General features: G+C 65.3%; 73 protein-coding genes, 1 tRNA gene and 1 other RNA gene. 35 read left to right on the top strand and 40 right to left on the bottom strand.

The annotated features are described in order from the left end of the window. Positions 1-92 precede the first annotated feature (92 nt). From QN358_RS06300 to aceE, 6 genes are all read right to left on the bottom strand, one after another. Complete coding sequence (locus QN358_RS06300) at positions 93-1328, bottom strand: beta-ketoacyl-[acyl-carrier-protein] synthase family protein (protein WP_136640898.1); 1236 nt, start codon at positions 1326-1328, stop codon at positions 93-95. Positions 1329-1447: 119 nt separating this feature from the next. Then, positions 1448-1696 (bottom strand): acyl carrier protein, encoded by a 249-nt coding sequence (locus QN358_RS06295; protein WP_136640897.1) that lies wholly within the window; start codon positions 1694-1696, stop codon positions 1448-1450. Between the two features lie 41 nt (positions 1697-1737). After that, the gene (locus tag QN358_RS06290) at positions 1738-2742 is read right to left on the bottom strand and encodes a beta-ketoacyl-ACP synthase III (protein ID WP_136640896.1); all 1005 of its coding nucleotides are present in this window, start codon (positions 2740-2742) and stop codon (positions 1738-1740) included. A 24-nt stretch (positions 2743-2766) separates the two neighbouring features. After that, the gene (locus tag QN358_RS06285; protein WP_323511883.1) at positions 2767-3690 is read right to left on the bottom strand and encodes an ACP S-malonyltransferase; all 924 of its coding nucleotides are present in this window, start codon (positions 3688-3690) and stop codon (positions 2767-2769) included. 100 nt (positions 3691-3790) lie between these two features. Then, entirely contained in the window at positions 3791-4999 is a 1209-nt protein-coding gene (locus tag QN358_RS06280) for a helix-turn-helix domain-containing protein (protein ID WP_323511882.1), read from the bottom strand. A gap of 13 nt (positions 5000-5012) precedes the next feature. Next, entirely contained in the window at positions 5013-7742 is a 2730-nt protein-coding gene (gene aceE / locus QN358_RS06275) for a pyruvate dehydrogenase (acetyl-transferring), homodimeric type (RefSeq protein WP_323511884.1), read from the bottom strand. Positions 7743-7939: 197 nt separating this feature from the next. Here aceE and QN358_RS06270 point away from each other — a divergent pair, with 197 nt between their 5' ends. The 5 genes from QN358_RS06270 (at position 7940) to QN358_RS06250 (ending at position 11196) form a co-directional block, all read left to right on the top strand. Beyond that, the gene (locus tag QN358_RS06270) at positions 7940-8413 is read left to right on the top strand and encodes a peroxiredoxin (protein ID WP_136640893.1); all 474 of its coding nucleotides are present in this window, start codon (positions 7940-7942) and stop codon (positions 8411-8413) included. 29 nt (positions 8414-8442) lie between these two features. Further along, positions 8443-8515: transfer RNA gene (locus QN358_RS06265), tRNA-Val, on the top strand. Between the two features lie 176 nt (positions 8516-8691). Then, entirely contained in the window at positions 8692-9762 is a 1071-nt protein-coding gene (locus QN358_RS06260; protein ID WP_323511881.1) for an ABC transporter permease, read from the top strand. Continuing rightward, positions 9759-10538: an ABC transporter ATP-binding protein gene (locus tag QN358_RS06255; protein WP_136640891.1), complete on the top strand. Its 780-nt coding sequence runs from the start codon at positions 9759-9761 to the stop codon at positions 10536-10538. The genes QN358_RS06260 and QN358_RS06255 overlap by 4 nt, the downstream gene beginning before the upstream one ends. A 139-nt stretch (positions 10539-10677) precedes the next feature. Then, entirely contained in the window at positions 10678-11196 is a 519-nt protein-coding gene (locus QN358_RS06250) for a hypothetical protein (protein ID WP_323511880.1), read from the top strand. Between the two features lie 258 nt (positions 11197-11454). Here QN358_RS06250 and QN358_RS06245 read toward each other — a convergent pair whose 3' ends face one another. From QN358_RS06245 to QN358_RS06230, 4 genes are all read right to left on the bottom strand, one after another. Beyond that, positions 11455-12654, bottom strand: coding sequence for an Acg family FMN-binding oxidoreductase (locus QN358_RS06245; RefSeq protein WP_323511879.1), 1200 nt, complete (start codon positions 12652-12654; stop codon positions 11455-11457). Positions 12655-12768: 114 nt separating this feature from the next. Continuing rightward, the gene (locus QN358_RS06240; RefSeq protein ID WP_136640888.1) at positions 12769-13671 is read right to left on the bottom strand and encodes a carbamate kinase; all 903 of its coding nucleotides are present in this window, start codon (positions 13669-13671) and stop codon (positions 12769-12771) included. A gap of 239 nt (positions 13672-13910) precedes the next feature. Next, positions 13911-15221: an arginine deiminase gene (locus tag QN358_RS06235; protein ID WP_323511878.1), complete on the bottom strand. Its 1311-nt coding sequence runs from the start codon at positions 15219-15221 to the stop codon at positions 13911-13913. Further along, positions 15218-16675, bottom strand: a complete 1458-nt coding sequence (locus QN358_RS06230; protein ID WP_323511877.1) for an amino acid permease — start codon at positions 16673-16675, stop codon at positions 15218-15220. The genes QN358_RS06235 and QN358_RS06230 overlap by 4 nt, the downstream gene beginning before the upstream one ends. Positions 16676-17031: 356 nt before the next feature. On the opposite strand from QN358_RS06230, the gene QN358_RS06225 reads away from it, so the two are divergent. The 3 genes from QN358_RS06225 (at position 17032) to mprA (ending at position 20600) form a co-directional block, all read left to right on the top strand. Next, the gene (locus QN358_RS06225) at positions 17032-18507 is read left to right on the top strand and encodes a catalase (protein ID WP_323511876.1); all 1476 of its coding nucleotides are present in this window, start codon (positions 17032-17034) and stop codon (positions 18505-18507) included. Positions 18508-18565: 58 nt separating this feature from the next. Then, positions 18566-19534 (top strand): universal stress protein, encoded by a 969-nt coding sequence (locus QN358_RS06220; RefSeq protein WP_323511875.1) that lies wholly within the window; start codon positions 18566-18568, stop codon positions 19532-19534. Positions 19535-19772: 238 nt separating this feature from the next. Further along, positions 19773-20600, top strand: coding sequence for an MprA protease, GlyGly-CTERM protein-sorting domain-containing form (mprA, locus tag QN358_RS06215; protein ID WP_161580347.1), 828 nt, complete (start codon positions 19773-19775; stop codon positions 20598-20600). 144 nt (positions 20601-20744) lie between these two features. On the opposite strand, the gene QN358_RS06210 is transcribed toward mprA, so the two are convergent. The 5 genes from QN358_RS06210 to gabT all read right to left on the bottom strand — a co-directional run bounded on the left by QN358_RS06210 (position 20745) and on the right by gabT (position 27802). Further along, complete coding sequence (locus QN358_RS06210; protein WP_323511874.1) at positions 20745-22004, bottom strand: monooxygenase; 1260 nt, start codon at positions 22002-22004, stop codon at positions 20745-20747. A gap of 192 nt (positions 22005-22196) precedes the next feature. Continuing rightward, positions 22197-23564 (bottom strand): NAD-dependent succinate-semialdehyde dehydrogenase, encoded by a 1368-nt coding sequence (locus QN358_RS06205; RefSeq protein ID WP_136640883.1) that lies wholly within the window; start codon positions 23562-23564, stop codon positions 22197-22199. An 8-nt stretch (positions 23565-23572) separates the two neighbouring features. Continuing rightward, a complete protein-coding gene (locus QN358_RS06200; RefSeq protein WP_323511873.1) occupies positions 23573-25036 on the bottom strand; it encodes an NAD-dependent succinate-semialdehyde dehydrogenase in 1464 nt (487 codons plus the stop codon). An 88-nt stretch (positions 25037-25124) separates the two neighbouring features. Then, positions 25125-26441 (bottom strand): Glu/Leu/Phe/Val dehydrogenase, encoded by a 1317-nt coding sequence (locus tag QN358_RS06195; RefSeq protein WP_323511872.1) that lies wholly within the window; start codon positions 26439-26441, stop codon positions 25125-25127. Continuing rightward, entirely contained in the window at positions 26438-27802 is a 1365-nt protein-coding gene (gene gabT, locus QN358_RS06190) for a 4-aminobutyrate--2-oxoglutarate transaminase (protein WP_323511871.1), read from the bottom strand. The genes QN358_RS06195 and gabT overlap by 4 nt, the downstream gene beginning before the upstream one ends. A gap of 120 nt (positions 27803-27922) precedes the next feature. Between gabT and QN358_RS06185 the strand changes: the two genes are divergently transcribed. After that, positions 27923-29437 (top strand): PucR family transcriptional regulator, encoded by a 1515-nt coding sequence (locus tag QN358_RS06185; protein WP_323511870.1) that lies wholly within the window; start codon positions 27923-27925, stop codon positions 29435-29437. Here the strand turns inward: QN358_RS06185 and QN358_RS06180 are convergent. Together QN358_RS06180 and QN358_RS06175 are read right to left on the bottom strand one after the other, a co-directional pair. Continuing rightward, entirely contained in the window at positions 29425-30993 is a 1569-nt protein-coding gene (locus QN358_RS06180; RefSeq protein ID WP_136640960.1) for an APC family permease, read from the bottom strand. The two genes, QN358_RS06185 and QN358_RS06180, sit on opposite strands and share 13 nt — an antisense overlap. A 79-nt stretch (positions 30994-31072) precedes the next feature. Continuing rightward, on the bottom strand, positions 31073-32431 hold the full coding sequence (locus tag QN358_RS06175) for a flavin monoamine oxidase family protein (RefSeq protein ID WP_136640878.1): 1359 nt from the start codon (positions 32429-32431) through the stop codon (positions 31073-31075). A 111-nt stretch (positions 32432-32542) separates the two neighbouring features. Here QN358_RS06175 and QN358_RS06170 point away from each other — a divergent pair, with 111 nt between their 5' ends. Beyond that, complete coding sequence (locus QN358_RS06170; protein ID WP_323511869.1) at positions 32543-33205, top strand: TetR/AcrR family transcriptional regulator; 663 nt, start codon at positions 32543-32545, stop codon at positions 33203-33205. Here the strand turns inward: QN358_RS06170 and QN358_RS06165 are convergent. The 7 genes from QN358_RS06165 to QN358_RS06135 form a co-directional block, all read right to left on the bottom strand. Then, complete coding sequence (locus QN358_RS06165) at positions 33202-33831, bottom strand: MBL fold metallo-hydrolase (RefSeq protein ID WP_136640876.1); 630 nt, start codon at positions 33829-33831, stop codon at positions 33202-33204. The genes QN358_RS06170 and QN358_RS06165 overlap by 4 nt on opposite strands. Further along, positions 33831-34925: an S-(hydroxymethyl)mycothiol dehydrogenase gene (locus QN358_RS06160; protein ID WP_323511868.1), complete on the bottom strand. Its 1095-nt coding sequence runs from the start codon at positions 34923-34925 to the stop codon at positions 33831-33833. The genes QN358_RS06165 and QN358_RS06160 overlap by 1 nt, the downstream gene beginning before the upstream one ends. Positions 34926-34994: 69 nt before the next feature. Then, a complete protein-coding gene (locus QN358_RS06155) occupies positions 34995-35216 on the bottom strand; it encodes a DUF1653 domain-containing protein (protein ID WP_136640874.1) in 222 nt (73 codons plus the stop codon). A gap of 69 nt (positions 35217-35285) precedes the next feature. After that, on the bottom strand, positions 35286-36029 hold the full coding sequence (locus QN358_RS06150; protein WP_323511867.1) for an ABC transporter permease: 744 nt from the start codon (positions 36027-36029) through the stop codon (positions 35286-35288). Positions 36030-36047: 18 nt separating this feature from the next. Further along, positions 36048-36698 (bottom strand): VTT domain-containing protein, encoded by a 651-nt coding sequence (locus QN358_RS06145; RefSeq protein ID WP_323511866.1) that lies wholly within the window; start codon positions 36696-36698, stop codon positions 36048-36050. Next, the gene (locus tag QN358_RS06140) at positions 36695-38119 is read right to left on the bottom strand and encodes an ABC transporter permease (protein ID WP_323511865.1); all 1425 of its coding nucleotides are present in this window, start codon (positions 38117-38119) and stop codon (positions 36695-36697) included. Before QN358_RS06140 ends, QN358_RS06145 begins: the two co-directional genes overlap by 4 nt. Next, positions 38116-38871, bottom strand: coding sequence for an ABC transporter ATP-binding protein (locus tag QN358_RS06135; RefSeq protein ID WP_136640872.1), 756 nt, complete (start codon positions 38869-38871; stop codon positions 38116-38118). Before QN358_RS06135 ends, QN358_RS06140 begins: the two co-directional genes overlap by 4 nt. Before the next feature lie 196 nt (positions 38872-39067). Between QN358_RS06135 and QN358_RS06130 the strand changes: the two genes are divergently transcribed. From QN358_RS06130 to rnpB, 6 genes are all read left to right on the top strand, one after another. Beyond that, positions 39068-39745 (top strand): SatD family protein, encoded by a 678-nt coding sequence (locus QN358_RS06130; RefSeq protein ID WP_323511864.1) that lies wholly within the window; start codon positions 39068-39070, stop codon positions 39743-39745. Continuing rightward, complete coding sequence (locus tag QN358_RS06125) at positions 39745-40515, top strand: hypothetical protein (protein WP_323511863.1); 771 nt, start codon at positions 39745-39747, stop codon at positions 40513-40515. The genes QN358_RS06130 and QN358_RS06125 overlap by 1 nt, the downstream gene beginning before the upstream one ends. A gap of 20 nt (positions 40516-40535) precedes the next feature. Further along, positions 40536-41678, top strand: a complete 1143-nt coding sequence (locus tag QN358_RS06120) for a class I SAM-dependent methyltransferase (protein WP_323511862.1) — start codon at positions 40536-40538, stop codon at positions 41676-41678. Positions 41679-41687: 9 nt separating this feature from the next. Then, positions 41688-42506: a Nif3-like dinuclear metal center hexameric protein gene (locus QN358_RS06115; protein WP_136640868.1), complete on the top strand. Its 819-nt coding sequence runs from the start codon at positions 41688-41690 to the stop codon at positions 42504-42506. A 77-nt stretch (positions 42507-42583) separates the two neighbouring features. Next, positions 42584-43318 carry a hypothetical protein gene (locus QN358_RS06110; RefSeq protein ID WP_323511861.1) on the top strand — a complete coding sequence of 245 codons (735 nt, stop codon included), beginning with the start codon at positions 42584-42586 and terminating at the stop codon, positions 43316-43318. Positions 43319-43374: 56 nt separating this feature from the next. Next, positions 43375-43776: RNase P RNA component class A (gene rnpB / locus QN358_RS06105), an RNA gene on the top strand. A 35-nt stretch (positions 43777-43811) separates the two neighbouring features. Here rnpB and ppgK read toward each other — a convergent pair. Both ppgK and map read right to left on the bottom strand, forming a co-directional pair. Then, positions 43812-44639, bottom strand: a complete 828-nt coding sequence (ppgK, locus tag QN358_RS06100) for a polyphosphate--glucose phosphotransferase (protein WP_136640866.1) — start codon at positions 44637-44639, stop codon at positions 43812-43814. An 89-nt stretch (positions 44640-44728) separates the two neighbouring features. Next, positions 44729-45595, bottom strand: coding sequence for a type I methionyl aminopeptidase (gene map, locus QN358_RS06095; protein WP_323511860.1), 867 nt, complete (start codon positions 45593-45595; stop codon positions 44729-44731). Between the two features lie 44 nt (positions 45596-45639). On the opposite strand from map, the gene QN358_RS06090 reads away from it, so the two are divergent. Further along, positions 45640-45825, top strand: a complete 186-nt coding sequence (locus QN358_RS06090; protein WP_136640864.1) for an SPOR domain-containing protein — start codon at positions 45640-45642, stop codon at positions 45823-45825. Positions 45826-45917: 92 nt separating this feature from the next. Here QN358_RS06090 and QN358_RS06085 read toward each other — a convergent pair whose 3' ends face one another. Genes QN358_RS06085 through QN358_RS06075 form a run of 3 tightly spaced genes read right to left on the bottom strand, consistent with a single transcriptional unit; the run spans position 45918 to position 49352 of the window. Beyond that, positions 45918-46748 carry an SDR family NAD(P)-dependent oxidoreductase gene (locus tag QN358_RS06085; protein ID WP_323511859.1) on the bottom strand — a complete coding sequence of 277 codons (831 nt, stop codon included), beginning with the start codon at positions 46746-46748 and terminating at the stop codon, positions 45918-45920. 26 nt (positions 46749-46774) lie between these two features. Further along, entirely contained in the window at positions 46775-47593 is an 819-nt protein-coding gene (gene panB / locus QN358_RS06080; protein WP_323511858.1) for a 3-methyl-2-oxobutanoate hydroxymethyltransferase, read from the bottom strand. Positions 47594-47603: 10 nt separating this feature from the next. Continuing rightward, positions 47604-49352, bottom strand: coding sequence for an NAD+ synthase (locus tag QN358_RS06075; protein WP_323511857.1), 1749 nt, complete (start codon positions 49350-49352; stop codon positions 47604-47606). Positions 49353-49406: 54 nt separating this feature from the next. On the opposite strand from QN358_RS06075, the gene QN358_RS06070 reads away from it, so the two are divergent. The 3 genes from QN358_RS06070 to QN358_RS06060 are packed head-to-tail and all read left to right on the top strand — an operon-like array spanning position 49407 to position 54960. Then, entirely contained in the window at positions 49407-50744 is a 1338-nt protein-coding gene (locus tag QN358_RS06070; protein ID WP_136640861.1) for a glutamine synthetase family protein, read from the top strand. A gap of 8 nt (positions 50745-50752) precedes the next feature. Next, positions 50753-53749, top strand: a complete 2997-nt coding sequence (locus tag QN358_RS06065) for a bifunctional [glutamine synthetase] adenylyltransferase/[glutamine synthetase]-adenylyl-L-tyrosine phosphorylase (protein WP_323511856.1) — start codon at positions 50753-50755, stop codon at positions 53747-53749. A 50-nt stretch (positions 53750-53799) separates the two neighbouring features. Further along, complete coding sequence (locus QN358_RS06060) at positions 53800-54960, top strand: heavy metal-binding domain-containing protein (protein ID WP_136640859.1); 1161 nt, start codon at positions 53800-53802, stop codon at positions 54958-54960. On the opposite strand, the gene QN358_RS06055 is transcribed toward QN358_RS06060, so the two are convergent. Further along, complete coding sequence (locus tag QN358_RS06055) at positions 54941-56632, bottom strand: BNR repeat-containing protein (protein WP_323511855.1); 1692 nt, start codon at positions 56630-56632, stop codon at positions 54941-54943. The two genes, QN358_RS06060 and QN358_RS06055, sit on opposite strands and share 20 nt — an antisense overlap. A 1114-nt stretch (positions 56633-57746) precedes the next feature. Further along, positions 57747-59171: a type I glutamate--ammonia ligase gene (gene glnA / locus QN358_RS06050; protein ID WP_136640857.1), complete on the bottom strand. Its 1425-nt coding sequence runs from the start codon at positions 59169-59171 to the stop codon at positions 57747-57749. Between the two features lie 215 nt (positions 59172-59386). Here glnA and QN358_RS06045 point away from each other — a divergent pair, with 215 nt between their 5' ends. After that, positions 59387-59812 carry an RDD family protein gene (locus QN358_RS06045; RefSeq protein ID WP_136640856.1) on the top strand — a complete coding sequence of 142 codons (426 nt, stop codon included), beginning with the start codon at positions 59387-59389 and terminating at the stop codon, positions 59810-59812. Between the two features lie 61 nt (positions 59813-59873). Here QN358_RS06045 and QN358_RS06040 read toward each other — a convergent pair whose 3' ends face one another. Both QN358_RS06040 and QN358_RS06035 read right to left on the bottom strand, forming a co-directional pair. Beyond that, positions 59874-62051, bottom strand: coding sequence for a glutamine synthetase III (locus QN358_RS06040; RefSeq protein WP_136640855.1), 2178 nt, complete (start codon positions 62049-62051; stop codon positions 59874-59876). A gap of 165 nt (positions 62052-62216) precedes the next feature. Further along, positions 62217-62930, bottom strand: coding sequence for a DUF4191 domain-containing protein (locus QN358_RS06035; RefSeq protein ID WP_136640854.1), 714 nt, complete (start codon positions 62928-62930; stop codon positions 62217-62219). A gap of 140 nt (positions 62931-63070) precedes the next feature. On the opposite strand from QN358_RS06035, the gene QN358_RS06030 reads away from it, so the two are divergent. Then, entirely contained in the window at positions 63071-64696 is a 1626-nt protein-coding gene (locus QN358_RS06030; protein ID WP_136640853.1) for a hypothetical protein, read from the top strand. Between the two features lie 14 nt (positions 64697-64710). Here QN358_RS06030 and sucB read toward each other — a convergent pair whose 3' ends face one another. The 3 genes from sucB to QN358_RS06015 all read right to left on the bottom strand — a co-directional run bounded on the left by sucB (position 64711) and on the right by QN358_RS06015 (position 69247). Further along, entirely contained in the window at positions 64711-66189 is a 1479-nt protein-coding gene (sucB, locus tag QN358_RS06025) for a 2-oxoglutarate dehydrogenase, E2 component, dihydrolipoamide succinyltransferase (protein ID WP_323511854.1), read from the bottom strand. A gap of 50 nt (positions 66190-66239) precedes the next feature. Beyond that, the gene (gene lpdA, locus QN358_RS06020) at positions 66240-67613 is read right to left on the bottom strand and encodes a dihydrolipoyl dehydrogenase (RefSeq protein ID WP_136640851.1); all 1374 of its coding nucleotides are present in this window, start codon (positions 67611-67613) and stop codon (positions 66240-66242) included. Positions 67614-67705: 92 nt separating this feature from the next. Further along, positions 67706-69247, bottom strand: a complete 1542-nt coding sequence (locus QN358_RS06015; protein WP_323511853.1) for a leucyl aminopeptidase — start codon at positions 69245-69247, stop codon at positions 67706-67708. Positions 69248-69324: 77 nt separating this feature from the next. On the opposite strand from QN358_RS06015, the gene QN358_RS06010 reads away from it, so the two are divergent. The 5 genes from QN358_RS06010 (at position 69325) to QN358_RS05990 (ending at position 75420) form a co-directional block, all read left to right on the top strand. Next, positions 69325-70260, top strand: a complete 936-nt coding sequence (locus tag QN358_RS06010; RefSeq protein ID WP_136640849.1) for a proteasome assembly chaperone family protein — start codon at positions 69325-69327, stop codon at positions 70258-70260. A gap of 89 nt (positions 70261-70349) precedes the next feature. Beyond that, positions 70350-71663 carry an MFS transporter gene (locus QN358_RS06005; RefSeq protein WP_323511852.1) on the top strand — a complete coding sequence of 438 codons (1314 nt, stop codon included), beginning with the start codon at positions 70350-70352 and terminating at the stop codon, positions 71661-71663. 214 nt (positions 71664-71877) lie between these two features. Further along, complete coding sequence (locus QN358_RS06000; protein WP_323511851.1) at positions 71878-73317, top strand: RNA polymerase sigma factor; 1440 nt, start codon at positions 71878-71880, stop codon at positions 73315-73317. A gap of 1 nt (position 73318) precedes the next feature. Further along, the gene (locus tag QN358_RS05995; RefSeq protein ID WP_323511850.1) at positions 73319-74599 is read left to right on the top strand and encodes a MurT ligase domain-containing protein; all 1281 of its coding nucleotides are present in this window, start codon (positions 73319-73321) and stop codon (positions 74597-74599) included. Beyond that, complete coding sequence (locus tag QN358_RS05990) at positions 74599-75420, top strand: glutamine amidotransferase (protein WP_323511849.1); 822 nt, start codon at positions 74599-74601, stop codon at positions 75418-75420. The genes QN358_RS05995 and QN358_RS05990 overlap by 1 nt, the downstream gene beginning before the upstream one ends. Before the next feature lie 113 nt (positions 75421-75533). Here QN358_RS05990 and QN358_RS05985 read toward each other — a convergent pair whose 3' ends face one another. Next, entirely contained in the window at positions 75534-77621 is a 2088-nt protein-coding gene (locus QN358_RS05985) for a DNA topoisomerase IV subunit B (RefSeq protein ID WP_323511848.1), read from the bottom strand. A gap of 207 nt (positions 77622-77828) precedes the next feature. Between QN358_RS05985 and QN358_RS05980 the strand changes: the two genes are divergently transcribed. Further along, positions 77829-78065 (top strand): hypothetical protein, encoded by a 237-nt coding sequence (locus QN358_RS05980; protein WP_136640843.1) that lies wholly within the window; start codon positions 77829-77831, stop codon positions 78063-78065. 121 nt (positions 78066-78186) lie between these two features. Here QN358_RS05980 and QN358_RS05975 read toward each other — a convergent pair whose 3' ends face one another. Then, positions 78187-80820, bottom strand: a complete 2634-nt coding sequence (locus QN358_RS05975) for a DNA topoisomerase IV subunit A (protein ID WP_323511847.1) — start codon at positions 80818-80820, stop codon at positions 78187-78189. A gap of 43 nt (positions 80821-80863) precedes the next feature. Between QN358_RS05975 and QN358_RS05970 the strand changes: the two genes are divergently transcribed. Further along, a complete protein-coding gene (locus tag QN358_RS05970; RefSeq protein WP_323511846.1) occupies positions 80864-82042 on the top strand; it encodes a nucleotide pyrophosphatase/phosphodiesterase family protein in 1179 nt (392 codons plus the stop codon). A 104-nt stretch (positions 82043-82146) separates the two neighbouring features. On the opposite strand, the gene sepH is transcribed toward QN358_RS05970, so the two are convergent. Further along, positions 82147-83541 (bottom strand): septation protein SepH, encoded by a 1395-nt coding sequence (sepH, locus tag QN358_RS05965; protein ID WP_323511845.1) that lies wholly within the window; start codon positions 83539-83541, stop codon positions 82147-82149. A gap of 202 nt (positions 83542-83743) precedes the next feature. Between sepH and QN358_RS05960 the strand changes: the two genes are divergently transcribed. Next, the gene (locus QN358_RS05960) at positions 83744-84037 is read left to right on the top strand and encodes a DUF4193 domain-containing protein (protein WP_136640839.1); all 294 of its coding nucleotides are present in this window, start codon (positions 83744-83746) and stop codon (positions 84035-84037) included. A 59-nt stretch (positions 84038-84096) separates the two neighbouring features. Here QN358_RS05960 and QN358_RS05955 read toward each other — a convergent pair whose 3' ends face one another. Next, entirely contained in the window at positions 84097-84549 is a 453-nt protein-coding gene (locus QN358_RS05955; protein ID WP_136640838.1) for a DUF3093 domain-containing protein, read from the bottom strand. Positions 84550-84600: 51 nt separating this feature from the next. Between QN358_RS05955 and dut the strand changes: the two genes are divergently transcribed. The 5 genes from dut (at position 84601) to acnA (ending at position 92072) form a co-directional block, all read left to right on the top strand. Then, complete coding sequence (dut, locus tag QN358_RS05950; protein WP_136640837.1) at positions 84601-85080, top strand: dUTP diphosphatase; 480 nt, start codon at positions 84601-84603, stop codon at positions 85078-85080. 184 nt (positions 85081-85264) lie between these two features. After that, entirely contained in the window at positions 85265-85861 is a 597-nt protein-coding gene (locus QN358_RS05945) for a DUF3710 domain-containing protein (RefSeq protein ID WP_136640956.1), read from the top strand. Further along, the gene (locus QN358_RS05940; protein ID WP_136640836.1) at positions 85862-86746 is read left to right on the top strand and encodes a DUF3159 domain-containing protein; all 885 of its coding nucleotides are present in this window, start codon (positions 85862-85864) and stop codon (positions 86744-86746) included. It begins immediately after the preceding gene. After that, positions 86743-89127 (top strand): HAD-IC family P-type ATPase, encoded by a 2385-nt coding sequence (locus tag QN358_RS05935; RefSeq protein ID WP_323511844.1) that lies wholly within the window; start codon positions 86743-86745, stop codon positions 89125-89127. Before QN358_RS05940 ends, QN358_RS05935 begins: the two co-directional genes overlap by 4 nt. Before the next feature lie 119 nt (positions 89128-89246). Continuing rightward, positions 89247-92072 carry an aconitate hydratase AcnA gene (acnA, locus tag QN358_RS05930; RefSeq protein WP_323511843.1) on the top strand — a complete coding sequence of 942 codons (2826 nt, stop codon included), beginning with the start codon at positions 89247-89249 and terminating at the stop codon, positions 92070-92072. Positions 92073-92277: the final 205 nt, after the last annotated feature.

Here is a 92277-nt window from a genome sequence, read left to right as displayed (position 1 = left end):
AGATGTGTATAAGAGACAGCACCCGCAAACTTCGCCGACCCGAAGTGGTGTGAGCGCTGGGGTCAGCGAATGGGGACAGGGCAGGCAGCCGACTAGAGCGTTTTGAAGGCCGCTACGGCGTTGTGGCCGCCGAAGCCGAACGAGTTGCTGATGGCGAGCAGGTCGCCGTCGGGCAGCTTGCGGGGCGACGTGATCACGTCGAGCCGAATGGCCGGGTCTTGCTCGGTGAGGTTGATGGTGGGCGGGGCGAGACGCTCGTAGAGCGCCTTGATCACGAAGATCGCCTCGATGGCGCCGGCACCACCGAGCAGGTGGCCCGTCGATGCCTTCGTGGCCGACACGGGGATGCCTTCGACAGCCTCACCGAATACCCGGCGAAGCGCGTTGTACTCGGCGATGTCGCCGACGGGAGTGGAGGTGGCGTGTGCGTTGATGTGTGCCACGTCGGCAATCGAGAACCCGGCGTTGGTGATCGCCGCGATCATGGCGCGAGCCGCCGCCGAACCCTCGGGGTCGGGCGCGGTGATGTGGTACGCGTCGCTCGTCACTGAGCCCCCGAGAACCTCGGCGTAGATGCGGGCGCCACGGGCGACGGCGTGCTCGTAGGTCTCAAGAACGATGGCCGCGCCGCCCTCGCCGAGAACGAAGCCGTCACGGGTGACGTCGTAGGGACGCGACGCGGTGGCTGGGTCGTCGTTGCGCTTCGAGAGCGCCTGCATGGCGGCGAACGAGGCGATGGGCAGGGGGTGGATGCACGCTTCAGAGCCGCCCGCGATGATCACGTCGGCGAGGCCTGCCTGCAGGTGGTCGAACGCGTTGGCGATCGACTCGGTACTCGATGCGCAGGCCGAGACGTCGGTGCGGCTGAAGGCACGAGCGCCGATGTCCATGCTGATCGCGGCGGCAGCGCCATTGGGCATGAGCATGGGAACGGTCATGGGAAGCACTCGGCGGGGGCCACGCTCGCGCAGGGTGTCCCATGCGTCGAGCAGGGTCCAGAGGCCGCCGATGCCGGTGGCCCAGTCGACGCCGAGACGCTCGGGTTCGACCTCGGGTGAGCCGGCGTCAGCCCACGCCTCGCGCGCTGCGGTCAGCGCGAACTGGCTGTTCGGGTCGAGACGCTTGGTCTCCTGGCGGGTGAGCACATCGGCCGAGGGCACAACGGCCTGGGCCGCCATGGTGATGGGAACCTGCCACTTCTCAACCCACTCCTGCTCGAGGGTGCGGTTACCCGAAACGCCGCCGAGCAGTGCCTGCCAGCTCTCTTCAGCGGTTCCTCCGAGGGGAGAGGTGGCGCCGATGCCGGTGACGACGATTCTTTTGGTCATGAGAAGAGCTTTCTGTGGTTCAAGTCTGTCTGTGGTTCAGGTCTGTCTGTGGTTCAGGCGGGTCTGTGAGCACAGCGAGGAGGCCGGACGAGTGTCGCCCGGCCATCCTGCGGTCGGGTTCAGCCCTGGGCGTTGGCGATGAAGTGAACTGCGTCGCCGACGGTCTTGAGGTTCTTGACCTCTTCGTCGGGAATCTTGACGTCGAACTTCTCTTCGGCGTTGACAACGATGGTCATCATCGAGATGGAGTCGATGTCGAGGTCATCGGTGAACGATTTGTCCAGCTCAACCGTGTCGGCTGCGATACCCGTCTCGTCGTTGATGAGCTCGGCGAGGCCGGCAAGAACTTCTTCGGTGGACAATGCCATTATTTTTTCTCCTTGTGGTGTCATTTGAGGCGACATTCAGTTTAGGGCAGCACGACGACTTGGGCCCCGAAGACGAGGCCCGCGCCGAAGCCGATCTGCAGGGCGTAGCCGCCCGAGGCTTCCGGATGCTCGGAGAGCAGCCGGTGCGCAGCGAGCGGAATCGACGCCGCCGACGTGTTGCCGGTCGTCTCGATGTCGTGCGCGACGAGCACGTGTTCGGGCAACTTCAGCACTTTGGCGAACTCGTCGACGATGCGCATGTTGGCCTGGTGCGGGATGAACGCGGTGAGGTCGTCGGCGGTGATGCCCGCGACCTCGAGCGCCTGGCGCGCGACTTTCGCCATCTCCCAGACGGCCCAGCGAAAGACGACTTGGCCGTCTTGACGAAGGTGCGGCCACTCGTTGTCGCCGGCGCGGAAGCCCGCGTGGGTTCCGCTCATTCCCACGGCACCCCACTTCGAGCCGTCGGAGCCGAGGATCGAGCGTGAGATGCCCGGGAAATCGCTCGGGCCGACCACGGCAGCACCAGCACCGTCGCCGAGCAGAAAGGAGATCGAGCGGTCGGTGGGCTCCACGAAGTCAGAGAGCTTCTCAGCTCCGATGACGAGCACGTACTCGGCCACACCCGCGCGAATCAGGGCATCGGCCTGTGCAATGCCATACGCGTAGCCCGCACACGCCGCCTCGATGTCGTACGCGGCGGCAGTCTTTGCGCCCACTTGCTCTGCGACGAGGGTGGAGACCGAGGGGGTGACCACGGGGTTGCTGATGGTGGCCACGATGACGGCACCGATCTGGTCGGCACGAATGCCCGACTTCGCGATGGCCTCGATGCCGGCTTCGGTGGCGAGGTCGACGGCGGTGATGTCTTTCGGAGCACGCCGGCGTTCGATGATGCCGGTGCGCTGGCGAATCCACTCGTCTGACGAGTTGATCGCCTCGATCAGTTGGTCGTTCGGTACGACGAGTTCACCGCGAGCGGCGCCCATCGCGTAGATGCGGGTGAACTCGTGTCCGTGTGACTGCTGCAGTGCGGGGCGGGGCATGCGCTTCTCTCAGGAATCGTGGGGTTAGGCGACGGCGCCGGTGAGGAGCTCGATAGCCGTTGGCAGGTCATCCGGTGTCTTGATGGCAACCGACGGCACACCCTTCAGACCCCGTTTTGCAAGACCGGTGAGGGCGCCGGCGGGCGCGACTTCGATGATACCCGTGACCCCGGCTGCTGCGAACGAGGCCATGCAGCGATCCCAGCGAACGGGAGACGAGACCTGGCCCACCAGCAGGCGCAGAAATTCGTCGCCGGAATCGACGACGCCGCCGTCGCGGTTGCTCCAGATGGGCAGTGTGGGGTCATGCGGGGTGAGCCCGCGGGCAACCTCGGTGAGCCGGTCGACAGCGGGTTGCATGAATCGGGTGTGAAAGGCACCGGCGACCTGCAGCGGGATCACCCGCGCGCCGCGAGGGGCGACCTGCGGCAGCTGCGCGAGGGCTTCGAGCGAACCGGCGACAACCACCTGGCCTCCGCCGTTGAAGTTGGCCGGCTGCAGGCCGAGCGCTTCGAGCACGCCCAGAAGCTCGCTCTCGTCGCCGCCCACAACGGCGCTCATGCCGGTGGGGGTGAGCGCTGCGGCCTCAGCCATGGCCAGCCCGCGCTCACGCACCAGCGTCACCGCGTCGACCTCTGTGAGAATTTCGGATGCTGCGGCAGCGGTGATCTCGCCCACCGAGTGGCCGGCCACACCGCCGACGAACGACCGTCGACCGTCAGCCAGAAGTGCCTTCAGCGCAAGCAGCCCGGCGGCCACGATGAGCGGCTGGGCCACTTTGGTGTCGCGGATGGTGTCGGCGTCGCTCGTGGTGCCGTGCTTCAGGAGGTCGAGCTCGGCGCAGTACGACAGCGCTTCGAGGTGCTCGCGAAACTGTGGTTCGGCAACCCACGGGTCGAGAAAGCCGGGGGTTTGTGAGCCCTGGCCCGGGCAGACGATCACGATCATGTTGTCAGTCTTTCAAGTGTGGAGGAGGAGTCGGTGGTGAGAACCAACCAACCTTTTCGAGTTTCGTTGTCAGTATCGACCAAGGCCGAACCGGGTTTGGTCAGGTGCGGCGGCGGGGCGCAGGGTCAGGGTCGTTCATCGACCCGAGAATCAGGGCCGACTGCAGGATGAGGGCCTCCCGGGCGCCGGTGGCATCCCAGCCGATGACCTGAGAGACGCGCTTCAGACGGTAGCGAACGGTGTTCGGGTGCACGAAGAGCTCGCGCGCGGTGCCTTCGAGCGACCGGCCATTGTCGAGGTAGCACCACAGCGTGGTCATCAGTTCGGGGCTCTGGTCTTGCAGCGGCCGGTACACCCGGTTCACAAGAGTCGACCGGGCCAGCGGGTCACCGGCCAGCGCCCGCTCGGGAAGCAGATCGTCGGCGTACACCGGGCGGGGGGCGTTGCGCCACGATTTCGCCACGGCGAAACCGGCGAGCGCTGCCTTCGCGCTTCGGGAGGCCTCGACGAGGCTCGGCACCTCGTGGCCGAGAACCAGGTGGCCCGGGCCGAATCCGGGTTCAAGGGCGTTCGCGATCTGCATGAACGTCAGGGCTGGTTCGCTGGTAGCGGCAGTGGGCTGATCATCCGGAGGCAGGCCCGCAGGCTGCGAACGCCCGATGACCAGCACCAGTCTGCCGCCCTGAACACCGATGAGCACGTCGGCTGAGAGGTGGCGTGCGGTGCGGCGCAACTGGTCGACGTCGAGCATGCGGGGCGTTGTTCCGACGAGGACGCTCACCTCGCCGTGGCCGTGCCAGCCGAGAGCGGCGATACGGCTCGGCAGCTCGTCGTCGTACTCGCCGCTGAGAATGGAGTCGACAACGAGTGCCTCGAGCCGGGCATCCCAGAGCCCGCGCGCTTCGGCGGCTCGGGCGTACACATCAGCCGAGGCGAAGGCGATCTCGCGCGAATAGAGCAGGATGCCTTCGCGGAGGTCTTGGTCGGCACCGGCGACGCGCTGCTCGACCACCTCGACCACCACGCGGATGAGCTGGAGCGTCTGCTGCAGGCTCACCGAGCGGAGCAACTCGCGCGGCGCGGAGCCGAACACGTCTGAGGCGATCCACGTGGTGGTCGTGGGGTCGTCGTACCAGGTGATGAACGACTTGATGCCGGCCTGGGCGACGAGGCCCACGGCGGAACGCCTCCCCGGCGGCATGTCGCCGTACCAGGGAAGCGTTTCGTCGAGGCGCTTGATGGTCGCTGTCGAGAGTTCTCCCGACACCGTTCGCAGCCACGCAAGGGTCTGCTCTTTGGTTCTCGACATGGGGTGAAAGCGGTTAGCTCTCGCCGCCCGCCGAGCCAGAGGTGCCGGCCGACACGTCGTGCAGACGGTACTTGTCGATGGCCCAGGCCGGGGCGTTCTGGTCGACCTCGCCGCGGGCGGCGAGCTGCTCGAGAACACGAACGACAACCGAGGGGCCGTCGATCTTGAAGAACCGTCGGGCGGCCGGGCGCGTATCAGAGAACCCGAACCCGTCGGCACCGAGCGTCGCATAGTCGCCGGGAACGAACTGGCGAATCTGGTCGGGCACGGCGTGCATGTAGTCGCTCACCGCGACGAACGGGCCCTGGGCGCCCGAGAGCTTGTTCGTGAGGTACGGAACGTGGCGCTCGTCGTTCGGGTAGAGAAAGTTGTGCTCCTCGGCCAGCAGGCCGTCGCGGCGCAACTCTGTCCAGCTGGTGACCGACCAGACGTCGGCCGAGACGCCCCAGTCGTTCGCGAGCAGCTCCTGCGCCTCGAGAGCCCACGGTACGCCCACGCCCGAAGCGAGGATGTTCGCCTTCGGGCCTTGGTCGTTGCCGGCCTTGAGGTGGTGGATGCCGCGCACAATACCCTCGGCGTCGACGTTCTCGGGCTCGGCTGGCATGACCATCGGCTCGTTGTAGAGCGTGATGTAGTACATGACGTTCGGGTCGGTGTGCGTTCCGCCGTACATCCGCTCGAGGCCCGAGCGCACGATGTGCCCGATCTCGTACCCGTACGCGGGGTCGTACGACACCACGGCGGGGTTGGTGGAGGCCAGCAGGTGGGAGTGGCCATCCGCGTGCTGCAGGCCCTCGCCGGTGAGCGTGGTGCGGCCAGCGGTTGCGCCCATGATGAACCCGCGGGTCATCTGGTCGCCCGCGGCCCAGAGGGCGTCGCCCGTGCGCTGGAAGCCGAACATCGAGTAGAAGACGTAGACCGGGATGAGCGGTTCGCCTTGCGTCGAGTACGAGGTGCCCGCTGCGGTGAACGCTGCCACCGCGCCGGCCTCGTTGATGCCCACGTGGATGATCTGGCCCTGGGGGCTCTCTTTGTAGGCGAGCAACAGGTCGCGGTCGACACTCGTGTAGTGCTGGCCGTTCGGGTTGTAGATCTTCGCGCTCGGGAAGAACGCATCCATGCCGAACGTGCGCGCCTCGTCGGGGATGACGGGAACCACGCGGTTGCCGAAGTCCTTCGAGCGCGTCATCTCTTTCAGAAGACGCACGAACGCCATGGTCGAAGCGATCTCCTGCGTACCGGAGCCCTTCTTCATGATGGCGTAGGCCGAGTCGTCTGGCAGCGTGAACGCGGTGTGCTTCGTGCGACGCTCTGGCACGTAGCCGCCCAGTGCGCGGCGACGCTCGTGCATGTACTCGATGGCCTCGTCGCCGGGGCCCGGGTTGTAGTACGGGGGAGTCCAGTGATCGTTCGCCTCGAGCTGCGCGTCGGTGATCGGAATGCGCATCTCGTCGCGGAACGCCTTGAGGTCGGGCAGAGACATCTTCTTCATCTGGTGGGTGGCATTGCGGCCGGCAAAACCCTTGCCGAGGCCGTAACCCTTGATGGTGTGCGCGAGGATGACCGTGGGCTGGCCCTTGTGCTCGCTCGCGGCCTTGAACGCGGCGTACACCTTGCGGTAGTCGTGGCCACCGCGCTTCAGACCCCAGACCTGATCGTCGCTGTAATCCTCGATGAGCTTCAACGCACGCGGATCGCGCCCGAAGAAGTTCTCGCGAACGTACGCGCCGTCTTCGGTCTTGTACGTCTGGAAGTCGCCATCCGGAGTCTGGTTCATCAGCTTGAGCAGCGCACCGTCGGTGTCGTTCTGAAGCAGCGAATCCCATTCGCGCCCCCAGATCACCTTGATGACGTTCCAGCCGGCACCGCGGAAGAAGCTCTCGAGTTCCTGGATGATCTTGCCGTTGCCGCGCACAGGGCCGTCGAGGCGCTGCAGGTTGCAGTTGATCACGAAGTTCAGGTTGTCGAGGCCCTCATTGGCCGCGACCTGCAGCTGGCCGCGACTCTCGACCTCATCCATCTCGCCGTCGCCGAGGAATGCCCAGACCTGCTGGTCGCTGGCGTCTTTGATGCCGCGGTTGGTCAGGTACTTGTTCGCCTGAGCCTGATAGATGGCATTGATCGGGCCGATACCCATCGACACCGTCGGGAACTGCCAGAACTCCGGCATGAGACGGGGGTGCGGGTATGAGCTCAGCGCGCCACCGTGGTGCGACTTCTCCTGGCGAAAACCGTCGAGCTGGGTCTCGCTCAGCCGGCCCTCGAGAAACGCGCGGGCGTAGGTGCCGGGGGAGGCGTGGCCCTGCACGAAGATCTGGTCGCCACCGCCCGGGTGGTCTTGGCCGCGAAAGAAGTGGTTGAAGCCCACTTCGTAGAGGCTCGCGCTCGAGGCGTACGTCGAGATGTGGCCACCGACGGCGATGCCGGGGCGCTGGGCGCGGTGCACCAGCATTGCCGCGTTCCAGCGGATCCACGCACGGTAGCGGCGCTCGACATCTTCGTCGCCCGGGAATTCGGGCTCGTTCTCGGGAGCGATCGTGTTGATGTAGTCGGTGGTGGGAACCATCGGAACGTTCAGGTGCAGATCTTTGCTTCTCTTCAGCAGGCTCAGCATGATCTCGCGAGCACGCCCGTGGCCACGCTCTGCGACCAGCGCATCGAGCGATTCAGACCATTCGGCGGTTTCATCGGGATCGGAATCGATGTTCGTCACCGAATAGGGGTCTTGATCGTTGACAGTCAACGTCAACCTCTCTCTTTTGGGTTGTAGAGATCATTCAACTGGAGGCCCTCCGGTTCACGGAATGCACACCACCGACAAGCCTAACGAATCTGTCAGACCAGATTCGCCCTCCGGGGCAGCGATCGGTCGGTTTCGAGGTTTAGACTGGCTGTTTGGGTCTGGCGGGCAAGTTACCCGTCGCCGAAAGGATCGCCTCTATGGCACTCGAAAACGACACGTGGGCACCCGACTTCGAACTGTCGAACCAGTACGGCGAAAAGGTTCGTCTCAGCCAGTTTCGTGGTGTGAAGCCCGTTGTCCTCGTCTTCTACCCACTCGCTTTCTCCGGTGTCTGCACCGGTGAGTTCTGCCAGCTCGAAGAGAACATCGCCCTGTTCAACGACCAGCACGTCGAACTGCTCGGAATCTCCGTCGATTCCAAGTCGTCGCTTCGTGCCTGGAGCGACCAGCGTGGGTTCGACTTCAACCTTCTGGCCGACTTCTGGCCCCACGGCGGCGTCGCAAAGGAATACGGCGTCTTTCTCGAGGGCAAGGGTTTCTCGAACCGTGCGACCTTCGTCATCGACACCAAGGGCATCATTCGCGCCAGCTTCATCACCGCCCCGGGCGAGGCCCGTTCGATTGAGGCCTACCGCGCCGCCCTCGAAGAACTCGAGCCCGCCGCGGTCTAGTATGCTTTCAACGCGTCTTCGGGCGTGAAGGGCCTTTAGCTCAGCTGGTAGAGCGCCACGTTTACACCGTGGATGTCATCGGTTCGATCCCGGTAGGGCCCACTTCAGCACAGGCATCCTTTCAGCATGGGCGTCCGTTCAGCATGGGCGTCGGACGCGACGCAGGTGTTTCCGTCGGGGGACTTTCGGCCCTGTTCGGGGAGCTGATCCGGGGCATCCTTGACGTTCGGGAGCACCGCATCAGGCAGTGCTCCTGTCAACAGCGAGAGCCGGTACGAATGTTCGTCGCACTCCGTGATCTGAGGTTTGCCAAGGGCCGCTTCATCCTGATTGCCGCTGTCGTCGCCCTCATCACCCTCCTCGTCGGCTTTCTCGCCGGCCTCACCGCTGGCCTCGCCAACCAGAACATTTCCGCGGTGCTCGCACTGCCCGCCGACCGGGTCGTGTTCTCGCAACCCGCTGACGGCAACAGCCTGAGCTACTCCGACTCAGCCGTCACATCGACGCAGGCCGCGACGTGGTCGAAAACCTCAGGAGTGAGCGCGGTGCATCCGGTCGGTATCAGCCAGACCAAGCTCTTTGCGGGTTCACGGCAGGCCTCCGTCGCCCTTTTCGGCGCCGACACCTCCTTCGGATCGGCCGTACCGACCCGGGACGGCCACATCACCGTACCGGAGACTGCCGCTTCGACCCTGCATGTTGTAGCGGGCGGCACGATCACCCTCGACGGCGACGTCTACGTCGTCGATGCCGTGACGACGGACGCATGGTATTCGCACACGGCCGTCGCCTGGGTCTCACTGGCCGACTGGCAGAAGACCGCCAGCGCCTCCGGCAACCCCGACGCCTTCGCCACCGTTCTCGCGGCCGACGGTACAGACAGTGGCTTTGCGGCCGCCGACCTGGCCGCCGACACCACCTCCCAGAGCCTGGTCGGTTCGCTGACCGCGCTCTCCGCGTTCCGCTCGGAGATCGGGTCGCTGCTGCTGATGGTGGCGATGCTGTTCGGTATCTCGGCGCTTGTCGTGGGCGCGTTCTTCACGGTGTGGGGCATGCAGCGACAACCTGACGTGGCCGTTCTGAAAGCGCTCGGGGCATCGAACAGAATGCTTGTCACCGACTCGCTTGGCGAGGCGGCTCTTGTGCTGGTTGTGGGGGTGGGAGTCGGGATCGGCGCGACGGCAGCTTTCGGAGCCGTTGTCGGCGGTGTTCTGCCCTTCATTCTGGCCTGGTACACCACTCTCGCCCCGGCTGTCGCGATGATCGCCCTCGGGCTGTTGGGTGCGGCGTTCGCTCTTCGTTCGGTGACGCACGCCGACCCTCTGACCGCTCTGGGAAGCAACCGATGATCACCCTCTCGAATGTCACCCTGACCTACCCGGACGGGGCCAGCAGAATCATCGCCGTCGACAACGTCTCACTCGCCGTCGCTCGCGGGAGTGTTGTGGGGCTCAGCGGCCCGTCGGGTTCGGGTAAGTCGAGCCTGCTGGCCGTCATCTCGACCCTCATCCGGCCCGACTCCGGGTCGGTGCGCATCGATGATGTGGAGGTGACGGGGCTCTCGCTCTCAGAGCGTGCCGAGCTGCGCCGCGATCACCTCGGGATCGTCTTCCAACAGTCGAACCTGCTGCCGGCGCTGACCGCTCTCGAGCAGCTGTTGGTCATGGAGAAGCTCGGGGCCAGAACGCCAAGAGGGGGAGCGAGCAAGGCGGAGACGCGGCGTCACAGCCGTTCGCGTGCCATGGACCTGCTGGCAGCGGTCGGAGTCGAACGGCAGGCGCACAAGTTCCCGGCGATGCTCTCCGGGGGTGAGCGCCAACGCGTGAACATTGCCCGAGCCCTGATGAATGACCCCACCGTATTGGTTGTCGACGAACCGACCAGTTCACTGGATCAGGCGAGAGGTACGAGCATCCTGAACCTCATCACCCGACTCACGATCGAGCAGAACACCGCAACCGTGCTGGTCACGCATGACGAGCAGCAACTGCAGCGCTTCGAGACCTACTACGTGATGGTCGATGGGGTTGCGACCCGTCAGACGCTCGCTGCCGACGCTCAGCAGACACCCCCACCCGCATTGTTGACGACCGGAATCAGTGGTATTCCCATCCGTATTCCATGATGTTGCTTCTGGTAGTTGTGGCGCTGACCAGTCGCTTTACCCGTCGAGACCGACGGCGATGCACGTAGTCCGCGGTCGCAGGACGATTCGCAGGACCTTCGGCCCCATCGGAGAGAGCGCATCCGGGAAGGGTGGTGGTATGACCGACAGTGCTCGTTCCTCTGCCCCAGTGCCTCGCCCAGCGGTGCCCTATTCCCGGGTGTCGGCGTCTTTTCGACGAAAGTCATCGTCGACGGCCTGGCGTGCATTACTGGTTCTGCTGTACTTCGGTGCCGCTTCCTCGTTCGCGGGCGGATGCCTCGGCGCAATCGCAGACGGCGGGCCGATACCGCTTTCATACCTGGCAGACACACCGTTCACTTCATACCTCATCCCGGGTCTGCTGCTCGGCGTGGTTGTCGGCGGCACCCAGTTGGCAGGCGCTATCGCTCTACAGAGGGGCAACGCAGCCAGTCTTTTGTGGTGTGCGGTCGCGGGGTTCGGGATGATGGTGTGGATCTTCATCGAGATCGCAATGATCCGGCAGTATTCGTTTCTGCAGAGCATCTACTTCGGGCTCGGCGTTCTCGAACTCGCCTTGGTGCTCGCCTTGTTGGGGATCGCCCCCGCGGTAGTCGCGCGGCGGTTGCCCTCCCGTACCGGCACGGGTCGCCAGTAGCAATGTGGGAACACTGCTGGTGGCAACAGTTCGAAGGTGCACGTTCGGAACGTTCCGGTACTCCTTACCCGCAGGGCGTGTGTACTGCGCCTCCGCTGTCGCTGACGGGGGCTCAGCGCTGAAGACTCTCCGAATGGTAGTCGTGAGCGCTCACGCTGGAAGGCAGCAAGCGGGCGTCGGCATCAACAAATCCGGGCCCAGCCGAGCCGCAACACCCATCGAGCCGTCAAGCGCAGCCTAGCTTTGTGATTGACGTGTTCAGCCAAGGAGACTGTTGACGTCTCGCCGCATGGTCTGTGGGTAGTCGGTCGTGCTGGTGCCGAGTCTCACCATCATCTGGATCGTCTGCCCGTCGGGTGCGTACTCGGCGCGGATAGCGTCATACGGTGCGGCCATTGACGGGTACTCCTGAAGTACTTGGCTGAGGGGCTGCATCACGAGGCCGAGCGAGCGGGCACGGAGCGAGAAATTGCCGTAGAGGATGCCCGCCGAAACCTGCTCCGTGCGAGTATTGCCTGCCGTGCTGATGAGGGCGTAGTTCGGCGTGTGTGCCACGGCCGCGGCTGTCGAGTCGATTGAGCGCTTGGCGCCAGTCGCATCGTCGTTCAGTGCTGGATCGATCGTGATCATGCCCTGAATTAGATACTTCATGAATCCGCTGGTTCCCTGCCCCTCGACCGCGAAACCCGATCTCTCCTCGTTTTTGGCCGATTCGGTTGCGTAGAACAACCTGTCGAACTCTTTCGTCGCTGCGTCGTACTGCGTCTCGATGAGAGTCCCCTCGGTGCCGAACGCTGCGAAAGCCGCAAGATCTTTCGGCTTGTCGTAGATCGTCAGGGCCGCCCCGGAGCTAGCGGCGAGGCGGCTGAGCTCAGCCGACTGATTCGCTGTCACGGGAGCTGGGGTGTACGGGCTTCGGTTGGTGTCGGACAGAAAAAGCGAACCGTAGTCGGTCGACTCTGTCGACAGTGATTTCGTCAAGGTGATCTTCGCAACGGGAACGGCGCGCATGCTCGAGGCAAGGTCTGTTTCGTCGTACGCCCCCTGCGGAAACAGGTCGAAGGTGCTGCTGTATCCGAGATGAAGGGCCGAGACGCGCAGGTATGACAGGAACGTGCCCTGCGAGAGCATCGTTTGGCGATCCTCCGGGTCGACGGCGGGCGTCAGCCGGGAGGGGTCGGCGTAGAGGTAGAGCACGTCGGGGTCTGACGGGTCGAGCCGGATGGTCCATGGCTGCATGTTATGGCTGCTCGGTGCCAGCAGCGCTTGCGCGGCAACCTGCATCCGAGGATCAGCGAACTGCCCTGCGTACTCTCTGCTCCACGGTTGGAGGTAGTTCGCCGGCACGAAGAGGCCGCCGACCGTCAGAACGACGAGAAGTACGACACCCAACCCGCCGATCACCGACGCCACATTGATGAGCACGATCTTCTTACCACGCTGTCGCCTTATTCCCATGGACACCACTGTGTCGGATGCGCTACTCACCAGCAGAGTCGAAGGTCCCACCGAACAGATAAGTGACCACGATGATCGCAAGAGCACAGTGTTCCTCACCTGCGCTGCTTCGTGTCACCGACTGATCTGTGTGCCGGCGAGCCCGTTGACGACCGCTTCTGCATCGTCGAGGCTGCCGATTGCGGCGCGGCAACCGGTCTCTCGGACGAAGGCGGTAGCGGCGGTCACTTTTGGTCCCATCGAGCCCGAGCTGAAGTGTTGGGCATCGAGCTCGTCCGCTGTGGTTTCGAGAATGGGGTGTTGCTGCGGCGTGCCGTACCCTCGCATCACGGCGCTGACATCGGTGAGGATGATGAGGCGGTCGGCTGTGAGGGTGATTGCAAGGAGGGCGGCGACACTGTCCTTGTCGATGACTGCGTTCACCCCGATGAGCTGGCCGCGAGTTCGTACGACGGGTACGCCTCCGCCACCGGCGCCGATCACGATCATTCCGGCGCTGAGGAGGTTTCCGATGACGCCTTGTTCGATGATGTCGATGGGTGCGGGCGAGGGCACGACGCGTCGCCAGGTCACCTCGTCGGTCACGAACGTCCAGCCGTGTCGCTTCGTCAGGGTGTGGGCGTCGTGCGCGGAGTAACTCGGTCCGATTTGTTTGGTCGGATGCTGCCATGCCGGGTCGGCTTCGTCGACGACGGTCTGGCAGACGAGCGAGACAACGGGTTTGGTTGACTTCGCGTTGAAAAGGGCACGTTGCAGCCAGAGACCGATCAGGCCCTGGGATTCAGCGACCATGTCCCCGAGCGGGTAAGGGGTTGCGATGGCCTCATCTGTCACGTTCTCGGCGGCGAGCAATCCCACTTGCGGGCCGTTTCCGTGAATGAGGAGGAGTTCGTGTTGTGCTGCGAGGCGCACAAAAGCTGGCGCGGCGGCCGCCAGGCGCCGGGTTTGGGTCAACGCCTCTGGGGGTTCGCCTCGGCGAAGAAGCGCATTGCCTCCCAGGGCGACGACGAGTCTCACTGTCTGCCGTCCGTATCTTCAGGCAGGAGAGAGGCGAGCATGAGCGCTTTGATGGCGTGCACCCTGTTCTCTGCCTGGTCGTAGACACGAGACGCCAGGGATCGGCGGCCGTAGAGCGCCCGTCTTCCTCTGGGTCTTCAGCAGCGCAGCAGCTGCGAACGGTCGTTCGTAAGCCGCCCGGGTCAGGTCTGTGCCTTTCAGCAGATGACTAATCGCGGCAACATGTATTGCCGTCTGCGTCATGACCGCGCCTCCTGGCCTGCAGGATCGCGCTGGATCGGGCACGACATGCACCGTGAACCGCCTCGCCCCCGGCCGAGTTCGCCGCCTGCGACTGTGATCACTTCGATTCCATTCCTTCGCAGCAGCGTGTTCGTGGTGACGTTCCGGTCGTAGCCGATGACGACACCCGGTTCGACAGCAAGGTAGTTGTTGGCGTCGTCCCATTGCTCCCGCTCCGCCGCACGAGTGTCCTCCGTTGCTGACAGTACGTGAACCTCAGACAGGTCAAGGGCTTCGGCGATGAGCTCGAATAGATCCTGTTCGGGGCCGACGATGAGGGAAGACTCTCCGGGCAGACCTGCCGGGGCGATTGTTCGGCCACGCAGATCCGTCTGGCTGAGGTTGGGATAGAGAACGAAGGTGTCGATGTCGATCATCGTCATCACCGTGTCCAGGTGCATCATCGCGTGGGATTTCGGTAACCCGACGGCAATGATCGAGGTTGCCTGCCCGGCCTTGAACAGTGCTGAGGCGAGTAGCTCGACGGCCATTGGTGTTGTTCGTTCTCCCATACCGATCAGTACGGCCCCGTTGCCGAGAACATGGATGTCGCCGCCTTCGATACTCGATCGGGTGCGCGTCTCGTCGATGTTGTACTGCAGGAACGGGTCACCGCTGAAGAGCGGATGGAACGAGTACACAGCCCGCACATGGTCTGTTTCACGCACCCGCGCCGGCTTCGCCATCACGTTGACGTTCACTCCGCCGTAGATCCACGCCGAACTATCCCTGGGAAACAAGGAGTTCGGAAGAGGCGGAATCAGAAAGCCATCCTTGTCAAGACTGTCGAAATACAGACTCAACCCGGGTGGTGTCGGCACGTCTTCAGGGAGAAGACCACCGATCAGCATCCCGGTAAGCCGGCGAGGTTCTTGATCGTCGAGGAAGCTGCGAAGGTAGGGAGCGAAAGAGGGCCCGAACGAATCTGTCGTGCAGACCCGTTCGAGCACGAAGTTGCGTGCCTCGGCGACGTGCAGTGCCTGGCTGAAGAGGTCGTCGAAGTGATGCACCACGATTCCGCGTGAGGCGAGGGCATCGGCGAAACCGTCGTGCTCGGAACGTGCGCGCGACGGCCAGAGCACATCGTCGAACAGGAGCTGTTCGCGGTTCTCGGGGGTCAGCCGGTTCAACTCGGTTCCCGGCCGGTGGATGATGACCTGACGGAGCCGTCCGGCCTCCGAGTGGACCCCCAAGCCACGAACGCTCGCTGGATCAGCCGGAGCGGCCATCCTGATCGGCGCGGGTGCAGGGGTAGTGAGGGTCGTCATGAGATTCGCTCCAACTCCGGTGCATCAGTCGCTGTGTTGCTTGCGATGGCGTCGGGTGCGGCGTCGGGCGCGCCGACGGAGAGCGTGCTGGACAGCGGCGCGGGACTTTCGGCGCCGTACCCGTTCTTCTTCGACGCGCGAAGCCAGATGTAAAGCGGAATACCGAGTAGGAAGCAGAACACCCCGTAGTAGGCGGCTTGAGCGCCTGTTCCGGCGAGGGCCCAGAAGGTGAATGCCAAAGCGACCCCGGCGATCGTGACGTCTTTCGCGAAGTGCGGCCAGGAGGTCTGCCGGCGGTGGGTGACGAGCCAGAACACTTGGGCTGCGGCCGAAAACATGTAGGGGATGACCGAGGTGAAGACGGTCAGCAGCAGAACGGTCGTGAACACGTTGGAGAAGTTCGTGTAGGCCAGAACGGTCAGCAGCGTCGCGAGAATGGTGGAGGCCAGGATGCCGAAGATCGGAAGCCCGCGACGTTCACGAGCGAAGGCGCGGGGGAACATACCGTCTTTCGCTGCGGCATTCGGCATCTCACCAACGATGAAGGTCCAACCGACCAGACAACCAAGGCCCGACACGATCGCTGCAAGAGCAATGATCTGGCCCCCGAGGTCGCCGCCGAACATCGCGTTCGCGGCGTCGCTGAACGGTGCCGTGGATGTTCGAAGCGCCTGGTTGCTGACGGTACCGAAAACGGCGAAGGTACCCAGAATGTAGATGACCGCGCAGATGACGGTGCCCCAGACGGTCGCCCGGGCAATGTTCTTCTTCGGGTTACGCACTCGGCCGGCGGCCACGGAGGCGGTCTCGATTCCGAGGTACGCGAACAGGGCGATGGCGCCTGCCCCGGCGATGGCGCTCCAACCGTCGGTTCCGGAGGAATTGAACGCTCCGAAGTTTTCTGCCTTGATGAAGAACAGGCCGACGAGTGCGATGAACACGAGCGGCACCACCTTCAAGATAGTGAAGATGACTTGTGCTGCGCCGAGGGTTCTGATGCCGACCACGTTGATCAGCACGGGAATCCAGAGACCGATGGTGGCGATCACGATCGACCACCCGATGTTGTGGTCGGTGTTGACGAACACCTCGACGTATCCGGTCAACGCGACGACGATCGCGGCGTTGCCAGCCCACGCGGTCACCCAGTACGACCAGCCGTTGATGAAACCGGCGAAGTCACCGAATGCGTCCCGGGCGTATAAGTAGGGGCCACCGGAGCCGGGGATGCGTGCCGCAAGCCGGCCGAACACCACCGCAAGTGCCAACGCACCGACAGTCACCAACGCGAATGCGACCAAACTGATGGGTCCGAACATGGCCAGCGCTGCGGGGATCCCGAACACGCCGGTACCGATCACAGAGCCGATCACGAGAGCCGAAGCGGTTGGCAGGCCCAGACTGCCCGGCGTTGCAGGCTTCCGGGGTGGGCGGGACTCCTTTGTTGTATTCATGCCCCGATCATCCAGCGTCGCGCCAAGCGGCCTAGAGGCTTTAGTCCCGGGAACCACCACAGTCCGCGGCAGCGCATCCGGAAACGTACCAGCGAATCGACGATGTCAACCCGGCTGTGTGAGCCGGCTCCAGAGTGAACGTGTACGGATTCGAACAATCCGATCCGGCGACAGATGTGGTCTTGACCCAATCGGACCCAATCGGACCCGATTCCCCGAATCGGACGTCCATCGCGGCTGTGTGTGGGCTGGGAGTGGGCGGCAAGGGTAGGCTGCCCGACCTATCTTTCCCGAGGACCGCCTGCCTAACGTGGCCACACACAGCATCTGCTGTCTACTTCTGATCGGAGATGCACATGACTGACACGCCCACGCCACCCACCACCACGACGGATTCGGGAATCCCCGCCACCAGCGATGAGTACTCGCTGACCGTTGGGCCCGCAGGCCCGATTGCGCTCCACGACGCGTACGTGGTGCAGAAGATGCAGCAGTTCAACCGGGAACGCACACCAGAGAGGGTCGTGCACGCCAAGGGCACTGGCGCCCATGGTTATTTCGAGGTCACCGACGATGTGTCGTGGTTCACAAAAGCCGCGTTCCTCGGCGAGGTCGGGAAGCGCACGGAGATGTTCGCCCGGTTCTCGACCGTCGCCGGTGAGCAGGGCTATGCCGACACGGTGCGTGACCCGCGCGGCTTCGCTTTGAAGTTCTACACCGAGGAGGGCAACTTCGACATGGTCGGGAACAACACGCCCGTGTTCTTCGTGCGCGACCCCTCGAAGTTCCAGGATTTCATCCGCTCGCAGAAGCGGCTCCCCGACACGGGGCTCCGCGACAACAACATGCAGTGGGACTTCTGGACCCTCTCGCCCGAGAGCGCGCACCAGGTGACCATCCTGATGTCCGACCGCGGTACGCCGAAGTCGCTTCGCACAATGAATGGTTACAGCAGTCACACCTACTCGACGATCAATGCGGCTGGCGAGAAGTTCTGGGTGAAATGGCACTTCAAGACCGAGCAGGGCCCGGAGAACTTCACGGATGCCGATGCCAAGGCCATGACAGCGACCGACCCCGACTACCACCGTCGCGACCTCCGGGCCGCGATCGATCGGGGTGAGCATCCGGTATGGCGGCTCGAGATGCAGGTGATGCCGTTCGCCGACGCGGCGAAATATCGCTTCAACCCGTTCGATCTCACGAAGGTGTGGCCGCACGAAGACTACCCGCCGGTGCAGGTGGGTCGGATGGTGCTCGACCGCAATCCGGAGAACTTCTTCGCCGAGGTCGAGCAGTCGAGCTTCTCGCCCGCGAACCTTGTGCCCGGCGTCGGGCTGAGCCCCGACCGGATGCTCATGGGCCGGGTCTTCTCGTACCACGACACGCATCTGCACCGCATCGGCACGAACTACCAGCAGCTCCCGATCAACGCGCCGAAGGCCGAGGTGCACACCTACAGCAAAGACGGTGCCATGGCCTACAAGCACTCAGGCGCTCAGCCTGTGTACGCCCCGAACTCGTTCGGTGGCCCGGTTGCTGATCCGCAGAGAGGTGCCGATCTGACGTGGTGGGTCGAGTCGGGTGAGCTCGGCCGTTACGCCTACGAGAAGCACTCCGAAGACGACGACTTCGGTCAGGCCGGGTCGCTCTATCGGAACGTGATGGACGACACCGACCGGGAGCACCTCGCTGCCAACATCGTCGGCCACGCCAGCGATGGTGTGACGTCTGAGATGCAGCAACGCGTTATCGAGTACTGGACCCTGGTGGATGCCGGACTCGGCAAGAAGGTCGCCGACGGGCTTCGGGCCGCAGCACCGGCAGTGTGAGGCGTCGTGGGGACCTTTGACTCTATTCGACGATCCACAGGAAGGGCACAGTGGACGCATGGACATCAACGGACGCACCCACCCTCTCATCGTCGTCGGTGTCGACGGCTCGCGATCTTCTGTCGCTGCACTCGCATTCGCGAAAGAGTACGCAGAGAGGAGGCATGGGCGCCTTCGAGCAGTGTCAGTATGGAGCTACCCCATCTCCTACAACCCGCTGCCGGTGACCTGGTCTCCGGAGAAGGACGCAGAGTTCCAGCTCCGGATGGCCTCCAAGGAGGTCTTCGGGCACGTTCTTCCCGATTGGTACGAGCAGACCGTGAGAGAAGGGTCCGCCGCCCGGAACCTCCTCGACGAGAGTCGCACCGCCGATGCTCTCATCGTCGGCAGTCGAGGACACGGCGGTTTCGCTGGCCTGCTCCTGGGCTCCGTGAGCGCGCAGTGCGCCGCCCACTCGCACTGCCCGGCCATCGTCATCCACGCCGACCACACCGCTGCAGGCGCAGGCGCAGGCTCCGATCAGACCGAGCACCCGCTGTCAGCGCGGGGCGGTGCGCTGGTGGTCGGGTACGACGGCTCAGCGAATGCCGACGACGCTCTGGCGTGGGCGCTGGCCGCGGCAGAAGATCTCGGCGCACCCGTCACGGTCGTTCGCACGTGGAGCATCGACCGCATCCCCCGAGAGTCCATCGACGAATTCGGTCATGGTCACTCATTCGATGACGTGACAGCGCAGGTGCGCCGCGACCTCGTCTCTGAAACTCAGAGCCTCATCGACGCGCATCCGCGGGTCGCTGTCACTCTGCAGGCAGTTCTGTCGCAGCCTGCCGAGGAGTTGATCAGAAGATCGAAGGACGCCTCGATGGTGGTCGTCGGCTCACGCGGCCGTGGTGGGTTCGTCGGGCTTCTCCTCGGTTCGGTCAGCGCCGAATGCGCCTCGCACGGGATGTGCCCCGTTGTCGTTGTGCCTGCTGGTTCACGCACCGGGAGCCGGGCGGCGCTCAACGTGGCCGCCGTAGATGGATGACGCACCAGGGCCACCACGGACTGTGATCCTCCGCTACGCGTCAATCCGTGTCTCTTCAGGTGAGGGCGTGATGAATTCCAAATCGGACATCCGCCTGCAGGGGAAAAGAGCACATGAGAATCAAACGCACAACCGCCGGAGTCGCAGTTGCCGGCCTGGCCATCGGAGGAGCATTGTTTCTGCCATCCTCCGCGTCTGCGGCGCCGCGGCTTCCCAGCCACAGGCAGACTGGGAGTTCATGAAGTGGGATGAAGCGAACAAACAGTTTCTGATCAACGCTGATCTCAGCGCGACGTACAACACGGGACAAGACGGCGCCGATGCGACCTACCTCGGGTACTCGGTCTACGCGACCCAAGCTGGCAGCGCCAGCCCGATGACGTACAAGACAGTGGCGTCCAACGGCGTGCTCAGCGAGCCCGGCGATCCGTTCAGCCTCAGCCCCACGGATGCGCTTCCGACGTATGCTCTCGGCGACGTCGCCACGGGGTCGACGGCTACAGCGGACTACATGATCGCCGTAGAAATGGGCACTGCGAGTGGTACCGGCTGGGGTATCGATTTTCACTACTCAGGCAAGTTCCAGTGCCCCGTCATCACGGGGGCATACACGACCGACGGCACCGTCGGCACGACGTATGCATCGACCGTGGGAGCAACGGCGGAGGGTGCGGTGACTTACTCGGTCGCTGCGGGATCTCTGCCTGACGGGCTCACGCTCGACCCGACTACCGGCGCGATCACGGGAACCCCTACGACGGGCGGCACGACGTCGTTCACGGTCTACGCCACCGATGCGTGGGGCGAGTACACGAGTATCGATGCCACCATCGCTGTTCCTGCGGTTGCCGTCGTGACACCGACTCCAACCGCAACACCGACAGCAGCACCTGCCGTGGTGGCCGCGGCCCCGACAGCAACCGCAGTTGCGGCGTCGAAGACGTCGTCGCTCGCTGAGACCGGCAACGATGTCATTGTTCCGATGTCGGCAGGCGTACTGCTGCTGCTGGCGGGAATTGCTGGTTTCGTTCTCCGCCGTCACCGACGAACTGGCGCAATCGAGTAGTCGGCATCGAAGGTGAAGGCCCGGTCTCAGCGCAGTGCGTCTGAGGCCGGGCCTTCCGCTTGTTGGGCCGGTGTCGACCGTTGTGCCCGCCGACCCTGACCCCGTCCCCGTCCCCGTCACCGGGAGCCGTGCATCCGGTGACGCTTAGGTGTACCAGCTCGGCTCGGGAATCTCGTTGAGCAGCACGTACTGGCCGACTTCGCGTTTCTTGTAGGGCAGGGGATCGTGAAGGGTGTGGGTTCGAAGGTTGCGCCAGAAGATGTCGAGACCGACGGTGTTCGAGGATGCCCGGGCCCCCGTCAGCTCGAATACCTTCGTCGTCACTTCGAGGCCGTCTTCTGCGATGCGCAGTTTCGCGGCGGCAATCAGCACGGCGATTTCGCCCCGGCGACGCTCGGTCAGTGTCTCCCGCGGAGCATGGAGCACGGCGCTGATCTCGGCACCGGCCTTGTCGATGAGGGCCTCGTCTGCCCACAGCTTCGATGCCAACTCGCCGTAACCTTCGAGCAGGTACCATTCCTCACTGGCCGACGGCTTGTTGTCGCCGCCATACGGCCACGACCGTGTCTTCTCGCGGGTGTACTCGGTTGCGGTCGCGATGGCGCCCTGCGCGATACCCAGATAGAAGTTTGCGAATACGAGCTGGATTGTGGGCACATTCAACGTGTTGTACACCAACGGCTGAAAGACTTTGCCGACGAATCCGGCCGCGGAGGCCCAGTCGACACGCACTCCGCGAATGTCTACTGAACCCGATTCGGTGAGGCGCTGACCGAGGTTGTTCCAGTCGTTGCCGAAGACAATAGCCGGCTGCTCTGTTGGCACGATCGCGAAGATATGGGTGTCTGTGCCTTCGAGAATTCCTTCGAGCACCGTCAGATCGGAGACTCGACCGCCGGTCGAGAACGACTTGTGACCGGTGAACACGAGCTCGTCGCCCTCTTCGACGATGGTGAGGTCACTGTCGCGGGGGTTCACTGCACCGCCGAACAGAAGGTTGTTGGTCGTGTAGAGCTCTTCGACGGCGGAGATCTGGTCTTCGGTGGCGACGAGGCGAGCTGCCCACGCCCAGAGGTAGTGGTATCCGAGCAACTGCCCGATGGATCCATCGCCGCGAGCCACCTCACGAATGACCCGGTACGCGGTGTCCCACGTCTCGCCGCCACCTCCGTGCCCGGCGGGCCCGAGCAGTGTGACGAGCCCCGAGTTCTTCAGCAGCTGCACCTCGGCGAACGGCGGCTGATTGGCGTTGTCGCGTTCGACCGCGTCAGCAGCGAGAATCGTGCTGACCTCGGCCGCTCGCCGAATCCAGCCCGCTGCGGTAGACGGTCGGGCTTGGTTCGCCCAACGATTCTCTGGGCCGGAATTGTTCGTCGTGGGTGACGCAGTGTCAGTGATCGTCATGGGAGCCTCCTGCTCAGTGGTGCGGATGGCCTAAGCGTGCCCCCTCAACCGCCCGCGAAACGTTTTGTTTCAGGGCGTGACGGAATACGTCGCCATGTGTCACCCACTTCGCGGCGACACGTTCAGCGGAGACCAGACGGCGGCGACCAGACAGCGGCGCTCGCCCCGGGCGTGCTCAGCTTCTGACCCCGCTCAACCGATTCGGATGAGCTTCTTGTTCACGAACTCTTCGGCGCCGAGCCTGCCGAGCTCCCGGCCGAAGCCGGAACGTTTGACACCGCCGAACGGCAGCTCGGGTGAGTCGGCGAGCACAGTGTTGACGAACACCATGCCCGCGTCGAGCCGGTCGGCTACCCGCAGCGCCTGAGCTTCGTCAGTGGTGAACACGTACGAACCGAGCCCGAACGGGGTGTCGTTCGCCACGCGCACTGCGTCGTCTTCGTCGGCGGCACGATAGACGGCGGCAACGGGCCCGAAGAACTCTTCACGGTAGGCCGGGTTCTCGGGTGTGATGGATGTCAGCACTGCGGGCGAGAAGAACGTTCCGTTTCTCTCGTGCGGGCCCGCAATCACGGCACCTGCTTGCACAGCGCGCTCGAGCTGCTCTGCGAGCCGGTCTGCCGCTGCGGTCGACGACAGCGGACCCAGCTTCGTCGTCTCGTCGGTCGGGTTCTGTGGCTGCACGGCCGAGAGTGCGGTCACGAACTTGCCGAGGAACGACTCGTAGAGATCGTCAGCGACGATGAACCGTTTTGCCGCGTTGCACGACTGGCCGTTGTTATCCAGTCGCGCCGCAACAGCGGCTTCGACGGCACCATCGAGGTCGTCGGTACTCAGGAGGATGAACGGGTCGGAGCCGCCCAGCTCCAGCACGACTTTGGTGAGGTTGCGCCCCGCGATCTCGGCGACGGCCGCACCGGCGCGTTCCGATCCGGTGAGCGAGACGCCCTGCACGCGGGGGTCTGCTATTACCGTCTCGATCTGCTCGTTCGACGCGAAGAGATTCGTGTAGGCGTTCGCTGGGAACCCCGCGTCGAGAAACAGCTGCTCGAGAGCGATCGCGGTTTCGGGGCACTGGGGTGCGTGTTTCAGGAGAATGGTGTTGCCCACGATCAGGTTGGGGCCGGCGAACCGGGCAACCTGGTACAGCGGGAAATTCCACGGCATGATGCCGAGCAGCACTCCGAGCGAACTGCGCCGAACGAGTGCAGAGCCGGCGCCCCCTCGGAGAGAGATGGGTTCGTCTTGCAGAAACTGTTCGGCGTTCTCGGCGTAGTACGCGTAGATCTCGGCGCTGAAGTCGACCTCGGCCAGGGCCTGGTCTAGGGGCTTTCCCATCTCTCGCACGGCCGTTTCAGCCAGCTGCTGACGGCGCTCGGTGTGCAGCTCGGCGACGCGGGCCACCAGGGCGGCCCGGTCGGCGATGCTCGACGGCCGCGACCACTGACGATGAACGGTATCGGCACGCTCGATGGCACCCACGAGATCTGAGTCGGAGATCAACGGATACTCGACACCGGTTTCTGCGGTGGCGGGATTCACAACACTGTAAATGCTCATGGTGCCTTTCAATTCGGAATCAGGGTGTACTTGGTCGAGAGATATTCGTGAATGCCTTCGGCTCCGCCCTCCCGGCCGAGCCCCGATTGTTTCACACCGCCGAAGGGCGCGGCGGCGTTCGACAGCACACCCACGTTCAGGCCCATCATGCCAGTGTCGAGCTTTTCGATCATGCGGTGCCCGCGCGCCAGGTTCTCGGTGAAGACGTAACTGACCAGCCCGTACTGGGTGTCATTTGCCAGCGCAACTGCCTCCTCCTCAGTATCGAACTCGACGATCGAGAGCACCGGCCCGAAGATCTCCTCGCGCAGAATGTCGCTTCCCGCCGGGGTGTTCGTGATGACGGTCGGCTCGTAGAAGCTGCCGATGCGTTCTGGCCGGTGGCCGCCCGCTACGAGCCGCGCGCCACGGCCGAGCGCATCACGAACCAGCTCGTCGACCTTGTCGACAGCGCTGTCGTTGATGAGCGGACCGATATTCACTCCGGGCTCGGTGCCCCGCCCGAGGGTGAATGTACCGACCCGTTCGGCGACGGCCTCGGCGAACGGGGCCGCAATCGAGCGGTGCACGATGAAGCGGTTGGCAGCGGTGCAGGCCTGCCCGATGTTACGGAACTTCGCCGCCATCGCCCCCTGCACCGCCTTGTCGAGGTCTGCGTCGCCGAACACGATGAACGGCGCGTTGCCGCCCAACTCCATCGACGTGCGCAGTACGTTCTCGGCGGCCTGCGCGATCAACTTTCGGCCGACGGCGGTCGAGCCGGTGAAACTCAGCTTGCGTAGTCGTGGGTCGGCGATGATCGGGCCCGAGACCGCTGCCGAGTTCGATGTGGTGATGACGTTCAGAACGCCGGCCGGCAGCCCGGCCTCTCTGAAGAGCGTGGCGAGGTACAGGGTGGTGAGAGGCGTCAGCTCTGCCGGTTTGACAACCACCGTGCATCCGGCTGCCAGCGCTGGCGCTATCTTGCGGGTCGCCATTGCGAGCGGAAAGTTCCACGGTGTGATGAGCAGCGCGGGGCCGACCGGGCGCTGGGAGACGATGATCTGCCCGGTGCCTTCAGGGTTCTGCCCGAAGCGCCCCGAGATGCGAACGGCCTCTTCGCTGAACCAGCGCAGAAACTCTGCCCCATAGACCACCTCGCCGGCGGATTCGGCCAGCGGTTTGCCCATCTCGAGCGTCATCAGCAGGGCGGCCTCATCAGAGCGACTTGTGAGAAGGTCGAAAGTGCCGCGCAGTATTTCGCCGCGCACCCGGGGTGCCGTGGCGGCCCAGTCGTCAGCGGCGGCAGCCGCGGCATCGAGGGCGCGAATGCCGTCGGCGGGAGTCGCGTCGGCGATGCTCTTCAACACCTGGCCGGTTGCCGGGTCGAAGACGTCGAGCGTTCTGCCCGTCTCGCTCGGCACCCACTCGCCACCGATGAACAGCAAACCGGGTACGGCGTCGAGCAGGGCGGATTCGGTGATGGTCGTCACGAGAGCTCCTTCAAATTCGGGTGGGTGCGGTCCAGCGCCAGGCCTAACGAGAGGGCCATGTGACGGGTTCGGCTGCGGGCGGCGCCGCTCACGGGTAGAGTCCCCGCAGGCGGTGGGCTTCGGTGACCCGCGCCACTGCGAGGCGCGTTGCCGCTGCCCGAAGGGTGAGCTCGTGCGCCCGTGCGTGTTCGTTCACGGCGGCCCAGGCGGCGAGCATCCGCTCTTCCAGACGTGCCTCAACGTCACGTGCCTGCCAACGGTACGACTGGTTCGCCTGAACCCATTCGAAGTACGACACGATCACGCCGCCGGCGTTCGCGAGAATGTCGGGTGCGACGAGCACGCCATGTGATGCCAGAATCGCATCGGCCGCACGCGAGGTTGGCCCATTCGCGCCTTCGACGATGATGCGGGCCCGGATGCTCGCGGCATTGCCCTCATGGATGACACCCTCGACCGCAGCGGGCACCAGCAGATCGACATCGAGTTCGAGTAGATCTGCCGCCTCCAGTTCGTCGGCGCTGCCGAAGCCCACGACGGAGCCGGTGGCATCGACGTGCGCACCCAGCGCGTGGATGTCGAGCCCGGCCGCCCGGTGAATGGCGCCGTACTGGTCGCTCACCGCCACGACCCGGGCGCCTTCGTCGGCCAGAAAACGGGCTGCGTCACGCCCGACCTTGCCGAAGCCCTGAATTGCCGCGGTCGACCCGTCGACCCGAATGCCGAGGCTGTGAAGTGCCGCCTTCGCGATGTGCACGACCCCGCGCGAGGTTGCGCTGGCACGGCCGAGCGACCCGCCGAGGCTGAGCGGCTTACCGGTGACGATGCCGGGCACGGTGTGGCCCTGGCTCACCGAGTAGGTGTCCATGATCCAGGCCATCGTACGCTCGTCGGTGCCGATGTCGGGGGCCTGGATGTCTTGCTGCGGCCCGATGATGGGCAGAATCTCGCTCGTGTACCGGCGGGTCACGCGTTCGAGTTCACCGATGCTGTACTGCCGTGGGTCGAGGGCGATTCCGCCCTTTGCGCCGCCGTAGGGCACGTCGAGCAGCGCACACTTCCAGGTCATCCACATGGCCAGGGCGCGCACCTCGTCGAGGGTCACATCCGGGCTGTAGCGCAGGCCCCCCTTGGCGGGCCCGCGCGAGATGTTGTGCTGAACGCGGTACCCCGTCAGCACCTGCATGCTGCCGTCGTCTCGCCGTAGCGGAATCGTCACCGTGAGCTCGCGGCGCGGCTTCGCGAGCATCGTGTGAAGGCCTTCGTCGTAGCCGAGAGCGGCCGCGGCCTCGGCGAGCTGGGCCTGGGCATCGTCGAGGGCCGAGGTGCGGCCGGTCAAGCCGGTCTGAACGACGGCGGGCTGAGTGGGGGAGGGCTGAGTGAGGGAGGGCTGAGTGAGTGTCATGAGGTGGCCAGTGCCTTTCGCACCACGGAGATGCCGTCGCGAAGCAGTCCGTCAGAGATGGTGAGCGGGGGCAGAAATCGAATCACGTTGCCATACGTTCCGCAGGTGAGCAGGATGACGCCGTCGGCGTGGGCCGCCTGCGCCACGCGAGAGGTCAGCGCCGCATCGGGCTCGTTCGTCTCGGGGTCGACGAGTTCGATGGCCACCATTGCGCCGCGCCCCCGCACGTCGCCCACGCGTCGGTCGACACGGGCGATCGCCTGCAGCTCGTCACGCAGCACGGTCTCGATCTGGCGCGCGCGCTCGATGAGGCCGTCATCCTGATAGCTCCGGATGCTCGCCACCGCCGCCGCGCAGGCGATCGGGTTGCCTCCGTAGGTGCCGCCGAGGCCGCCCACGTGGGCGGCATCCATTATCTCGGCACGGCCGGTGACCGCCGAGAGCGGCAACCCGCCGGCGATTCCCTTGGCCGTCACGATGAGGTCGGGAACGAGCCCCTCGTGTTCAGAGGCGAAGAGAGCACCCGTGCGCGCGAACCCGGTCTGTACTTCGTCGGCGATGAACACCACGCCGTTCGCGAGGCACCACGCGGCGATGGCCGGCAGAAAGCCGGGGGCGGGAACGATGAAACCGCCTTCGCCGAGAATCGGCTCGATGATGACGGCGGCAAGGTTTGCTGCGCCGATCTGCTTCTCGATCTGGCTGATGGCGCGGCGTGCCGCCTCGGGGCCCGCCAGGTCGCCGTCGCGAAACGGGTACGACATCGGAGCCCGGTAGACCTCGCCGGCGAACGGCCCGAAGCCGCTCTTGTACGGCATCGACTTCGCGGTGAGTGCCATCGTGAGGTTCGTGCGGCCGTGGTAGGCGTGGTCGAAGGCGACGACGGCCTGCTTGCCGGTGAAGTACCGCGCGATCTTCACTGCGTTCTCCACGGCTTCGGCGCCCGAGTTGAACAGCGCGCTGCGCTTCTCATGGCTCCCGGGAGTCAAGGAGTTCAACAGTTCGGCCACCTCGACGTAGCCCTCGTACCCGGTGATAGTGAAGCAGGTGTGGGTGAACTGCGCCACCTGGTGGGTGACAGCGGCAACCACCGCTGGGGCCGCGTTGCCGACGCCGGTGACAGCAATGCCCGAGCCGAGGTCGATCAACGTGTTGCCATCGATGTCGAGAACCACGCCGCCGCCGGCCGCCTGCACGTAGATGGGCAGGGTGACGCCCACGCCCCGTGCCACGGCCGCAGTCTTGCGTGCCGTGAGAGCGCGCGAACGCGGCCCAGGAATCTCGGTGACGAGGTTGCGGCGCTGCGCCAGCTGTGGCCCGCCGAGCTGTAGAGGCTCTGTGGCCTCGGTGGTCAACGTCATTATTGTCCAATCGCATCAGGTGGTCAGGGAACCAGTCTGGCTTCCGGATGCTCACCGATACAGTGCCATACTGGTTCAGTATCTCGAGGCTGATGCCACACTGGCAGAACGGAGGGCGCTGTGCCCGCAACACTCCGATCGCTCGTCGATCACGACGCGTTCGGTGTCACCGAGCGGTCTGCGCACGACGAAAGCGCTGCCGTCATCGGCTGGGTGCACAGTTCAGACCTCGAAGACCCGTCGCCCTTTCTCTCGCCCGGCCAGATGCTCCTCACGACCGGCCGCCAGTTTCCTGACAACGACAGCGAGCTGTATTACAGCGATTACGTCGAACGCCTGGTACGAGCCGGAGTCGTGGCGCTGGGGTTCGGCACTGAGGTCATTCGTGCCGGAACCCCCGCTGCCCTCGAGGCCGCCTGCCGGAGCGCCGACCTGCCGCTGGTCGAAGTGCCGTATCGCACCCCGTTCATCGCGATCAGCCAGTGGGTGGCGGGCGTTCAGGCCGCAGAGGCCCGCAGCCGCGTCGACTGGGCTCTCGCCACGCAGAACGCGGTTTCGGTGGCGGCCCTCGGCGCCGGCGGCGTGCGGGCCGCGATTCAGAAAACAGCCGACCACCTCGCGTGTGAGATCGCCCTGTTCGATGCCGATGCCGAACTCACCGATGCTGCAGCGGCATCCGGAATCGGCCACAGCACGGTTCCCGACGAAGTCGTGGCGCACCTCGGCCGGCTGCTCGGCGCCCAGCATCGCTCGCGCAGCGATCGTGTGGTGGCAGGTGAATTCGTCACCGTGCAGACGCTGGGCAGCACCGGATCGCTCACCGGCGCGCTGGTACTCAGCCGCGCCGAACCTTTCGATTCGGCGGACTTCTCGGTGGTGACCACTCTGGTTGCCCTCGCCGAAGTCTCGCTCGAACACCGGCAGAGCCTGCGGGTGAGCCTTCGGGCTCTGATGGAGCAGCTCTTCCTGCTGCTGCGTGACGGTCGTGTCGTCGAGGTTCGCCGTGCCATCGAAGCGATTGCGGCCGGCATGCCGGGGGAGCGCTTACGAGTGGTCGAGGTGCGTCTCGACCTCAGCCGCCCGGCGCTTCGTGACGCACTCGAACGCCGGGCATCCGAACCCCACAATCGATTGTTCATTACGGGCGGCCCCACGCGGCTCACGCTGCTCATTGAGCCGTCGTACTGGCCTGATCTGGCGGCGTTCATCCGTCGTCGAGGGGGAAGCGCGGGGGTCTCTGACGCCATTGGCTGGCAGAGTCTTGCCATCGGCGTCGTTCAGGCCCGGCGGGCGCTCGAGCGCACGAACCCGGGTGAGGCGACGCAGTTCAGCGAACTCGTGTCAGCCAGCTTTCTCGGGCTGCTCGCCTCGTCGAGCGTGGCCGAAATCGCGGATGCCCGGCTTTCGGTGCTGCGGGCGTCGGCCCACGGCTCGGCTCTGCTCACCGACGCGGTGGTCTGGCTCGGCCACAACGCCGCCTGGGATCCGGCCGCCCGGGAGCTTCACATTCACCGCCACAGCCTGAAGGCGCGCATGGCCGAGCTCGGCCAGCTCGTCGGGCTCGACCTGGAACGCTTTCAAGACCGGGCTGAGTTGTGGGCCCTGCTCTCATCGCTCAATCTCTATGACGTCTGACCTGCTGGAGTCTCGGCCGGTCGCTCGGTGGCGGGTGAGAGATCGCGGGTCAGCGTCTGGCCGGTGAAGAACGCGGGGTTCACCGCCCGCATGACGAACATCAGAACGACTCCGGCCAGCAGAAGGCAGATGCCCAGAATGAACACCAGGCCGAGCCCGGCGACATTCGAACCGCTGCCGAAGTCGGGGTTCGCCGAGTCGATGAGAGTGGTCACGAAGATCACCGCCAGAATGACGCCCCCCACGAGCGGCGCCAGGAATTTGAAGAAGAACGAACGGATGCTCTCGAATGCGTTTCGGCGAAAGTACCAGACGCACGCGAATGCCGTCACGCCGTAGTAGAAGCAGATCATCATGCCGAGCGTGAGGATCGTGTCGGTGAGCACGTTCTGAGACAGCACCCGCATGACGGCGTAGAAGCCCCAGGCCACCGCCCCTGCAACCACGGTGGCGAAGCCGGGCGACTTGTAGCGCTGGGTGATCGACGCGAATCGCTTGGGGAAGGCCTGGTAGTGACCCATGGCCAGCATGGTGCGAGCCGGGCCGACGAACGTCGACTGCAGCGATGCCGCCGAACTCGAGAGCACGGCCAGCGACAGCAGAATGGCGAAGGGGCCCATGATCGGGCCGGCGAGGGCCGCCAAGACGTTGCCTGAAATGTCGGCGTTGCCGAGGCCGAGCGCCCCGGCGCCGATACCGGAGAACATCAGCGCTGCTACGGCGACGGCCACGTAGAGAACGAAGATGATGACGACCGTGAGGGTGGCAGCGCGGCCGGGGGTGGTTTTGGGGTTCTTCGTCTCTTCGTTCATGGTGAGGGTCACGTCCCACCCCCAGAAGATGAAGATCGAGAGCGAGACTCCGGCCGCGAAGGCCGAGAAGGTCGGCACGGCAAATGGGTTGAACCAGTCGAGACTGAACGATGTCGCGTCGAAGGCTGAGCCGTTCGAGACGTGCACGATCGCCGCCACCGTGAACCAGACGAGAACAATGAGCTGAAAGCCCACGAGCCAGTACTGAACGGCCTTCGTCGCCTCCATGCCGCGATAGGCCACATAACAGGCGGCCACCATGAAGGCCAGACAGGTCACGATATTGAGGGGCAGATTCAGCGCGAGGTCAGCCAGGCTGGGGTTGCCGAAGATCTGAGCGAGCGCCAGATAGAAGAAGTCGACGGCGACGCCCGCGAGGTTCGAGAGCACCACCACCGTTGCGACGATGAGGCCCCAGCCGCCGAGCCACCCCACCCAGGGGCCGAACGCCCTGGTTGCCCAGGTGAACGAGGTGCCGCTGTCGGGCATGGCGTGGTTCAGTTCGCGGTAGCCGAGGGCGACGAGCAGCATCGGCAGAAAGCCGACGAGAAAGATGCCCGGCATCTGAGTTCCGACGACGGCCACGGTGGGCCCGAGCGACGCGGTGAGCGTGTACGCCGGAGCGATGCACGAGATACCGATGACGGTCGCCCCGAGAATGCCGATTGTGCCGGCAGACAGGCCTTTGGCCGAGAGCCCCTTGCCGGCCAGCCCGTCTGAACTCGAGTCGAGGGGGGCATCCATACCCGTCGACGATGATGCGGGCACCGTGTTGTTCGTCATGCGTTTGATGGTCACTCCTTTGTGATCTGTTGGCTGGGTTCTACTGGCTAAGAATCTCGGCGGCGATGCGGCGGCCCACACGAATGGCGCCGTCGACGTGTTGGTATCCCTCTGCGGCCAGGTCACTCGACCCGAAACGGATGGGGCCGACAGGCTCGAGTTGCAGGGCGCCGTAACGGGTGAGCCCACCCAGGTCGAAACTGGTGGCGTAGGCGCCCTGGGTCCACTCTTCTGCCGCCCAGTCGCTCTCGAAATAGACGGCCGGAGCAAGGGCTTCTGGGCCGAAGTATGCGGCCAGCGAAGCAAGAATCTGGGCTCGGCGGTCTTCGGCGTCGAGGGTGAGCATGCGGTCGGCCTTCTCATCGGAGACGAAGCCGACGAGCGTGCCTCGGGTCTCTCCGTAGTTCGAGTTGTCGTACGCCTCGTGCACGATCTGGTACGGGCTGAACGCCGTTCCCGACAGGCCTTTGTCGCGCCAGAACGGAGTTTCGTAGCTTGCGTGAACCTTGATGACCAAGCCGAGCGACTGATGCTGGGCTGCCTGCTGGCGAAGCCGGGGCAGCGCCGGAATGTAGTCGATGCGTGAGTAGAGGTTCGGCGGCACTGCAACGATCACGTGGGCGGCACGCACCTCGAGGGTGTCGGTCGAGACGATGACCGAGTCGTTCTGCCAGGCGATCGATCGCACCGGCTGGCCGAGAAGAACGACGCCCTCGCCGAGCCGTTCAGCGAGCGAGAGGGGCACCCGCTGCAGGCCTCCGATGACGCGCTTGTCGAGAATGAAGTCGGCGTCGACCAGGTTGCTGAACGAGCCGGCGCTTGCCGCCATCAGCAGCGCCTGGAGCAGCGAGAAGGCGTGCGCCGGCTTCGTGAGCATGGCGTCGGCGATGAAGAGCGCGATGTTGGCCCGGGCCTCTGCATCGTCGGTCTGAGATTCGAGCCAGCTCAGAAACGAGACGTGATCGAACTCTGCGGCCCGCGGCTGTGACCACGGTGCGGCAGGGTCGGTCGCCGCCGTCAGCTCGTCGAGCAGAATTATGAGGCGCTCGATCTCGTCACGGGTGTGCTGGCTTGCCGGAAAGATCTCGCCGGTGAACCGCCGCGCTTCGCCGTCAGTACCGATGTAGACACTCTCACCCTCGCGGTAGCGGGAGTACGTCTCGAGCCCGAGGGTGTCGAGCGTTTCAAGAAGAGCGGTCTGATCGGGTGAGACCCACTGGCCACCGATCTCATACAGCTGGCCGTCGACGGTGTCGGTCCAGACTCTGCCGCCCACTCGGTCTCGGGCCTCGAGAACGAGCACACGCTGGCCCGACCGACTCAATTCGGTGGCCGCGGTGAGCCCGGTTACACCGGCACCCACAACCACAACGTCGACTTCACGTATCTCGGTGACCATTCGATCTCCTCCTTAAGATCCAACGCCTAAAATAAACGGCGTTAATTTAGCAAAGTACTGGAGCAGATGCACGATTGCAAGTTAATGTTGAACAGCGAACAAAGGAATGACGTGCATCCTGTCGACCATCACCGGGGCGCCGGTCGACCGGCGACCGCGCTGCTGAACCGCAAGCGCATCACTGATGCGGCGATGCGCCTGATTCGAAGCAAGGGCCCCGATGGCTTGACGATGGCCGGCCTCGCCAGTGCGCTCGGGGTTTCTGCCGCAGCCCTCTACAACCACGCCGATTCGAAGAACATGATTCTGCGCTGGGTCGAAGACCGGCTGATGCAGATGATCGACCTGAGTGCCTTTGGCGAGATCGACTGGCGTTCGGCGACGATCGTGTGGGCGCGAAACTACTGGCGCGTCATGCGAGACAACAACCAGTTCGTCGAAGCCATCGCGAAGACCCCCATCGGCGGCGCGCCCCAGACCATCGCCATGTATGAAGCGGTGGCGGCGGGCCTGCTCGCCGGCGGATGGCCACTTGAGCGCATCGTGCCGGCGATCATCGCGATCGAGTCGTTCATCTACGGGTCGGCGTTCGACGCGCAGGCACCCGAATCACTGCTCGACCCCGGCGAGTTGTCGGCAGACGCGCCGGTGTTCAGCCGGGCGGTCGGGCACTATCGCTCGGCCGACTACAACGTTGCGGCCGAGCACACCTTCGAAGACGGCTTGGCGGCTCTCCTCACCGGGTTGGCGCTCAGCGCGGGTGTTCGGGGTTAGTGCCCGCGGGCGATCCACTCGTCGAGGTGAGGTGACTCGCTGCCGATGGTTGTCGAGTCGCCGTGCCCGGTGAGCACGACGGTGCCGGCGGGGAGCGTGAGCAACCGTGTCGTGATCGATTCGATGATTGTGGGAAAGTCGCTGTACGAGCGGCCGGTTGCCCCCGGTCCGCCGTTGAAGAGGGTGTCGCCGCTGAACAGGGTGTTGAGGCTGGGAGCGTAGAAGCACACGGCACCGGGGGAGTGCCCGGGGGTATGCAGCACCTCGATGTCGACCCCGGCTACGGTGACGATCTCGCCGTCGACGAGGGCGGCGTCGGGCTCGGTGTCGGGGTAGACCGCGTGCCAGAGCATCCGGTCGCCGTCGTTCAACAGTACTGGTGCGCCGGTTGCAGCCTTCACCGCGGCGACCGCGTCGATGTGGTCGTCGTGCGCATGGGTCAGCAGGATTGCCTTCAGCGAACGGTTGCCGACGGCCGCGAGGATGCCCGCCGCGTCGTGTGCCGCATCGATGACGATGCACTCGGTGTTGTCGCCGATGATGAAGACGTTGTTGTCGACGTTCCAGGTGCCGCCGTCGAGGCTGAAGGTGCCGTTCGTCACGAGGTTCTCGATGCGGGCGGTCATCAGATCACCACCACCGAGCGCAGTACGTCGCCGCGCGCCATGCTCGTGAAGGCCTGCTCGATGTCGGTGATCGCGATGCGCTCAGACACGAACTCGCCCAGCGGCAGGCGGCCCTGCAGAAACAGGTCGGTGAGCATCGGGAAGTCGCGTTCGGGCAGGCAGTCGCCGTACCAGCTCGATTTGAGCGAGCCGCCGCGGCCGAAGACGTCGAGCAGGGGAATCTCGAGCATCATGTCGGGCGTGGGCACGCCCACGAGCACCACCGTGCCAGCGAGGTCGCGGGCGTAGAACGCTTGACGCCAGGTGTCGGGACGGCCGACCGCATCGATCACGACGTCGGCGCCGAAGGTATTGGTGAGCGCCTGCACTGCGGCGACGACCCCGGCCTCGTCGAGACTGCTCGAATCGATGACATGGGTGGCGCCGAGTCTCTGGGCGGTGACGAGCTTCTTCGGGTCGCGGTCGATGGCGATGATGGTGCTCGCACCAGCCAGTTCGGCGCCGACGATGGCGGCTGTTCCCACGCCACCGCAGCCGATCACGGCGACCGAATCGCCGCGCCCCACGTTGCCGGTGTTCATCGCGGCACCGAGGCCCGCCATGATGCCGCAGCCGAGCAAGCCGACCGCAGCGGGGTCGGCGGCCGGGTCGACCTTCGTGCACTGCTTCGAGTGCACGAGCGTCTTCTCGGCGAACGCGCCGATACCGAGAGCGGGGCTCAGCTCGGTACCGTCTTCGAGCGTCATCTTCTGGGTCGCATTGAACGTGTTGAAGCAGTACCACGGCTCGGCGCGCACGCAGGCGCGGCACTCGCCGCAGACGGCGCGCCAGTTCAGCACGACGAAGTCGCCGACCTTCACATTCGTGACACCGTCGCCGATGGCGCTGACTCTGCCCGCGGCCTCGTGGCCGAGCAGAAAGGGAAAGTCGTCGCTGATGCCGCCCTCGCGGTAGTGGTAGTCGGTGTGGCACACCCCGCAGGTCTCGATGTCGACAACCGCTTCGCCCGGCCCGGGATCGGGCACGACGATTGAGACGAGTTCGACGGGCGAGCCCTTGGATCGGGCGATGACGCCGGTCACTGTTGTGGGCATGGGGGATCTCCTTCGAGCGTGGCGATTGGTGCTCGGATCACCCTACCCGCCGAAACTTTGGCCGGGTGTCTACGCCTCGGGCTCGGCGAGAAGGGTGAAACGCGACACCGTCGCGCCCTCGATCTCGACGATCTCTTCGAACATGTGCCGCGGCCTGACCCAGAGGCCTTCCAACACTTCGGCCCGGTAGATCACCATCTCGGCGAGCGTCTCCGAATCTGTGGCCGTGCCGATCGCGTGATAGAGGCCGCCTTTGAAGTGGCGGTAGCGGCCGGTCACGAATTCGCTCATGCGCTCAATTCTGTCAGGTGTGCCGCCGAGTGATGCCCCGGCCTGCCTCCTGTTCGAAATGACCCCAGCTCAGGGCGTCTCCTCGTCGGGCCTCTGTGCGACAGACCCAATCAGGCGCACCAGCAGCGTCGCCGTGATGGTGGCGCCGGCGAGGATGCCCGCCAGCACCACGATCTGAAAACGGCCCGCCTCAAGTGGTGACGAGCCCCCGAAGATGGCGCCGACGAATGCTCCCGGCAACACCACGATTCCGGTGGTCTTCGTCTGGTCGATGGAGGGCACCATGGCCGAGTAGATCGCGCTGCGCGCCAGCTGTCTGGTCGACTCGATGGGCCGAGCGCCGAGGGCCAGCCAGCCCTCGACTTCACTCCAGTGGTCGCGCACCGATGCGCGAAAGGTTCTGCCGGTGAGCGTGGCGATGCTCATGGTGTTGCCGACGATGATTCCGCCGATGGCGAGCGCGTAGCGCGGCGAGAACTCGATCGCCCCGGTCGTGAAGACGATGACAAGCACGGCAGCGTTGCCCGCGAGCATCGACAGGCCCACCGCCATCGTCTGTCGCCGGTCGGCGTGGATGCGCCGCGAGGCCGTGTAGACCGCCGCCGTGAACATCACCAGCAGCCCCACGGCCACCCACACGGGGTTGCCGATGATGCCGCTGAGCACCAGGCTGAGCGCCGCGAGTTGCAGCGTGCCCCGCAGAATCGCCCACACGGGGGCGGGTGCCCGGGGCACCCGTGCCGCGCTGAGCCCGGCCACGGCGATGGCCGCCAGCAGCACCAGAGCGACGATCGTCGGAACGAGCCCGCTCATCACTTCCACAGCGGCAGACTACGCCCTGCGTCGGCGGCGGAGGATGTCGATGGCGATCGGCAGCACCGACACGATCACGATCAGCACGGCGATGATCTCGATGTTGTTGGCCACGAACGGGATTCCGCCCAGAAAGTAACCGGCGAGCGTCAGTATGAGAGCCCAGGCGACACCCCCGATGGTGTTCCACAACACGAACGACCGGAACGGCAGCTTCGACATTCCCACGGTGGGCGGAACGAACGTTCGCACCACGGGTACGAACCGTGCCAGCACGAGTGCCCGCCCGCCGTAGCGCACAAAGAACTCGTCGGCCTGGTCGCGATACCGGGTCTTGAAGAGGCGCGCATCGGGTTTGAACAGCCTCGGGCCGAACCGCCGCCCGATGTGGTAGCCCGTCTGGTCGCCGAGAACTGCCGCGATCGACACACAGACGACGAGCACGGGCAGCGTCAGGCCGAGAGGCGCAGCGAGAATCGCAGCAGTGAAGACGAGAGTGTCGCCCGGCAGAAACGGAAACAAGAGCCCGGTCTCGATGAAAATGATGGCCATCACGACCACCAGCACCCACGGCCCCGCCCCTTCGAGCAGCGAGGTGGGGTCGAGAATGCTGGCGCTGACCATGTGGCTGGCGCTGACGAGAGAACCGGCGCTGTGCAGAAGGCTCACTCGATGGCCAACGCTCTGACAGGCGACACACGCACGGCCGAACGTGCCGGCACGGCCGACGCGACCACGGCGAGAACAACGGCGCCGGCGACGATGCTGATGATGATCCACGGCGCGATCGTGGGCCAGAAGAATCCGCCGATGTGGTGGTCGCTGGCAATGGCGGCGAGCACGCCGGCCCAGCCGTAGAACACTCCGAGAACGAGCCCGGCGACGCCGCCGACGACGGTCAGCTGGATGCTCTCCGCCAGAATCATCGTGCGAACCTGCTTCTTCGTGAAACCGAGGGCGCGCAACAGGCCGATCTCGCGTCGGCGCTGAATCACGCTCAGCGAGAGCGAATTCACCAGCCCGATCGCGGCGATCACGAGCGAGAACCCGATCAGAACGGCGAGAATGCCCATGGTCAGTTGCAGGAATGCCTGGTCGCCCGCTTCGTCTGCGGCACTGGCGCCGGCCGCAACGGGGCCCGTCTGGGCGAGAAACGACTGGCCGGCCACCGAGAACATCGTGACGAGCGTGACGCCGATCACCAAGCCGATCGTCGATCGAGCCGAGCGGGCAGGGTATCGCAGCGCATTCGCACTGGCCAGCACGCTCGGCGTCGACGAGCCGGTGAGGCGCCCTGCAACGGTGAGCAACGCCGGGATGAAGAAGCTCGAGCCGAGCACGAAGCCGACGAAGCTCAGGGCGCCGCCGGGTGCTGCGACGAGCAGACCGAGCGGCGTCTTGAGTCCCAGCGCCACACCGGCCACGAGCAGCACGATGCCGCCGACGAAGGCTGCGATGACAAGGCTTCGGAGTCGCTTCGGCATTTCGGAGACAGTGACGACCGGGGGCTCCTGGGTGGCACCGGTCGCCTCGATCGGCGAGACGCCGAGAATCTTTCGCGAACCGAACCAGGCTGCGCCCGTGGTGCTGACGACACCCACGAGAATGGGCGCTACCAGTAGCGGTGACAGCGTGTTGATCGACACCGCGACGAATGTTCCCGACGAGACGAGCGCGCCATACGCGATCTGCGTCACGAGCAGACCGACGACCAACCCGAGAACCGAACCGACAAAGCCCACCACCGCGCCTTCGATGGCGATCGCGCCGCGGAGGGTCTTCGCCGAGGCACCGAGCAGCCGCATGAGCGCGATGTGTTTCGCTCGGCCCGCCATGATGATGCCGAAGGTGTTGGCGGTGACGATGCAGGCCACGAACACCGCGATGAAGAAGAACAGCAGATCGAGCACATCCAGCAGTGCCACGACGTACCCGTGCTGGATGAACTTGCCACCGATCGACTGAACGCGCAGCACTACATCCATCTCGATCATCATGGTGGCGAACACCGAGGTGATGAACGCTACGAGCAGACTGGAGGTGTGTTGGCGGCCGCCGTGCCAGAGCTCGCGAAAGGCGAGGGCTCTCACGATGCGACCTCGAGGTTCAGAATGATGTCGGAGAGCGTCTTCGCGTCGCTCGCCCCGACATCGTGCGCGATGGCCCCGTCGGCGATGAAGATGACCCGGTCGGCGTGTGAGGCGGCGACGGGGTCGTGGGTGACGAGCACGACGGTCTGCTGGTATTCACGAGTGAGGTCGCGAAGCAGTCCGAGTACTTCGCGGCTCGACTTCGAGTCGAGGTTTCCGGTCGGTTCGTCGGCGAAGATGAGTTGGGGGCGCATGGCGAGGGCCCGGGCGATCGCGACGCGCTGCTGCTGCCCCCCAGAGAGTTCGTGCGGGCGACGCTCTTCGAGCATCCCGATGCCGAGGCGACCGAGCAGCACACGCACCCAGGCGAGTTCGTCGGTGCTGGGCTTGCGGCCGTCGAGCTCGAATGGCAGGGTCACGTTGCCGAGCACCGAGAGCGTGGGTACGAGGTTGAAGGCCTGAAAGACGAAGCCGAGATGGCGGCGGCGCAGCAGGGTGAGGGCATCGTCGTCGAGGTGTGTGATGTCGGTGTCGCCGATGCTGACCGAGCCGCTCGTGGCCGTGTCGAGGCCCGCGAACACGTGCATGAGCGTCGACTTGCCTGACCCGCTCGGCCCCATGATGGCGGTCAGCGTGCCGCTGTGGATGTCGAGGGTGACGGTGTCGAGTGCGGTGGTGGCGCTGTCTCCGGTGCCGTAGACCTTGCTGACGTCGACCGCCCTGGCGGCGACCTTTGCGGGTGTCTCACTCATCTGCGCCTCTTTCTCGTGGGTACTCTTCACGGTAGCCAGCATGTCTGCCGCGGCGAATCAGTCGATGGGGGTAACTCGGCCTACATCGATGTGATGATGACCGCCGGCTTTCGGCTGCCGATAAGCCTCCCGCTTATTTAAGCCTAATATAAGTCTTAGGCTTATATCTGCGCTATATAAGCAGTATGCTTATGAGATGTCTTTCCTTGTGTCGTCGCCGGTAGCGGTGATCGTCGACCTCGTACGCTCGCGCCAGATCGCGTCGCGAGCCGAGGCGCAGCCCCTGATCGAAGACACGTTCGGGTTCGTCAACGAGCGGGTGAACGCCGTGCAACCCATCAGGGCCACCATCGGCGATGAGTTTCAGGGCGTGTTCAGCACCCTGGGTGACGCCCTCGAGGCCACGCTTCTCACCCGGCTGGCGCTACCGTCAGGCCTTGACTGCCGGTTCGGTATCGGCAGCGGCGCCATTGAGACGGTGGGGGAGGGAATGGCGGGGCGCCTGCAGGATGGTCCGGGCTGGTGGTTCGCCCGGGAGGCCATCAACGAGGCGCACACGCGCGAGAAGCTGCGAAACCCCACCCTGCGCAGCTGGTTTCGTGCAGCGACAGACGAGGGCGGGGCATCCGGAGCCCGTCTCGACCCCGCGTACGAGTCGGTGGTGAACGCCTACCTGTTGACCCGCGACCACCTCATCAGCACCATGAACGACCGGGCCCGGCGTGTCACACTCGGCACAGCGCTCGGCAGGTCGCAGAGTGAACTCGCGGCTGACGAGAAGGTCTCGCAGTCGGCCATTTCGCAGGCGATGAGAAATTCGGGCGGTTCGTCGCTGCTGTCGTCGCTCGATGCCCTGAAAGGTGGTGCCCTCTGATGCTGGCCGCACTGCTGCTTCTGCTCATCGGGTCGGCCGACCTCGTGCGCCCGCGCCGAGCCAGGCGCTCGGCCGCACAGATCATCGCCGTGGTCTGGCTCCTGCTTGTGGTGCTCGCGTGCGTCGGCTGCGGTGTGCCGTTCTGGGCCGCGGCGATAGCTGTCGTGCTGGCCGGGGCGTGGCTGCTCACCACCACCTCGCGCGAACAGCTGCGGCAGTCGGCGGGGCTCTGGCCAGTGGCCGGCCTCGTGGCGGCGTTGGTGCTCGCCCTGGCCTTCGACCGCACCGGCAGCTCGCTGTCGGGGTTCGTCGTCGACTGGCACGCGGATGCCCCCGCCGGCGCCCTGCGAACCCTCAGCCTGCCCACCCTCGCTCTGGCCCTGGCCGCCATCGTGTTCCTGACAGAGAGTGGCAATGTCGTGGTGCGCACCGCATTGCATCCGCGCGTGCCCGAGCCGGTCCCCGAGCCAGGCGAGCGTGCCGAACTGGCGGAGAATGACTCGTCAGTAGTCAGCCCCTCGGCAGATCTGCGGGGCGGCCGCCTCATCGGCCCGCTCGAGCGTCTGCTGATCGTCGCCCTCACCCTCTCTGGTTCGTACGCCATCGTCGCTGCCCTCATCGCCGCCAAGGGAATCGTGCGGTTCCCCGAGATCTCCCGCGACGGCGTCGCCGGCTCGAAGGCCGAATACTTTCTCGTCGGCAGCCTTGTGAGCTGGACGGTGGCCATCGCCGCCGCCGGCCTGCTCTGGCTCTCGGTACAGCCCCACTGATACCCGAAACCCCGGAGACCATGACTTTCTCGTTCGAAACCCTGCGCCGCCGACCCGACGTCGAATCTCCCAACCTGTTCGCGTTCGACGCGAGCGATCGGCTGATTCTCGACGAAGCGCGCGAAGCGCTGGGGGAGGCGGGCTCCGGCGAGGTGGTCGTGCTGGGCGACCGGTATGGCGCACTCACGCTGGGGGCTGCGGCCGAGCACGAGCTGACGGGCATCCGGGTGTTCCAGGATGCGCTCACCGGTGAGCAGGCTCTGGCCTCGAATGCCGACGCCGCGGGGCTGGCCGGGGTCTTCTCCTCGCACGCACTCGACGCGGGCCTGCTCACCGGGGCGCGTGTCGTGCTGCTGCAGCTGCCGCGCTCGCTCGCCGAACTCGAAGAGATCGCCGACGCCATCGCCAGGTATGCCCACGAAGACGTCGCGGTGTTCGCCGGCGGCCGCATCAAGCACCTCACGCTCGCCATGAATGACGTGCTCGCCCGGTTCTTCGGCGAGGTGCACGCCACACGGGCGCGCCAGAAGTCGCGCGTGCTCATCGCGCGAGGTGCGTTGCGACCAACGTGTGCCCCGCCCTATCCCCGGTTCGAAGAGCACCCCGAGCTCGGCCTCACTGTCGCGGGGCACGGCGGTGTGTTCGCCGCCACCGGCCTCGACATCGGAACGCGCTACCTGCTCGGCTTTCTCGACCGGGTCAGCCCCGACGCGGGCGTCGCCATCGACCTTGGCTGCGGAACCGGCATTCTCGCCGCGGCCCTCGCCCAGCGCCGGCCGAACCTCGCCGTCATCGCGGCAGACCAGTCGGCGATCGCCGTCGCCTCGGCGCGCGCCACTCTGCTCGCCAACGGTCTCGAGCGCGTCACCGTGGTGCGCGACAATGGCCTCTCCCAGCAACCGGATGCCCACGCCGACGTGATCGTCTGCAACCCGCCATTCCACGTGGGTAGCTCGGTGCACACCGGGGCAGCCCTCGCCCTGTTCCGCGACGCCGCACGGGTTCTGGCTCCGGGCGGTTCTCTCTTCACCGTGTTCAACTCCCACCTCGCGTACCAGCCCGACCTGCGGCGAATCGTGGGCCCGACCACCGTGCTCGGGCAGAACACCAAGTTCACCGTGACCGTCTCGACGAAGCCCGCCCCGCGCACTCGAGACAACTAGGCTGGGGCTGTGTCAGTAACGGTTCGCGAAGTCAATGAGGTGATCGAGCGGCTCTGGCCTGTCGAGAACGCCGAGCAGTGGGATTCGCCGGGGCTCGTGACGGGGTCGCTCGCGGCTGAGGTGACGAGCATCCACCTGGCTGTCGACGCCGTGTCAGACACGGTGAACGAGGCCATTGCCCTCGGCGCCGGCCTGCTGCTCGTGCACCACCCGCTGCTGCTACGCGGGGTGACCACGGTGGCTGAGAACACCTATAAAGGGGCGATGCTGGCGAGGCTCATCCGAGCGGGGTGCGCTCTCGTTGCGGCGCACACCAACGCCGACATCGTCGAGAACGGTGTGTCTGCCGTCATCGCCAGCCGACTGGGGCTCGAGAACGTCGTGCCGCTCACGCCGAGCGCGGTGCCCGGCACCGGAATCGGCCGGGCAGGAGATCTGCCGGCACCCGTCACACTCGGGCGCCTCGCACTCATTCTGGCCGAAGTGCTGCCGGCCACGGCCACGGGCATCCGGGTGGCCGGGCACTACGACACACCGGTTTCACGCGTGGCGCTCTGCGGGGGAGCAGGCGACTCGCTGCTCGGCGAACCCGAGGTGCGGGGCGCCGACGTGTACATCACGTCAGACCTGCGTCACCACCCCGCGTCTGAGGCCAGGGAGCAGGCCGAGCTCGGCAACGGCCCCGCCCTCATCGACGTCTCGCACTGGGCCAGCGAATGGCTCTGGCTCGAGGTTGCTGCCGCAGAGCTGCGGCACGCGCTTCCGGGAGTGAGCGTGACAGTCAGTGACCTGCGCACCGACCCCTGGGATTTCGTCGTCACGCAGTGAGGCTCGTACTCACCGCCAGACGCACAAAACATCTTCGGCTGCACCCGACAAACAGCCACAACTGTAAGGATTGAACCATGAAAGCACCCGTCTCAGAACAGCGGTCGTTGCTCGAGCTGCAAGCTGCCGACAACCGGCTCGCCCAGCTGGGGCACCGCGCCAAGACGCTGCCGCAGCAGAAGCGCCTCGACGAGCTGGCGGCACTCGCCGGCGCCGTCTCGCGCACCTTCGCCACCATCAGGGGCGAGCTCGAAGACGCGCAGCTTGAGATCTCCCGGGTCGAATCCGACGTGCAGGTGGTGGCCACGCGCCTCAGTCGTGACCGCGAACGGCTCGAAGTGAGCTCGTCGACCAAAGACATCCAGGCCCTCGAACACGAGATTGTGTCGCTCGAGAAGCGTCGCTCCGACCTTGAAGACATCGAACTCGCCGTGATGGAGCGCACCGACGAGATCTCAGGCCGACTGCAGGTTGTCGAGTCAGAACTCGGTGCACTCGCGGCCGAGCGTGACGAACTCCTGGTCTCGCGTGACGCCGAACTCGCAGAGATCAACTCTGAGCGCCGTGGTGTACAGGTCAACCGCGACCTCATTGCCGGCGGGGTGGGCGACGAGCTACTCGCCCTCTACGACCGCCAGCGCGCCCGCTATGGCATCGGTGCCGCCCTGCTCACGCGGGGCATCTCGATGGGCAGCAACGTGAAGCTGCACGAGTCCGACCTCGCGAAGATCAGGCTCGCTGAACCCGACGACGTGGTACTCGACCCTGACAGCAGCTGCATCCTGGTGCGCACCGAGGAGTCGGGGCTCTGAGCCAGGCCGCGCGCGCCTGAGCTACCGCGCCAGAACCTGTAGGCTGGGGGCGCGAATGGGTCGGCAAGACGGTCGCGTTGGCTCGGGCATCCGTGAGGGTGTGCGGGTCACCGAGGAACGTCCGGGCTCCAGAGAGCAGGGCGGTGGGTAACACCCACCCGGGGTAACCCGAGAGATCAGTGCCACAGAGAACAGACCGCCACGGGCGCCTTCGGGTGCCTGAGGTAAGGGTGAAACGGTGGTGTAAGAGACCACCAGCCGCCGTGGTGACACGGCCGGCTAGGTAAACCTCGCCCGGAGCAAGGTCAGACAGAAGGCGATACGGCTGCTCGCCGTGTCTTCGGGTAGACCGCTGGAGGCGTGCGGCAACGTACGTCGTAGATAGATGGCCGTCCATGGGCCTGAACCCTCAGGGGTTCGGCCCAAGACAGAACCCGGCGTAACAGCCGGCCCATTCGCACTACCGCAGCGCCCCCCAGTGACCAGAGGCGGCTCAGCGCACGCTGTGCGCGCTCTCGCCGGGGTCGCCCACGAGCTGGCTCGCATTCGGCAGCACCTTCGGCTCGAGGGCCAGCGAGGCTGCTCCCAGAATTCCGGCGTTGTTGCGGAGCGTCGCTGGAACCATCGGCGTGTCGATCGAGATCTTCGGCAGAAACTCTTCGTAGCTCTTCGAGACGCCCCCGCCCACGATGAACAGGTCGGGCCAGAGCAGCTTCTCGAGCTCGGCGTAGTAGGTCTGCAGGCGGGCTGCCCACTGGGTCCAGTTCAGGTCTTCACGCTCTTTGGCGGCGTAGGAGGCCTTGTGCTCGTAGTCGCCGCCGTCGATCTGGATGTGACCGAGCTCGGCATTCGGAATCAGAACGCCGTTGTAGATGATCGCGGTGCCGATGCCTGTGCCGAGCGTGGTCATGATGATCAGGCCGTTCTTGCCTTTCGCGGCACCGAAGCGCACCTCGGCGTACCCGGCGGCATCGGCGTCGTTCACGAACGTGATGTCGCGGTGCAGGGCGTCTTCGAACAGTTTCTCGGCTTCGAGCCCGATCCACTTCTTCGACACGTTCGCGGCCGACATGGTCTTGCCGTTCTGCACCACGGCAGGAAAGTCGATGCCGATGGGGGCATTGGCCGGGGCATCCGAGAGCTTCGAAAGCAGTGTTTCGACTGTGTTCACGACGTCTTTGGGCTTGCCGCCCTCGGGGGTGTCGAGCTTGATGCGGTCGCTCAGCAGTTCGCCCGTCTCAGTGTTGACAATGGCACCCTTGATGCCGGTGCCGCCGATGTCGATGCCGATGGCAATGGGGGAGGCTTTTTCGTCGCTCATTCGTCTTCCTTTGTGTCTCGGCCTCCGCAGCGAGGCAGGTTCGAGTCTATTGTGACCGGATGCTCGGGGCAGTGCCCAGACACCCGCATTTAGACAACCGTCAGTATCTCTGCGCCTCGCTCGGTGACCACGAGAGTGTGCTCGAACTGAGCGGTGATCGAGCGGTCGCGGGTCACCACGGTCCAGTCGTCGGCCCACATCTCCCAGTCTTGCGAGCCGAGCGTGAGCATTGGCTCGATCGTGAAGACCATTCCCACCTCGATCACGTCATCGAACCGGGGAGCTGAGTCGTAGTGCGGAATGATGAGCCCCGAATGGAACTGCTCGCCCACGCCGTGGCCGGTGTAGTCGCGCACGACCCCATAGCCGAACCGTTTCGCGTACGACTCGATGGCGCGCCCGATGACGTTCACCTGACGCCCAGGGGCCACCGCCTTGATGCCGCGGTTCATGGCCTCCGCCGTGCGCTCGACCAGCAGCCGCACCTCTTCGCTCGGTTCGCCGGCGAAGAACGTGGCGTTCGTGTCGCCGTGCACCCCGTTCTTGTACGCGGTGATGTCGACGTTCACGATGTCGCCGCTCTCGAGAACGGTGTTGTCGGGAATTCCGTGGCAGATGACCTCGTTCACGCTCGTACAGAGCGATTTGGGAAAGCCGCGATACCCGAGGGTCGACGGGTAGGCGCCGTTGGCGATGAGAGAGTCGTGACCCAGGGCATCCAGTTCATCGGTCGTCACGCCGGGCTTCACATGCTCGCCCACCCACGCCAGTGCCGCTGCGGCGATGCGCGACGACTCCCGGATGTCGGCGATGCGCGGTGCCGAATACACATCGCTGGCCCCGCCCTCGTTGGGCTCAGCGTGCCCAACGTATTCGGGGCGTTCGATGGTCGCGGGCACCGAGCGGAGCGCTGAGATGCGGCCGGCACTGAGCTGGCCGTTGGGGAGCTTGGGCATAAGATCTATCGTAGTTCAGCACCGAAACCACCCTGGGAGTACACATGTCGGGCGACCCGTCGAAGCAGTACTGGTACAACATCAACACCGGCGCCGTAGAGCTCGGCTACGTATCACCCTCACCCGACAGGGTCGGCCCCTTCGAGACCAAGCTCGAGGCAGAGCACGCCCTCGAGACCCTGCGAGCCAACTCGGCCAAATGGGCCGAAGAAGACGCAGCCAACGACTGACGCAGCCGACGACTGACGCTGCCAACGACTGACGCTCGACGCGCTCTCTGCTGAGTGCGCCGCGCGCTCACCCCCGCCGGCCAGCCGCAGCTTCAGCGCGGGCCAGGCGTGCGACCGGTGAACTCGCTCATGGTCGAGTAGAGGTGAAACACGCGGTCGGCCATCTGATCCCACACGGCGGTCGGCAGCAGGCCTTTGGCCACCTTGCCGATGTGCACGCTCCGCGGCATGAGCAGCAGCGGCTTGCCCGCGAGCATGGCCTTCCACACCCGGTCGACCACGTATTCGGGCGTCATAATGGGTGTCATGACGGGCCCCTTGGCGCCCTCGAACATGCCGGTCGAGATGTAGCTCGGCGCCACCGTGGTCACCTTGACGTGGTCGTGCCCCTGCTGAGCCAATTCGAGGCGAACTGAGTCGCTCCAGCCGATGACGGCCCACTTCGAGGCGGCGTACACGCTCATACGGGGGTTCGAGATGAGCCCGGCCGCCGAGGCGATGTTCACGATGCGAGCGGGGCGGCCTGTCGCCTGGATCATGGCGGGCAGAAACTCGCTTGTCACGAGCATGGGCCCCACGGCGTTGATGGCCATCGTGTCGACGGTGTCGGCGGTCTCGTGCTGCCAGAAGTACTTGCCGCGCACGATGCCGGCATTGTTGATGAGGATGTCGGGCACGCCGACCTCGGTGCGTACGCGCAGCCCGGCGGCTGCGATGTTCTCGGCGTCGCTCACGTCGACACGGTCGGTGTGAACGCGGGTTGTGCCGGGTAGCGCGTTCAGCCGATCGGCGATCACGGCGAGCCGGTCGGCATTGCGATCCCAGAGCACCACGTCACTGGCGCCCTCGGCCACGGCGCGCTCGGCATAGAGCTGGCCCATTCCACCAGCGGCACCCGTGATCAGCACGCGGGCATTTCGCACAGTTCGATGTGTCTTCGCCACCGGCCCTAGCCCTCGTACTCGTGCTCGGGTGCCGGGTAGGCGCCGGATGCCACGTCGGCGCGATAGGCACCGACGGCGTCGCCCAGCACCTGGCTGAGGTTCGCGTACTGTTTCACGAAACGGGGAACACGGCCGGTCGAGAAACCGGCGAAGTCTGTCCACACCATGAGCTGCCCGTCGACCTGAGGCCCGGCGCCCACGCCGATGGTGGGGATGCGCAGCTCTTTCGTGATGCGACCGGCAATGTCGCTGGGAACCATCTCGAGTACGACGGCGAAAGCTCCGGCATCCTCGACGGCATGTGCATCGGCGAGCAGCTGCTCTGCCCCCGCACCCCGCCCCTGGATGATGTGCCCGCCGAGGCCGTGCTCGCTCTGCGGCGTGAATCCGATGTGCCCCATGACCGGAATGCCCGCGTCGACGATGCGCCGAATCTGCGGTGCGCTTCGAACCCCGCCCTCGAGTTTCACGGCGTGGGCGTACGACTCCTTCATGAACCGCACCGCCGTGTGCAGCGCGTCGTCGGGCCCGCCCTCGTATGAACCGAACGGCATATCCGCGATCACCAGCGCGCGACTCACCGCGCGCGCCACGGCGCGGGTGAGAGGGATGAGCTGGTCGACAGTGACGGCCAGCGTTGTCTCGTCGCCGAAGACGTTGTTGCCGGCCGAGTCGCCCACCAGCAGAAAGTCGATGTCGGCCGCGTCGAAGATGGCCGCCGACAGCTGCTCGTAGCTGGTGAGGCCCACGATGGGGATTCCCTGCTCCTTGGCGTTCTGAAAGTGACGCGTTCGAACGCGCTTGCGAGGGGACTGCTCCGTCATGAGGCTCATTCTAGATGTCGGTGGGGTGGTAGGTGATGGGCAGACGGCGGTCGCGACCGAAGGCCGTGCGCGAGATCTTCGTGCCGATGGCCGACTGGCGCCGCTTCCACTCCGAGTGGTCGACGAGGCCGATGATGCGGTCGACCACCGCGGCGTCGAACCCGTATTCCACGAGCTCATCGCGGCCGAGCCCGCCGTTGATGTACTGCTCGAGCAGCGCGTCGAGCACGTCGTACTCCGGCAGCGAATCCTGGTCGGTCTGATCGGGCCGCAGCTCGGCCGAGGGCGGCTTCGAGATGGAGTTCTCGGGGATGGGTGGGGTCTCGCCCCGACGCGCTGCGAACGAGTTGCGCCAGCGTGCCAGCTCCCACACCAGCATCTTCGGCACGTCTTTCAACGGCGCGAACCCGCCCACCGAGTCGCCGTAGATGGTCGAATAGCCCACCGCCAGCTCGCTCTTGTTTCCCGTGGTGAGCACCAGGTGCCCCGACTGGTTCGACAGGCCCATCAGAATGATGCCCCGGATGCGCGCCTGCAGGTTCTCGGCCGCGACACCGTCGAGCTTCAGCTGTTCTTCGATCGGGTCGACCAGGGTGGCGATCGCCTGCGTTGAAAAATCGAGCCCCACCCGTTCGGCCAGATCGTCGGCGTCGGAGCGCGAGTGCCCCGACGACCACTTGCTCGGCATCGACACCCCGAACACCTTCTTCGCCCCGATGGCGTCGGCCGCGAGCACCGCGCACACGGCGGAGTCGATGCCGCCCGACAGCCCGAGAATCACCGAACCGAAGCCGTTCTTTCGCACGTAGTCGCCGAGCCCCAGCACCAGTGCGTTCCACACCTGCTCGAGTTCGTCGGGCACCACCGCAATGTCGGCGGCGAGCGGCTTCAGATCGCCGGACTCCGACCCGGTGGCGGGCAGCGCGAGTTCGATCCGCGCCACGTTCTCGGGCAGGTCGGTGAGCGTTGCCGCCTCAGGGTCGATGTCGACCACCAGAAGATGCGGTACGAACTGCGGCGCACGCGCCACTATGGCACCCGTGCGGTCGACCACCACGCTGTCGCCGTCGAAGAGCAGATCGTCTTGGCCGCCCACGATGTTCACGTAGGCGACCATCGTGTCGTTCTCGCGCGCCCGCCGGGTGACAAGCGGCAGTCGAACCTCGTTCTTGTCGCGCTCATAGGGCGAGGCGTTAATCACTAGCAGCAGCCCGGCATCGGCCGAAGCGACCCTGTTCACCGGCCCGCCGTCTTGCCAGAGGTCTTCGCAGATGATGAGTGCGACATCTACCCCCCGCATGCGCAGCACGAGCAGCTCGTCGCCGGCGATGAAGATGCGGTACTCGTCGAACACCGAGTAGTTCGGCAGGTGGTGCTTCGCGTACCGCGCCTTGATCTCGCCGTTCTGCATGACAGAGGCCACGTTCTGGGCGATCGCCGTCGGCGCATTCGAGGTGGTGAACCGGCGCGGTTCGAAGGGGCCATCCGGATGCCCGACCACAACCACCACGTCACCCAGACCCGCCTCGTCGAGTTCTTTCGCGAGCCCGGCGGCCCGCCGCCGGCACGCGGCCAGAAACGATGGGCGACCCGCGAGGTCTTCGATCGGATACCCCGAGAGCGCCATCTCACCGAAGGCGACCAGGTCTGCTCCGGCATCACGGGCACGGCGTACAGCAGCGACGATCTCGGCAGAGTTGCCTCCGAGGTCACCGACAATGGGGTTGGTTTGGGCCAACGCTAAGCGAAGTCTCGGCATGTCCACTAGCCTAATAGCGGCAGGTTACGTGCCGGAAAGAGGTTCGGATTGTCGATGGATAAACAGCGTGATTTCGTTCTTCGCACCATTGAAGAACGCGGAGTCAAGTTCGTGCGGCTCTGGTTCACCGATGTCATCGGCACTTTGAAGTCTGTGGCCATAGCTCCCGCCGAGGTCGAGGGTGCGTTCGCCGAAGGCTTGGGCTTCGACGGCTCGGCCATCGAGGGTCTCACTCGGTCGTTCGAGGCCGACGTGCTCGCGCATCCAGACCCCACCACTTTTCAGATCCTGCCGTGGCGGGGCGAAGTCGACCCGACCGCCCGCATGTTCTGCGACATCACCACGCCCGACGGCCAGCCGGCCGTGGCTGACCCGCGCAACGTTCTGAAGCGCACGCTCGCGAAAGCCGGCGACCGCGGCTTCTCGTTCTACACGCACCCCGAGATCGAGTTCTACCTGCTGAAGTCGTCGCAGTTCGGCCCCGACGGCCCCGAGCCGGTCGACAAGGCCGGCTACTTCGACAACGTTCCCGGCGGCACCGCGCACGACTTCCGTCGCCGTTCGGTGCGCATGCTCGAAGACCTCGGCATCTCGGTGGAGTTCAGCCACCACGAGGCCGGCCCCGGCCAGAACGAGATCGACCTGCGCTACGCCGACGCGCTCACGACGGCCGACAACATCATGACCTTCCGCACGGTGATCAAAGAGGTCGCCATCGAGCAGGGCGTCTACGCCACGTTCATGCCGAAGCCGCTCTCGGGCCAGCCGGGCTCGGGCATGCACACGCACCTCTCGCTCTTCGAGGGCGACTCGAACGCGTTCTTCGAGGCCGGTGCGCAGTACCAGCTGTCGAAGATCGGCCGCCAGTTCATTGCGGGCCTCTTGAAGCACGCCCCCGAGATCACCGCGGTCACGAACCAGTTCGTGAACTCGTACAAGCGTCTCTGGGGTGGCGACGAGGCCCCCAGCTTCGTGACGTGGGGCCACAACAACCGTTCGGCGCTCGTGCGCGTGCCGCTCTACAAGCCCAACAAGGGTCAGAGCTCGCGCATCGAGTACCGCGCCATCGACTCCGCTGCGAACCCGTACCTCGCTTACTCCCTGCTGCTCGCGGCCGGGCTGAAGGGCATCGAAGAGGGCTACGAGCTTCCGCCTGAGGCCGAAGACAACGTGTGGAGCCTCAGCGACTCCGAGCGCAAGGCGCTCGGCTACAACGCGCTGCCCACGAGCCTCGATCAGGCCATCGTCGAGATGGAGCGAAGCGAACTCGTCGCCGAGACCCTCGGTGAGCACGTCTTCAACTACGTTCTGCTGAACAAGCGGCAAGAGTGGGCCGCCTACCGCGACCAGGTCACGCCGTTCGAGCTGCGAACCAACCTGGAGATGCTCTAAGCCGCACCATGGCACGAGTTCAGACGACGCTGACTGACCTTGCACGCATCGGGTTCTCCGACCTCGGGCGCGCTGCCGACGACCTCGAGCTCGCGGTGCAGCTCGGGTCAGTGGCTCCGGATGATCTCCTCGCGTCGCTCCGGCTGACCGCCGACCCCGACCAGGCTCTGTCGTACCTCGTGCGGCTGCTGCGCCTGCCAGCCACGCCGGCCGTCGGGCTTCTGGGTGCCGAGCCCTCCCGCACCCGACTGCTGCGCGTGGTGGGTCTTTCACGTGGGTTCGGTGACTTCTTTCTTCGGCACCCCGAAGAGCTGGCCGCACTCAGCGAACGGCTGATCGCCCTGCCGGCCCTGGCAGAACTCACCGGCGCACTGCTCGACTCTGTGGGTGCGGTCGACGGGTTCGCCACGATCGACGGTGACGCGGCGTACACCCGGCTTCGCGTGCGGTATCGGCGTATCCTCGCCCAGGTGACGGCGTTCGACCTCGAGCAGCGCGACCCGGTTGCGGGCATCGATTCGATCGCCGACACGCTGGCCGATCTGGCGTCGGCGGCGCTCGACGCTGCGCTGGCGTGCGCGAGGGCCCGGGCATCCACTCGCGGGCAGAGTCGGTGGCTCTTCGGGCACGACGAGGTGGCGGCGACGAAGCTCGCCATCATCGGAATGGGTAAGGCGGGCGCCCAGGAGCTGAACTACGTCAGCGACGTCGACGTGATCTTCGTGGGCGAGGGAGACGACGAGGCCGGTCTCGCCACGGCGCGCGCCATCGACATCGCCACCGCGCTGGCCATGATGATGATGCACGCCATCTCCGAGCCCGGCATGGAGCCGTCGCTCTGGGAGGTCGACCCGAACCTCCGGCCCGAGGGCAAGGCCGGGGCACTGGTGCGCTCGCTCGAGTCGCACATCGCGTACTACGAGCGCTGGGCGAAGAGCTGGGAGTTCCAGGCACTGCTGAAGGCGCGCCCGCTCGCCGGCGACCTCGAATTGGGTGAACGCTATGTCGACGCCGTGCGGCCGAAGGTGTGGAGCAGCGCGTCGCGAGACGGTTTTGTCGAATCGGTACAGAAGATGCGCCAGCGTGTCACCGACAACATTCCGGGCGATGAGGTCGACTACCAGCTGAAACTCGGCCCCGGGGGCCTGCGTGACGTCGAGTTCACGGTGCAGCTGTTGCAACTCGTGCACGGGCAGAACGACCCGCTCGTTCGGCAGCCCGCCACGCTCCAGGCGCTGGTGGCATTGGCCGACCAGGGGTACATCGGTCGTGTCGAGGCGCAGGAGTTCTCGCACGACTATCGAGTGCTGCGGCTCATGGAGCACCGACTGCAACTGCGGGAACTGCGCCGAACCCACCTTGTTCCCCGCGATGAGTTCGAACAACGGGTGCTCGCTCGCGCCACCGAGCTGGCGCCGAGCGCGGTGGCACTGCTCGAGCTGTGGAACGGAATCAAGAGTCGCGTCAGATCGCTGCACGAACGGCTGTTCTACCGGCCGCTGCTGGCCGCCGTCGCCGCGCTCGGCACCGATGAGATCGGGCTGACCAGTGAGCAGGCCGTTGCCCGCCTCGCTGCCATCGGTTTCGGTGACCCCAAGGGTGCGCTCGGCCACATCGCCGCTATGACGGCGGGAGTCTCCCGGCGCGCGGCCATCCAGCGGCACCTTCTTCCCGTCATGCTGCAGTGGTTCGCGGCCGGCGCCGACCCCGACTACGGGCTGCTTGCGTTCCGCCGGCTCAGCGACCGCCTCGGTGAGACCTACTGGTACCTTCGCATGCTACGCGACTCATCGGGCGCTGCCTTTCGCCTCACCCAAGTGCTCTCGGGCTCGAGATACGCCGCCGAGCTGCTCGAACGCATCCCAGAAGCCGCCGCCTGGCTCGAGAACGACCACGACCTCGCGCCGCGGTCATTCGAGGTGCTCTCGGGTGAGACCGCCGCCATCATCGCCCGGCACGACACTCCGGATGCGGCGGCAGCCGCTCTGCGCACAGCCCGCCGCCGCGAGGTACTGCGGCTGGCTTTCGCCGCCATCCTCGGTCTCGTCACCGTGCAAGAACTCGCGCGCGGCCTGACCGACGTGACCACAGTGCTGCTGCAGGGCACACTCGGCGTCATTCGACAGTCGTCGGCCATCTCGTCGGGCGACGGCATCGAGTTCGCCGTCATCGGCATGGGGCGCTATGGCGGCCGCGAGATCGGTTTCGGCAGTGACACCGACGTGATGTACGTCTACCGGGCCAGGTCGGTGAACCAAGAGACGGCACAGTCGGTCGCACGCTTCATCGTCAACGAGCTCGTGCGCCTCACTGAAGACCACCGACTGCCGCTCGACCTCGATATCGACCTGCGGCCAGAGGGTAAGAACGGCATTGTGGTGCGCTCGCTCGACTCGTATCGGGCCTACTACGAGCGCTGGTCGCTCACCTGGGAGGCCCAGGCTCTGCTCCGCGCGCGCGGGGTCGCCGGCGACCAGGCGCTCATCGACGACTTCGAAGAGCTGGCCGACAGCGTTCGCTACCCCGTAGAGATCGAACCGCAGGCCGTGCGTGAAGTGAAGCGCATCAAGGCCCGCGTCGAAAAGGAGCGGTTGCCGCAGGGTGCTGACCCGGCACGTCACCTCAAACTCGGCCGCGGGTCGCTGAGCGACGTGGAATGGTACGTGCAACTTCTGCAGCTCGAGCACGGCGCCGAGCATCCGGAATTCAGAACGACATCGACACTGGATGCCCTCGAAGCTGAGGTCGCGGCCGGTTTCGTCGAGGCGGCCGATGCCCAGAAGCTGCACGATGCGTGGATCTTCGCGTCGCGAGCCCGCTCGGCCATGACGCTCTGGACAACGCGCACCACCGATGTGCTGCCGGTCGACCGGCGTCAGCTCGAAGGAGTGGCCCGTCTGCTCGAGTACCCACCCGACTCGGCCACCGAGCTCGAGGAAGACTACCTCGGGGTGACCCGGCGGTCGCGTGCGGTGTTCGAGAAGGACTTCTACGGCTCACTCTGAACCGGTAGAGTGAGGTTACCTCACTTAAATCGAAGAAAGAAGTTGGTGCAATGACGGATCAGCGCAGGCAGTCTGTGCTCAGCGGGCTGAGCGGCAACGAGATGTACTGCATCGACCTGCTCGGCTACCACCCCGGCAACCTGCTGGTGGGCAACAGCGTGTTCTCGCGCGGGTTTCTCGGGTCGCTGAGCGCCGGCTTCAGGGGAATGGTCGGCGGTGAGCTCACGGCGGTCACCGAGATGATCACGCAGGGGCGTCATCTCTCGATGCAGCGGCTCATCGGCGAGATGCAGCAGAACCAGGGCCATGGGGCGACGAGCGTCACGACAGAGCTCATCTTTCACGCTCAGAACATCGAGTTTCTGTCGGTGGCGTCGACCGTGCACCAGAAGGTGGGGGTGCCGGCCACGGCGTTCACATCGTCGAGCGACGGGCAAGAGTTGTACTGCCAGGTCGACGCGGGGTACCAGCCGGTCTCGTTCGTGATGGGCAATGTCGCCTACTCCATTGGTGTGGGCCGGGGCATCACCGGGGCGTTTCGCCAAATGGCGCGAGGCGAGGTGCGCGAGTACAGCGATCTGTTCGCGCAGACGAGAAACCTGGCCCTTCAGCGCATCGTCGGAGAGGCGCAGTCGGTCGGGGCCAATGCGGTGGTGGGCATCACCACGAACATCCTGCCCTTCGGCGGCAGCGCCGTTCAAGAGATGCTGATGGTCGGTACGGCATCTCGGCACGAGATCAGTGACCCGGCCCTGGCGGCGATGGGTGTGGTGACGAGCGATCTCACCGCCGAAGAGATGTGGAGCCTTGCGCGCATCGGCTACGCGCCGATGAAGCTCGTGATGGGCACCTCGGTGTACTCGCTCGGGCTCGTGGGCAACATCACGTCGGCGTTCAAGAACTTCGTGAAAGGCGAGATCAACGAACTCACGCAGCTCATCTACGGCGCCCGCGAAGAGTCGCTCGGCAAGGTGCGGCAGCAGGCCACGGCCATCGCTGCCGACGATGTCATCGGCATCAAGACCTACGTCTACGACCTCGGCGGCGGGCTCATCGAGTTTCTGGCCATCGGCACGGCCGTGAAGCGCACGAGCGCGGCAACAACGAGGTCAGAACAGTTGCCGCCGCAGGCGATCGTGCGCGACCGCGACACGTTCTTCAACACCGCCGAGGCCTCGTACGGGGTCACGCTCACGCAGAACCAGCAGTAGGCGGATCGCGGCGGCGGCGGCGGAGCAGAATCCAGAGGCCCACCGCGAGGCCGACGGCGAGTACCACGAGGAGGCCGATACTGGCGATGAGGGTGAGTGCGGCATCCGGTGCCGAGGCCTCGGGCGTACGGGGTGATGGAGGCAGAGTAGGGCTCGGCGTCGCGGCCGGGGGCGAGGCCAGCGTGTAGACCACCAAAGGCTGCGGCGAGGGAGTCTGCAGAAACGGCATGTCTTGGTTGAGGTACTGCGACTGCCACTTCAGAACGTAGTCGGCGCCGGTCGTCGGCGCGTAGACCAAGCGCACGCTCGTTGAGGGGTCTGTCTTCGTTGCGGCAGTGACCTGCGCGGGGATGGGCGTGGGGGTGTTCGGCACCTGGGCCACCGGCTCGAATGTGGTGCTGTTCAGAACGATCACTGCGCTGGCGGGCGTGCTGCCGGCGCAGCTGAAGTTCAGGCGAAGATTGCCGTCGGGCAGCCTCGCGGTGCCGCCAACACCGACCTGCGCAGAAAGGGTGCTGACGCCGGCCACGCGCCAGGCGCCCACCCAGTGGGTGATCTGCGTCGAAATCCACTGATTCGAGCCGTTGAGATGGGCGACGAACAGCTGGTTCGACCCCGCACTGTCGTACTTCGAGTAGCTCACGGTCGGCGAGCCGTTCGCATCGACGCCGACTCGCTCCTGGTTGTTGAAGACGCCGCTGTTCTCTGGCAGGTCGTCGACCACGACGCCGGGTGTGTCGTAGGTGACCGGCAGGTTCACGGGCGCGCCGGCGACCGTCTGCCAGTGCACGAGGTCGCGGCTCCGCATGTACGACAGGCGGCTGTTCGTCGCCACATCGGCAGTGCTCCGCCACACCCAGGTCATCTCGTAGTAGCCGGCCGCGTCGGCGTGCGAGCTGACGGTGAAGTAGGCGCTGCGGCTGACCGCGCCCGACGCGCCGCTGAACAGAGCCGTGCTGAGCAGGGGAGACCAGGTCTTCGTGCCGGCATCGTAGTCGTCGAGGTAGCTGTCGCCGTCGCCACTGCCGCCCTGCCGGTAGCTGAACACGAGGTCGCCGTTCGCTCCGTGCAGAAACTGCGGGTAGGTCACGTGTGTCTCCACGGCCTTGTCGGTGAGCATCGGCACATTCGTAAGCGAGCTCACATCGCGCGCTTTCGTAGTCACCCAGTAGGCCAGAGGGGAGTCGTGCATGTTGCCGGCGACGTGCAGCTGGCCGACGGAGTCGACGCCGAGGGCGATGTAGTCGTGCGAATCCCACCCGGTCACCGCCTGGTCGCCCGGTAGCGCGTAGGTCTGCCAGCTGGTCGAGCTCGAGCCGAGAGTGCGGTGCGCCACTGTGAGCCGACGGTTCGCGTCGTAGAACCCCACGTACTGGTCGTCTCCGTCGGTGACCAGTGCCTGCTGCACGAAGTGGCCCGACCACGTGGTGCCCACCTGGCTCTCGCCGACCACCTGTTGCGCGGGCGCCACCGGCAGGGTGTAGCTGCTGTCACCGGATGCTGGTGTGCAGATCAGCGTGTTCGGTTCGGCCTCGGCTGCGGTAGCGCTGCCGGCCCCTCCCACCAATGCTGCTCCGACTAATGCCGCTCCGAGCAGCCCGGCCGCGCCCGGAACAAGCGCGAACCGCTGCCACCGCGAGCGGTGTCGGCGTGAAGCGGTGATGGCGGGCATCCTCTCGGGCGGCAGAGATGAATGGATCGGTGTACGAAGTGGTTGTTCGAGCTGGGCGGCGCATACAATCGTGCCGTCATACCCTCTGATTTTGCCGTGTATCGGCGCGGTCGGCGCGTGAGGGACGCTGTGAACCTGATGAAGGTTTTTGCGGATATGAATGGGCGGATCAGGCCAATGGTTGTGGCGATGCGATCTTGCGCGGTAGCCGAAAGGGATCTCGATCGTCGCGTAACTTTCTGGCTTGGAAGATGGTCTGCCGCATTTTGCGAAAGCTCAGCGCCGGCGACGTAGAATCGGCCGCGTCTTTCGCCACGCGACTCCAGAAGCCGCGCTTCGACCAGAGTCTTGAGGTCTCTGCTCGCGGTCTGCTCGCTGATCTCCTCGTCTTGCGCGGCAACGGCGCGGTAGGTGGCATTGCGAACGCGGTAGCCGTAGGCCGCATCGAACAGCGCAGATATCGTGCGCTCGGGCAGGTTCTGACGTCTGCGAATCGATTCCAGGCCGACCCAGAGTCACTCGCTTTCGCTGACTCGTCTACCTCAGAAAGTACCGCATAGTATGCCTGAGTGTTTTTCCCCAGATACTCTTCAACACTCATGAAGACCGGCGACAACACTCCTTCCGCTGCGAGAACCAGACTCTGAGATGCGCCATCGCCGCTCGAATAATGGGCGGGTTTGAGTCATTCCCATTCAGGAAAAGCTGGAGCTCCTCCGCCAGAGCCTAGCCCTCGAGGGCTAACCGCGTCTCTGTCGGTGCGTCGAGAGGTGCTTCGCCAAGAGCTACGGCTGCGGCGTCATCCAGGGTGGCATCGAACCCCTCGATGCTGTTCGATCCTCGAATGTTTCTGGCAAAAGACAGCCGTCTGAGTGACCCCGACCATCTTCGACGCTCGCTCAGAGGATAAAAGATAATAACTATCATAATGACGGTTCATTTCATCCTCACCCTCGTTGCGCTGCACTCGTACGGGCGCATACAGCCGAAAACAGACGAGTCCGCAAGAGATGCGGAAGCTGCACTGTGTGCAGATCTCGCAGTTCTTGCGGACTCGGAGCGGACGGAAGCCTGGTTATTCAGGCGACAACCCAGTGTTCAAGCGGGATGAATGCTAGACCCCGTAGTAGAGCTCGAACTCGAACGGGTGCGGGCGCTGGGCGATCGGCTTGATCTCGTTCTCGCGCTTGTACTCGATCCACGTTTCGATCAGGTCGGGCGTGAAGACGCCTCCCTTGGTCAGGAACTCGTTGTCGGCTTCGAGGGCCAGCAGTGCTTCGCCGAGCGAAGCGGGAACCTGGGGGATGTTCTTCGCTTCTTCGGGCGGCAGCTCGTACAGGTCTTTGTCGACCGGCTCGTGCGGCTCGATGCGGTTCTGGATGCCGTCGAGGCCGGCCATGAGCTGCGCCGCGAATGCGAGGTACGGGTTACCCGAGGCATCCGGAGCCCGGAACTCGATGCGCTTGGCTTTCGGGTTCGTTCCCGTGATGGGGATACGGATCGACGCCGAACGGTTACCGGCCGAGTAGACCAGGTTCACGGGAGCTTCGAAGCCCGGAACCAGGCGGTGGTACGAGTTGACGGTCGGGTTCGTGAACGCGAGAACCGCGGGGGCGTGCTTCAAGAGGCCACCGATGTACCAGCGGGCGAGGTCGGAGAGACCGCCGTAGCCGGCCTCGTCGTAGAACAGCGGCACGCCGTTGTTCCACAGAGACTGGTGGGTGTGCATGCCCGACCCGTTGTCGCCGAAGAGCGGCTTCGGCATGAATGTGGCGGTCTTGCCCCACTGCGTAGCCGTGTTCTTCACGATGTACTTGAATTTGAGGATGTCGTCTGCCGCGTGCACCATGGTGTCGAAGCGGTAGTTGATCTCACCCTGGCCGGCGGTGCCGACTTCGTGGTGGGCGCGCTCGAGGATCAGGCCGGCGTCGATGAGCTTCAGCGAGATGTCGTCGCGAAGGTCGGCGTGCTGGTCGACGGGGGAGACGGGGAAGTAGCCGCCCTTGAAGGGCGTCTTGTTGGCGAGGTTGCCGCCGGGCTCTTCGCGGCCCGAGTTCCAGGCGCCTTCGCTGGAGTCGACCGAGTAGAAGCTGCTGTTCTGCTTCACTTCGTAGCGCACGTCGTCGAAGATGTAGAACTCGGCTTCGGGGGCGAAGAACGCGGTGTCGGCGATGCCGGTCGAGGCGAGGTACTTCTCGGCCTTCTTGGCAACCTGGCGCGGGTCGCGGTGATAGATCTCGCCGTTGCGCGGGTTGTAGATGTCGAAGATGATGATGAGCGTGCGCTCGATACGGAACGGGTCGATGTACGCGGTCGACACATCGGGAATCAGCTGCATGTCGGATTCATGAATCGAGGCGAAGCCGCGAATGGAGGAACCGTCGAACATCTGGCCGACGGAGAAGAACTCTTCGTCGACGGTCGAGGCGGGAATGTTGAAGTGCTGCTGCACACCGGGGAGGTCGGTGAAGCGGATATCAAGGAACTTGACGTCGGTGTCCTTGATGAACTTGAGCACCTCGGAAGAATCACTGAACATTTGAGAGACTCCAAATGGTTGGTACTGAATGGCTGAAAACTGTTCGGTCGCAATCGCAACTACCCGTCAGGGTATCGGTATGCCATTACTCGGTCGTGTCGCCGTTGTTTCGAGCATGTTACGTGCAGTTACATCGCAGGTGCCCGACTAGCAGACCGAGCCGGCACGAAGCCAGCGCGAAGCCGGCACGAAGCAGCGTCGCTTAGACTGACGCGGTGTCAAACCCACAGTCTCCTTCACGCTGGTCTGGTGCTGCACCGAGCAAATGGCCGGGTGAGAGGCTGGGTTTTCCCCAAGAGGGTCGGGGCTCCGTGGCGCGACCGGGGCGGCGCATCGGTGCGCTGCTCATCGATTGGGCGGTCTGCTTCGTTGTGTATGCCGCATTCTTCTTCGGAAACGCCTGGGCGTCCACCATCATCTTCGCGGTCGAGCAGATCGTGCTGATCGCTCTCACCGGTGGCGGCTTCGGTCACCTCGTGACGGGCCTGCGCGTAGTGAAAGTGAACGGAATGTACGCGGGGTGGTGGCGGCCGATCATTCGCACCGCATTTCTGATCCTCACGATTCCCGCGCTCATCTGGGATTCAGACCAGCGCGGGCTGCACGACGTCTTCGCCGGAACGGTACTCGTTCGTCGCTGAAACGGAGAAAGGGCCGGCCGGGAGGATGCCCGGGCGGCCCTTTCTGTGTGATGTGTGAGTTCTACAGGATGAAGAGCATCTCCTGGTACGTCGGCAGCGGCCACAGGTCGTCTGCCACGATCTCTTCGAGTGCGTCGGCCGCGAGGCGAACCGCCGCCATGGCGGGCAGCAAGGCGTCGCGGGCGTGCTCGGCCTCGCCGAGAGCTTCGTGGCCGGTGTCGGTGGCCAGGGCATCCTTCAGCGTCGCCAGGGCACTGCGCAGAGCGTTGATGGGCACAGAGACCTCGTTGAGGGGAGCCGTCTCGGCCTCCACGCCCGCGGCTTTCAGCGCACCGATGTTCAGCGCGATCTCGGTCTGATGCCGAACAGCGGCAGGCAGGATGACCGTCGAACCGATTTCGAGAGTAAGGCGTGCCTCGACGCCGATGGTCAGCGCGTACTGTTCGAGGCCGATCTCATATCGGCTGTGCATCTCGCGGTGGTTGAACACCTTGTAGTTCTCGAAGAGTTCCATCGCGGGTTCGGTGATGAGCTCGGGCAGGGCATCCAGAGTCGTCTTCAGATTGGCGAGACCACGCTTCTCGGCTTCGATGGGCCACGCGTCGGCGTACCCATCGCCGTTGAACACCACTGCGCCGTGCTCGTTGATGATCTCGGTCAGCAGAGCCTGAACGGCCTCATCGAAGTCGGTTCCGTCGGCGACGGCCGTCTCGAGCGCGGTGGCGATGTAGTCGAGCGACTCGGCCATGATCGTGCTGATCGTGGTCATCGGGCCGGCGACGGTCTGCATCGATCCCGGAGCGCGGAACTCGAAGCGGTTGCCCGTGAATGCGAACGGGCTGGTGCGGTTGCGATCGCCCGGGTCAGTGGGCAGCACCGGCAGTGTGTCGACGCCGATGACCATCGTGCCTTTGCCCTTCGACGAGGTCGCCGGGCCTTTTGCGATCTGCTCGAACACGTCGGCGAGCTGGTCGCCGAGAAAAATCGAGATGATGGCCGGGGGAGCCTCGTTGGCACCGAGCCGGTGGTCGTTCGTGGCCGATGCGACGGATGCGCGAAGGAGGCCCGCGTACTTGTGCACGCCGCGGATGACGGCGGCGCAGAACACCAGGAACTGGGCGTTCTCGTGCGGGGTGTCGCCGGGAACGAAGACGCTGCCCACCTGCGCGTTGCCGAGCGAGAAGTTGACGTGCTTGCCCGAGCCATTGACGCCCTGGAAGGGCTTCTCGTGAAAGAGACACTCCATGCCGTGCTTCTTGGCGATCGTCTTGAACGTCGACATCAGAAGCTGTTGGTGGTCGGCCGCGAGGTTTCCGCGCTCGAACATCGGCGCAATCTCGAACTGGCCGGGGGCTACTTCGTTGTGGCGGGTCTTGGCAGGGATTCCGAGCTTGAACAGTTCGCGCTCGGTGTCCATCATGAAACCGAGCACGCGCTCGGGAATCACGCCGAAGTAGTGGTCGTCGAACTCCTGGCCTTTGGGCGGCTTCGCTCCGAACAGGGTGCGACCTGCGTTCAGCAGGTCGGGGCGAGCGAGAAAGAAGTGACGGTCGACAAGGAAATACTCCTGCTCGGGGCCGCAGTAGGCCACCACATGGTCGGGGTTCTCGTGACCGAAGAGGCGCAGAATGCGCTCGGCGTGAGTGCCCATAGCCTGCTGTGAGCGCAGCAGGGGTGTCTTGTGGTCGAGTGCTTCACCGGTCATCGACACGAAGACGGTCGGGATGCACAGGGTGTTGCCGTTCGGGTTCTCGAGCACATAGGCGGGGCTCGTGACATCCCAGCCGGTGTAGCCGCGGGCCTCGAACGTGTTGCGGAGGCCACCGTTCGGAAAACTCGATGCGTCGGGCTCGCCCTGCGTCAGTGTTTTGCCGGCGAACTCGGCCAGGGCCGTGCCGTCACCCATCGGCTCGAAGAAGCTGTCGTGCTTCTCGGCCGTGAGGCCGGTCAGTGGATAGAACACGTGGGCGTAGTGGGTGGCACCCTTCTCGAGGGCCCAGTCTTTCATTGCGCTGGCGATCGCGTCGGCGACGAGGGGGTCGAGCATCGCACCGTGTTCGATCGTGGCCATCACCGATTTGTACACCGACTTCGGCAGACGCTTCTGCATGACGACCTGGCTGAAGACGTTCTCTCCGAAGATCTCGCCGGGCGCTTCAGAGTCGGTGAAGCTGGCCGACGGAGGCACGTACGCCTCGACATCTTTGATCGCGTTCAGGCGTACGGTATTTCCACTCATTAGTGCCCCTTTGACCCGGCATACTGGCTCGCAACTGTTTGCGTAACCTCTGGGGCAAATCTACGAACACGCTGTGGCGGGAATGTTTCGGGCTCGTGACGGTCTCGTGCGCAAAACGACTGACGCACCCCGCTTTCGGGGGTGGTGGTGTGTGCGAAAGCCCGCTCAGCGACCGCGCTGCGGGCGCGCTTTCATCGGGTCGACACCCTTCGGAATCGGCAGGTTTCCTGCGCCGAGGGAGGTGAGGCGGTTGCTCACGGCCAGAACCTCCGGCTTCGTCAGGCTGGGCTTCAAACGATTCAGCTTCGCCGGCACCTTGGCGAGCGAGAGCGAATCGGGGTCGGGGCCGACGTAGAGAAAGGTCACCGGAACGTTCGGCAGAACACGCAGAACTTTGCGACGCTCGTCTTCAAGCATGCGAGTGGTTCGTGACTTCGGGCCCTCACCGATCAGCACCACGCCGCCCCGGCCCACCGCGCGGTAGACCGCGTCTTGCGACTTGCCGTTGACCGCCACGGGCATCTCGCTGCCGCGCCAGCTGCGCTTCAGTGAACTGCGGAGCACCGCACCGACCGCGCCGGGCTGGCCTTCGATCTGGCCGTACGCGGCCGCTTCGGCACGGCGACCGAGAACGATGAGCGCCACCAGGAAGCCGGCGAGCAGACCGGCGACGATCCACATCGCAATGACGAAGCCGTTGCCCTCGCCGAAGATGAGCGCCAAGATGAGGCCGACGGCCACCGGACCGAGCAGGCTCAGCAACAAAAAGGGCACGATGTTCTTGTCGTACCGACGGGTCATCTGAAAGACCTGCCACATCTGTTTGATGCGGCCGTCTTCTTTCGGCTTCTTCGGTGCTTTTTCTTTGTTGCGTGCCATGACTCCATGGTACCGAGTTGCGCCGACTCCGGCGGTCGTCCGCCGGTATCTCCTCGCTCACTTCGTCGGCTGTGGGCGAACACTGCACAGATCTGGGGCCCCGGATGCCCGGCGGCACCCCTGCGGGCCACCCTCGCTTCATGACCTCTGTTCTTCGCCGTCTCGGCCGCCGCACCGTTCCCGAGCCCCTTCCGTCTCCCGTCTCACTCGCCCAGCTGCTCTGCCGGCGCAGCATTTCCCCGGGCGAGGCCCTCACCCTCCTCGTGCCGCTCCTCTACGCACTCGACGAGTTTCACACCGACCGTCTTTCTCACGGGGGTGTCTCGTCGACGGCGGTAACCCTCGACGCCGACGGTTGCGCACGCCTTGGCCCACCGCCCGTTGCGCCGGCAGGCGAGCTGCACGGGGCAGCGGTGTTTCGAGACCTGGCCGACTTCGCCGCGCTCATCGGTGAGGTCTTCGCCGCCATTGCGCCCACTGATTGCACTGATCCCGCTGCGCCCACTGCACCCATCGCGCCTACTGCGTCCGCTGCGCCCATCGCGTCCACTGCGCCCCTCGCGTCCACTATGCCGATTGCGTCGCTACTCCAACACGATCTGGCTGCGGTTCTGGCGTGCGAGCTGTTCGACCCGCAGCTGGTGTTGCACGACCGTGCACGGTGGGTGCGTTGCTGCGAAGACCATCTCTTCGCCCTGGCCGAACCCGAGCCGCTCGCCGGGCCCGAATTCGCCACGGCGCCGACTTCCATAGTCGCTCTCGCGGGTGCCCAGCCCGCCAGATCTGGCCGCGTAGAGATGCGCTCTGCATCCGCACGCGAGTCTGCACCCGCACCCGAGTCTGCATCCGCACCCGAGTCTGCATCCGCACCCGCGCCTGCACCCGCACTCGCGCCGACGTCGGCGGTCGAGCCGATGAGCGTTGAGCCGCAATCGGCCTGGGGCAGGGGAGATGGCCGAGAACTCGCCCGCATCGAGACCGATGTTGCTGTGATCGTCGAACGCGAGCGCCGCTTCAACCGGGCCGAGGTACGCGCTCTCCGGCTACTGTCGCGCCTTCCCTCGTTCGTGAACGAGCGCGGAGCGACCATTCGTACCGTGCTCACCCATCGGCGCCACCTCAAGACCGTCGTCGTCGGTGCGATCGTGGCGGCCGGTGCCGTCACCGGGGCCCTCCTCAGCGTGCCGCCGGGCGCCACGGCACACCCGTCCACGCACCCGTCAGCGCAACCATCAGCACAACCGTCGGCACACCCGCCAACGCAACCGTCAACGACCACGATGCCTTCATCGGCACCGACGACTGGGCCGGGTGCGACGACTGGGCCGGGCGAAACTGCGCCGTCTACGATGTCAGCCACGGTTCCTAGCGATCCCGACAGCGGGAGCTTCAGCGACAGCGCGAGCGCGGCGGCCGTCGGGGAAGACGATCCGTTGGTAGCCCTCGGTGTGCTGCTCGCGCGTCGCAGCCACTGTTACGACGGCTCGTCAGCAGCCTGCTTCGATGACGTCGACGAACCCGGCTCTGCCGCACTGGCCGTCGACCAGCGCGCATTTTTCGATCTTGTGCGCTCGGGCACACCCTTCGTGACGCTGTCGCCGACAGTACTGCCCGACCTCGGCGACGGGGCAGCGGCGCAGCGGGTCGGCGACGCAGCCCTGGTCACGGTGTGGGCCGACAGAAAACCGGCCCCGCTCCTTCTGCTGAAGGGCGAGGCCGGTTGGCGTCTGCGGGAGATCTTCATCGCCCACGAAGCGGGCTCATGAGAGAACCCGGTGAATCAGTACCCGAGGTTGCCGGCGAAGTCGCCACCCTCGAGGCGGTTCTTGATTGCCACGAGGAACCGCGCAGCGTCTGCACCGTCGACGATGCGGTGGTCGTAGCTCAGCGCGAGGTAGACGGTCGAACGAATGGCGATGGCGTCAGACCCGTCGACCGTCACGACGACGGGCTTCTTGGTCACGATGCCAGTGCCCAGAATGGCGACCTGCGGCAGGAAGACGATGGGCGTGTCGAACAGCGCGCCGCGCGAACCGGTATTGGTCAGCGTGAACGTACCGCCACCGAGCTCGTCGGGCTTCAGCTTGTTGTCGCGGGTGCGCTCGGCGAGGTCGGCGATTTCCTTGGCAAGGCCCGCCAGGTCGAGCTCGCCGGCGTTGCGTACGACCGGAGTGAGCAGGCCGCGCTCGGTGTCGACCGCGATGCTGATGTTCTCGTGCTCGGGGTACACGATCGAGTCGCCGTCGATGGTGGCGTTGATGATCGGGAACGCCTTCAGCGCCTCGGCAGCTGCCATGGCGAAGAACGGCAGGAACGACAGCTTGGTACCGGTCTTCTCAAGGAAGGTGTCTTTCACCTTTCCGCGGAAGGCCGCGACCTTCGTGACGTCGACCTCGACCACAGAGGTGAGCTGGGCGCTCGTCTGCATCGAGATGACGGCGCGCTCGGCGACGACCTTGCGGAGGCGCGACATTTTGACCGTGGTGCCACGAAGGGGCGAGACAGCCAGCGGTGCAGGAGCTGCAGAAACCGCCGAGGCCGAGCTGGTCGAAGCAGATGCCTTGACCTCGACAGCCGCCAGAACGTCTTCTTTGCGAATGCGACCGCCGACGCCCGAACCGCTCACGGTGGTCAGGTCGATGCCGTTGTCGTGTGCGAGCTTCCGTACCAGCGGAGTGACGTACCCGGCGTTGCTGTTCGAAGCAGCGGGTGCCGCGACAGCAGGAGCAGCAGCAGGAGCCGCCGGTGCTGCAGCCGGAGCGGCGACAGCTGGCGCGGGGGCGGCAGCAGCGGGCACGGCAGCAGCCGGGGCCGGCACAGCAGCCGCGGGAGCCGGCTCAGGGGCGGCGGGGGCAGGCGCAGCGGCCTCAGTGGGAGCGTCGGTCGACGGCACCTCGGCAGCGTCAGCCGGTGCATCGGGAGCCGGGGCGTCAGACGTGACCTGAACGGGCGCATCAGGCACAACTTCGGCCGGCGCGGCCTCAGCAGCCGGCGCAGCCGCTTCAGGAGCAGCAGCCCCCGAACCGTCGCCGATTGTGACGAGCGGAGTGCCCACCTCGACGGTCTCGTCTTCTTGAACGAGAATCTGCTCGATGATTCCCGAAATGGGAGACGGGATTTCGGTGTCGACCTTGTCCGTTGACACTTCGAGAAGGGGCTCGTCGACCTCGACGCGGTCCCCGACGTTCTTGAGCCAGCGGGTCACCGTTCCCTCGGTTACACTCTCGCCGAGTGCTGGAAGGTTGACGGATTCGCTCATCAGTGTGTCTCCTCTTCAGAAACAGTTCAGTTGTTGATATTGATTTTAGGCTAGAGCGCGTGCAGCGGCTTGCCAGCCAGCGCGAGGTGGGCCTCGCCCAGTGCCTCGTTCTGGGTGGGGTGCGCGTGGATCAGCGATGCGACGTCTTCGGGGTAGGCCTCCCAGTTGACGATGAGCTGGCCTTCGCCGATGAGCTCACCGACGCGAGCGCCGATCATGTGGATACCGACGACGGGCCCGTCGTTCACCCGAACGACCTTCACCGAACCCGAGGTGCCGATGATGTGGCTTTTGCCATTGCCCGCGAGGTTGTAGTCGTACGACGACACCTTGTCTGCGCCGAACTTCTCGACCGCCTTCGCCTCGGTGTAGCCGACGGAGGCAACCTCGGGGTCGGAGTACGTGACCTTGGGAATGTTGACGTCTTCGACGACCTGCGGGTTGAGGCCGGCGATCTCCTCAGCCACGAAGATGCCCTGCTGGAAGCCGCGGTGGGCAAGCTGCAGGCCGGGAACGATGTCGCCCACGGCGTACACGCCCGGGAGATTGGTCTCGAGGCGCTCGTTGGTGATGACGAACCCGCGGTCGATGGTGAGGCCAGCCTCTTCGTAGCCGAGACCGGCAGTCGCGGGGCCGCGGCCCACGGCGACGAGCAGAAGCTCTGCTTCGATGACAGTGCCGTTCTCGAGCGTGACGACAACACCCTGGTCGTCTTGTGTCACGCTCTTGAAGCGAATACCGAGCGAGAACTCGATGCCGCGCTTGCGGTAGGCACGCTCGAACTGCTTCGAGATCGACTCTTCCTCGTTCGGAACGAGGTGGGGCAGCGCTTCGATGATCGACACGTCGGCGCCGAACGACCTCCACACACTCGCGAACTCGACGCCGATGACGCCGCCGCCGAGGATGGCAACCTTCTTGGGAATGTAGTCAAGAGCCAGAGCCGCCTCAGACGTGATGACCCGGCCGCCGATCTCGAGGCCCGGCAGCGAACGCGAGTACGAACCGGTGGCGAGAATGACGTTCTTGCCGGTGATGCGATCGTCGCCCACCTGAACAGTCTTCGGGCCGACGAGCTTGCCCTCACCCCGCACAACGGTGATGCCGCGGGCCTTGATGAGGCCCTCGAGGCCCTTGAACTTGCTGGTGACGATTCCCTCGCGGTAGGCGGTCACGGCCTGAATGTCGATGCCGTCGAACGTGGTCTTGACGCCGTACTTGCTCGACTCGCGTGAGACATCGGCCACTTCAGCCGAGTGCAGCAGCGCCTTCGTGGGTATGCACCCGCGGTGCAGGCACGTTCCGCCGAGCTTGTCTTTCTCGACCAGTGCCACGGTGAAACCCAATTGGCTGGCCCGGAGAGCTGCCGCGTAACCGCCGCTGCCCCCGCCGAGAACGACGATGTCAAAATTCTGGTCTGACACTAAGAGACTCCTTTGTGCATCAACATCTGTGAGACCCCGCCCGATCAGCAGGTGTCTTGATGGCGAGTTATTTTTTCGCCCGTTAGAGCCTACTACGCAGACTCGTGGCCCAGCCGCTCCGCCACTTCGAGAAGCGTACGAACCGTGACTCCCGTCGGGCCCTTGAGCGTGTAGCCGTAGCCATCGGCGCCATTCACGGCAGCACCGGCGATGTCGAGGTGCGCCCACGCGATCGGTCCGGAGCCGTCGGCCTTCTGCCCGATGAATTCCTGCAGGAAGGTCGCCGCGATCAGCATGCCGCCGGCCGTATTGCCCGGTTTGATGTTCTGCAGATCGGCGATGTCGGAGTTCAGCAGCGGCCGCAGCTCTGCCGGCAGCGGCATGGGCCAGAGGGTTTCGCCCACCGAGCTGGCAGCATCCACCACGAGGGAAACGAGGTCATCGTCGCCCATTGTGCCCACGTAGCGGTTTCCGAGCGCTGTCACAGCGGCACCCGTCAGCGTGGCGACGTCGATGATCGCGTCGGGCTGTTCGTCGCTCGCGGCCACGAGACCGTCGGCGAGAACCAGTCGGCCCTCGGCATCGGTGTTCAGCACCTCAACCGTGCGCCCGCCGTGCATCGTGAGCACGTCACCGGGGCGGATCGCCGACCCTGACGGCATGTTCTCCGCAATGCAGAGCCACGCCGTGACGCGCACCGGCAGTTCGAGCGCGGCTGCGGCGAGTACGACGGCCAGAACCGTGGCCGACCCCGTCATGTCGTTCTTCATACCGATCATCGAAGCCGGCGGCTTCAGTGAGAGTCCGCCCGAATCGAACGTGATGCCCTTGCCGACAAGCGCGAGGTGCCGGGATGCCCCTCGGGGCTCATAGGCCACCTTGACGAGTCGCGGGGGCCGCGTCGAGCCCTGCCCCACCCCGAGAATGCCGCCGAAACCGTCAGCCGCGAGCCGCTGCTCGTCCCAGACCGTCAGCGTCACCGGAAGGCCCTCTGCGGCGGCCTCGGCCCGCTCCACCAGCGACTGCGGGTACAGGTCGAGCGGCGACTCGTTCACGAGGTCGCGCACGAGCGAGACGGCTCGCGCCGTCTCACGGGCGACCGTCACGGCACGCTCCACGCTCGCTGTGTCTGGCGACGAGGCATCGGGGGAGGCCTGGTCGAGGAGCAACTGGATGCTCGCGGCGGGCAGAGGGCGGGCATCCAGTGACGTCGCCCGATACGTGAGGTAGTCGTAGGCACCCATTGCCGCGCCCTCGAGCACAGCCGTGACGTCGGCCGCACTCGCGACGGGAAACGCGAAGGCCAGCGAACCCGCGCCCCGCACTTTGCGCGTGGCAGCCCCTGCGGCGTAACGAAGCACGTCAGGCGTGACGGCACCAGAGCCGAGGCCCACAAGAGCGATCACAGAGGCAGAAACACCCGTGACGCCGGGCACCCGCTGAACTTCGTCTTTCTTCCCGCCGAAGCCGAGACCGTCGAACATCGCCTCGAGCGTGTCGGCGGCCGCTTCGTCGAGCGCAGCGGGGCGGATCAGTGTGGGCTGGTCGCCCACCCTGGCCACGGCGAGAACGAGCACGTCGGCCGTCGTTTCGGCGGGAGTCTGGGCGGTGACGGAAATATCGGGGAAGGTCATGGTGTTAAGTATTGCGTTCGCTCTGGGCAGTTGTGCCAACAGGGGTTCAACCCGGAGGTCGAAGTAGAGTGGAACGCATGAAGGATCCGACTGAAGTTTACGAATTGGCAGACGAGGTCGACCTGATCCCCGAGGGCCTGCCGCTCGTCGCTGCGCTCACTGGCTTCACCGACGCCGGGGGCGCCGTCAGCCAGCTCGGCGACTACCTTCTCGACACGCTGAACAATCGCGTGGTCGCCGAATTCGACACCGATGCCCTGCTCGACTACCGGGCCCGCCGCCCCATCATCTACTTCGATCAAGACCACCTCACCGACTACCAGCCGCAGACGCTGAGGCTCTACCTTGTGAGCGATGAACTGGGGCAGCAGTTCCTGCTGCTGCACGGGTTCGAACCCGACTTTCGCTGGGAACAGTTCACCGCTGCCGTGCTTCAGTTGATCGACCGCTTCCAGGTCAAGACCACGACATGGGTGCACGCCATCCCCATGCCGGTGCCCCACACCCGTTCCATCGGTGTGACCGTGAGCGGCAACCGGGTAGAGCTCACCGACGCCATGTCGGTGTGGCGGCCACACACCCAGGTGCCCTCGAATGCGCTGCACCTCGTTGAGTACCGGTTGCAACAGCTCGGGCATCCGGTCACCGGCTTCGTACTGCTGATTCCGCACTACCTCGCCGACACCGAGTACCCGTCGGCCGCCGTCGCGTCGCTCGAAAGCATCAGCGCGGCCACCGGGCTCATCTTTCCCACCGACCGGTTGCGTGAAGAGGGGCGTGAGTTCCTGGTGAAGATCGACCAGCAGGTCGCCGCGAACGCCGAACTCGAGAAACTGGTCGGCACGCTCGAAGAGCGCCACGACAGCTATATGCAGAACGCCGGCGTGCGTTCGCCCCTCACCGACGAAGACGGCGAGCTGCCGTCTGCCGATGAGATTGCGGCCGAACTCGAGAACTTCTTGGCCATCAAGCGCCGCGGCGACAATTCGGGCCCGGGGTTCGGCGGCCTGTAAGCCGCCTGCGGGCCGGTCGCTGCGGTGTGCACCCGAGCGAATGACATGCGGCCGTCACCCGGTCGGGTGCTCGCCCTAGACTTGGTCGAGTGAATTCGAAGCGATCGTGGGTGATATTCGCGGTCGCGGCGATCGCCTACATCTCAGCGGTTCTGCAACGCACCTCGCTGGGTGTCGCGGGGGTGTCGGCAGCCGACCGTTTTCACACCTCTGCGGCGATTCTGTCGAGCCTTGCCGTGGTTCAGCTCATCATCTACGCGGCCCTGCAGATTCCGAACGGCGTACTCATCGACAGGGTGGGCCCGAAATGGCTCATCGTCGCGGGCACAGCAGTGATGGTGGCCGGGCAGCTCACACTTGCCTTCTCGCCCGATATCGGCGCGGCCATCGTGGGGCGAGTGCTGGTGGGTGCCGGCGATTCGGCAATCTTCATCTCGGTCATCCGGCTCGTGAATTCGTGGTTCAGCGGCCGGATCGTGCCACAGCTGTCGCAATGGATGGGCAACCTCGGTGCCCTGGGCCAGATTCTGTCTGCCGTACCGTTCGCCATCATTCTGCACCAGGCCGGATGGTCGGCTGCCTTCACCTCGGCCGCATCGGTGGCCCTGCTGGCGTGCGTTCTCGGCCTTCTCGTGCTGCGCGACCGACCGGCGAGCACGGCGTCTGAGCCGCGGCCGAGTTTTGCCGAGGTGTTCGCCCGGCTTGGCCCCACTCTTCGACGGCCCGGCACGCAGCTGGGTTTCTGGTCGCACTTCGTCACCCAATCGTCGGGAACCGTGTTCAGCCTGTTCTGGGGGTTTCCGTTCATGGTGTCGGCTCTCGGGTACGACCCCAGCCTCGCCTCCGCGCTGCTTGTCGTCATCGTTCTGGTGGGCCTTGTCTCCGGCCCGGTACTGGGGTTGCTCACGGCGAGGTTCCCCACGCGCCGGTCGAACCTCGTGCTGGGCATCGTGGTCATGATGGCAGTGGCGTGGAGTGCAGTACTGCTCTGGCCGGGCTCCCCACCCCTCTGGTTGATCGTCATCCTGCTGGTCGCCCTCGGAATCGGCGGCCCCGGCTCGATGATCGGCTTCGACTTCGCTCGAACTTTCAACCCGCCGCGCACCCTGGGTTCGGCGAACGGCGTCGTGAATGTGGGCGGATTCACGGCCAGTTTCGTCACGATGTTCGTCATCGGTGTGCTACTGGATGCTCAGCACAACCTCGGCTGGAGTGCCAACCTCTATGACGTCGGTGCTTTTCGCATTGCATTTGCCATTCAGTACATCGTGATCGGCACCGGTGTGCTGTTCCTCCTCCGTGCCCGCAAGCGAGCCAGGCGCCAACTTGAAGAAGACGAGGGAATATCGGTGGGCCCCCTGTGGGTTGCACTCTCTGGTGCGATCACGCGAAGGCGCGGTTGAGACCACTCTCAGTACGGTCGGCCGCCACAGGCAAACCGTGCAATAATTGTAGGTAGAGACCCGTTCTTGTATTGGGGTGGTCGGCAAACCGGCCACGCACACACCCAGCACTTGACATGGGTCTTAGTAATGTCAAAAAACAACTCTGGTTGACATTGGCGCGGGGCGCACACCGCTTCGAACCGTCATCTTGACCGGTGTGAAAGGTGATCGTATGGCCACCACGAAGGCTCCCGCCGCAACCAAGCCAGTCGCAGCCACAGCTGCCGCTGCAAAGACCCCAGCCACAAAATCGGCTGCGACAAAGCCGGCTGCAACGAAGTCGGCTGCAACAACGCCAGCTGCAACGAAGTCGGCTGCAACGAAGCCAGCCGCCACTAAGGCGGCCGCCACTAAGGCGCCTGCTGCCAAAGCTGCGCCCGCAAAGAAGGCGGCCACGGCCGCCAAGACCGGCCCCAAGGCGACATCCAAGGGCAAGGCAACCGCCAGCAAGGCGAACGACGACATCGACGCAGACGACGAAGACGCCGTCGACATCGAAGAGACCGACGACGACGAGACCGAAACCCTCGTGGTCGTCGCCGTTCCTGAGGCCTCCGCCGACGGCGCTGCCGACGACGACAGCGACACTGACGACGACAAGGTCAAACCGGCATCGGCCGAGAACCTGCCCACGGGCGCGCTAGTGCTCTCGCTGGTCGACGACGACGACGATGTGCCCGTCTACTCGAGCGCCATCACCGGCGCCACGGCCGACCCGGTCAAAGACTATTTGAAGCAGATCGGCAAGGTCGCGTTGCTGAACGCGGCCGAAGAGGTCGAGCTCGCCATGCGCATCGAGGCGGGCCTGTTCGCCGAAGACAAGCTGGCGAACTCCGAAGGCATGACCCCGCAGCTGAAGCGTGAGCTTCTCTGGGTTGCCAAAGACGGCCAGCGAGCGAAGAGTCATCTGCTGGGCGCGAACCTTCGCCTCGTGGTATCGCTTGCAAAGCGTTACACCGGCCGCGGAATGCAGTTCCTCGACCTGATCCAAGAGGGAAACCTCGGGCTCATCCGTGCCGTCGAGAAGTTCGACTACACCAAGGGCTTCAAGTTCTCGACCTACGCCACGTGGTGGATCCGTCAGGCCATCACGCGTGCCATGGCCGACCAGGCTCGTACCATCCGTATTCCGGTGCACATGGTCGAGGTCATCAACAAGCTGGCCCGCGTTCAGCGCCAGATGCTGCAAGACCTCGGTCGCGAGCCCACGCCTGAAGAGCTTTCACGCGAACTCGACATGACCCCTGAAAAGGTCGTCGAGGTGCAGAAGTACGGCCGCGAGCCCATCTCGCTGCACACTCCTCTGGGTGAAGACGGCGACAGCGAGTTCGGTGACCTCATCGAAGACACCGAAGCAGTCGTTCCGGCCGATGCGGTGGGCTTCACGATGTTGCAGAAGCAGCTCGAGTCGCTTCTCGACTCGCTCTCCGAGCGCGAAGCCGGCGTCATTCGCATGCGCTTCGGCTTGGGCGACGGCATGCCCAAGACCCTCGACCAGATCGGCGACACCTTCGGGGTCACCCGCGAGCGTATTCGCCAGATCGAATCGAAGACCATGGCCAAACTGCGTCACCCCTCGCGGTCGCAGTCTCTTCGGGACTACCTCGAGTAACGTGGGATTCCGTACCGCGACGGCCATTCTTGTCGGTCGCGCTGTTCGCGTCGCCGCGCGTCTGCGCGGCGGCGGGTCAGCGATACCCGGCACGATTGCGCTCAAAATAGCGCCCACCTTTCTCGAAGACACCATTTCGCGCATTCCACTGGGCGTGGTGGCCGTCTCTGGCTCCAACGGCAAATCCACCACCACGAACATGCTGGCGGCGATTCTCCGCGAGCACGGTCTGAAGGTGTTCACCAATCCCTCGGGCGGCAACCTGCCCCAGGGCATTGCGTCGGCGGTGCTGGCCAGCGTGTCGGTGACGGGCGTGCTCGACGCCGACATAGCCATCCTCGAGGTCGACGAGGGCTATGGGCCCAAGATCACGAAGATGCTGAAGCCCACGACGGTGCTGCTGCTGAACATTCAGATCGATCAGCTCAACCGCTATCACGAGCCCGACCGCGTTGTTCGCATGCTCGAACAGGTCGCCGGTTCGTCGACCCGCGCGCTGATTCTGAACCGCGATGACAACCACCTGGTTGACCTCGACAAGCGGCTGCCCGGCACGCGCGAGGTCACCTTCTTCGGCGCTTCGCCCGAGCTCATTTCTGGCGCGGCCCACGGTGTGGCCTCTGCCGAACGATTCGACGAGGGGCACATCGACGCCGGTGCGCGGGAGGCCGAGGTCACTGTCACCGATGTGGGCGACCTGCAGGCTGTACTTGCGATCGACGGGCGCGATGTGGCCGTTCGACTGCCTGCACGGGGGCTGCACTACGCTCTGGATGCCGCGGGCGCCACGGCCACGGCCAAAGCTATTCTCGGTGACACGTTTCGCCCGGGGCTCGTCACCGCTGCTCTCGGTGGCCTGTCGACCGTCTACGGCCGCGGCGAGTTGCTGCAGGTGGGCGACGAGTCGATCGAGATCATCATGATGAAGAATCCGGCGAGCCTGCAGTTGAACCTCGATTCGCTGCAGTCGGCTCCCGAGCAGGTCTTCATGGCGGTTGATGAGGGCACGCCCGATCCGTCGTGGATCTACGACATCGACCTGTCGAATCTTGACCACATCGACGTCATTACGGGCTCGAAGGCTTGGCAGTTCGCCACGCGATTCGGGTACGCCGACATTCCGGTCGGCACCGTCGATCTCGACGTGCGCGAGGCGTTGAAGCTGTTCCTCGCGCTTCCTCGCCCGACCATGGGTCGAAAGACCATGATTCTGAATTATGAGCAGATGATGTCGATTCGCAAGATTCTGGGTTTCAAAGAGCTCGAAGGCGGGGGCCAGTGATGAGCGATCTGACACTGCGCATCCTGCACCTGTTCCCGCGTACCCTGGGCATGAACGGCGAGAGCGGCAACGTCGACATCTTGCGTCGCCGGGCTTCATCGCGTGGCATCGCCGTCGAGATCACCCGTCTCGAGCCCGGCGTGGCCGTGCCACTGCAGGTCGACCTCGTGTTCATCGGCAGTGGGCCTGTCTCGGCAGAGGTGCAGGCACATCCGGGTGTCGCCGACGTTGCTCCGGGGCTCCGGCTGCTGGCACAGCAGGGCATTCCTTTCCTCGCGGTGGGCGCCGGCTTTCAGCTGCTCGGCGAGACCGTGACGCTTGCTGATGGAACGGTTCTGGCCGGAGCGGGCGTCTTTCCGGTTCGCACCGTCATAGCGGGCGAGCGTGTCGTGGGCGATTTCGTCGTCGAATCCCGCCTCGGAACCCTCGTGGGTTTCGAGAACCGAGGTTCGTACATCGACATCGGTGACGCTGCTCCCATCGGGCACGTGGTCTACGGTCGCGGCAATCTCGCGGCGTCAGGCCCAGGCGCGGGCGCGAGTGCGGCCGCTGCGGCGGCCTCCGACGGTTCGTCGTTGGGTGCCACGCTGGTGGCTCCGGATGCACGGGTAGAAGGTTTCTGGGTCGACAACCTCATCGGCACCCACCTGCACGGGCCGGTGCTCGCGAACAACCCTGCCCTCGCTGACTGGCTGCTTGAGACGGCGCTCGCTCGTCGGGCATCCACAGCCCTGCCGCCGGCCACCCCCGACCTCGTCGAGATCGACCGCCGCGCTGCCGAGGCTCGCGCCACTATCGCCGCCGCGCCCCTCAGCGAGTAGCTGCCCGCGCGTGGCCGCCCGCTCTCCCGTCGGTTTCGGATCGAGGGGCTAAAGCCTGATTATGGGCCAGAGCGTGATCAGGGGCCAAAGCCTGATCACGTGTCGATGCCTGATCAGGTGTCGATGCGATCGCGGGAGAGGTCGGCCGAGCCCGCGATGATGAACTCTTTACGGGGGGCCACGTCGTCGCCCATGAGCAGCTCGAAGGTGCGTTCGGCGGCCACGGCATCGGTGACGCGAACACGGCGGAGGGCGCGGTGCCGTTTGTCCATGGTGGTGAGCGCGAGCTGGTCGGCATCCATCTCGCCGAGACCCTTGTAACGCTGGATGGGGTCTTGATAGCGCTTGTTGGTGCGCTTGAGGCCGGCCAGCACACCGTTCAACTCGTTCTCGGAGTACGTGTAGATGGTCTCGTTGGGCTTCGTGCCCGGGTTCATGACCACCACGCGGTGAAGGGGCGGCACGGCGGCGAAGACCCGGCCCGCGTCGATCATCGGCCGCATGTAGCGGAAGAACAGCGTCAGCAGCAGGGTGCGGATGTGCGCACCGTCGACGTCGGCGTCGCTCATCAGAATGATCTTGCCGTACCGCGCACTGGTGAGGTCGAATGACCGGCCCGACCCCGCCCCGAGCACTTGGATGATCGACGCGCACTCGCTGTTCGACAGCATGTCGGACACCGAGGCCTTCTGAACGTTCAGAATCTTGCCCCGAATGGGCAGCAGCGCCTGAAACTCACTGTTGCGCGCCAACTTGGCGGTGCCGAGCGCCGAGTCGCCCTCGACGATGAACAGCTCTGAACTCACAACGTCGCTCGAACGGCAGTCGACGAGCTTCGCGGGCAGCGATGAACTCTCGAGCGCGTTCTTGCGGCGCTGCGTCTCTTTGTGGGCGCGGGCAGACAGCCGTGACTTCATCTCGGCGACGACCTTGTCGAGCACCAGGGCGGTCTGGGTCTTGTCGTCGCGCTTGGTCGACGAGAAGCGTTCGGTGAGGGTCTTGGTCACGACGGCCGTGACGATGTTGCGAACGGCCGGGGTGCCGAGAATCTCTTTGGTCTGGCCTTCGAACTGCGGCTCGGGCAGGCGCACGGTGAGCACGGCAGTGAGGCCGGCGAGCACGTCTTCTTTGTCGAGCTTGTCGTTACCGACCTTGAGACGCCGAGCGTTGTCTTCGACCGTCTTGCGCAAGAACTTCAGCAGCCCGGCCTCGAAGCCCGCGAGGTGGGTGCCGCCCTTCGGCGTAGAGATGATGTTGACGAAGGTCTTCAGCTCGGTCTCGTAGCCGGTTCCCCAGCGAAGGGCGATGTCGACCGAGCAGTCGCGGGTGAGTTCGGTGGGCACCATGGCGCCCGCATCGCTCAGCACGGGAACGGTCTCGGTGAAGGTGCCAGAGCCTTCGAGGCGCCAGGTGTCGGTGAGTGGGGCATCCGGTGCCAGAAAATCGACGAACTCAGCCAGCCCGCCCTCGTAACTGAATGCCTCGTGCAGCGGCTCTTCGCCGCGGTTGTCGGTGATGTCGAGCGCGAGCCCTGACACGAGAAAAGCGGTCTGCCGGGCACGGTCGATGAGCTCGCTGGTCTGAAACTGGGTCTGCTCGGTGAAGATCTGCGGGTCTGCCCAGTACCGGATGCGCGTGCCCGTGACCCCGCGGGCGACCTTGCCCACCACCCGCAGTTCGCTCTTCTTCTCGAAGGGGGTGAAAGCGGCCGAGGGGGAGGGGTTCTTCGGGTCGGCATCGGCGAAGTTGCCGGGCTCGCCGCGGTGGAACGACATGGCCCACGTCTTGCCGTCGCGGTCTACCTCGACGTCGAGGCGCTCGCTGAGTGCGTTGACCACCGAAGCGCCCACGCCGTGCAGACCGCCCGAGGCCGCGTAGGAGCCCGAACCGAACTTGCCACCGGCGTGCAGCTTCGTGAAGACCACTTCGACACCGCTGAGGCCTGTGCGCGGCTCGATGTCGACCGGAATGCCCCGGGCGCGGTCACGAACCTCGACGCTGTTGTCGGGGTGCAACACAATGGAGATCTCGTTGCCGTGGCCGCCGAGCGCTTCGTCGACCGAGTTGTCGATGATCTCCCAGAGGCAGTGCATGAGGCCGCGCGGGCCGGTCGAGCCGATGTACATTCCGGGGCGCTTGCGCACGGCCTCGAGCCCCTCGAGAACCGAGAGGTGCCTGGCGGAATAGTCAGACGATGCCATAGAAGTACTCCTGGGGGTCGGGGGCCGCACACAAGACTACTTTTGACCACCGACACTCTCGGACTCCGACACCCCAATGTCAACGGGGCGTACGCGCACAGCGAAACCCGCTGTGAAACACAGTGGTTTGTAACGCGGAGGGAACATTGTCATGCTTGTATTGGTTACAGAGATTGTCTGAGGTATCGACTCGTGAGGAGCCAAAGAATGCAATCAATCGCAACAGAGACCAGCGTGGTAGGCGATCGAGAAGTGAATCGGCAACTGACTGGTGCCGACCGCTGCGACAGCTGCGGCGCACAGGCTTACATCCGTGTCGAGATGGCGAGCGGCGAACTGCTGTTCTGCGCCCACCACGGCCGCGAGGTCAAGGCCAAGCTTGCTCCCATTGCAAAGCACTGGCACGACGAGTCAGACCGGCTCCTCGAAGACCACCGCTCCTGATCCACCCCACCTCGAAGCAGTGACTGCTTCGAGGCCCCGACAGCTTCACGGCGCGTTCGCGTCGAAGCGGCGCCGAGCATCTGATTCCGGATGCACGGTGCCGCTTTTTCGTGCCCGGCAGCTACCCGGCGAGCGTCGGAGCGAAGCCGACGGAACCGACTTCGGCGGCCAGCGCGGTGCCTGAGGCGTCGCGCTTCGCGCCCGAGTCGGGCAGCGTACGCACGGCGCCGTCAGAGCCGACGGCCAGAGCCGGAGCCGGCCCCACCCAGGCGAGCTGCAGGCTGTCTTCGCCGCGGATGAATCGGTGCGCCCGAACTCCGCCCGTCGCCCGGCCCTTCGAGGGGAATTCGCTGAGCGCCGACACCTTGGCCGAGCCCAGGTCGGTGCCGGGTAGTGCCGAGGAGTTTGTGGCCACCGTGACCACGACGATTCCGGCGGCAGCGGCAGCGGCTTCGGTGCCAGCGGCCGCGCCCGTACCAGCTGCACCTGCTGCACCAGCCGCGCCCGCGCCACCAGTCGTGCCCGCGCCAGCTGCACCAGCCGCAGTCGCCTCGCCAGCTGCAGCCGCCGCACCCGCCGCAGGGTCGACCGCCGAGAACGCGATGACACTGGCCCCCGGCGCGAGGCTCATGCCCGCCATGCCCCCGGCCAGACGCCCCTGCGGGCGAACGGAGGCGGCCGGGTAGTGCAGCAGCTGGGCATCCGACGCCACAAAGACGAGGTTGGCCGTCTCGGCGGCCTGCTCTGCCCCGACGACCACGTCGCCGGGCTTCAGCGTGATGAGTTCGAAATCGGGCTTGTTCGGCCAGTCGCCTGGCGTCACGCGCTTCACGGTACCCATCAGTGTGCCGAGCGCGATGGGCGCCTCCGAACTCAGCGACACCAGCGCGACGATGCGTTCGCGCTTGGCATCGATGGCGAGGTAGTCGGCGATACGAACACCTGCGGCGAGCTGGATCGAGTTGAGCGGAGCGACCGGCAGGTCGAGCACCGACATGCGAACGAGCCGCCCGAGCGACGTGACAGCGCCGATCTCGGTGCGGGTGCTGGTGAGCACGGTCGAGCGCACGGCGTCGTGTTTGCTGCGGCGGGAGGGGGCTCCGGTGGCCGTCTGGGCGGTCGCCTCGGCATCGTCGCTCGGCAGCGGGAGGTCGACACGAATCGTGCGGCCAGTGGTTGAGAGAAACACACGGCACGGCGTGTCGGCCAGCTCGAGCGAGACCTGCTCCCGGCGGGCGGCAGCCGTCGACGCCGGGGCGGGTCGACCCTCGGTGAGCAGCGTGCGGCGGGGTGTGCCGAGCCGGTCGGAGACCTCGTCGAGCTCTTCTGACACGGCCTGGCGGATGAGCGCCTTGCTCGCGAGAAGCGCCTCGAGGTACTCGATCTCTTTCAGCAGCGCGTCACGTTCAGTCTCGAGCTCGATGCGCGAGAAGCGCGTGAGGCGGCGCAGGCGCAGTTCGAGGATGTAGTCGGCCTGCAGCACATCGAGATCGAACACATCGATGAGGCGAACGCGGGCCTGATCGGTGTCGTCGCTGTTGCGAATGACCTGGATGACCTCGTCGATGTCGAGAATCGCAATGAGCAGCCCCAGCAGCAGGTGCAACCGCTCACGCCGCTTCGTGAGCCGGTACCGGGTACGCCGGGTGACCACGTCGATGCGGTGGTCGACGTAGACCTGCAGCAGCTCTTTCAGCCCGAGGGTCTGCGGCCCCCCGTTGACGAGCGCCACGTTGTTGATGTTGAACGAGTCTTCGAGCGGGGTCTGGCGGTAGAGCTGCTCGAGTACAGCATCCGGACTGAAACCGGTCTTGATGCCGATGACCAAGCGCAGCCCGTTCGTGCGGTCGGTGAGGTCGGTGACGTCGGAGATGCCCTGCAGCTTCTTCGAGTTCACGCCGTCTTTGATCTTCGAGATGACTTTCTCGGCGCCGACCAGGTAGGGCAGCTCGGTGACGACGAGCCCCACCTTTCGCGCGGTGAGGGTCTCGACGCTCACCTTGGCGCGGGTCTTGAAGCTGCCGCGGCCGGTGAGGTACGCGTCGCGGATGCCCGCCAGCCCCACGATCGTGCCGCCGCCGGGCAGGTCGGGGCCGGGAATGAAGGTCATCAGGTCGTCGACCGTGGCCTCGGGGTGGGTGATGAGGTAGCGCGCACCCGCGACGACCTCGATGAGGTTGTGCGGCGCCATGTTCGTGGCCATGCCCACTGCGATGCCGCTCGCGCCGTTCACGAGCAGGTTCGGGTAGGCCGCCGGCAGCACGTCGGGCTGGGTCAACTGGTTGTCGTAGTTGGGCACGAAGTCGACGACGTCTTCGTCGAGCCCGTCGGTCATCACGAGGGCGGCGGGGGCGAGCCTGGCCTCGGTGTAGCGCGACGCGGCCGGGCCGTCGTCGAGCGAGCCGAAGTTGCCGTGGCCGTCGATGAGGGGCAAACGGAGAGTCCAGCTCTGCGCGAGGCGCACCATGGCGTCGTAGATCGACGCGTCACCGTGCGGGTGGAGCTTGCCCATCACCTCGCCCACGACGCGGGCCGACTTCACGTGCCCACGGTCGGGCCGGAGCCCCATCTCGCTCATCTGGAACAGGATGCGCCGCTGCACCGGTTTCATACCATCACGGGCATCGGGCAGGGCCCGCGAATAGATCACCGAATAGGCATACTCGAGAAACGAGCCCTGCATCTCGCTCGACACATCGATGTCTTCGATGTTCTCGGGCGTCTCAGCCTCAGGCTCAGGTGTTCTCGGTGTCATTCCAGCTGTTTCTCGGTATGCGGGTCATGCCAGAATGGGCACAATGCCCCCCACAATACCGGCCCTCGATCCCACCGCCCCGCACCTCACAGACGTGTTGCCGAGTTGCATTGCAGCGCTGGGAGGCGCGGCCAACAGGCTGGAGCTGCGGCCCGTCGACCGTGCCGTGGTCGTGCTGGTCGATGGCCTCGGGGCGGCGGCGCTTCGCGCGAACAGCGGCCACGCTCGCCATCTCGCCGCCCGCCTCACCAAGCGTGCCCGCATCGCGAGCGGGTTTCCCACCACCACCGCGGCCGCTCTCGCCTCGCTCACCACCGGCGTCTCACCCGGAACCCACGGCCTCGTCGGCTACACCGCCTACGTGCCCTCAGCCGATGCCGTGAAGAACCAGCTCACCGGCTGGGGCCCGGCAATGCAGCCCGACACCTGGCAGGCACAGCCCACGCTGTTCGAGCAGGCCAGTGCAGCCGGTATCGGATGCTCGGCCATCGGTGCCCCCCGCTACACGTCGAGCGGGTTCACCCACGCGGTTCTGCGTGGTGCCCACTACGTGGCCGGCAAGAGCATCGCCGACCGTTTCGCGGCGGCCCGTGCCGTGCTCGACTCGGCCGCAGCAACGTCGTCGAAGGCGCTCGTCTACGTCTACATTCCCGAGCTCGACATGGCAGCCCACGCCTCGGGCTGGCAGTCAGACAAGTTCACCGCTGCGCTCGAGACGGTCGACGCTGAGACCGAGGCGTTCGCTCTGAAGCTGCGTCAGGGCGAGGGCATGCTGCTGACGGCCGACCACGGCATGCTCGACATTCCGGCCACGTCGCACGTGCTGTTCGACGAGAACCCGGCGCTGGTGCGGGGAGTCGCGCACGTGGCGGGTGACCCGCGGTGCCTGCAGCTGCACGTGGCCGGGGGTTCTGGCCCGAAAGAGGCCGAACGGCAGGCGATGATCGCCGAACTGTTGGCGGCGTGGCGCGAAGCCGAGGGGGAGCGCGCGTGGGTGTTGTCGGGCGATGAGGCCGTCGAGGCGGGGTGGTTCGGAGCGGTGCTGCCGGGCATCCGGTCGCGGATCGGAGACGTCATTGTGGCGGCGCGCAAGAACATCGCGTACTACGACTCGCGTACGACCCCGGCGGCGAAGCGCACGATGATCGGACAACACGGGTCGTGGAGCGACGATGAGCTGTACGTTCCGCTGCTCGGGTTCGGGGCCTTCGAGCGCCCCTGACCCGGTGCCGGAACCTCAGCTGGTGAGGCGGGTGAGCCTCAGCCTGTCGCCGATGGTGCCGATTGCGTCTTCCCGGCGCGCTAGTCGGGTCGGGCTACGCCGGGTCAGTTCAGGTCGTCGTCGGTGCGAGCGCCAAAGACGATCTCGTCCCAGCTGGGCATTGCCGTACGAGCGCGTTTGGTGCGCGACTGCGGGCCGGTTTGGCGCTGGTCGCCGCGGGCGGGGGCGTCAGACGGGGTGGCCGAGTCGGCGCGAGCGTTGCCGTTGCCGGTACCAGTGCCGTTGCCGGTACCGGTACCGGATGCGTCGACGTCGTCGAAACCATCGAGCGGCGTCTCTGCCGACGCCGGGGCCGGGGTTGTGGCGGGCCGCAGCAGATGCGCGAGCGGCCGCGTCTCGGCCTGCGAGGCCGGAGTCGTGTTGTGCGTTCGCGGAGCGCCAGGGGCAGCGTGTGAGGGATGCGCGGGGTGACCTGACGCGAGCGACGGATCACCCGGGCGCCCTGCGAGCGTGTCGAACTCGTCATCGTCGTCGGCTGTGCCGAGGTGGAACGAGGCAGATTCGCGTTCACCGCGTCGGCGGCGCAGTGCCTCGAGCAGGTCAGCGGTCTCGTTCTGGGCGGCCACGGGCACGGCGGCCCGTTTGACGGCGGCGGCCGCGGCGGCGGGCGACGACTCCTGCGCCGTGCGGTTGAAGGGGGTGGGTTCTGTGAGCACCGGTTCGACGGCAGGCCCGCCATCGTTCCACAGGCCCGACCCGGCAGCACCCGAGGCACCCGAATCACCCGACGAGCGGGACGCACCCGCACCAGAGGCACCGGGCGCACCGATGGCGTCGAGCTCGTCGAGCCCCAGGCCACTGCTCTGGGCGAGACGGCTGTCACGCTCGAGCTGCGCGTTCAGGTCGACGGCACGCAGCCGCGGAATGAGCCCATCGGAGATCTCACCGTGCTGCGACAGCGTCACCGCGCCGGCGTTGAGGGGTGAGAGCGAGTGACGTTTGGGGTCGTACTGCCAGCGCGCGTCGTGATCGATCTCGCTCGCGGTGAACGTGAGCTTGACGATCCAGCCAGACTCTTCTTTCCAGCTGGCCCAGCGCAGGTCTGTTGCGCTGAGGCCCGCGAGGCGCTCTTCGATGACATCACCGAAGGTCGACGACTGGTCTTCGCTCAGCGGGTCGGTCGATGAGGCCACCTTCACGGCCACCTTCAGCGCCGACGAGACGATGTGCAACCGCTCGGCGACCACGGGCCCCTCGAAGCGCTCGACGTACTCGAGCGAGGCTCCTGTGGCGCGTGCGACGTCTTCAGCACTCATGCCGGCACGAATCTGCGACTGGATCTCGCGCGGCGACACCTTCACGCCCGTGGTGACACTGGTGGTGCTCTGTCGCAGGCGCGACTGCAGTACTTCGTCGATGGCGACGCGATAGCGCTCGCCTGTTTCAGAAGCCACGAGCAGGGAACCGTTCTCGATTCCTATGACAGTCAGATCTTGCATGATGATGGGCCCCGTCTTGGTCTGGAGTTCCCTGCAAGGATGCCATGACAAACCCCGTACAGACGGGAATGTTCAGGGCGTGCCGTAAGTTGCTACGGGCGTGGGATGCAAGCCTCCTCACGGCGGTTTGCTATTCCCCTTGGAATGATGCAAACTAACGCCGCCGATTTTGTTTCAGCTGGCGTATGAGAAGTGGATAAGCATGGCAACCGATTACGACGCTCCGCGCAAGACCGACGACGATTCCGACTCGATCGAAGCGCTCAAAGAGCGTGTTCCAGACAAGATGTCTGGCGTCGTAGACGTTGACGACGCCGACAACCCCGGTGGCTTCGAGCTGCCCGGTGCAGATCTCTCAGACCTCGACCTCGACGTGGTGGTTCTTCCGCCGCAGGCAGACGAGTTCACCTGTGTGACCTGCTTCCTGGTGAAGCACCGTTCGCAGATCGATCACCAGACGAAGCTTGGGCCCGTCTGCATCGAATGCGAGATGTGAGCGACAACGTAGAAACGATGCACTGAGTCAGACGAACTGAGTCAGTGCTCTGAACCGCATCACTGTGCGAGCTCGTGGTTGGCCTTTTCAAGGGCGGCTACGAGCTCGTTTGGGTTTCGGGTCGAAATCAGCCAGTACGGCACCGGGTCGCTCGCATCGTGAATGCTCACTCGCACGACCGGTGAGATCCATCCCCGGATGCACAGCCATGCCCGGGCGTCGAGACGCTGCCCTCTGGCGAGTGTTGCCTCCGAACCCGTGAAGGCGACGGGCTCGCCCACGAGTTCGAGTGGAATGCGGGCTTTGCCGGCCACGAGCATCCCGTCGCCGACGGAGACGACCGGCGAGAGTACGAGCAGCACCCCGACGCTGCCGCCGTACAAGACGATGGCGCAGACGATGCCGGCGGTCATGTTGATGGGTGCGAAGACCCCGATGCTGGCGGGAATCAGCAGTACCAGGTACAGGTAGATGCGGCCCGACGGGCTCAGGCGTTCACGGTAGGTCGACATAGCTCTATTCGATCAGAGATTCGGCCCGGCAATCTGCACTACCCTCGACTCGTGACTGAAAGCGTCGAAGTTCTCATCAAAGCTGAGCACATTCCCAGCTATGCCAACCCCGGTGATGCCGGTGCAGACCTGCGCTCTGCCGAAGCACTCACCCTGCAGCCCGGCCAGCGACAGACCGTCGGCACAGGCGTCTCGATCGCACTGCCTGCGGGCTTCGTGGCGTTCGTGGTGCCGCGAAGCGGTCTCGCCAGCAAACACGGCATCACCATCGTGAATTCTCCCGGCACGGTGGATGCCGGCTACCGAGGCGAGATTCGGGTCGCTCTTCTGAATACTGACACTCAGGTGCCGTACGATATCGCCGTCGGGGACAGAATCGCCCAGCTCGTGGTGATGCCGGTCAGCCGGGCGGTGTTCGTGCCGGTCGACACCCTGCCCTCGTCAGTGCGGGGCGAAGGCGGTTTCGGATCGAGCGGCTACAACGAACCGCAGAGCGCCACCAATTCACAGAAAGTCGAAGTCAGTGACTGACAAGAACGATTCCGTCAAGAACAAGCGCGGGCGCATCAGCCGCGCTGGAAACAACAGCGCTGGCAGTGATGCCGCGGCCAGCCCCACAGAAATCGAAGCCGTCGAGACAGAGCCCAGCGAAGCCGAACTCAGCGAAGCCGAACTCAGCGAAGCCGAGCTCAGCGAGCCGGCTGACGCCGTCGAACTGCGCTCCGACGAGAAGTCGGCCCCCGAGAACCGTGCCAGCGAAGGCCCGTTCGACGCCGACGAAGCCAACCCCGCTCGGCCCTATGTCGATCTCGGCGGGGTCAAGATTCTGCCGCGTGAAGGGCTGCAGCTGCGGCTCGAAGTCGAAGAGGGAACCAACCGTGTTGTTGCCGTCGGTCTCGACTTCGCTGGTTCGACCCTGCAGGTGCAGGCGTTCGCGGCGCCCCGATCCACCGGACTCTGGCACGACATCCGCGCGCAGATCCGCGAGCAGATCGGCGGCCAGGGCGGCACGCTCGTCGAGCAAGACGGCGTGTTCGGCCCCGAGCTGATAGCCGAGGTGCCGGCGGCCGGCCCCGACGGCAAGCCCGTCACGCGCCTCGCGCGCTTCATCGGCGTCGACGGGCCGCGGTGGTTTCTTCGCGGCGTGATCGCCGGCGAGGCCATGCAGAGCGACGATTCACGGGCGGCCGTCGAAGAACTCTTCCGCAGCGTGGTCGTGGTGCGGGGCAGTGCTCCCATGCCGCCGCGAGACCTGATTCCGCTGTCGATTCCGAAGACCACGGCGGCGCCAAACCCGTCGAGCACGCTCTAGATGTCGGGGGCCGAGCAGCCGCAGGGTGGGCAGGCGCCGAACGAGCAGCACGGTGGCGCAGGCCGGGGGAACAGGCAGCAACAGAGCGAACACCAGGGGAGCGGGCATCCGGTGCCGAACGAGGCCAAGGCTGCTCAGCGCGTGAACGGTGCCGATGAGAGCGAGGCCCCGCTGTCGTTCTCCGCGGCGTTCGCTGCGGCCGCCAAGCGGTCGGGTATCGGCCAGGTCGCACCCGGCGAGGCACCCACGGTGTCGTCGCTGCTGCGGGCCATCGGCGGCGTGCGCGGGCTGATCGAGTCGATTCTGCCCGGGCTCGCGTTTCTGGTCATCTACACACTCACGAAAGATCTCACACCGAGCGTGATCGCTCCGCTCGCGGTGGCGGCCGTGTTCATCGTGGTGCGGCTCGTCACCCGCAGCCCCGTGATGCCGGCCATCGCCGGGCTGATCGGTGTCGCAGTGTCGGCAGGTCTGGCGCTGTTCACCGGCCGGGCCGAAGACAACTTCGTGGTCGGTATCGTCATCAATGCGGTCTCAGTGGTCGTGCTGCTCGGCTCGATCGTGGCCCGGTGGCCCCTGATCGGCCTGATTGTCGGTGTGCTGACCGGCGACGCCGCCGCGTGGAAGAGCGACGCCGCCAAGTTCAAAGTGGTGCTCATCGCTACGTGGTGCTGGGTCGGGCTGTTCGCTCTGCGGCTCGCGGTCGAAGTGCCGCTGTACCTCGCAGGGCAGGCCGAGGCGCTCGCTTCAGTGAAGCTGATTCTCGGTGTGCCGCTGTACGCGGGCATGCTCTGGGTGACCTGGCTGTTGGTGCGTGCCGCGTTCGGCCACGAGGGGTCGAAGACGGTTCCGGAACCCTCCGATCCGGCGTCGCCCACGCCATGATCGCACCGGCCGACCCCGGCCTGAGCCCCACCGAGGTTCAGCAGCGCATCGCGCGGGGCGACGTGAACGTCGTCGAGACGCCCACCTCCCGCACGTTCCGCAGCATTCTCGCCGAGAACGTCTTCACGTTCTTCAACGGCATTCTCACCGTGTGCTTCATCGCGGTGCTGCTGCTGGGCGACCTGCGTGACGGCTTCTTCTTCGGCGTTGTGGTGTTCAACGCCCTCATCGGCATTGTGCAGGAGCTGCGGGCCAAGCGCGCACTCGACCGGTTGGCGGTGCTCGCCTCGCCCGAGACGGCGGTTCGGCGGGGTGGCGTTCTGCTGGTCATCCAGCCCGGTGAGGTGGTTCTGGATGACCTGGTGATCGTTCGACCGGGTGACCAGATCACCGCCGACGCCGATGTCATCGTGACCACCGCGCTGTTCGTCGACGAATCGTTGCTCACGGGCGAGTCGGACCCGATAGCCAAGAAGCCCGGCGACCGCCTCATGTCGGGCTCGCTCGTCACGTCGGGAACGGCCGAGGCGAGGGTGGTGGCGGTCGGCGCGAATTCGTATGCCAGCAAGCTCACTGCGGAGATCAAGAGGCACAGCCTCGTGCACTCGGAACTGCGCGCTGCGACGAACCGCATTCTGGTGTACCTGTCGTGGATCCTGGTGCCGCTCATCGTTGTCATCGTCTTCGGGCGCATTGCGACGTACGGAGGTTTTCACGCGCTGGCCGACCCGAACGACCAGAGCTGGCGGCACGCCCTCGTCGACGCGGTCGCGAGCGTGGTGGGCATCATTCCCGAGGGTCTGGTGCTGCTGACGAGTCTCGCGTTCGGCGTGGCGGCGATTCGGCTGACCCGGCAGAAGGTTCTGGTGCAGGAGCTGGCCGCCGTCGAGGTGCTGGCTCGAGTCGACGTGCTGTGCCTCGACAAGACGGGCACCCTCACCACCGGGGCAATCGGGTTTCACGGGCTGCAGCAGTTGCCGGGGCGAGACGACGATCTGGGGCCCTGCCGGTCGGCGCTGGCCGCCCTGTCGACCGATGACGCCGGCAACGCGACGTCACGCGCCCTCGCCAACCAGTTCGAGCTGGGTTCGGCCGAGGTGCAGGCGCGGCTGGCGTTCAGCTCGCTGCGGGCGTTCAGCGCCGTGCAGCTGGCAAGCGCGGGCACAGACACCGTCACGTGGCTGCTGGGGGCTCCCGAGCGGCTGCTGGTCGGGCATCCGGAAGCCCTCGCAGAGGCGCACACCATCGCCGCGAGCGGGCGCCGCACGCTGGTGCTGGCCCGCTCGGCCGAGGCGCCCGAGCGCTACGTCGACGAACCCGAACTCGTGGGGCACGCGATGCCGGCCTGCTTCGTCATTCTCGAAGAGACCATTCGCCCGGAGGCCGCCGAAACCTTGGCCTACTTCGCGGCCGAAGGGGTACGCGTCATCATTCTCTCTGGCGACAATCCGCACACGGTCGGTTCGATCGCGCGCCAGCTGAACCTCGGCGACGAGGCCGTGGATGCGAGCACGCTGGTCGACGACGAATCGCTCACCCTGGCACTGGCCGCGGGTGGTGTCTTCGGCCGGGTCGCCCCCGAACAGAAACAGCGCATCGTGAAGCTGCTGCAGCAGCAGGGCCGCTCGGTGGCGATGACCGGCGACGGCGTGAACGATGCCATGGCCATCAAAGACGCCGACCTGGGCATCGCGATGGGCAACGCAACGCCGGCAACGCGGGCCGTGTCGCGACTGGTACTGCTCGACAGCCGGTTCGACCGTCTGCCCGAGGTGCTGATGCTCGGGCGCCGCGTGATCGCGAACGTCGAGCGGGTGTCGAACCTTTTTCTCTCGAAGACGGTCTACGGAATCGTGCTGGCGCTGTTCACGGCCATCTTTGCGTGGGAGTTTCCGTTTCTGCCCCGGCAGCTCACCCTGGTGTCGACACTCGCCATCGGCGTGCCGTCGTTCTTTCTCGCGCTGGCTCCGAACCGCCGCCGCTACCGGGCCGGAGTGCTGCCTCGGGTACTGAAGTTCTCGTTGCCGACGGGGCTCATCGGCGCGACGGCGTGCCTGGTCGCGTATGCGCCGCTGCGCGGCACGCTGCCGCAAGTCGAGGCTCGCAGCCTCGCCACGATGGCGCTGTTCATCGTGTCGCTCTGGATCGTCTCGGTGCTCGCCCGCCCGCTCTCGAGGCCCCGGGTCGTGCTGGTGCTCTCCGTCACGCTGGCCTTCGCACTGGCGTACCTGCTGCCGTTCACCCGGGCTTTCTTCGTGCTCGACGTGAGCATCGGCCCGTGGTTCTTCTACGCGCTGGCGGTGGGCGTGGCCGGGGCCTCTGGCATCGAGGTGTACTACCGGTTCGCGAAGCGGCATGGTCTCGTCGTCGACCGGGAATGAGTGCTAAAGTTATCTCGACGTCAAGATAGTTTTGCGGCTTCTCGAGTAAGGCAACCCTTGCTAGCCACAGGTATCGCAAGACGCCCAAGATTGACGTAGTCAGCGAAGGAGAGACGTACGTGTCTGAAGTAAACAGTTTTGGGTCGAAAGACACCCTCACAGTCGGAGATCAGTCATACGAGGTCTTCCGGCTCGACACCGTTCCGGGCTATGAGAAGCTTCCGTTCAGCCTGAAGGTACTGCTCGAAAACCTGTTGCGCACCGAAGACGGTGCCAACATCACGGCAGAGCACATCAGAGCAATCGGCAATTGGCAGCCCACCGCTGAGCCCGACACCGAGATCCAGTTCACCCCCGCACGCGTCGTGATGCAAGACTTCACGGGCGTTCCCTGCATCGTCGACCTCGCCACCATGCGCGAAGCGGTCGGCGCGCTGGGCGGCGACCCCACCAAGATCAACCCGCTCGCCCCCGCAGAGCTCGTCATCGACCACTCGGTCATCGCCGACCTGTTCGGGTCTGAGAACGCTCTCGAGCGCAACGTCGACATCGAGTACGAGCGCAATGGCGAGCGCTACCAGTTCCTTCGCTGGGGCCAGACAGCGTTCGACGACTTCAAGGTCGTTCCGCCGGGAACGGGCATCGTGCACCAGGTGAACATCGAGTACCTGGCCCGCGTGACCTTCACCCGTGAGGTCAACGGGGTTCTGCGCGCCTACCCCGACACCTGCGTCGGTACCGACTCGCACACCACCATGGTCAACGGCCTCGGCGTGCTCGGCTGGGGTGTCGGCGGCATCGAGGCAGAGGCGGCCATGCTCGGCCAACCCGTCTCCATGCTGATTCCGAAGGTCGTCGGCTTCAAGCTCTCCGGCACCATTCCCGCCGGCGTCACCGCCACTGACGTGGTACTCACCATCACGCAGATGGTGCGCAAGCACGGTGTCGTGGGCAAGTTTGTCGAGTTCTACGGTGAAGGCGTCACGGCCGTCCCGCTCGCGAACCGCGCCACCATCGGTAACATGAGCCCCGAGTTCGGCTCGACCGCTGCCATGTTCCCGATCGACGACATCACGCTCGACTACCTGCGCCTCACGGGCCGCAGCGAAGAGCAGGTCGCCCTTGTCGAGGCCTACGCCAAGCTGCAGACGCTCTGGCACGACCCGAGCGTCGAGCCCTCGTTCAGTGAGTACCTCGAACTCGACCTCGGCACCGTGGTTCCCTCCATCGCCGGGCCGAAGCGCCCGCAAGACCGGGTCGAACTCAGCAACGCGAAGTACCAGTTCGAGAAAGACCTCAACGACTATGCCTCGCAAGACCTGTCACGGGTCGATGCGTCGCTCGACGGCTCGTTTCCCGCGTCAGACCCCAATGGCTTCACCTCACAAGACGAAGACACCGCTCACGAGGTCTCGCACAGCCATGTCAGTCATGCCCCGTCGACGGTGTCGGCTCCGACCGCAGTCACCACGCCCGCTGGCCTGAACTACACGCTCGACCACGGAGCAGTGGCGGTCGCCGCCATCACGTCGTGCACCAACACCTCGAACCCGAGCGTCATGCTCGCGGCCGGTCTGCTGGCCCGCAACGCCGTGAAGAAGGGCCTGAAGTCGAAGCCCTGGGTCAAGACCACCCTGGCGCCCGGCTCGAAGGTCGTCACCGACTACTACGAGAAGGCCGGCCTCACAGGCGATCTCGAAGCCCTCGGCTTCTACACCGTTGGGTACGGCTGCACGGTCTGCATCGGCAACACCGGCCCACTCATCGAAGAGGTGACCGACGCGATCAACAAGAACGATCTCGCCGTCACCGCCGTGCTCTCGGGCAACCGCAACTTCGAGGGCCGCATCAGCCCCGACGTCAAGATGAACTACCTTGCCTCGCCGCCCCTGGTCATCGCGTATGCGCTGGCCGGCTCGATGAACTTCGACTTCGAGACCGACTCGCTCGGTACCGGCAGCGACGGCGCCGAGGTCTACCTCCGCGACATCTGGCCCGACGCGGCCGAGGTGCAGCAGACCATCGACACGTCGATCAACACCGAGATGTTCACCCACGAGTACGCGAGCGTGTTCGACGGTGACGAGCGCTGGCGTTCCCTGCCGACACCCACCGGCCCCACCTTCGAGTGGGACGCCGAGTCGACCTACGTTCGTAAGCCCCCGTACTTCGAGGGCATGACCATCGAGACCACTCCGGTCTCGTCGATCGCCGGCGCACGCGTGCTGGCGAAGCTCGGCGACTCGGTCACCACCGACCACATCAGCCCTGCTGGCAACATCAAGGCCGACAGCCCCGCGGGCAAGTACCTCGACGCCCACGGGGTTTCGCGCAAAGACTACAACTCGTACGGCTCGCGCCGCGGCAACCACGAGATCATGATCCGCGGCACGTTCGCGAACATCCGGCTGAAGAACCAGCTGCTCGACAACGTCGAGGGTGGTTACACCCGCGACTTCACGGCTCCGGATGCCCCGCAGGCGTTCATCTACGACGCCAGCGAGAATTACCAGGCTGCGGGCATCCCGCTCGTCATCTTCGGTGGCAAAGAGTACGGTTCGGGTTCGTCACGGGACTGGGCGGCCAAGGGCACGTCGCTCCTCGGCGTGAAGGCGGTCATCGTCGAGAGTTTCGAGCGAATCCACCGCTCGAACCTCATCGGCATGGGCGTTCTGCCGCTGCAGTTCCCGGCAGGCGAGAGCTGGGCATCGCTCGGCCTCGACGGCACCGAGGTCATCGACATCTCCGGTGTCGAAGAACTCAATGAGGGCCGCACCCCGAAGACGCTTCACGTCACCGCGACGCCGAGCGAGCACTCGCCCGAGGGCAAGCAGCCTGTGGAGTTCGATGCGGTCCTCCGCATCGACACCCCCGGTGAGGCTGACTACTACCGCAACGGCGGCATCCTGCAGTACGTGCTGCGTTCGCTGGTCACCGCGGCGTAACCCGCATCCGCCCCGCAGAACGGCGGCAGAGCCCCTCCCACGAGGTCGCTCTGCCGCCGTTCTCGTCGCCCGGGCCCCAGCCTGGGCCCCAGCCCTCGCATTCTCCGTTGGGTGTCGGCTTTTGCACGCTTGGGCGCCCGTGAAGCGGGCAAAAGCCGTACCTCTCCGGGCGGGAAGGGGTGGGGAGGGAGGCTGTCTCTTATAC

Source organism: Subtercola sp. RTI3 (assembly GCF_035018625.1).
Taxonomy (GTDB): Bacteria; Actinomycetota; Actinomycetes; order Actinomycetales; family Microbacteriaceae; genus Subtercola; species Subtercola vilae.
The sequence above is the reverse complement of the archived record's forward strand: the minus strand, read 5'-3'. Positions and strand labels throughout refer to the sequence as shown.

Bases quoted from the DNA above. Each gene is read 5' to 3' on its own strand.
- QN358_RS06230 (WP_323511877.1), bottom strand. From the start codon at position 16,675: ATGAATACAACAAAGGAGTCCCGCCCACCCCGGAAGCCTGCAACGCCG.
- QN358_RS06290 (WP_136640896.1), bottom strand. From the start codon at position 2,742: ATGCCCCGCCCCGCACTGCAGCAGTCACACGGACACGAGTTCACCCGC.
- sucB (WP_323511854.1), bottom strand. From the start codon at position 66,189: ATGAGCGAATCCGTCAACCTTCCAGCACTCGGCGAGAGTGTAACCGAG.
- QN358_RS06205 (WP_136640883.1), bottom strand. From the start codon at position 23,564: ATGAGCATTTACAGTGTTGTGAATCCCGCCACCGCAGAAACCGGTGTC.
- QN358_RS06035 (WP_136640854.1), bottom strand. From the start codon at position 62,930: ATGGCACGCAACAAAGAAAAAGCACCGAAGAAGCCGAAAGAAGACGGC.
- QN358_RS05980 (WP_136640843.1), top strand. From the start codon at position 77,829: ATGCAATCAATCGCAACAGAGACCAGCGTGGTAGGCGATCGAGAAGTG.
- QN358_RS05955 (WP_136640838.1), bottom strand. From the start codon at position 84,549: ATGTCGACCTACCGTGAACGCCTGAGCCCGTCGGGCCGCATCTACCTG.
- QN358_RS05970 (WP_323511846.1), top strand. From the start codon at position 80,864: ATGCCCCCCACAATACCGGCCCTCGATCCCACCGCCCCGCACCTCACA.
- QN358_RS05940 (WP_136640836.1), top strand. From the start codon at position 85,862: ATGTCGGGGGCCGAGCAGCCGCAGGGTGGGCAGGCGCCGAACGAGCAG.
- QN358_RS06060 (WP_136640859.1), top strand. From the start codon at position 53,800: ATGACGGATCAGCGCAGGCAGTCTGTGCTCAGCGGGCTGAGCGGCAAC.
- QN358_RS06280 (WP_323511882.1), bottom strand. From the start codon at position 4,999: ATGTCGAGAACCAAAGAGCAGACCCTTGCGTGGCTGCGAACGGTGTCG.
- QN358_RS05990 (WP_323511849.1), top strand. From the start codon at position 74,599: ATGAGCGATCTGACACTGCGCATCCTGCACCTGTTCCCGCGTACCCTG.
- QN358_RS06220 (WP_323511875.1), top strand. From the start codon at position 18,566: ATGGACATCAACGGACGCACCCACCCTCTCATCGTCGTCGGTGTCGAC.
- QN358_RS06040 (WP_136640855.1), bottom strand. From the start codon at position 62,051: ATGAGTGGAAATACCGTACGCCTGAACGCGATCAAAGATGTCGAGGCG.
- QN358_RS06180 (WP_136640960.1), bottom strand. From the start codon at position 30,993: ATGGATGCCCCCCTCGACTCGAGTTCAGACGGGCTGGCCGGCAAGGGG.
- map (WP_323511860.1), bottom strand. From the start codon at position 45,595: ATGCCCAAGCTCCCCAACGGCCAGCTCAGTGCCGGCCGCATCTCAGCG.
- sepH (WP_323511845.1), bottom strand. From the start codon at position 83,541: ATGCAAGATCTGACTGTCATAGGAATCGAGAACGGTTCCCTGCTCGTG.
- gabT (WP_323511871.1), bottom strand. From the start codon at position 27,802: ATGACGTTGACCACCGAGGCCACAGAGCCTCTACAGCTCGGCGGGCCA.
- QN358_RS06015 (WP_323511853.1), bottom strand. From the start codon at position 69,247: ATGACCTTCCCCGATATTTCCGTCACCGCCCAGACTCCCGCCGAAACG.
- QN358_RS05975 (WP_323511847.1), bottom strand. From the start codon at position 80,820: ATGACACCGAGAACACCTGAGCCTGAGGCTGAGACGCCCGAGAACATC.
- QN358_RS06010 (WP_136640849.1), top strand. From the start codon at position 69,325: ATGAAGGATCCGACTGAAGTTTACGAATTGGCAGACGAGGTCGACCTG.
- QN358_RS06125 (WP_323511863.1), top strand. From the start codon at position 39,745: ATGCTGGCCGCACTGCTGCTTCTGCTCATCGGGTCGGCCGACCTCGTG.
- QN358_RS06270 (WP_136640893.1), top strand. From the start codon at position 7,940: ATGGCACTCGAAAACGACACGTGGGCACCCGACTTCGAACTGTCGAAC.
- QN358_RS06155 (WP_136640874.1), bottom strand. From the start codon at position 35,216: ATGAGCGAATTCGTGACCGGCCGCTACCGCCACTTCAAAGGCGGCCTC.
- QN358_RS06160 (WP_323511868.1), bottom strand. From the start codon at position 34,925: ATGCCCACAACAGTGACCGGCGTCATCGCCCGATCCAAGGGCTCGCCC.
- QN358_RS06165 (WP_136640876.1), bottom strand. From the start codon at position 33,831: ATGACCGCCCGCATCGAGAACCTCGTGACGAACGGCACCTTCAGCCTC.
- QN358_RS06075 (WP_323511857.1), bottom strand. From the start codon at position 49,352: ATGCCGAGACTTCGCTTAGCGTTGGCCCAAACCAACCCCATTGTCGGT.
- QN358_RS06130 (WP_323511864.1), top strand. From the start codon at position 39,068: ATGTCTTTCCTTGTGTCGTCGCCGGTAGCGGTGATCGTCGACCTCGTA.
- QN358_RS06250 (WP_323511880.1), top strand. From the start codon at position 10,678: ATGACCGACAGTGCTCGTTCCTCTGCCCCAGTGCCTCGCCCAGCGGTG.
- QN358_RS06135 (WP_136640872.1), bottom strand. From the start codon at position 38,871: ATGAGTGAGACACCCGCAAAGGTCGCCGCCAGGGCGGTCGACGTCAGC.
- glnA (WP_136640857.1), bottom strand. From the start codon at position 59,171: ATGTTCAGTGATTCTTCCGAGGTGCTCAAGTTCATCAAGGACACCGAC.
- QN358_RS05935 (WP_323511844.1), top strand. From the start codon at position 86,743: ATGATCGCACCGGCCGACCCCGGCCTGAGCCCCACCGAGGTTCAGCAG.
- QN358_RS06295 (WP_136640897.1), bottom strand. From the start codon at position 1,696: ATGGCATTGTCCACCGAAGAAGTTCTTGCCGGCCTCGCCGAGCTCATC.
- QN358_RS05960 (WP_136640839.1), top strand. From the start codon at position 83,744: ATGGCAACCGATTACGACGCTCCGCGCAAGACCGACGACGATTCCGAC.
- QN358_RS06110 (WP_323511861.1), top strand. From the start codon at position 42,584: ATGAAAGCACCCGTCTCAGAACAGCGGTCGTTGCTCGAGCTGCAAGCT.
- QN358_RS06065 (WP_323511856.1), top strand. From the start codon at position 50,753: ATGGCACGAGTTCAGACGACGCTGACTGACCTTGCACGCATCGGGTTC.
- QN358_RS06225 (WP_323511876.1), top strand. From the start codon at position 17,032: ATGACTGACACGCCCACGCCACCCACCACCACGACGGATTCGGGAATC.
- QN358_RS06000 (WP_323511851.1), top strand. From the start codon at position 71,878: ATGGCCACCACGAAGGCTCCCGCCGCAACCAAGCCAGTCGCAGCCACA.
- QN358_RS06255 (WP_136640891.1), top strand. From the start codon at position 9,759: ATGATCACCCTCTCGAATGTCACCCTGACCTACCCGGACGGGGCCAGC.
- QN358_RS06235 (WP_323511878.1), bottom strand. From the start codon at position 15,221: ATGACGACCCTCACTACCCCTGCACCCGCGCCGATCAGGATGGCCGCT.
- QN358_RS06285 (WP_323511883.1), bottom strand. From the start codon at position 3,690: ATGATCGTGATCGTCTGCCCGGGCCAGGGCTCACAAACCCCCGGCTTT.
- QN358_RS06210 (WP_323511874.1), bottom strand. From the start codon at position 22,004: ATGACGATCACTGACACTGCGTCACCCACGACGAACAATTCCGGCCCA.
- QN358_RS06070 (WP_136640861.1), top strand. From the start codon at position 49,407: ATGGATAAACAGCGTGATTTCGTTCTTCGCACCATTGAAGAACGCGGA.
- QN358_RS06300 (WP_136640898.1), bottom strand. From the start codon at position 1,328: ATGACCAAAAGAATCGTCGTCACCGGCATCGGCGCCACCTCTCCCCTC.
- ppgK (WP_136640866.1), bottom strand. From the start codon at position 44,639: ATGAGCGACGAAAAAGCCTCCCCCATTGCCATCGGCATCGACATCGGC.
- QN358_RS06150 (WP_323511867.1), bottom strand. From the start codon at position 36,029: ATGAGCGGGCTCGTTCCGACGATCGTCGCTCTGGTGCTGCTGGCGGCC.
- QN358_RS05985 (WP_323511848.1), bottom strand. From the start codon at position 77,621: ATGGCATCGTCTGACTATTCCGCCAGGCACCTCTCGGTTCTCGAGGGG.
- QN358_RS06030 (WP_136640853.1), top strand. From the start codon at position 63,071: ATGACCTCTGTTCTTCGCCGTCTCGGCCGCCGCACCGTTCCCGAGCCC.
- QN358_RS06175 (WP_136640878.1), bottom strand. From the start codon at position 32,431: ATGGTCACCGAGATACGTGAAGTCGACGTTGTGGTTGTGGGTGCCGGT.
- mprA (WP_161580347.1), top strand. From the start codon at position 19,773: ATGAAGTGGGATGAAGCGAACAAACAGTTTCTGATCAACGCTGATCTC.
- QN358_RS06245 (WP_323511879.1), bottom strand. From the start codon at position 12,654: ATGGGAATAAGGCGACAGCGTGGTAAGAAGATCGTGCTCATCAATGTG.
- QN358_RS06055 (WP_323511855.1), bottom strand. From the start codon at position 56,632: ATGCCCGCCATCACCGCTTCACGCCGACACCGCTCGCGGTGGCAGCGG.
- QN358_RS06260 (WP_323511881.1), top strand. From the start codon at position 8,692: ATGTTCGTCGCACTCCGTGATCTGAGGTTTGCCAAGGGCCGCTTCATC.
- QN358_RS06195 (WP_323511872.1), bottom strand. From the start codon at position 26,441: ATGACACTCACTCAGCCCTCCCTCACTCAGCCCTCCCCCACTCAGCCC.
- QN358_RS06120 (WP_323511862.1), top strand. From the start codon at position 40,536: ATGACTTTCTCGTTCGAAACCCTGCGCCGCCGACCCGACGTCGAATCT.
- panB (WP_323511858.1), bottom strand. From the start codon at position 47,593: ATGACGGAGCAGTCCCCTCGCAAGCGCGTTCGAACGCGTCACTTTCAG.
- QN358_RS06090 (WP_136640864.1), top strand. From the start codon at position 45,640: ATGTCGGGCGACCCGTCGAAGCAGTACTGGTACAACATCAACACCGGC.